97 protein-coding genes, 2 tRNA genes, 1 rRNA gene and 2 pseudogenes are annotated in these 101,042 nt (G+C 59.3%); 55 read left to right on the forward strand and 47 right to left on the reverse strand.

Annotated features, from left to right (window positions below; genetic code table 11):
- Positions 1–98: 98 nt before the first annotated feature.
- Together LQ215_RS06135 and LQ215_RS06140 are read right to left on the reverse strand one after the other, a co-directional pair.
- Positions 99–581, reverse strand: a complete 483-nt coding sequence (locus LQ215_RS06135) for a glutathione peroxidase (protein WP_230147982.1) — start codon at positions 579–581, stop codon at positions 99–101.
- Between the two features lie 121 nt (positions 582–702).
- The gene (locus LQ215_RS06140; RefSeq protein WP_003205467.1) at positions 703–1,188 is read right to left on the reverse strand and encodes an FKBP-type peptidyl-prolyl cis-trans isomerase; all 486 of its coding nucleotides are present in this window, start codon (positions 1,186–1,188) and stop codon (positions 703–705) included.
- On the opposite strand from LQ215_RS06140, the gene LQ215_RS06145 reads away from it, so the two are divergent.
- From LQ215_RS06145 to LQ215_RS06155, 3 genes are read left to right on the forward strand one after another with little or no spacing between them, the layout of a single operon-like run.
- A complete protein-coding gene (locus tag LQ215_RS06145; protein WP_230147984.1) occupies positions 1,157–1,495 on the forward strand; it encodes a DUF3565 domain-containing protein in 339 nt (112 codons plus the stop codon). The genes LQ215_RS06140 and LQ215_RS06145 overlap by 32 nt on opposite strands.
- A gap of 60 nt (positions 1,496–1,555) precedes the next feature.
- Complete coding sequence (pta, locus tag LQ215_RS06150) at positions 1,556–3,655, forward strand: phosphate acetyltransferase (protein WP_210642873.1); 2,100 nt, start codon at positions 1,556–1,558, stop codon at positions 3,653–3,655.
- Complete coding sequence (locus tag LQ215_RS06155; RefSeq protein ID WP_230147986.1) at positions 3,656–4,564, forward strand: acyltransferase; 909 nt, start codon at positions 3,656–3,658, stop codon at positions 4,562–4,564. It abuts the gene before it with no gap.
- 158 nt (positions 4,565–4,722) lie between these two features.
- Here LQ215_RS06155 and cysN read toward each other — a convergent pair whose 3' ends face one another.
- The 3 genes from cysN to LQ215_RS06170 form a co-directional block, all read right to left on the reverse strand.
- On the reverse strand, positions 4,723–6,621 hold the full coding sequence (gene cysN / locus LQ215_RS06160) for a sulfate adenylyltransferase subunit CysN (protein WP_230147988.1): 1,899 nt from the start codon (positions 6,619–6,621) through the stop codon (positions 4,723–4,725).
- Positions 6,622–6,630: 9 nt separating this feature from the next.
- Positions 6,631–7,548, reverse strand: coding sequence for a sulfate adenylyltransferase subunit CysD (cysD, locus tag LQ215_RS06165; protein ID WP_230147990.1), 918 nt, complete (start codon positions 7,546–7,548; stop codon positions 6,631–6,633).
- A gap of 270 nt (positions 7,549–7,818) precedes the next feature.
- Entirely contained in the window at positions 7,819–8,577 is a 759-nt protein-coding gene (locus tag LQ215_RS06170; RefSeq protein ID WP_230147993.1) for a Nif3-like dinuclear metal center hexameric protein, read from the reverse strand.
- Positions 8,578–8,681: 104 nt separating this feature from the next.
- On the opposite strand from LQ215_RS06170, the gene algW reads away from it, so the two are divergent.
- The 3 genes from algW to LQ215_RS06185 all read left to right on the forward strand — a co-directional run bounded on the left by algW (position 8,682) and on the right by LQ215_RS06185 (position 12,953).
- Positions 8,682–9,842: a Do family serine endopeptidase AlgW gene (algW, locus tag LQ215_RS06175; protein WP_072344423.1), complete on the forward strand. Its 1,161-nt coding sequence runs from the start codon at positions 8,682–8,684 to the stop codon at positions 9,840–9,842.
- A gap of 272 nt (positions 9,843–10,114) precedes the next feature.
- Positions 10,115–12,220 (forward strand): TonB-dependent siderophore receptor, encoded by a 2,106-nt coding sequence (locus LQ215_RS06180; RefSeq protein WP_230147995.1) that lies wholly within the window; start codon positions 10,115–10,117, stop codon positions 12,218–12,220.
- A 13-nt stretch (positions 12,221–12,233) separates the two neighbouring features.
- The gene (locus tag LQ215_RS06185; RefSeq protein ID WP_230147997.1) at positions 12,234–12,953 is read left to right on the forward strand and encodes a DUF4198 domain-containing protein; all 720 of its coding nucleotides are present in this window, start codon (positions 12,234–12,236) and stop codon (positions 12,951–12,953) included.
- Between the two features lie 212 nt (positions 12,954–13,165).
- On the opposite strand, the gene LQ215_RS06190 is transcribed toward LQ215_RS06185, so the two are convergent.
- Genes LQ215_RS06190 through LQ215_RS06200 form a run of 3 tightly spaced genes read right to left on the reverse strand, consistent with a single transcriptional unit; the run spans position 13,166 to position 14,286 of the window.
- Positions 13,166–13,789 (reverse strand): SOS response-associated peptidase, encoded by a 624-nt coding sequence (locus LQ215_RS06190; RefSeq protein WP_230147999.1) that lies wholly within the window; start codon positions 13,787–13,789, stop codon positions 13,166–13,168.
- Positions 13,790–13,828: 39 nt separating this feature from the next.
- Positions 13,829–14,089, reverse strand: coding sequence for a putative signal transducing protein (locus LQ215_RS06195; RefSeq protein ID WP_072344436.1), 261 nt, complete (start codon positions 14,087–14,089; stop codon positions 13,829–13,831).
- 14 nt (positions 14,090–14,103) lie between these two features.
- Positions 14,104–14,286, reverse strand: a complete 183-nt coding sequence (locus tag LQ215_RS06200; protein ID WP_230148006.1) for a CPXCG motif-containing cysteine-rich protein — start codon at positions 14,284–14,286, stop codon at positions 14,104–14,106.
- Positions 14,287–14,425: 139 nt separating this feature from the next.
- On the opposite strand from LQ215_RS06200, the gene LQ215_RS06205 reads away from it, so the two are divergent.
- Complete coding sequence (locus LQ215_RS06205; RefSeq protein WP_230148008.1) at positions 14,426–15,592, forward strand: 1-acyl-sn-glycerol-3-phosphate acyltransferase; 1,167 nt, start codon at positions 14,426–14,428, stop codon at positions 15,590–15,592.
- 185 nt (positions 15,593–15,777) lie between these two features.
- Here the strand turns inward: LQ215_RS06205 and LQ215_RS06210 are convergent, their stop codons facing one another.
- A complete protein-coding gene (locus LQ215_RS06210) occupies positions 15,778–16,059 on the reverse strand; it encodes a hypothetical protein (protein ID WP_072344446.1) in 282 nt (93 codons plus the stop codon).
- A gap of 230 nt (positions 16,060–16,289) precedes the next feature.
- On the opposite strand from LQ215_RS06210, the gene LQ215_RS06215 reads away from it, so the two are divergent.
- A complete protein-coding gene (locus LQ215_RS06215; RefSeq protein WP_003185312.1) occupies positions 16,290–16,496 on the forward strand; it encodes a hypothetical protein in 207 nt (68 codons plus the stop codon).
- A gap of 128 nt (positions 16,497–16,624) precedes the next feature.
- Here LQ215_RS06215 and LQ215_RS06220 read toward each other — a convergent pair whose 3' ends face one another.
- Positions 16,625–17,209 carry a YajG family lipoprotein gene (locus LQ215_RS06220; RefSeq protein WP_003205489.1) on the reverse strand — a complete coding sequence of 195 codons (585 nt, stop codon included), beginning with the start codon at positions 17,207–17,209 and terminating at the stop codon, positions 16,625–16,627.
- A 205-nt stretch (positions 17,210–17,414) separates the two neighbouring features.
- On the opposite strand from LQ215_RS06220, the gene LQ215_RS06225 reads away from it, so the two are divergent.
- Together LQ215_RS06225 and mqo are read left to right on the forward strand one after the other, a co-directional pair.
- Positions 17,415–17,648: a hypothetical protein gene (locus LQ215_RS06225; RefSeq protein WP_014340171.1), complete on the forward strand. Its 234-nt coding sequence runs from the start codon at positions 17,415–17,417 to the stop codon at positions 17,646–17,648.
- A 738-nt stretch (positions 17,649–18,386) separates the two neighbouring features.
- On the forward strand, positions 18,387–19,895 hold the full coding sequence (gene mqo / locus LQ215_RS06230; RefSeq protein ID WP_230148010.1) for a malate dehydrogenase (quinone): 1,509 nt from the start codon (positions 18,387–18,389) through the stop codon (positions 19,893–19,895).
- Between the two features lie 116 nt (positions 19,896–20,011).
- Here the strand turns inward: mqo and LQ215_RS06235 are convergent, their stop codons facing one another.
- Entirely contained in the window at positions 20,012–20,299 is a 288-nt protein-coding gene (locus LQ215_RS06235; protein WP_230148012.1) for a PA4642 family protein, read from the reverse strand.
- A gap of 61 nt (positions 20,300–20,360) precedes the next feature.
- Positions 20,361–20,846 (reverse strand): hypothetical protein, encoded by a 486-nt coding sequence (locus LQ215_RS06240; RefSeq protein ID WP_230148014.1) that lies wholly within the window; start codon positions 20,844–20,846, stop codon positions 20,361–20,363.
- A 293-nt stretch (positions 20,847–21,139) separates the two neighbouring features.
- On the opposite strand from LQ215_RS06240, the gene dauA reads away from it, so the two are divergent.
- Positions 21,140–22,882 (forward strand): C4-dicarboxylic acid transporter DauA, encoded by a 1,743-nt coding sequence (dauA, locus tag LQ215_RS06245; protein ID WP_230148016.1) that lies wholly within the window; start codon positions 21,140–21,142, stop codon positions 22,880–22,882.
- A gap of 160 nt (positions 22,883–23,042) precedes the next feature.
- On the opposite strand, the gene LQ215_RS06250 is transcribed toward dauA, so the two are convergent.
- Positions 23,043–23,516 (reverse strand): WbuC family cupin fold metalloprotein, encoded by a 474-nt coding sequence (locus tag LQ215_RS06250; protein WP_230148018.1) that lies wholly within the window; start codon positions 23,514–23,516, stop codon positions 23,043–23,045.
- Positions 23,517–23,519: 3 nt separating this feature from the next.
- A complete protein-coding gene (locus tag LQ215_RS06255) occupies positions 23,520–24,077 on the reverse strand; it encodes a hypoxanthine-guanine phosphoribosyltransferase (protein WP_003205500.1) in 558 nt (185 codons plus the stop codon).
- 164 nt (positions 24,078–24,241) lie between these two features.
- On the opposite strand from LQ215_RS06255, the gene upp reads away from it, so the two are divergent.
- The gene (gene upp, locus LQ215_RS06260) at positions 24,242–24,880 is read left to right on the forward strand and encodes a uracil phosphoribosyltransferase (protein WP_003185330.1); all 639 of its coding nucleotides are present in this window, start codon (positions 24,242–24,244) and stop codon (positions 24,878–24,880) included.
- A gap of 2 nt (positions 24,881–24,882) precedes the next feature.
- Positions 24,883–26,157 carry a uracil-xanthine permease family protein gene (locus tag LQ215_RS06265; RefSeq protein WP_230148020.1) on the forward strand — a complete coding sequence of 425 codons (1,275 nt, stop codon included), beginning with the start codon at positions 24,883–24,885 and terminating at the stop codon, positions 26,155–26,157.
- A gap of 134 nt (positions 26,158–26,291) precedes the next feature.
- Here the strand turns inward: LQ215_RS06265 and hemH are convergent, their stop codons facing one another.
- The gene (gene hemH, locus LQ215_RS06270) at positions 26,292–27,317 is read right to left on the reverse strand and encodes a ferrochelatase (protein ID WP_230148022.1); all 1,026 of its coding nucleotides are present in this window, start codon (positions 27,315–27,317) and stop codon (positions 26,292–26,294) included.
- Positions 27,318–27,330: 13 nt separating this feature from the next.
- Positions 27,331–28,230 carry a TIGR01777 family oxidoreductase gene (locus tag LQ215_RS06275; RefSeq protein WP_230148024.1) on the reverse strand — a complete coding sequence of 300 codons (900 nt, stop codon included), beginning with the start codon at positions 28,228–28,230 and terminating at the stop codon, positions 27,331–27,333.
- Between the two features lie 196 nt (positions 28,231–28,426).
- Between LQ215_RS06275 and LQ215_RS06280 the strand changes: the two genes are divergently transcribed.
- From LQ215_RS06280 to LQ215_RS06305, 6 genes are all read left to right on the forward strand, one after another.
- The gene (locus LQ215_RS06280; RefSeq protein WP_230148026.1) at positions 28,427–29,413 is read left to right on the forward strand and encodes an NAD(P)/FAD-dependent oxidoreductase; all 987 of its coding nucleotides are present in this window, start codon (positions 28,427–28,429) and stop codon (positions 29,411–29,413) included.
- A gap of 173 nt (positions 29,414–29,586) precedes the next feature.
- Positions 29,587–30,549 carry a YbgA family protein gene (locus LQ215_RS06285; RefSeq protein WP_230148028.1) on the forward strand — a complete coding sequence of 321 codons (963 nt, stop codon included), beginning with the start codon at positions 29,587–29,589 and terminating at the stop codon, positions 30,547–30,549.
- On the forward strand, positions 30,549–31,496 hold the full coding sequence (locus LQ215_RS06290; RefSeq protein WP_230148031.1) for a MerR family transcriptional regulator: 948 nt from the start codon (positions 30,549–30,551) through the stop codon (positions 31,494–31,496). Before LQ215_RS06285 ends, LQ215_RS06290 begins: the two co-directional genes overlap by 1 nt.
- A 12-nt stretch (positions 31,497–31,508) precedes the next feature.
- Entirely contained in the window at positions 31,509–32,960 is a 1,452-nt protein-coding gene (gene phrB, locus LQ215_RS06295) for a deoxyribodipyrimidine photo-lyase (protein WP_230148033.1), read from the forward strand.
- 123 nt (positions 32,961–33,083) lie between these two features.
- Positions 33,084–33,857 (forward strand): SDR family NAD(P)-dependent oxidoreductase, encoded by a 774-nt coding sequence (locus LQ215_RS06300; RefSeq protein WP_230148035.1) that lies wholly within the window; start codon positions 33,084–33,086, stop codon positions 33,855–33,857.
- A 27-nt stretch (positions 33,858–33,884) separates the two neighbouring features.
- Entirely contained in the window at positions 33,885–34,190 is a 306-nt protein-coding gene (locus LQ215_RS06305) for a YkgJ family cysteine cluster protein (protein WP_041476142.1), read from the forward strand.
- Positions 34,191–34,314: 124 nt separating this feature from the next.
- Here the strand turns inward: LQ215_RS06305 and LQ215_RS06310 are convergent, their stop codons facing one another.
- From LQ215_RS06310 to hemA, 6 genes are all read right to left on the reverse strand, one after another.
- The gene (locus tag LQ215_RS06310; RefSeq protein ID WP_230148037.1) at positions 34,315–34,833 is read right to left on the reverse strand and encodes an acyloxyacyl hydrolase; all 519 of its coding nucleotides are present in this window, start codon (positions 34,831–34,833) and stop codon (positions 34,315–34,317) included.
- 114 nt (positions 34,834–34,947) lie between these two features.
- The gene (gene murI / locus LQ215_RS06315) at positions 34,948–35,739 is read right to left on the reverse strand and encodes a glutamate racemase (RefSeq protein ID WP_230148039.1); all 792 of its coding nucleotides are present in this window, start codon (positions 35,737–35,739) and stop codon (positions 34,948–34,950) included.
- Positions 35,732–36,487: a molybdopterin-synthase adenylyltransferase MoeB gene (locus LQ215_RS06320; protein ID WP_230148042.1), complete on the reverse strand. Its 756-nt coding sequence runs from the start codon at positions 36,485–36,487 to the stop codon at positions 35,732–35,734. The genes murI and LQ215_RS06320 overlap by 8 nt, the downstream gene beginning before the upstream one ends.
- Positions 36,481–37,311: a peptide chain release factor N(5)-glutamine methyltransferase gene (gene prmC, locus LQ215_RS06325; protein WP_230148044.1), complete on the reverse strand. Its 831-nt coding sequence runs from the start codon at positions 37,309–37,311 to the stop codon at positions 36,481–36,483. The genes LQ215_RS06320 and prmC overlap by 7 nt, the downstream gene beginning before the upstream one ends.
- Before the next feature lie 14 nt (positions 37,312–37,325).
- Positions 37,326–38,408, reverse strand: coding sequence for a peptide chain release factor 1 (gene prfA, locus LQ215_RS06330; protein ID WP_230148046.1), 1,083 nt, complete (start codon positions 38,406–38,408; stop codon positions 37,326–37,328).
- Entirely contained in the window at positions 38,405–39,694 is a 1,290-nt protein-coding gene (gene hemA, locus LQ215_RS06335; RefSeq protein WP_230148049.1) for a glutamyl-tRNA reductase, read from the reverse strand. The genes prfA and hemA overlap by 4 nt, the downstream gene beginning before the upstream one ends.
- A gap of 173 nt (positions 39,695–39,867) precedes the next feature.
- Here hemA and LQ215_RS06340 point away from each other — a divergent pair, with 173 nt between their 5' ends.
- The 8 genes from LQ215_RS06340 to ychF all read left to right on the forward strand — a co-directional run bounded on the left by LQ215_RS06340 (position 39,868) and on the right by ychF (position 46,787).
- Entirely contained in the window at positions 39,868–41,592 is a 1,725-nt protein-coding gene (locus LQ215_RS06340; protein WP_230148051.1) for a tetratricopeptide repeat protein, read from the forward strand.
- 4 nt (positions 41,593–41,596) lie between these two features.
- Positions 41,597–42,214, forward strand: coding sequence for a lipoprotein insertase outer membrane protein LolB (gene lolB / locus LQ215_RS06345; RefSeq protein ID WP_030138578.1), 618 nt, complete (start codon positions 41,597–41,599; stop codon positions 42,212–42,214).
- Position 42,215: 1 nt separating this feature from the next.
- The gene (ispE, locus tag LQ215_RS06350) at positions 42,216–43,067 is read left to right on the forward strand and encodes a 4-(cytidine 5'-diphospho)-2-C-methyl-D-erythritol kinase (protein WP_057451836.1); all 852 of its coding nucleotides are present in this window, start codon (positions 42,216–42,218) and stop codon (positions 43,065–43,067) included.
- A gap of 36 nt (positions 43,068–43,103) precedes the next feature.
- Positions 43,104–43,178 (forward strand) — tRNA-Gln (locus LQ215_RS06355).
- A gap of 47 nt (positions 43,179–43,225) precedes the next feature.
- Complete coding sequence (locus LQ215_RS06360) at positions 43,226–44,167, forward strand: ribose-phosphate pyrophosphokinase (RefSeq protein ID WP_003205529.1); 942 nt, start codon at positions 43,226–43,228, stop codon at positions 44,165–44,167.
- A 143-nt stretch (positions 44,168–44,310) separates the two neighbouring features.
- Positions 44,311–44,913, forward strand: a complete 603-nt coding sequence (locus LQ215_RS06365; protein WP_135847148.1) for a 50S ribosomal protein L25/general stress protein Ctc — start codon at positions 44,311–44,313, stop codon at positions 44,911–44,913.
- Between the two features lie 166 nt (positions 44,914–45,079).
- Entirely contained in the window at positions 45,080–45,664 is a 585-nt protein-coding gene (gene pth, locus LQ215_RS06370; protein ID WP_003205533.1) for an aminoacyl-tRNA hydrolase, read from the forward strand.
- Between the two features lie 22 nt (positions 45,665–45,686).
- Positions 45,687–46,787, forward strand: a complete 1,101-nt coding sequence (gene ychF, locus LQ215_RS06375; protein ID WP_003205534.1) for a redox-regulated ATPase YchF — start codon at positions 45,687–45,689, stop codon at positions 46,785–46,787.
- A gap of 97 nt (positions 46,788–46,884) precedes the next feature.
- Here the strand turns inward: ychF and LQ215_RS06380 are convergent, their stop codons facing one another.
- On the reverse strand, positions 46,885–48,948 hold the full coding sequence (locus LQ215_RS06380) for a calcium-binding protein (RefSeq protein WP_230148053.1): 2,064 nt from the start codon (positions 48,946–48,948) through the stop codon (positions 46,885–46,887).
- A 278-nt stretch (positions 48,949–49,226) separates the two neighbouring features.
- Here LQ215_RS06380 and LQ215_RS06385 point away from each other — a divergent pair, with 278 nt between their 5' ends.
- Entirely contained in the window at positions 49,227–49,427 is a 201-nt protein-coding gene (locus tag LQ215_RS06385; RefSeq protein WP_230148129.1) for a nucleoid-structuring protein H-NS, read from the forward strand.
- A gap of 683 nt (positions 49,428–50,110) precedes the next feature.
- Here the strand turns inward: LQ215_RS06385 and LQ215_RS06390 are convergent.
- The 9 genes and pseudogenes from LQ215_RS06390 to LQ215_RS06425 all read right to left on the reverse strand — a co-directional run bounded on the left by LQ215_RS06390 (position 50,111) and on the right by LQ215_RS06425 (position 58,756).
- A complete protein-coding gene (locus LQ215_RS06390) occupies positions 50,111–50,488 on the reverse strand; it encodes a c-type cytochrome (RefSeq protein ID WP_230148054.1) in 378 nt (125 codons plus the stop codon).
- 72 nt (positions 50,489–50,560) lie between these two features.
- A complete protein-coding gene (locus LQ215_RS06395) occupies positions 50,561–51,148 on the reverse strand; it encodes a hypothetical protein (RefSeq protein ID WP_230148057.1) in 588 nt (195 codons plus the stop codon).
- A gap of 4 nt (positions 51,149–51,152) precedes the next feature.
- Positions 51,153–51,596 (reverse strand): DUF3592 domain-containing protein, encoded by a 444-nt coding sequence (locus LQ215_RS06400; protein ID WP_230148059.1) that lies wholly within the window; start codon positions 51,594–51,596, stop codon positions 51,153–51,155.
- A gap of 74 nt (positions 51,597–51,670) precedes the next feature.
- Positions 51,671–52,708: a sensor histidine kinase gene (locus LQ215_RS06405; RefSeq protein ID WP_230148061.1), complete on the reverse strand. Its 1,038-nt coding sequence runs from the start codon at positions 52,706–52,708 to the stop codon at positions 51,671–51,673.
- 9 nt (positions 52,709–52,717) lie between these two features.
- Positions 52,718–54,178 carry an ATPase domain-containing protein gene (locus tag LQ215_RS06410; RefSeq protein WP_230148063.1) on the reverse strand — a complete coding sequence of 487 codons (1,461 nt, stop codon included), beginning with the start codon at positions 54,176–54,178 and terminating at the stop codon, positions 52,718–52,720.
- A complete protein-coding gene (locus LQ215_RS06415) occupies positions 54,175–54,633 on the reverse strand; it encodes a hypothetical protein (protein ID WP_230148065.1) in 459 nt (152 codons plus the stop codon). The genes LQ215_RS06410 and LQ215_RS06415 overlap by 4 nt, the downstream gene beginning before the upstream one ends.
- Positions 54,634–54,773: 140 nt before the next feature.
- Positions 54,774–55,679: a methyl-accepting chemotaxis protein gene (locus LQ215_RS29715; RefSeq protein WP_373419653.1), complete on the reverse strand. Its 906-nt coding sequence runs from the start codon at positions 55,677–55,679 to the stop codon at positions 54,774–54,776.
- Positions 55,674–56,936 (reverse strand): annotated as a pseudogene (locus LQ215_RS29720) (PDC sensor domain-containing protein); the annotation flags it as partial. The gene LQ215_RS29715 and the pseudogene LQ215_RS29720, both read right to left, overlap by 6 nt.
- Positions 56,937–57,538: 602 nt before the next feature.
- Positions 57,539–58,756 (reverse strand): MFS transporter, encoded by a 1,218-nt coding sequence (locus tag LQ215_RS06425; protein WP_230148069.1) that lies wholly within the window; start codon positions 58,754–58,756, stop codon positions 57,539–57,541.
- 333 nt (positions 58,757–59,089) lie between these two features.
- Here LQ215_RS06425 and LQ215_RS06430 point away from each other — a divergent pair, with 333 nt between their 5' ends.
- The 11 genes from LQ215_RS06430 to LQ215_RS06480 all read left to right on the forward strand — a co-directional run bounded on the left by LQ215_RS06430 (position 59,090) and on the right by LQ215_RS06480 (position 69,700).
- Complete coding sequence (locus tag LQ215_RS06430; protein ID WP_230148070.1) at positions 59,090–61,147, forward strand: methyl-accepting chemotaxis protein; 2,058 nt, start codon at positions 59,090–59,092, stop codon at positions 61,145–61,147.
- A 103-nt stretch (positions 61,148–61,250) separates the two neighbouring features.
- Positions 61,251–61,327: transfer RNA gene (locus LQ215_RS06435), tRNA-Met, on the forward strand.
- 166 nt (positions 61,328–61,493) lie between these two features.
- Positions 61,494–62,735, forward strand: a complete 1,242-nt coding sequence (locus LQ215_RS06440; RefSeq protein ID WP_042956440.1) for a tyrosine-type recombinase/integrase — start codon at positions 61,494–61,496, stop codon at positions 62,733–62,735.
- A gap of 279 nt (positions 62,736–63,014) precedes the next feature.
- Positions 63,015–63,854 carry a hypothetical protein gene (locus LQ215_RS06445; RefSeq protein ID WP_042956439.1) on the forward strand — a complete coding sequence of 280 codons (840 nt, stop codon included), beginning with the start codon at positions 63,015–63,017 and terminating at the stop codon, positions 63,852–63,854.
- Between the two features lie 90 nt (positions 63,855–63,944).
- Complete coding sequence (locus LQ215_RS06450) at positions 63,945–64,226, forward strand: helix-turn-helix transcriptional regulator (RefSeq protein WP_042956438.1); 282 nt, start codon at positions 63,945–63,947, stop codon at positions 64,224–64,226.
- A complete protein-coding gene (locus LQ215_RS06455; protein ID WP_230148072.1) occupies positions 64,223–64,528 on the forward strand; it encodes a hypothetical protein in 306 nt (101 codons plus the stop codon). The genes LQ215_RS06450 and LQ215_RS06455 overlap by 4 nt, the downstream gene beginning before the upstream one ends.
- A gap of 531 nt (positions 64,529–65,059) precedes the next feature.
- The gene (locus LQ215_RS06460; protein ID WP_230148074.1) at positions 65,060–65,350 is read left to right on the forward strand and encodes a hypothetical protein; all 291 of its coding nucleotides are present in this window, start codon (positions 65,060–65,062) and stop codon (positions 65,348–65,350) included.
- Positions 65,347–65,616 carry a DUF3077 domain-containing protein gene (locus tag LQ215_RS06465; RefSeq protein ID WP_010457913.1) on the forward strand — a complete coding sequence of 90 codons (270 nt, stop codon included), beginning with the start codon at positions 65,347–65,349 and terminating at the stop codon, positions 65,614–65,616. The genes LQ215_RS06460 and LQ215_RS06465 overlap by 4 nt, the downstream gene beginning before the upstream one ends.
- Entirely contained in the window at positions 65,613–68,507 is a 2,895-nt protein-coding gene (locus LQ215_RS06470; RefSeq protein WP_230148076.1) for a DUF927 domain-containing protein, read from the forward strand. The genes LQ215_RS06465 and LQ215_RS06470 overlap by 4 nt, the downstream gene beginning before the upstream one ends.
- Positions 68,508–68,603: 96 nt before the next feature.
- Positions 68,604–69,446: a chromosome segregation protein SMC gene (locus LQ215_RS06475; protein WP_230148078.1), complete on the forward strand. Its 843-nt coding sequence runs from the start codon at positions 68,604–68,606 to the stop codon at positions 69,444–69,446.
- A 65-nt stretch (positions 69,447–69,511) separates the two neighbouring features.
- A complete protein-coding gene (locus LQ215_RS06480) occupies positions 69,512–69,700 on the forward strand; it encodes a hypothetical protein (RefSeq protein ID WP_230148080.1) in 189 nt (62 codons plus the stop codon).
- Between the two features lie 83 nt (positions 69,701–69,783).
- Here the strand turns inward: LQ215_RS06480 and LQ215_RS06485 are convergent, their stop codons facing one another.
- The 4 genes from LQ215_RS06485 to LQ215_RS06500 all read right to left on the reverse strand — a co-directional run bounded on the left by LQ215_RS06485 (position 69,784) and on the right by LQ215_RS06500 (position 73,575).
- Positions 69,784–70,011 carry a hypothetical protein gene (locus LQ215_RS06485; RefSeq protein WP_230148081.1) on the reverse strand — a complete coding sequence of 76 codons (228 nt, stop codon included), beginning with the start codon at positions 70,009–70,011 and terminating at the stop codon, positions 69,784–69,786.
- A gap of 246 nt (positions 70,012–70,257) precedes the next feature.
- Positions 70,258–71,043, reverse strand: a complete 786-nt coding sequence (locus tag LQ215_RS06490; protein WP_230148083.1) for a DUF3825 domain-containing protein — start codon at positions 71,041–71,043, stop codon at positions 70,258–70,260.
- Positions 71,044–71,158: 115 nt separating this feature from the next.
- Positions 71,159–72,451: a hypothetical protein gene (locus LQ215_RS06495; RefSeq protein WP_230148085.1), complete on the reverse strand. Its 1,293-nt coding sequence runs from the start codon at positions 72,449–72,451 to the stop codon at positions 71,159–71,161.
- A gap of 5 nt (positions 72,452–72,456) precedes the next feature.
- A complete protein-coding gene (locus LQ215_RS06500; RefSeq protein ID WP_230148087.1) occupies positions 72,457–73,575 on the reverse strand; it encodes a nucleoid-associated protein in 1,119 nt (372 codons plus the stop codon).
- Between the two features lie 570 nt (positions 73,576–74,145).
- Here LQ215_RS06500 and LQ215_RS06505 point away from each other — a divergent pair.
- The 7 genes from LQ215_RS06505 (at position 74,146) to LQ215_RS06535 (ending at position 78,634) form a co-directional block, all read left to right on the forward strand.
- The gene (locus LQ215_RS06505; RefSeq protein WP_230148088.1) at positions 74,146–74,784 is read left to right on the forward strand and encodes a hypothetical protein; all 639 of its coding nucleotides are present in this window, start codon (positions 74,146–74,148) and stop codon (positions 74,782–74,784) included.
- A 271-nt stretch (positions 74,785–75,055) separates the two neighbouring features.
- Positions 75,056–75,370, forward strand: coding sequence for a hypothetical protein (locus tag LQ215_RS06510; RefSeq protein WP_230148090.1), 315 nt, complete (start codon positions 75,056–75,058; stop codon positions 75,368–75,370).
- Positions 75,371–75,420: 50 nt separating this feature from the next.
- Positions 75,421–75,696 (forward strand): hypothetical protein, encoded by a 276-nt coding sequence (locus LQ215_RS06515; protein ID WP_230148092.1) that lies wholly within the window; start codon positions 75,421–75,423, stop codon positions 75,694–75,696.
- Complete coding sequence (locus tag LQ215_RS06520; protein WP_230148094.1) at positions 75,689–76,489, forward strand: hypothetical protein; 801 nt, start codon at positions 75,689–75,691, stop codon at positions 76,487–76,489. The genes LQ215_RS06515 and LQ215_RS06520 overlap by 8 nt, the downstream gene beginning before the upstream one ends.
- A 167-nt stretch (positions 76,490–76,656) precedes the next feature.
- Positions 76,657–76,950, forward strand: a complete 294-nt coding sequence (locus LQ215_RS06525) for a hypothetical protein (protein ID WP_230148096.1) — start codon at positions 76,657–76,659, stop codon at positions 76,948–76,950.
- A gap of 3 nt (positions 76,951–76,953) precedes the next feature.
- Positions 76,954–77,463: a hypothetical protein gene (locus LQ215_RS06530; RefSeq protein WP_230148098.1), complete on the forward strand. Its 510-nt coding sequence runs from the start codon at positions 76,954–76,956 to the stop codon at positions 77,461–77,463.
- 949 nt (positions 77,464–78,412) lie between these two features.
- Positions 78,413–78,634, forward strand: a complete 222-nt coding sequence (locus tag LQ215_RS06535) for a hypothetical protein (protein ID WP_042956428.1) — start codon at positions 78,413–78,415, stop codon at positions 78,632–78,634.
- A 362-nt stretch (positions 78,635–78,996) separates the two neighbouring features.
- Here the strand turns inward: LQ215_RS06535 and LQ215_RS06540 are convergent, their stop codons facing one another.
- Positions 78,997–80,322: an APC family permease gene (locus tag LQ215_RS06540; RefSeq protein ID WP_230148100.1), complete on the reverse strand. Its 1,326-nt coding sequence runs from the start codon at positions 80,320–80,322 to the stop codon at positions 78,997–78,999.
- Between the two features lie 113 nt (positions 80,323–80,435).
- Entirely contained in the window at positions 80,436–81,257 is an 822-nt protein-coding gene (locus tag LQ215_RS06545) for a carbon-nitrogen hydrolase family protein (RefSeq protein ID WP_230148102.1), read from the reverse strand.
- Between the two features lie 121 nt (positions 81,258–81,378).
- On the opposite strand from LQ215_RS06545, the gene LQ215_RS06550 reads away from it, so the two are divergent.
- Together LQ215_RS06550 and ggt are read left to right on the forward strand one after the other, a co-directional pair.
- Positions 81,379–82,179, forward strand: a complete 801-nt coding sequence (locus tag LQ215_RS06550; RefSeq protein WP_230148104.1) for a helix-turn-helix transcriptional regulator — start codon at positions 81,379–81,381, stop codon at positions 82,177–82,179.
- Positions 82,180–82,257: 78 nt separating this feature from the next.
- Positions 82,258–84,111, forward strand: coding sequence for a gamma-glutamyltransferase (gene ggt / locus LQ215_RS06555; protein WP_230148106.1), 1,854 nt, complete (start codon positions 82,258–82,260; stop codon positions 84,109–84,111).
- Between the two features lie 243 nt (positions 84,112–84,354).
- On the opposite strand, the gene LQ215_RS29725 is transcribed toward ggt, so the two are convergent.
- Positions 84,355–84,810, reverse strand: a complete 456-nt coding sequence (locus LQ215_RS29725) for a methyl-accepting chemotaxis protein (protein ID WP_413817784.1) — start codon at positions 84,808–84,810, stop codon at positions 84,355–84,357.
- Positions 84,811–84,894: 84 nt separating this feature from the next.
- A pseudogene (locus LQ215_RS29730) lies at positions 84,895–85,716 on the reverse strand (PAS domain-containing protein); the annotation flags it as partial.
- A 167-nt stretch (positions 85,717–85,883) separates the two neighbouring features.
- Between LQ215_RS29730 and LQ215_RS06570 the strand changes: the two are divergent.
- The 3 genes from LQ215_RS06570 (at position 85,884) to LQ215_RS06580 (ending at position 89,284) form a co-directional block, all read left to right on the forward strand.
- Entirely contained in the window at positions 85,884–87,302 is a 1,419-nt protein-coding gene (locus LQ215_RS06570) for a short-chain fatty acid transporter (protein WP_230148108.1), read from the forward strand.
- A 110-nt stretch (positions 87,303–87,412) separates the two neighbouring features.
- On the forward strand, positions 87,413–88,576 hold the full coding sequence (locus LQ215_RS06575; RefSeq protein WP_230148110.1) for a hypothetical protein: 1,164 nt from the start codon (positions 87,413–87,415) through the stop codon (positions 88,574–88,576).
- 180 nt (positions 88,577–88,756) lie between these two features.
- Positions 88,757–89,284 carry a lysine methyltransferase gene (locus LQ215_RS06580; protein ID WP_230148111.1) on the forward strand — a complete coding sequence of 176 codons (528 nt, stop codon included), beginning with the start codon at positions 88,757–88,759 and terminating at the stop codon, positions 89,282–89,284.
- A 10-nt stretch (positions 89,285–89,294) separates the two neighbouring features.
- Here the strand turns inward: LQ215_RS06580 and can are convergent, their stop codons facing one another.
- Positions 89,295–89,939, reverse strand: coding sequence for a carbonate dehydratase (gene can, locus LQ215_RS06585; protein ID WP_003205581.1), 645 nt, complete (start codon positions 89,937–89,939; stop codon positions 89,295–89,297).
- A gap of 132 nt (positions 89,940–90,071) precedes the next feature.
- Between can and LQ215_RS06590 the strand changes: the two genes are divergently transcribed.
- Positions 90,072–90,476: a serine kinase/phosphatase gene (locus LQ215_RS06590; protein ID WP_230148113.1), complete on the forward strand. Its 405-nt coding sequence runs from the start codon at positions 90,072–90,074 to the stop codon at positions 90,474–90,476.
- A 323-nt stretch (positions 90,477–90,799) separates the two neighbouring features.
- Here LQ215_RS06590 and rimI read toward each other — a convergent pair whose 3' ends face one another.
- Positions 90,800–91,252, reverse strand: a complete 453-nt coding sequence (rimI, locus tag LQ215_RS06595; RefSeq protein WP_003205585.1) for a ribosomal protein S18-alanine N-acetyltransferase — start codon at positions 91,250–91,252, stop codon at positions 90,800–90,802.
- Positions 91,245–92,024, reverse strand: coding sequence for an energy transducer TonB (locus LQ215_RS06600; RefSeq protein ID WP_230148115.1), 780 nt, complete (start codon positions 92,022–92,024; stop codon positions 91,245–91,247). Before LQ215_RS06600 ends, rimI begins: the two co-directional genes overlap by 8 nt.
- Positions 92,025–92,205: 181 nt before the next feature.
- Between LQ215_RS06600 and mksB the strand changes: the two genes are divergently transcribed.
- The 3 genes from mksB to mksF are packed head-to-tail and all read left to right on the forward strand — an operon-like array spanning position 92,206 to position 97,014.
- On the forward strand, positions 92,206–93,486 hold the full coding sequence (mksB, locus tag LQ215_RS06605) for an Mks condensin complex protein MksB (protein WP_230148121.1): 1,281 nt from the start codon (positions 92,206–92,208) through the stop codon (positions 93,484–93,486).
- Entirely contained in the window at positions 93,476–94,177 is a 702-nt protein-coding gene (gene mksE / locus LQ215_RS06610) for an Mks condensin complex protein MksE (protein WP_014340217.1), read from the forward strand. Before mksB ends, mksE begins: the two co-directional genes overlap by 11 nt.
- Positions 94,174–97,014, forward strand: coding sequence for an Mks condensin complex protein MksF (mksF, locus tag LQ215_RS06615; RefSeq protein ID WP_230148123.1), 2,841 nt, complete (start codon positions 94,174–94,176; stop codon positions 97,012–97,014). The genes mksE and mksF overlap by 4 nt, the downstream gene beginning before the upstream one ends.
- 214 nt (positions 97,015–97,228) lie before the next feature.
- On the opposite strand, the gene LQ215_RS06620 is transcribed toward mksF, so the two are convergent.
- From LQ215_RS06620 to rrf, 4 genes are all read right to left on the reverse strand, one after another.
- Entirely contained in the window at positions 97,229–99,532 is a 2,304-nt protein-coding gene (locus LQ215_RS06620) for a PqiB family protein (protein ID WP_230148125.1), read from the reverse strand.
- Positions 99,525–100,148 carry a paraquat-inducible protein A gene (locus LQ215_RS06625; protein WP_230148126.1) on the reverse strand — a complete coding sequence of 208 codons (624 nt, stop codon included), beginning with the start codon at positions 100,146–100,148 and terminating at the stop codon, positions 99,525–99,527. The genes LQ215_RS06620 and LQ215_RS06625 overlap by 8 nt, the downstream gene beginning before the upstream one ends.
- Positions 100,135–100,794: a paraquat-inducible protein A gene (locus LQ215_RS06630; RefSeq protein WP_072344579.1), complete on the reverse strand. Its 660-nt coding sequence runs from the start codon at positions 100,792–100,794 to the stop codon at positions 100,135–100,137. The genes LQ215_RS06625 and LQ215_RS06630 overlap by 14 nt, the downstream gene beginning before the upstream one ends.
- Before the next feature lie 148 nt (positions 100,795–100,942).
- Positions 100,943–101,042: ribosomal RNA gene (rrf, locus tag LQ215_RS06635) — 5S ribosomal RNA — on the reverse strand; the annotation flags it as partial.

The following is a 101,042-nucleotide window of genomic DNA, read 5'->3' on the forward strand; positions in this document are numbered from 1 at the left end:
GCGTAGCGGCCCTGGCTTTTTGCGGTCGCTACGCAACCGAGCGGGAGCAAGCTCCCTCGCCACAAGAGATCATCATTATGGCTGCGACTTCTTGGGGATCAAGCCAGCGCTTTTTCGATCGCCTGGATCACGGCAGGTTCATCCGGCGCCGTACGCGGCGAGAAACGCGCCAGCACCCGACCGTCCTTGCCGAGCAGGAATTTTTCGAAGTTCCAGGTAATGTCCCCGGGGAACTCGGCGCCCTCGCCCGCCAGCAGGCGGTACAACTGGTGCCGATCAGGGCCGTTCACGTCCAGCTTGCTGGACAGCGGGAACGTCACGCCGTAGTTGAGGCTGCAAAAGTCCTGAATTTCCTGCTCGCTCCCCGGCTCCTGCCCGGCGAACTGATTGCAGGGCAGGCCCAGTACGCTGAAGCCCCTGGCCTTGTATTGCTGATAGAGATTTTCCAGCGCCGCGTACTGCGGCGTCAGGCCACATTTGGAGGCGACGTTGACCACCAGCACGACTTGACCCTTGAACGGCGCCAGAGGAAGCTCCTGACCATCCAGGGCTTTGAGTTTAAGGTCGTGGAAAGCACTCATGACGAACTCCAGGTTTGCAGATCTTTTCGAAACAGCCATGGGTGATGCTAACAGCAACCGACTAAAAAGGCGCCGTATGGCGCCTTTCCAGTTCACTGGTCATTTGAGCGTAGCGCACAAATCAGTGGTGATGGCCGCCTTCGCCATGGACGTGACCATGGGCGATTTCTTCCTGGCTGGCGTCACGGATGTCGACGATCTTGACCTTGAAGTTCAAGCGCTGGCCGGCCAACGGGTGGTTGCCGTCAACGGTGACGTCGTCGCCTTCCAGATCGCGGATGGTGACGATCTGCATCTGGCCATCGGGTGCCGAGGCGTGGAACTGCATGCCCACTTCCAGCTCGTCGACGCCTTCGAACATGCTGCGGCTGAGGGTGCTGACCAGTTCGGCGGAGTACTCGCCATAGGCGTCTTCCGGCTCGACGGTAACGTTCAGGTCGTCACCGACCGTTTTGCCTTCCAGGGCTTTTTCCAAGCCCTGGATGATGTTGCCTGCGCCATGCAGGTAGACCAGCGGAGCGCCGCCGGCAGAGCTGTCGATGACCTCACCAGCGTCGTTGGTCAGGGTATAGTCGATGGAGACAGCCTTATTGGCGGCGATCAGCATGGGGCGAGACCTTTTGCATAAGAATGAAGAACGGACAAGTCTAAACAAGGATTTGCCCGAAAGCGAACGGAACCCGGACAAACGGACCTGCTCGAACAGACCGACGGTCATCGGTTTCCATCAGGACGAGGACGGGCACTGGGTGGCCGAGCTGTCCTGTGGCCATACCCAGCATCTGCGTCACCAGCCACCGTGGCAGTCCCGGGCCTGGGTGCTGGACCCGGCGCAACGTATTGAAAAAATAGGCCAGCCCTTTGCTTGCGGCTGGTGCGCGCAGGGCCCGGTTAGCGATAACCTTGGCAACTGAATTGTGGGTAGATGATCAGTCATAGGTCACGCCATTGCCATGCTCCTTTAGAGAATCCGCATGCAAACTTTTTTTATCGCGCCCACCGATTTTGGTGTGGGCCTGACCTCCATCAGCCTCGGGCTGGTGCGTACCCTTGAGCGGGCCGGACTGAAAGTCGGCTTTTTCAAACCCATTGCCCAACCTCACCCCGGCGACACCGGGCCGGAACGCTCCACCGAGCTGGTGGCCCGCACCCACGGCCTCAAGCCGCCGCAGCCCCTGGGCCTGGCGCACGTCGAGCGCATGCTCGGCGACGGCCAGCTCGATGAGCTGCTGGAAGAAATCATTACCCTTTATCAGCAGGCGGCCATCGGCAAGGACGTGCTGGTCGTCGAAGGCATGGTCCCGACCCGCAACGCCAGCTACGCCGCCCGGGTCAACCTGCATTTGGCCAAGAGCCTGGACGCCGAGGTCATCCTGGTGTCGGCACCGGAAAACGAAGTGCTGACCGAACTGTCCGGCCGGGTAGAGTTGCAGGCGCAGTTGTTTGGCGGGCCGAAGGACCCGAAAGTCCTCGGGGTGATCCTGAACAAGGTGCGCACCGACGAAAGCATGGAGGCGTTTTCCGCACGCCTCAAGGAACACTCGCCCTTGCTGCGCAGCGGCGATTTCCGCCTGCTCGGCTGCATCCCGTTTCGCCCCGAGCTCAATGCCCCGCGCACCCGCGACGTGGCCGACCTGATGGGCGCGCAGGTGCTCAATGCCGGCGACTACGAAACCCGGCGCATGAGCAACATCATCATTTGCGCCCGCACCATGCGCAACACCGTGGAACTGCTCAAGCCCGGCGTACTGGTGGTCACCCCCGGCGATCGCGACGACATCATCCTGGCCGTGAGCCTGGCCGCGATCAACGGCGTGCCGCTGGCCGGCCTGCTGCTGACCAGCGACACCCTGCCCGACCCGCGCATCATGGACTTGTGTCGCGGCGCCTTGCAGGCGGGGCTACCGGTGCTGTCGGTGAGCACCGGCTCCTATGACACCGCCAACCTGCTCAACAGCCTGAACAAGGAAATCCCCATCGATGACCGCGAACGTGCGGAGATCATCACCGATTTTGTCGCCAGCCACCTGGACGCCAAGTGGCTGCACCAGCGCTGCGGCACGCCACGGGAAATGCGCCTGTCGCCAGCGGTGTTCCGCTATCAGTTGATCCAGCGCGCCCAGGCCGCCAACAAACGCATCGTCCTGCCCGAGGGCAGCGAACCGTTGACCGTCCAGGCCGCCGCCATTTGCCAGGCCCGGGGCATTGCCCGCTGCGTGTTGCTGGCAAAACCGGCCGACGTCGAAGCGGTGGCTCGCGCCCAAGGCATCGAACTGCCGCCGGGGCTGGAGATTCTCGACCCGGATTCGATTCGCGAGCGTTACGTCGAACCCATGGTGAGGTTGCGCAAGAGCAAAAGCCTGAACGCGCCGATGGCCGAGCAGCAACTGGAAGACACCGTGGTCATCGGCACCATGATGCTGGCCCTGGATGAAGTGGACGGGCTGGTATCCGGCGTCATCCACTCCACCGCCAACACCATCCGTCCGGCCCTGCAACTGATCAAGACCGCGCCAGGATGCTCGCTGGTGTCCTCGGTGTTTTTCATGCTGTTTCCCGAAGAAGTGCTGGTCTACGGCGACTGCGTGATGAACCCGCACCCCAGCGCTGCGGAGCTGGCGGAAATCGCCCTGCAAAGTGCCGACTCGGCCGCCGCGTTCGGCATCACGCCACGGGTGGCGATGCTCAGCTACTCCAGCGGCGAATCGGCCAGTGGCGAAGAAGTGGAAAAAGTTCGCGAAGCCACCCTGCTGGCCCACGAAGCCCAGCACGGCTTGTTGATCGATGGTCCGTTGCAATACGACGCCGCCGCCAACGAAACCGTGGCACGGCAATTGGCGCCCAACAGCCAGGTGGCCGGCCGGGCGACGGTCTTTATCTTCCCGGACCTCAACACTGGCAACACCACCCACAAAGCCGTGCAGCGCAGCGCCGATTGCGTCAGCCTCGGGCCGATGCTGCAAGGCTTGCGCAAACCGGTGAACGACTTGCCGCGCGGCGCCCAGGTCGACGACATCGTGTACACCATCGCCCTGACCGCGATCCAAGCCGCCAACCGACCTTTGGACATTTAAATGCTGGATTTCCTGCCCGCTCCACTGCGGGGCGTGATTGCCTCGCTGCTGTTGGCGCTGAACACCATCGCCTGCTGCACGCCGCTGTTCATCGTGGCGATTTTCAAATTGCTGCTGCCCTTCCCCGTCGCCCAGCGCTTCACCGATTGGTTGATGAGCCACATCCACGAGGCCTGGATCAGCAACAACAAAGCCTGGATGACCCTGCTGCGGCGTACCCGTTGGCACCTCAGCGGCCTGGAGGGCCTGGACTACCAGCATTCGTACCTGATCACCAGCAACCACCAGAGCTGGGTCGACATCATGGTGTTGCAGTACGTGCTGAACCGGCGCATCCGGCCGTTGAAGTTTTTCCTCAAGCAGGAGCTGATCTGGGTGCCGGTGATCGGCCTGGCCTGGTGGGCGCTGGGGTTCCCGTTCATGAAGCGTTACTCCAAGGCTTACCTGGAAAAACATCCGGAAAAGAAAGGCAAGGACCTGGAAACCACCCGCAAGACCTGCGCGAAGTTTCGCAACAACCCCGTGGGCATTTTCAATTTCGTCGAAGGCACGCGCTTCACCGACGGCAAGCATGCCCAGCAGCAGTCACCGTTTCGCTACCTGCTCAAGCCCAAGGCCGGCGGCATCGCGTTTGTGCTGGATGCCATGGGTGAGCAACTGGAGTCGATCATCAACGTGACCATTCATTACCCGGGCGGGCGTCCGGGCTATTCGGATTTGCTCTGCGGCAACGTTGGGGAGGTGGTGGTGCATTTCCAGGAACTGAAGATCCCGCCGCAGTTCATTGGCAAGAACTACGACCAGGACGGCGTGTATCGCCTGGAGTTCCAGGGCTGGATCAACCAGTTGTGGCAGGACAAGGACGCGTTGCTTGAGCAGATGCATCGGGAGTATCCCTGCAAGTCTTGAGGCGCCTGTACTGGCCTCATCGCGAGCAAGCTCGCTCCCACATTTGCTCCACCGCTGACCATTGTGGGAGCGAGCTTGCTCGCGATAGCGTCCTTCCAGACAACAAAAAGCCCGCAGATGATCACTCATCTGCGGGCTTTTAGTTACAGCGACTTGCCTTAGATCGCCCCACGCTGGCGCAGCAGATCCAGCACCTGCTTGACGCTCTCTTCCAGTGTCAGCGACTGGGTATCGATCACCAGGTCGGCATCCAGCGGCACGTCATACGGGAAGGATTCGCCCGGGATGTTGTCGCCAGCGGCGGCATACAGCCCTTGCGGATCACGCTGGGCACACACCGTTGGCGAGGCCTGGACGTAGACCGTCAGCAGACGCTCCTTGCCGATCAGCGCCTTGGCCTGTTCGCGGCCTTCGGCATCGGGGGCGACAAACGCGGCGAGGGTCAGCAGGCCGGCTTCGTTGAACTGACGGGCGACATGAGCCGCACGGCGCCAGTTCTCGGTACGCCCGGAGCGATCCTGCGGCAAGCCCTTGTTCAGGTCATGACGCAGGTTCTGGCCATCGAGGACAAAGACCGCACGGCCCGAGTCGAACAACTTGCGCTCGACCGCATAGGCCAGCGTGCTTTTGCCAGCGCCCGACAGGCCACTGAACAGGACCGTGGCCGGCTGCTGGCCGAAGCGCTGGGCGCGTTCTTCCACCGACACATGGGCCAATTTGCCGTGGTGCGTGCTGCTGCCGTGAGCCGGCGGCTGGGCGACGATCATGCCGGCACCGACCGTGCCGTTGGTCAGGCGATCGATGACGATGAACGCGCCTGTGGTGCGGTTGCTCTCGTAACCGTCCAGGGCGATCGGCGCATCCAGGGCGATCTTCACCTTGCCGATTTCGTTGAGCTGCAACGCGCTGGCCGGACCTTCTTCAAGGGTGTTCACATCCACCTTGTTGACGATGCTGGCAATCGAGCCCGGCACGTAGCTGGTCGCACGCTTGATGTCGTATTTCTTGCCCGGCAGCATCGGCTCTTCGGCCATCCACACCAGCATCGCTTCGAAGCTGTCGGTGACCGGCGGTACGTTGTCGGCATGCACCAGCAGGTCGCCACGGGAGATGTCGATCTCGTCTTCCATGGTCAGCGTTACCGCCTGGCCAGGACCTGCCTGTTCCAGCTCGCCTTCGAAGGTGACGATGGATTTCACGCGGCTGCTCTTGCCCGACGGCAGCACCACCACTTCGTCGCCCTTGTGCACGATGCCGCTGGCGAGGGTGCCGGCGAAGCCGCGGAAGTTCAGGTTCGGACGGTTGACGTACTGCACCGGGAAACGCAGGTCGGTGAAGTTACGGTCGCCCGCCACTTCCACGGTTTCGAGGATTTCCATCAGCGACTGGCCGGTATACCACGGCGAGCGCTCGGACTTGTTCACCACGTTGTCGCCCTTGAGGGCGGACATCGGCACGAAGTGCATGGTGGTCGGCTTCATTTTCAAGCCTTCGGCGAACTTCAGGTAGTCGGCCTTGATCGACTCGAACACGCCTTGGTCGAAGTCCTTGAGGTCCATCTTGTTGATGGCCACGACGATGTGCTTGATGCCCAGCAACGAGGCGATAAAGCTGTGGCGACGGGTCTGGGTCTGCACGCCGTAGCGGGCGTCCACCAGGATGATCGCCAGGTCACAGGTGGAAGCACCAGTGGCCATGTTGCGGGTGTACTGCTCATGGCCAGGCGTGTCGGCGATGATGAATTTGCGCTTGGCGGTGGAGAAATAGCGGTAGGCGACATCGATGGTGATGCCTTGCTCGCGCTCGGCCTGCAGGCCGTCGACCAGCAACGCCAGGTCGATATCGTCACCGGTGGTGCCGACTTTCTTCGAGTCGCGGGTGATGGCTTCCAGGTGATCTTCGTAGATCATCTTGGAGTCGTGCAGCAGGCGCCCGATCAGGGTGCTCTTGCCGTCGTCGACGTTACCGCAGGTCAGGAAACGCAGCAGCTCTTTGCGCTCGTGCTGGCCCAGGTAGGCGAGGATGTCCTCGCTGATCAAATCAGATTGATGCGACATGACAGCCCCTTAGAAATAACCTTGACGTTTTTTATCTTCCATCGAGCCTGCGCCATCGTGGTCAATGACCCGGCCCTGGCGCTCGGAAGTTCGCGTCAGGAGCATTTCCTGAATGATGTCCGTCAGGCTTTCGGCCTCGGACTCCACCGCGCCCGTCAACGGGTAGCAGCCAAGGGTACGGAAACGCACTTTCTTCTTGACGATACGGGCTTTGTGTTCGTCGGACAGGTGCTCGAGGATGCGCTCGTCGTCGATCATGATCAGCGTGCCGTTCTTCTCGATCACTTCACGCTCGGCGGCAAAGTACAGCGGCACGATCGGGATGCCTTCGAGGTAGATGTACTGCCAGATGTCCAGCTCGGTCCAGTTCGACAGCGGGAATACCCGGATCGACTCGCCTTTGTTGACCTTGCCGTTGTAGACGTTCCACAACTCCGGACGCTGGTTCTTCGGGTCCCAGCGGTGCTTGCTGTCGCGGAACGAGTACACGCGCTCCTTGGCGCGGGATTTCTCTTCATCGCGACGGGCACCGCCGAACGCGGCGTCGAAACCATATTTGTCCAGGGCCTGCTTGAGGCCTTCGGTCTTCATGATGTCGGTGTGCTTGGCACTGCCGTGGGTGAACGGGTTGATGCCCTGCGCCACGCCGTCCGGGTTCACGTGGGTGATCAAGTCCAGGCCCAGTTCCTCGACCATGCGGTCGCGGAACTTGTACATTTCCTGGAATTTCCAGCGGGTGTCGACGTGCATCACCGGAAACGGCAGCTTGCCGGGGAAGAACGCCTTGCGTGCCAGGTGCAGCATCACGGCGGAGTCTTTACCGATGGAGTACAGCATCACCGGGTTATCGAACTCGGCGGCCACCTCGCGGATGATGTGGATGCTTTCCGCCTCCAGCTGTTTCAGATGCGTCAGTTTGTCGACCATGGCTACTCACGAAAACTTTCTTATGAACGGCCAGCGGGCCGTGTTCGAGCGGGGAATCCTAGCACAGCGACCTCTTCTAATCAGGGCGCCAACTAGATCGAAACAGCATATGGATATGCCCAGTGGTTCGGGCCCCGCACAGGCTTTTCTGTGGGAGCGAGCTTGCTCGCGATGACGGTGTGCCAGCCACATTAATGTCGACTGATCCGCCGCTATCGCGAGCAAGCTCGCTCCCACAGGGGATACAGCTCCCCACAGGGATATAAACAGTCAGATGGGATTCGGGCAATCGATGAAGATGTGCTCCAGGGCAAAGCGTCGCGCCAGATAGTCACCCAATGCCTGGACACCGTAGCGCTCGGTCGCATGGTGCCCGGCGGCGATGAAGCTGATGCCATTTTCCCGCGCGCTGTGGAAGGTCTGCTCCGACGCCTCGCCGCTGAGGTACAGGTCGACGCCAGCCAGCACCGCCTGATCGATATAGCCCTGGCCGCCACCGGTGCACCAGCCGACCCGGCGGATCATCTGCTCGCCTTCGATCAACAACGGCTCACGCCCCATGACTTCCTGGACCTTGCGCGCGAAATCCCGGGCCGTCATCGGTTCGGACAGGGAGCCGACCAGGCCGACGATCTTGGGGTTGTCCGGGTCCAGCGGTCCCTCGACGGTGATGTCCAACTGGCGGGCCAATTGCACGTTGTTGCCCACCTCCGGGTGCAAGTCCAACGGCAAGTGGTAGGCCAGCAGGCTGATGTCATGCTTGAGCAACGTCTTGAGGCGACGCTGTTTCATGCCGGTGACACAAGGGTTTTCGCCCTTCCAGAAATAACCGTGGTGCACCAGCACCAGGTCGGCCTCGGCCTCGACGGCGGCATCGAGCAAGGCCTGGCTGGCGGTGACGCCGCTGACGATGCGCATCACCTGGGGCGCGCCTTCGACCTGCAGGCCATTGGGGCAGTAATCGGCAATCCGGTTGCTGCTCAGGTAACGGTCCGCTTCTTCAACCAGGGTGTTCAGGGCTACGGCCATGAAAAGACTCCTAAATATCCCGTTCAGAGGCGCGCGCGGCCTCGTATAATGCGCGACATTATGGGCGGTCTCATACCGCCTGCAACCTTTGTAGGACGTGCTTAATGCTCAAGGCGCTGCGTTTTTCCGGCTGGCCGCTGTTGGCCGGCGTGCTTGTCGCTCTACTGATTATCCAGCGCTACCCGGAATGGGTTGGCTTGCCGAGCCTCGACGTCAACTTGCAGCAGGCGCCGCAAACCAAGGCGGTGCAACAGGGGCCGGTGTCCTATGCCGACGCCGTGACCACCGCCGCGCCGGCCGTGGTGAACCTGTACACCACCAAGGTCATCAACAAACCCAGCCATCCGTTGTTCGAAGACCCGCAATTCCGGCGCTTCTTCGGCGACAACTCGCCCAAGCAGAAGCGCATGGAGTCGAGCCTGGGGTCGGGCGTGATCATGAGCCCGGAAGGTTATATTTTGACCAACAACCACGTCACCAGTGGTGCCGACCAGATCGTGGTGGCCCTCAAGGACGGCCGCGAAACCCTCGCCCGGGTGATCGGCAGCGACCCGGAAACCGACCTCGCGGTACTGAAAATTGACCTCAAGAACCTCCCGGCCATCACCATCGGCCGCTCCGACAGCATCCGCATCGGCGACGTGGCCCTGGCCATCGGCAACCCGTTTGGCGTCGGCCAGACCGTGACCATGGGCATCATCAGCGCCACCGGGCGCAATCAGTTGGGCCTGAACAACTATGAGGATTTCATCCAGACCGACGCCGCGATCAACCCCGGCAACTCCGGTGGCGCACTGGTGGATGCCAACGGCAACCTGACCGGGATCAACACGGCGATCTTCTCCAAGTCTGGCGGCAGCCAGGGCATCGGTTTCGCCATTCCGGTGAAGCTGGCGATGGAGGTGATGAAGTCGATCATCGAACACGGCCAGGTGATTCGCGGCTGGCTGGGCATTGAAGTCCAGCCGCTGACCCAGGAACTGGCGGAGTCCTTCGGTTTGTCCGGGCGGCCCGGCATCGTGGTGGCGGGGATTTTCCGCGACGGCCCGGCGCAGAAGGCCGGCCTGCAACTGGGCGATGTGATCCTGAGCATCGATGGCGAACCGGCCGGCGATGGCCGCCGCTCGATGAACCAGGTGGCGCGGATCAAGCCCACCGACAAGGTGACGATCCAGGTCATGCGCAACGGCAAGGAGCTCAAGCTCACCGCTGAAATCGGCCTGCGCCCACCGCCGGCGCCGGTGGTGCTCAAGGAAGAGCAGTAAGCCGCGTCATAACGGCTGCAGAGGGTTCGCTCCCGGCGAGCCCTGTAGGAGCTGCCGTAGGCTGCGATCTTTTGATCTTGATCTTTCGCTTGGGACTTAAGTGTCTGGGGGAAAGATCGCAGCCTCGTTGCACTCGACAGCTCCTACACAGCTCCGGCAGGAGTATGCTTTTCTCAGCAAAAGAACCACGCTCGATTGGTGAATCAGGAATAGCATAAATTCTCATTAGTAGTGTTATATTGTTTCAATACTAAAAATTGGAACAACATAACATGTCATCCCTGAAACGGATTTCCGTTGCCAGTCTCGCCCTGGGCTTGCTCGCCGATCCTGCCTACGCCGAAGAAATCCAGCCCCTGGAACTGGACGCCATCACCGTGACGTCCGACTACGAATCCCCCACCGGGCCCGTCACGGGCTATCGCGCCACCCGCACTGCCAGTGCCACCAAAACCGACACGGCCCTGCGCGACATCCCGCAATCGATCAGCGTGATTCCCGCCAGCGTGCTCAAGGACCTGGGCAGCACCAACGTCGAACGAGCATTGGAATACGCCGGCGGTGTATCGAAGCAGAACAACTTCGGCGGCCTGACGCTCTATGAGTACAGCGTGCGCGGCTTCACCACATCGGAATTCTACAAGGACGGCTTCAGCGCCAACCGCGGTTATCCAAGCACGCCGGACGCGGCGAACATCGAACGCATCGAAGTGCTCAAGGGCCCGGCCGCCAGCCTGTATGGTCGGGGCGATCCCGGCGGTACGGTGAACATTGTCACCAAGAAACCCCAGCCAGAAGCCTTCACCACCTTGCAAACCAGCGCCGGCAGCTGGGATCGCTACCGCACCGCGCTGGACGTCAACACGCCACTGGACACCGAAGGCAACCTGTTGTCGCGGGTCAACCTGGCGGTCGAGGACAACCACAGCTTTCGCGATCACGTCGACAGCCAGCGCGTCTTCGTCGCGCCTTCCATCAGTTGGCAATTGAACCCCGACACCCGATTGCTGGTGGAAAGCGAAATCGTGCGCCACAGCTCGACGTTCGACCGTGGCATCGTCGCCCCGAACAACCGCTGGAGTGGCGTTTCCCGCTCGACCTTTTTGGGCGAGCCCAACGATGGCGATATCGACAATCACAACAACATGCTCCAGGCCGCCCTCGAACATCAGCTCAACGACACCTGGCAATTGCGCCTGGCCAGCCATTACAAGCAGGGTGAACTCTGGGGCTTTGCCTCCGAAGCGCGCCCGCTGAACGCCGATGGCCACACGGTGAACCGCCGCTATCGCGAGCGCGACAACAATTGGCACGACAGCATCACTCAACTGGAATTGCGCGGCCTGTTCGACCTCGGCCCGTGGCAGCACGAACTGCTGATCGGCAGCGAATACGAGGACTACCGCAAGAACGAGCGCGTGACCACCATCAACGGTGGCACTTATCCCATCGACATCTATCGACTGGTCTACGGCCAGCCGAAACCTGATGGCAAACGTACCGGCACCGATTTTTTCGAGCGTGTACAAAGCCGCGCACTGAACCTTCAGGACCAGATCGTCTTCACCGACAAGCTGCGGGGCATGCTCGGCGTGCGTTATGAGCATTTCGAGCAAAGCATTGACGACCACAACACCAACGTCACCAGCCACCAACGTCACGACGCGTTCACGCAACGGGCCGGCCTGTTGTATCAGTTGACGCCCGAGGTCGGCCTGTTCGCCAACGCCTCCACCTCGTTCAAACCCAATAACGGCCTGGATGCCAACAGCAAAACCTTCGATCCCGAGGAGGGGATCGGCTATGAGGTGGGGATCAAGAGCGAGTTGTTCGACGACCGCCTGAGCACCACCCTGGCGGCGTTCCATATAGAAAAGGAAAACGTCCTGGCTCAGACCGCGGGGACTGATTTCTACAGTGCCATGGGCAAGGCCCGCAGCCAGGGCATCGACCTGCAAGTCACCGGGCAGTTAACCGACGCTGTGCGGGTGATTGGCGCCTTCGCCTACATCGACGCCGAAGTGACCCAGGGTGACGAGCAAATCCCCACGGGCAGCCGGATCCTTGGTGTCGCCAAACGCAGCGGCAGCCTGTTGGGCGTCTACGAATTCCAGGACGGACACCTGCGCGGTTCGGATGTCGGCGCGGCGTTCACTTATGTCGGCGATCGCTCGGGCGAGGCTGGCAAGGACTTCGAACTGCCGGCCTATCACACCGTTGACCTGCTGGCCCATTACAAGGCCAGCGATGACGTCACCGTGGGGCTGAACCTGAACAACGTCTTCGATGAAAAGTACTACGAGCGCGCCTACAGCAACTACTGGGTCACCCCCGGCGAGCCGCGCAATTTCACTGTCAGCCTCACCCTTGATCTGTAAAAGGAAACTCAGCATGAAACACCCTAAGACCTTCGCCCTGCTCGGCCTGCTCTTGGCTACACAGGCCTCGGCCCACGGCCTATGGACCGAACAACGTCGCGGCAACATCGAAGTGATCTACGGCCACGGCGCCGAAGACAATGCCTTCAAGGCGCAGAAAATCAGCGGCGCCTGGGCCTATGACCTGGGCGGCAAGATGATTCCCGTCACCGTAGAGCGCCTGCCGGACCACGCCCGCCTGCAACCGCTCAAGCCGCCGGCCGTGCTGGCCGTGGCGCTGGACAACGGCATGTGGTCCCAGACGGCGGACAAGAAGTGGATCAACGAAGGCCGCAGCAAAGTGCCGGGGGCGATCGAATCGACCCAGACGTTCAAATACAGCCTGGCGATCTATGAGCCGGGAGCGAAACTGCCGTCGCTTGCACCGATCAAGTTCGTGATCGTGCCGGAGGTCGACCCGCTGACCGTAGGGCCGGGCCAGTCACTGCCGGTACGGGTGCTGCTGGACGGCAAACCGGCGGCCGGTGTGAAACTGGTCGGTGACTACCGCAGCGCGCCGAACACCGTATCGACTGAAACCGACGCGCAAGGCCGGGCCAAGGTACTGGTGCGCAACGAAGGCTTGAATGTGATCGCGGCGCAGAAGGAAATTGCACTCAAGGACAACCAGGACGTGGCCACCCGTGGCGTGTTCACTTCGTTGACCTTCCTCGGCGAGCCGCATCACGAGTAACCCCCCAAACCTATTGTGGGAGCGGGCTTGCTCGCGATGACGGCAGATCAGCCAGCATCGAGGTTGACTGACATGACGCCATCGCGAGCAAGCTCGCTCCCACAGGGGATAGGCGGTGAACACATTTTTTGTGAACACCCGCAGCCTATTGTGGGAGCGAGCCTGCTCCGGGCGGCGATCCGACGATGAGGCTGGTACAAGCGCCGCAAAACTCAAGCCGGAGTCAAGCACTCCGGCCCATTGAGTTTCGGATCATTGACCATGTTGGCCAGCACTCGCTCGCGCAGTGACGCCGGCTCGCTTGCCAGCAGTCCTTGCAAGGCATGCAGCGGGGTCTCGGGGTCGAGCCACAGGCGCTGGCCGTCTTCGTCCAGGATCAACGGCCGGCGCTGACCCGCCGCCGGTTGGGTGATGACCGCCGTGCTCAGCCACACCTGTTCCTGCACCGGATACGCTTCCCAGATCGCGGCGAAAAACAGCGACGAACCCTCCCCCGGCGTCAACCAGTACGGACGCTTGCGCGTACCGCCGCGCCACTCATAGAAACCATTGGCCGGCAGCAGGCAGCGGCGCAGGCGCAAGGCCTCGCGGAACATCGGCTGCTCGGCCACGGTTTCGGCCCGGGCATGGGCCGGGGTGCGGGACAGGTCGGTCAACCACGGCGGCGTCAGGCCCCAGCGCGCCCGGGCCAGTTCGCGCTGGCCCTCGGCGCCGGCCCGCAGGATCAGCACCGAATCGTTGGGCGAAATATTCCATTGGGCCTTCTGGTCGGCGGGAAAACCAGGCAGGGCCGCGAAAGCGGGGTTCCAGCGAAACAGGGCATAACGTCCACACATGGGGCAACACGACTCTTGATCAAACGAACGACCGCCAGCCTAACAGACCAGCGTCCCGGGGTAGCTGTCCGGTTCATCGCCGGGCAACGGCAGCGCGGCATTGTACGCGGCGATCAATTCCCGGGCGTATTGCGCCTGGTCGTCCTCCACCGCCAGCCCCAGCAGGCCTTGCATGGGCAACTCCCCCGCACCGCCCAGCAGATCGCGGCCCACCAGATGCGCCGTGATGCCTTCGCTGGCAAGCATGCCTTGCAACAACTCGCCTTCCATCAGGTTTTCCAGCTCGTAGATTCGCCGCATCGGTGCTGCCCCCGTCAGTCGTTTTCGCTGAAGACCTCGAGATGCCATTCCTCATCATGGACCTGCAGCACAAAGGTGACTGGCCGGCAACAGACCTGACAATCCTCGATGTAGGTCTGATCGCCGCCGGACAAGTCCAAGGATGTCTCAACATCCTCCCCACAATAGGGACATTCATAATGAGCGCTTTCCAGCATCGCGGTCTCCCAGGTGACTTGTGCGTATAATCGCCGGTCTATTTGCAGGGCTATTTTTGTCTGGCTTATCTTCCAGACCGTGCCCTGTCGTTTTTTCGTTCGAACCTTTACTTACCCTAGCCGTTTCCAACAAGAGAGCATGATGGGCGAATTCGATGCCATCCGACCTTACGACGACAGCGAAGTCCCAGCGGTGCTGGCACGACTGCTCGGCGACAAGGCGTTTCTAGATATCCTCACCCACTTCCGCTTCCCACGCCTGGCCGGCGCCTTCGGCTGGATGCTCAAACCCCTTATAGCGCAAAGATTGCGCCGTGAGTTCGCCGGTGTGACGTCGGTCGCCACGTTGCAGGACAAAGTGGAGTTCTATGTCGACCACACCATCGAGCGCGCCACCGATGGCGTGACCTACACCGGGGTGGAGCAATTCAAATCCGGCAGTGCGTACCTGTTCATCGCCAACCACCGCGATATCGTGATGGACCCGGCCTTCGTCAACTACGCCGTGTACCACGCCGGCCTGCCGACCCCGCGCATCGCCATTGGCGACAACCTGCTGCAAAAGCCCTTTGTCAGCGACCTGATGCGCCTGAACAAGAGCTTCATCGTGCACCGCTCCATCACCGGGCGGCGGGAAAAAATGGCGGCGTACCAGTTGTTGTCGGCTTACATCAACCATTCGATCCGCAACGACTGCGCCTCGATCTGGATCGCCCAGGCCGAAGGACGGGCCAAGGACGGTGACGACCGCACCGAATCGGCGATTCTCAAGATGTTCCACATGAGCCGCAAGGACGAGCCATTCGGCGAGGTGATCCAGTCACTGAACCTCACCCCGGTGTCGATCAGCTACGAATACGACCCGTGCGACCAGGCCAAGGCCCGCGAGCTGTACATCCGCGCCACCACCGGCACCTACACCAAGGCCCCGGGCGAGGACGACGTGAGCATCGCCAAGGGCATCACCGGCTACAAGGGCCGGGTTCACGTGAACTTCGCCGCGCCCATCACCGAGCTGTTCGAGGACACCAAGCAATTGGCCCAAGAGATGGACCGGCAGATTCTCGGCGGCTACCGCCTGTTCCCGGTGCACTACCTGGCTTATGCCCAATGGGCCGACGCCGACCCGCAGTTGCAGGTGCCTAAGGCGGCCGAGGTGTTTGGTGCCGAAGAGCTGGCCAAGGCCGAGCAGGAATGGCAGCGCAGGCTGGACGCTTGCCCACAGGAACACCGGCCGTTCCTGGTGCTGCAATATGCGACGCCGGTGCGTAATCAGTATCGGGTCAAGGCGGGGTTGGCGCTTTAAGCGACAGCTCTGAGGTACGAGCTCCCTGTGGCAAGGGAGCTTGCTGTGGCGAGGGGATTTATCCCCGCTGGGCTGCGTAGCAGCCCCGAGATCTCGGGCTAGCCCAAGGGCTTGCGAGTGCTACGCACTCGAGCGGGGATAAATCCCCTCGCCACAAAGAAGTACACTCGACACAGATTGCTTCATCAGAACTGCGTACTGATCCACGACACCAGCAACGCCAGCGCCAGGCAACCAAAGCCAAACCGGTAGAAAAACCGGTTCATCCGCTGCGTGGCCAGGTCCAGCAGCGCTTCAAATCGTTCGTTGCCATCGCGATTGCGCGCTTCAAGGCAGGCCCGCGCCCGTTGTTCACGGCGGCGCGTGGCATGCAGCACCCAGCCGCCCGGGCAGGCAAACAGCAACGCGAGCAGGTTGATCAGTTTGGCGGGGTGGGCGGCGAACAACGAAAGCAGATGCAGCGACATCACGAACCTCAAGCAAAAAACGGACAGGACACGCCCGTGGCCTACGAACAGGGCGCGGATTCTACCGAAAGCCTGAGGCCCTGCGCCGCTTTTTCCGACCAGTAACGATCCCGCCGCAACGTTGGGTTCTTCTGTGGCGAGGGAACAAGCCCAGGGTTAATTTCACCCGTCACGGTTTCGTCATCTGATTAGGCCACTCTGTCGCCCTTCAAACCTGCACGGAACCCGTCATGCTGCACGCCGAAAACCAGGACCGCCTCTATCTCATCAGCCCAAGCGACGAACAACAGAACCTCGTCGACAGCCTGTCCTTCAACGTGCAGGACCGACATTGGCTGGTGTATTGCGCCCTCGGCGGCCATCAACATGCCGACTTGCCGGAGACAGACCTGCTGACCGGGATCAGTGTGCTGGAGTTCTATTCCCAGGCAGCCTGAGAATCTCGCCCATAAACAACTGTGGGAGCGAGCTTGCTCGCGATGGCGGTGGATCAGCCCACATCAAAGTGGCTGACATTCCGCTATCGCGAGCAAGCTCGCTCCCACAGGGGTATGAGGCTTATTAATTACTCAGCCAACACCTGCCCAATGGTCGGGTCCTTGAACAGCCGGGTCAGGGCATCGCTCAAGACATCGCTGACCAGCTTGGTGTTGGTGTCCTGGTTAGGCGCCATGCCGAAGCGCTGGTCCAGGGACGCACCGTAACGGCCGCTGTAGCGACGATTGGCATTCTGCACGTCGGAGCGGAAGGTCGCGCCGATGGTCGCTTCGGTCACGTACATGCCTTCCTTGGGCGACTGGTACTTGAGCTCGGCCAGGGTCACGGTCAGCTGCGGTGCGTTCAAGGCATTGGCGGTCGGGGTGAAGCCCAGCAACCGCACGGCGGCTTCAGCCTGGGCCTGCAACTTGGGCAGGATCTGCGCGCCCTGCACCGTGATCACACTCGTTTCCGGATACAGCCCGCCACGGGTACCGAGCGTCGGCGACGGACGACCGTCCACCACCCGCACCACCACCGGCTGGCCACGACCCACGGGCGCCAGCTGGGCATTGAGCTTGGGCTCCGGGTTAAGTTGTTGCGGGCTGTGGGCGCAGCCGACGAGGGTCAGACTGGTCACAGCGATCAAACCGAACAACAGGCGTTGCAACATGCTCTTCTCTCCAGAATCGGGCACAAACAGGCCAGCAGTATAGCGGTGCGCCATCGCGGTGAACTAGCGCCTTACGATGAATACTGAAATGTCTGACATGGGCCACGATTGCCGGTTCCTGTCACCCCATTGTCACGGTCCTTACACCGGCATGTCATGGCCCGCTGTCAGGCTTACCCCAAGCTCCCTGACCCGGTATCCGATCATGCGCTTCCTTATTTCCCTGTTTACCCCGCGTCCTCATCACCGCAGCTTCGCCCTGCTCGATCGCAATGGCCGTTGCCAGGCGTTCAAGCAGTGCAGCCTGCAACCCATGGGCGAAGGCTGGGTGGAAATCGACGAGATCCGTCTCAACTGGTTGCACCAACCGTTGCCCGCCAGCGCCCGCGTACAACCGCTTCGTGCTCGCGCACGCAACCGACAGCTGTTGACCATCTGACCGGACGGCTAATAAAAGTCATTAAACACGACCATTTCCCTGCGTTTCTTCGATACAATCTCCCCCCGATTATAAGGACGTCTCCTGATCGGGCCTCGCAACACCGCTGATACGCAGGTATCGGCACCCCGCAACGCCCACAGAGAGCCGCCCACACAGATCGAGTGAAGCTGGCGCGCTTGCTGTTCCTCCAGGCAAATCACCACTTTTCGCGAATCTGCAGAGCTGTCATTACGCTCGGTCACTGAGCTGTCTGCCCGTTTTGCCTGTCATGTACTCCATGGGGGCAACCAAACCGGGCGCAGTGCCAGGCTGGGACAGCCCTTTTTTGAGGTTCACGTCTTCAAAAGAGCGTGAAAAAACGGGTTTTCACAACTTCACGAGAGTGTGGCGAGCAAATGAATAGTTTTGCGTCTGAACAAGCACCATTAGCGTCTGAAACAGCCCAACGACACAGGACCGGATATCGCTCAAGAACCGGCGCCTGAAGCCTGTCCGCTACGGATTTGCTTGCACGAACGGATGTCTCGGCCATAAGTCGAATTGCCTGCCCGGCGCTTAAATGAGTTCATGTGACTCTTGAGGCCAGGCTGCATGCATCCGCAGTAGGTGCGAAAAATTGCGAAGATTCGGACATGGCGATCCTGGCCATGGATAACTGGGGCGCAACTGACCTGCCCCGCCACTCCTGGCCGCTATGCCGACAATTTGGTGCTGCAGATTTTGGAGACGCGTTAAATGGCGCATAACGAAGCAGTCGATGTAGTTCTGGTAGGGGCCGGCATCATGAGTGCCACCCTGGCCGTGCTGCTCAAGGAGCTCGACCCCGCGATCTCGCTGGAAGTCGTCGAGCTGATGGACTCCGGTGCCGCGGAGAGTTCCAACCCGTGGAACAACGCCGGTACCGGCCACGCCGGGCTGTGTGAGCTCAACTACACGCCCCAGGCAGCCGACGGCAATGTCGACATCAAGAAAGCCGTGCACATCAACACCCAGTTCGAGGTGTCGAAGCAGTTCTGGACGTACCTGACCAAAAAAGGCACGTTCGGCTCCTCCAAGTCCTTCATCGCCCCGGTGCCACACCTGAGCTTCGTGCAAGGCGAGAAAGGCGTGTCGTTCCTGAAGAAGCGCTTCGAGCTGATGCGCCAGCATCACGCCTTCGCCGACATGGAATACACCGAGGACAAAGGCCAGATGGCCGAGTGGATGCCGCTGATGATGCCTGGCCGGCCAGCCGATGAGGTCATCGCCGCCACCCGCGTCATGAACGGTACCGACGTCAACTTCGGCGCCCTGACCAACCAGTTGCTCAAGCACCTGACCAGCGCCCCGGACACCCAGGTCAAATACTGCAAGCGCGTCACCGGCCTCAAGCGCAACGGCAGCGGCTGGACCGTGAGCATCAAGGACGTCAATTCCGGCAGCAGCCGCGATGTCGACGCCAAGTTCGTGTTCCTCGGTGCCGGCGGTGCGGCGTTGCCGCTGCTGCAAGCCTCGGGCATCGAGGAAAGCAAGGGCTTCGGCGGCTTCCCGGTCAGTGGCCAGTGGCTGCGTTGCGACAACCCGGAAGTGGTCAAGCACCACCAGGCCAAGGTCTACAGCCAGGCCGCCGTGGGCTCGCCGCCGATGTCGGTGCCGCACCTGGACACCCGTGTAGTCGATGGCAAGAAATCCCTGCTGTTCGGACCATACGCCGGTTTCACCACCAAGTTCCTCAAGCACGGCTCGATCATGGACCTGCCGCTGTCGGTACGTGCCGGCAACATCGGCCCGATGCTGGCCGTGGCCCGGGACAACATGGACCTGACCAAGTACCTGATCAGCGAAGTGATGCAGTCCATGGAACAGCGCCTGGAGTCGCTGCGTCGCTTCTACCCCGAGGCGAAAGCCGAGGACTGGCGCCTGGAAGTGGCCGGCCAGCGGGTGCAGATCATCAAGAAAGACCCGAAGAAAGGTGGCGTCCTGCAGTTCGGTACCGAACTGGTGGCAGCCAAGGACGGCAGCCTCGCCGCCCTGCTCGGCGCATCGCCGGGTGCTTCGGTGACCGTGTCGATCATGCTGGAACTGATCGAGCGCTGCTTCCCGGACAAAGCCAAGGGCGAGTGGGCTGCCAAGCTCGCCGAGATCTTCCCGGCCCGGGAAAAAGTGCTGGAAACCGACGCGGCGCTGTATCGCAAGATCAATGCGCAGAACAACATCGCGTTGGAGCTGGTTGAAGAAAGCAGCGAGACCCAAAGCTACGCTTGATTTGATCGCATGAAAAAACGCCCCGTTCTCCATGAGAGCGGGGCGTTTTTTATGGGTGACGTTTTCGTGGCGAGGGAGCTTGCTCCCGCTGGCCTGCGAAGCAGGCCCAGGATCAATCAGCCACGCGCCTTCTCGATCAAATCGATGTAATCCTCGGCATTACGCTGGTCGCGAATCAGCGCGATGAAATCGTTGCCGTGCTCATCCTTGCCATTGAAGTCATGACCGGCCTCGACGAAAAACGTCAGGAAACGCTCGAAATCGTCGACCCGCAGGCCACGGTAGGCCTTGATCAGTTTGTGCAGCGACGGCGACGTGGCATCGACCGGTTCGAAATTGAGGAACAGCTTGATCTGTTCATCGCCAATCTCGTCGCCAATCACTTGTTTCTTGTCTTTACGCATTGCCGGCTCCAGCTCGCACAGTTCACGGGGCGGGCAGTTTACCCCCGGCAAGGCCCGGGGCTCAACGCGGGCGTTCGGCACCGGTGTGCAGGTCGGCCCAGATATGGCCGTTGGCGTACGTGAGAAACTGCACATAGACCGTGTTGTTGCGCAGCAGATCGATGACCACCCGGTACTGGGCCTGTGGATAAGACAGCGTCAGGGTCTTGCTCGCCTCATCGAAAACCGGTTTCTTCAGGCTTTTGCTTTCGCCGTCGAAGTTGAGGATCACCTGGCTGAGGGTCGCGCCCTTGTTCATCGGCTTGCCCTTGAGGCGGACCAGCAGCGGCGAAGTGACCGGGATCGGTTGCTGATTGGACTGACGCTGGTTGCCCAGCACCACCGAATACTCGGTCACTTGCAACAACTGCTGTTGTTCAGGCTGCTCCTGGCGCACCACCAGGTCATCAGGCGGCAGGAACTGGCTGTGCATCGGCGCAGCCACGGCCGCCAAGGGCAGGCTGGAGATCAACAGCAAAGTGGCGCAGCGGCGGATCGATACACGCATGACATGCTCCGGGGTCTTGGCCAGGCACTCTAGCATGAGCCTGAGCGGTAAAAATAACGACCCAGGTCAATACTTGCACACGGCAAGCACGGCATACTCAAAGAGCCATCAGCCCTCGCATCACATGATGTCCTTGTGGCGAGGGGATTTATCCCCGTTGGGCTGCGGAGCGGCCCCCACCGAGTATCCGGTTCAGGACTGCTTCGCAGCCCAGCGGGGATAAATCCCCTCGCCACCGCTTGGGTGTATGCCGGGAATTCGGCATTTTCCCCGTTCATTTTCGTGGAGTCCCTATGTCATTCTCCGCCCCACCGTTGTTCGCCGCCTGGCGCCAGGCCTGGCGCGCCGGTTACACCCTTGAACGCCTGCGCGGCGACTTGGTGGCCGGGCTTACCGTCGGCATTATTGCCATCCCGCTGGCCATGGCCCTGGCGATTGCCGTTGGCGTGCCGCCGCAACATGGCTTGTACACGGTGTTGGTGGCCGCGCCCTTGATCGCCCTCACTGGCGGCTCGCGCTTCAACGTCAGCGGGCCGACGGCGGCGTTCGTGGTCATCCTGCTGCCCATCACCCAACAATACGGCCTCGGCGGCCTGTTGTTGTGCACCATGCTCGCCGGCCTGATCCTGATCGCCTTGGGATTGATGCGCGCCGGACGGCTGATCCAATACATCCCCTACCCGGTGATCCTCGGTTTTACGGCCGGGATCGGCGTGGTCATCGCCACCTTGCAACTCAAGGATCTGCTGGGGCTGACCACCGTCGGGCAAGCCAAGCACTACATCGAACAGTTGGGTGAGCTGATCGTGGCACTGCCCAGTGCCCGGCTCGGCGATGGCATCATCGGCGTCACCTGCCTGGCAGTGTTGATCGCCTGGCCACGCTGGGTACCGCGGGTGCCTGGGCATTTGGTTGCCTTGCTGGTCGGGGCGCTATTGGGACTGGCGCTGGAGCGCGGCGGTTGGCCGGTGGCGACATTGGGTGAGCGTTTCAGCTACGTGGTCGATGGCATCAGCCACCCTGGTATCCCGCCGTTTTTACCGAGCTTCGAATGGCCATGGAACCTGCCAGACGGCCAAGGTCATCCCTTGGCGCTTTCCTATGACCTGATCCGCCAATTGCTGGGCCCGGCCTTCGCCATTGCCATGCTTGGTGCCATCGAATCACTGCTGTGCGCCGTGGTGGCGGATGGCATGACCGGCAGCAAGCACGACCCCAACGCCGAGCTGATCGGCCAAGGCCTGGGTAACCTCGTGGCGCCACTTTTTGGCGGGATCACCGCCACGGCGGCCATTGCCCGCAGCGCGACCAATGTGCGCAGCGGCGCCTCTTCGCCGCTGGCCGCGATCATCCACAGCCTGGTGGTGCTGCTGGCGATGGTGCTGCTGGCGCCCTTGTTCAGCTACCTGCCCATGGCTGCCCTGGCGGCGCTACTGGTGATAGTGGCCTGGAACATGAGCGAAGCCGGGCACGTGCTGCACACCTTGCGCATCGCCCCGCGCAGCGACGTACTGGTGCTGCTGACCTGCCTTAGCCTGACCGTCCTGTTCGACATGGTCATGGCCGTCGCCGTCGGCCTGCTGCTGGCCGCTGGGCTGTTCATCAAGCGCATGAGCGAACTGACCGACAGCGCCGAACTGCCGCGCCACTTCCACCAGGCCCTGCTGGACATGCCCGAGCATGTGCGCTGCTACGCCATTCGTGGGCCGCTGTTCTTCGGCGCGGCAGAAAAAGCCCTGGACGTGCTGCGCAAGTTCGATCCGGGGGTGCGCGTGGTGGTGGTGGAAATGAGCGCCGTGCCCATGCTGGACATGACCGCGCTGGCCGCGTTTGAAAACATCCTGAAGGATTACCGCAAGCAGGGCATCGGCCTGATCCTGGTCGCGACGGCGCCAAGGGTGCGCCTGAAGCTGCGCCGTGCCGGTATTCATCGCGAGCAGCGGCAATTGGCGTATGTGCAGACCCTGGAGCAGGCGCGGGTCAAGAGTGAGCAATGGCTGGCGGCCAATAGCACCGCCCATTCACGACTGGCTTGATCGGTAGTGAAAGTGCAGCTGATTCATGTGGCGAGGGGATTTATCCCCGATGGGCTGCGAAGCAGCCCTAAAAAAAGGCAACCCGTTATCTCAGGCTGATCGAGTCGATCGGTTTGGGGTCGCTTCGCAACCCAGCGGGGATAAATCCCCTCGCCACAGGCTAGTCGAACTGGGCGCGCATCCAGGCGTGGTATTGCGCCACGCCGGCCTCGCCTTCACGGGGCGCCCAGTGGGCCAGTTCGCCCTCGCCTACGGGCCGGTAGGGGCCGGCCTTGCATTCGAACATCAGGCTGTCGGCTTCCAACACCACCAATCCGTGATACACACCGGCCGGCAGGTCGACGCCGAGGCAGTCGCCACCGGCCTGCAGGATGCGCTTGTCTACCACCGCGCCGGCTTCGTCGAAAATCAACACCCCCAACCGGCCCTTGAGCACCAGCAAGGTTTCCGCCTTGTCGGCGCTCAGGTGGCGGTGCGGCGGGATGTAGGTCGAAGGCTGCAAGCCCACCGCCATGCGGTGGCATGGCTCATCCATCTCGTGGAAGTTATGGTGCTGCCGCCCACGCGGACTGGCCGCAGCTTTTTCGGCCAAGTCATCGAACAGTGCATCATCCAGAAAGCTCGGCCGAGTCATCGATTACATTCCCTTGACGGCGAAAATGCCATTGGCGTTGCGCCAGTAACCTTTGTAGTCCATGCCGTAGCCGAAGATGTAACGGTCGATGCACGGCAGGCCGACGAAATCGGCTTTCAAGTCAGGACGAGCCTTGCGGTCGTGGTCTTTATCGATCAACACGGCGGTGTGCACGGCGCGGGCACCGGCGTGTTTGCAGAAGTCGATGATCGCGCCCAGGGTGTGACCTTCGTCGAGGATGTCGTCGATGATCAGCACGTCGCGGTCGATGAACGAGACTTCCGGCTTGGCTTTCCAGAACAGATCGCCGCCGCTGGTTTCGTTGCGATAACGCGTCGCGTGCAGATAGGACGCTTCCAAGGGGAAGTTCAGATAGGTCAGCAGCTTGCCGGAGAAAATCAGCCCGCCGTTCATGACACAGAACACCACCGGGTTGGCATCGGCCAGTTGATCGTTGATTTGCGCACCGACACGGGCGATGGCCGCTTCGACTTCGGCTTCGGTGTACAGGCAGTCAGCCTCTCGCATGATTTGACGGATATGCTCGAGATCAGCGGACATGGCGCTCTCCAAGGGTGGCAGGGTTCGGAAAAACCGGCAAAGGTACGCATCCCGCCCGGCCAGATCAAGCGTTTGTGGACTAACGTTCTGTATTGTCTATAGGACAACACCCTCGGATAGATTAATCTAGGCCGGTTTTTTTGCCCGCCGCCGGAGCCTTCCCCATGCCCATCCTCGAGATCCGCCATCCGCTGATCAGACACAAACTCGGCCTGATGCGCCGCGCTGACATTAGCACGAAGAACTTCCGTGAACTCGCCCAGGAAGTCGGTGCCCTGCTCACCTACGAGGCCACCAAGGACCTGCCGCTGGAGTCCTATGAAATCGATGGCTGGGCCGGTACGGTCCAGGTCGAGAAAATCGCCGGCAAGAAAATCACCGTGGTGCCGATCCTGCGCGCCGGCATCGGCATGCTCGAAGGGGTACTGAGCCTGATTCCAGGGGCCAAAGTCAGCGCCGTGGGCGTGGCTCGCAACGAGCAGACCCTGCAGGCGCACACCTACCTGGAAAAACTGGTGCCGGAAATCGACGAGCGCCTGGCGATGATCATCGACCCGATGCTCGCCACCGGCAGCTCCATGGTCGCCACCATCGACCTGTTGAAAAAAGCCGGTTGCCGGGACATCCGCGCCATGGTGCTGGTCGCGGCCCCCGAAGGCATCAAGGCCGTGCAGGACGCCCACCCGGACGTGACCATCTACACCGCGTCCATCGACCAGAAACTCAACGAACACGGCTACATCATCCCGGGCCTGGGCGATGCCGGCGACAAGATCTTCGGCACCAAGCAGAAGGACGCTTGAGCATGCAGGATGAGTTCAACGATCCGCTCTGGCGCCAAGTGCTGTCCGGCGCGCAGATGCTGTTCGTCGCCTTCGGCGCGCTGGTCCTGATGCCGCTGATCACCGGGCTGGACCCTAACGTGGCGCTGTTCACGGCCGGCCTGGGAACGATCCTGTTCCAAATCGTCACCGGGCGCCAGGTACCGGTGTTCCTGGCCTCGAGCTTTGCCTTCATCACCCCGATCATCCTCGCCAAGGGCCAGTTCGGCCTGGCCGCGACCATGGGCGGCGTGATGGCGGCAGGTTTCGTCTACACCTTTCTGGGCCTGGCGGTGAAGATCAAGGGCACTGGGTTCATCGACCGGCTGCTGCCGCCGGTGGTGATTGGCCCGGTGATCATTTCCATCGGCCTGGCCATGGCGCCGATTGCCGCCAACATGGCGATGGGCAAGGCCGGCGACGGCACCGAGCTGATTCATTATCAAACCGCGATGCTAATTTCGATGCCGGCCCTGCTCACCACCCTGATCGTGGCGGTGTTCGGCAAAGGCATTTTCCGCCTGGTGCCGATCATCTCCGGCGTGCTGGTGGGCTTTGCCATGGCGTTTTTCTTCGGCGTCGTGGACACCGCGAAAATCGCCGCCGCGCCGTGGTTCGCCCTGCCGAACTTCACCGCACCGGAGTTCAACTGGCAGGCGATCCTGTTCATCGTACCGGTGGCGCTGGCGCCGGCCATCGAGCACATCGGCGGCGTGATCGCCGTGGGCAGCGTGACCGGTCGCGACTACCTGAAAAAACCCGGCCTGCACCGCACCCTGCTCGGTGACGGCATTGCCACCACCGCCGCCGGCCTGTTCGGCGGGCCACCTAACACCACCTACGCCGAGGTGACCGGCGCGGTGATGCTGACCAAGAACTACAACCCGAAGATCATGACCTGGGCGGCGATCTTTGCCATCAGCTTGGCCTTCATCGGCAAGTTCGGCGCGCTGCTGCAAAGCATCCCGGTGCCGGTGATGGGCGGGATCCTGTGCCTGTTGTTCGGTTCGATTGCGGCGGTGGGCATGAACACCTTGATCCGCCACAAGATCGACCTGGGCGAAGCGCGCAACCTGGTGATCGTGTCGGTGACGCTGGTGTTCGGCATCGGCGGCGTGCTGGTGGGCACCGGCACTGGACCGGACGACTTCGGCCTCAAAGGCATCGCGCTGTGCGCGGTGGTGGCGATCGCGTTGAACCTGCTGCTGCCGGGCAATGACAGCTGGAAGCAGAAGCAGGCGGATGAGCCGCTGACTTGAAGTACTTTGTTGTCAGTCAGAAAGCCATCGCGAGCAAGCTCGCTCCCACAAGGGGATCTGTTGTGGACACAAATTTTGTGACCACTCGAGATCCACTGTGGGAGCGAGCTTGCTCGCGATGAGGTCCTTGAACCTCACAAAGCTATCGGCGCCCGCTCACACAGCGTATTCAACGCCTGCGCCCACTGCGGCTCATCATTGAGGCAAGGCACCAGCACCAACTCCTCCCCCCCTGCCTCGCGGAATTGCTCACGGCCCCGATCGCCGATTTCCTCCAGGGTCTCAATGCAGTCGGCCACGAACGCCGGGCACATCACCAGCACCTTCTTCACGCCGCTTTTGGCCAGTTCCTCCAGGCGCGCTTCGGTATAGGGTTCGATCCACTTGGCCCGCCCCAATCGCGACTGGAACGACACCGACCACTGGCCGTCCTTGAGCCCCATGCGTTGGGCGAACAGCTCCGCCGTGCGAATGCATTGCGCGCGGTAACAGGTCGCCATGACCTCCGGCGGCGCGTTCTTGCAGCAGTCGGCATCCTTGAAGCAATGAAACCCCGTAGGGTCGAGCTTGGTCAGGTGCCGCTCCGGCAAGCCGTGGAAACTCAACAACAGATGATCGTGTTCCTGCATCAGGTACGGCTTGGCGCTGGCCACCAGGGCGTCGACGTATTCGGGCTGATCGTAGAACGGTTGGAGAATCGAGAACTGCACATCGAGCTTCTTTTCCCGCACGACCCGCTTGGCCTCCTCGATCACCGTGGTCACGGTGCTATCGGCGAACTGCGGGTACAACGGCGCCAACGTGATCTTCTTGTGCCCCTGGCTCGCCAGCCGCACCAGCACCGATTCAATGGACGGCTCGCCATAACGCATTGCCAGCTCCACCGGGCCCTGGGTCCACTGCGCGGTCATGGCCTGTTGCAGCCGGCGACTGAGCACCACCAGCGGCGAACCCTCCTCCCACCAGATCGAGGCGTAGGCATGGGCCGATTGCTCGGGGCGCTTGATCAGGATCAGCGACACCAGCAAGCGCCGCACCGGCCATGGCAGGTCGATGACATACGGATCCATCAGGAATTGATTGAGGTAGCGGCGCACATCGGCCACCGAAGTGGAGGCAGGCGAACCCAGATTCACCAGAAGCAACGCGTGATCGGTCATGCAACGTCCTATTTCAAAGGCGGCTGGACAGGTCGTCCAGGGCCGCAGGCAAATCAGTGAACCGGAATGTGAAACCCGCCGCCTGCAATCGGGCCGGCGTGGCGCGCTGGCCGCCGAGCAACAGCAATGACAACTCCCCCAGCGCGACTTTCAACGCAAGTTCCGGCATCGGCACCACGGCTGGCCGATGCAATACATGTCCCAGGGCCTTGGCAAAATCGCGGTTGCGCACCGGGTTCGGAGCGCACGCATTATAAGGACCGCTGGCATCAAAGCGGTGCAGAAGAAAATCAATCAGAGCGATTTGATCGTCAATATGAATCCACGGCATCCACTGCCGACCATTGCCGATACGCCCGCCCAGCGCCAGTTTGAACGGCAGCAGCAGCCGCGACAAAAAGCCGCCCTCGGCAGACAGGACCAGGCCGGTACGAACCAGCACCACGCGCAGGCCCAGCGCCTCGGCCCGTTGCGCGGTTTCTTCCCAGGCGATGCACAACTGGCTGGCGAAATCTTCGCTCACCGGCCCCGATTCCTCGGTCAACTCTCGCTCGCCACCGTCGCCATACCAACCCACCGCAGAACCGGAAATCAACACCTGCGGTTTCGGCTCGCAACGCTCCAGCCATGCCAGCAACACTTCCGTCAACGTGATGCGACTGCTCCACAACAACATCTTGCGCTTGTGGCTCCAGGGCCGGTCGGCAATCGGCGCTCCCGCAAGGTTGACCACCGCGTCCACCGGCTCGACAACTTCATCGAGCTTGGCAACACCTCGCACATCAGCCCCACAGATTTTCGCCACCTCTTCGGGTCGGCGACTCCATACCGTCAGGCGATGTCCCTGCCCCAACCAGAGACGGCAGAGCTGACGTCCGATCAAACCAGTACCGCCGGTCAGCAATATGTGCATGAGTTGTTCCTCTAATCGCGTTTTACCCGGCCCATTAGTCTATTTTTATAAGCAGGGATTTTTCGTATCGGACAGGGTCTGTGTTTAACAATAGGACAACCTGTCCAAACGCGAACGGTAAAACTTATACCAAAAACCCGAACTGTACAGGATTAAACGACGGCGTAGCCTGTACAGAAAGGTAAACGAGGCCCTCATGACTGTACCTATCGCAATCATCGGCACCGGCATCGCCGGACTTTCAGCCGCCCAGGCCCTGACGGAGGCCGGGCATATCGTTCAACTCTTCGATAAAAGCAACGGCAGCGGCGGACGCATGTCGAGCAAACGCAGCGACGCCGGCGCATTGGACATGGGCGCGCAGTACTTCACCGCCCGCGATCGCCGCTTTGTCACGGAGGTCCAGCGTTGGCAAACCAACGGCTGGGCGGCGGAATGGAACCCGCAACTCTACAACTTCCAGAACGGACAACTGAGCCCATCGCCGGACGAACAGACCCGCTGGGTCGGCACGCCGCGCATGAGCGCCATCACCCGCGCCTTGCTCGACAAGCTGCAAGTGCAGTTTTCCTGCCGGATCACCGAGGTGTACCGCGGCCAGGAGCATTGGCATTTGCAGGACGCGGAAGGTTTCACCCACGGCCCCTTCGGCCAGGTGGTGATCGCCACGCCCGCGCCCCAGGCCACCGCATTGCTGGCGGCCGTACCGAAGCTGGCCGCAGTGGCCGCTGGCGTGAAGATGGACCCGACCTGGGCCGTGGCGCTGGCCTTCGAGACACCGCTGGATACGCCCATGGAAGGCTGCTTCGTACAGGACAGCCCCCTGGACTGGTTGGCGCGCAACCGCAGCAAACCGGGACGCGACAACACGCTCGACACCTGGGTACTGCACGCCACCAGCGACTGGAGCCGGCAGCACATCGACCTGTCCAAGGAAGCGGTGATCGAACATCTGCACGGTGCCTTCGCCGAATTGCTGCACAGCGCGATGCCCGCACCGAGCTTCAGCGTGGCCCATCGCTGGCTCTACGCCCGTCCCGCCGGCAACCACGAATGGGGCGCCTTGGCCGATGCCGACCTGGGCCTGTATGTGTGCGGCGACTGGTGCCTGTCCGGTCGGGTCGAAGGCGCATGGCTCAGCGGCCAGGAGGCTGCACGCCGCCTGCATGCAAGCCTGCAGTAAAACGCGTCACCCATCGCTATCCGCTGCTGTCGAATGAGGCAGCAGCCTGCCTGCGACACAGATTGACGTCGCCTCGCCGCACAAACCGGTTGACTTGTGCACATTCGGACCTATGATGAAAATATTGTACAGAAATACAAAACTGTACAAGATTTAGCCATCAGAGGTCGCCCATGCCGAGCACAGCCATCGCCAAACCCAGAATCGCCATCAGCGCCTGCCTGATGGGTGCTGAAGTTCGCTTTAACGGCGGGCATAAACAATCGCAGTTGTGCAGCCGCACCCTCGTCGACTATTTCGACTTCGTGCCGGTGTGTCCCGAAGTCGCCATCGGCCTGGGTATCCCCCGGGAGCCGATTCGCCTGGTGGGCAATCCCGGACACCCCGAGGCGCTCGGCACGGTGAATCGCGACCTCAACGTGACCCTGCCTCTGGCCGACTACGGGCAGCAAATGGCGGGTGAACTGGATGACATTTGCGGCTACATATTCATGCAAAAATCGCCGTCCTGCGGACTGGAGCGGGTCAAGGTCTACGACCACAACGGCGTGACCCAGGACGGCGGCGGGCGCGGCATCTATGCCCAGGCCTTTTGCGAACGCCACCCCGACCTGCCGGTGGAAGAAGACGGTCGCCTCAACGACCCGGTACTGCGCGAGAACTTCCTGACCCGGGTATTCGCCTATGCCGCCTGGCAACCTTTGCGTCGCGACGGACTGACCCGTCGCAACCTGATCGAATTCCACTCGCGCTACAAATACCTGCTGATGGCCCACAACCCGGTGCAATACAAGGCCCTGGGCAATTTGCTGGGCAACATGGGCAAGGCCGACCCCGATGAATTGGGCCCACGCTATTTCAGCGCATTGATGGCCGCCTTGAAGAAATGCGCCACCCGCCGCACCCACACCAATGTGCTGCAACACCTGAGCGGTTACCTCAAACGCGCCATCGGCGCCGAGGACAAACAGGAAGTACAGCATCTGATCGGGCAATACCGCCTCGGCATCGTGCCCCTGGTGGTGCCACTGACGCTGCTCAAGCATCACTTGCGCCAGCATCCCGACCCTTACCTGGCGCAGCAGGTCTACCTGCAACCGCACCCGGAAAACCTCAGCTTGCGAAACGCTATTTGATGAAGAACGAACCCGACTCCAGTGCCAGCGAAGACCTGGGGGCCGATTTTGCCAAGGCCTTGGCGCAAGGTTGGTTGCCCATACGCGAGGTCGCCCGGCAGACCGGTGTCAACGCCGTCACGCTACGAGCCTGGGAGCGTCGTTACGGCCTGATCGTGCCGCACCGCACGCCCAAGGGCCACCGACTGTTCAATGCCGACCATGTACAACGGATCCTGAGCATCCTCACCTGGATCGACCGTGGCGTTGCGGTGAGCAAGATCAAGCCTCTGTTGGACACACCGCAGCCACCGACCGAACCCACGCCGGCGCCGGAGAATGAATGGCAGCGTCAACGCCACGCCCTTGCGCTGGCAGTGACGCAACTGGCCGAGCGCCAGATCGATGACCTGGTCAACCAGGCAATGGCGCTGTACCCGCCCTGGACCGTGTGCGAGCAGTTGCTCTTGCCGTTGCTGGCCGAGCTGCACCTGCGCTGGCAAGGCCAGTTCGGCGCGCAGCTGGAACGGGTCTTCCTGTACTCGTGGCTGCGCAGCAAGTTCGGCAGCCGGATCTACCATAACAACCGTCAGTTGCGCGGCGCGCCACTGTTGCTGGTCAATCATTCGGACTCGCCCCAGGAGCCGCACCTGTGGCTCACCGCCTGGCTGGCCAGCAGCGCCGATTGCCCGGTGGAAGTGTTCGACAACCCTCTACCGGCCGGCGAACTGGCCCTGGCGGTCGAGCGCCTCAAGGCCCGCGGTGTCCTGCTGTATTCCAGTCACGCCCTCAACCTGTCCCAACTACCCAGGCTGCTGGGTGGAATCGATTGCCCGATCATCATTGCCGGCCCGGCCGCGTCGATCCACCACGCCAGGTTATCCACAGGTGCGTCGTTGATTGGCGTGTCCTGGGCCGAAGACCCGTTATCGGCTCAGCGCGAACTGAGTCGCCGAGAACTCCTTTAGATGGAAAACCGCATGCAACTGATCTGGCTGCGCAGCGACTTGCGCCTGCACGACAACACCGCCCTTGCGGCGGCCGCAGCCCAAGGCCCCTGCGTGGCGGTGTACCTGACCAGCCCCAGACAATGGCACGCCCATGACGACGCCCCGTGCAAGATCGATTTCTGGCTGCGCAACCTCGGCGCGTTGAGCGCGGCCCTGGCCGAATTGAACATTCCACTGCTGATCCGCGCCGCAGCGCATTGGCACCAGGCCCCACAGGTATTGCTCAAGCTGTGTCGCGAACTGAACATTGGTGCCGTGCATGTCAACGAAGAGTACGGCCTGAATGAAACGCGGCGCGACGCCGAAGTCGCCCGCACGTTGAGCGACCAGGGCGTTGAATTTCACAGCCACCTCGATCAGTTGCTGTTCAAGCCCGGCAGCGTGCTGACCAAGACCGGCAATTATTTCCAAGTGTTCAGTCAGTTCCGCAAGGTCTGCTACAGCCGTCTGCATTTCTCATTGCCGAGCCTGGTCGCCACGCCGGCCCGTCAGGCTCCCACCGGCGTTGTCCGTGACCCGGTGCCAACGCAAGTCGATGGGTTCGCCCCGCCCAGCGAAGCGCTACGCGCCCTCTGGCCCGCCGGAGAAAGCGAAGCCCGTCGGCGCCTGGGCACCTTTGTCGAGCAGCACATCGATGATTACCAAGGCGAACGGGATTATCCCGCCAGGCCCGGCACCAGCCAGCTATCAGCCTATCTGGTGGCCGGCGTGGTGTCGCCACGCCAGTGCCTGCACGCCGCACTGCAAGCCAACCAAGGTGAATTCGAGAGCGGGAGTGCCGGTGTTGTGACCTGGATCAATGAATTGCTCTGGCGCGAGTTTTATAAACACATTCTCGTGGGCTATCCACGCGTCTCGCGCCATCGCGCGTTTCGCCCGGAAACCGAGGCGCTGGCGTGGCGCAAGGCCCCCGCAGAATTGGAAGCCTGGAAGCAAGCACGCACCGGCCTGCCGATTATCGATGCAGCCATGCGGCAATTGTTGGAAACCGGTTGGATGCACAACCGCTTGCGGATGGTCGTCGCCATGTTCCTGACCAAGAACCTGTTGATCGATTGGCGCGAAGGTGAGCGCTTTTTCATGCAGCACCTGATCGATGGCGACCTGGCCGCCAACAATGGAGGCTGGCAGTGGAGCGCCTCCACCGGCACCGATTCTGCGCCCTGGTTCCGCATCTTCAACCCGTTGAGCCAGTCGGAAAAATTTGACCGCGAGGGGCTGTTCATCAAACGCTGGTTACCTGAACTGAACGATCTGGACAGGCAACAGGTCCATAGCCCAAATACTCCCGGCGACTTGTTTGGCGCCATGGATTATCCGGCACCGATTGTCGACTTGAGCCAATCCAGGGCGCGTGCGCTGGCAGCGTTCAGAAACCTGCCAGCGCGACAGGACGCAGCCGTTGAAGGGATGGGCGATTAGCGAACAAGAAATTACCGGTCTGCGGGATGCATTATTCATTCGATAACATATAGTCTTACTAATCGTAGGGACTCCATTGAAAAGCCACGTATCAATGCGTTGTCCAATCGAAAGGAGTGAGGAATGGGTCTAAGACTGCCACGGCGCTATTGGCTCACCGGGGCTGGCAACGGAATCGGCGCTTCGTTGGCTGAAGCGATACTGCAGACGGGGGCATACCTGGCCGTCAGCTCGCCCTCGGCCCGAGCCTGCGAAACCCTTTCGGTACGTTATCCAGGACAAGTTCTGACCGTGCCCGGCAATTTGACCGACAGCCAGGCCGTGCGCGAGATCGGCGAACGGATCGCCCGGCAATGGGGCGCCCTGGATCAGGTGATCGTCAATGCCGGGACGGCTGATTACGTTGACGGTCAGCCGGTGGATCACACATTGATCGAGCATATCGTGCGCAGCAATCTGTTGGCGGCCAGTTTCTGCATTGAAGTGGCCGCGCCCTTGTTGCGCGCCGGGACCGAACCTCACCTGGTGGGTATTGCCAGCCCAGCGACTTACCTGCCACCTTCGCCAATCGAAGCGGGTGGCAGCGGGATGCGTCATCTGTTCGAATCGGCTCGGGCAGACCTGGCATCCGCGGGTGTCGATGTGACGTTGGTACACCCTGGCTACGACGGCCCATTGCAAAGGCCCGACGAGTGCCTCCCAACCCCGACTCACTGGTCGGCGGACGAAGCAGCGCGGCATGTGCTGAATCAGTTGGTCGAGCGCCCGCGGGAAGTTGCGCTGCCCATTGCGTCCATGACCGCACTCTGGCCGTTACCTTCGTCGACCGAAAGCCTGCCGACCGATATCGGCTCATGCCAGGCGAAAAATGGCTATCCGATCAAGGGGCGACCCTGAGCCACCGATTGCCTTACACTGCGCGCCATGAAAACCATCCCTCTCCATGAAATCCCAGCACCGGCCGTCACCTGTTCTACGTGCGCGGCGTGCTGCTGCCAGCTGGAAGTGATGCTGATCACCGACACTGGGGTCCCGGAGCGTTTTATCGACACGGACGATTGGGGTGGGGAAGTGATGCTGCGGCTTGATGACGGTTGGTGCGCGGCACTGGATCGCAACAGCATGATGTGCACCATCTACGAAAAGCGCCCGCTGATCTGCCGCGAATTCGAGATGGGCGCACCGGAGTGCCTGGAAGAACGCCAAGGGATTGCGACGGCGTATCGATAAAGGCGTGGTCTGATCTATTGTGGGAGCGAGCCTGCTCGCGATAGCGGTGAGTCAGACAACTTTATCTTGGCTGGTCTATCGCTATCGCGAGCAAGCTCGCTCCCACAGTTCTCAAGCTGTTTTGTTACAGCGGCATCGTATAGTGCAGCGCGTAGCTTTCTACACCGTCGTTGGTCGACTTGATGCCGGCGTTGGAGTAATGAGTGGCGCGAATGCCCACTTCATGTCCACCGTTGAAGCGCAGGCCGAAGCCGATACGGTCTTCAAACTGGAAAGCCGTACCGAGTTTGTTGTCTTCGATTTCGGTATTGGCGAACAACGCCACACCGACACCCGCCTCGATGTAAGGCTTCACGTTCTGGCCGGAAAACTCATACACAAACACAGGCGAAAACGACAGGCTGTGATTGCTGGATGTCTCATCCCCCTCCCAATAAGTGTAGGCGCCGCTCCAGTAGCCGGTCAGGCGACCGACGTCACTTTGCAACCAACTCTTGTCCCAGTCGAACTGCATGCCCAGGCGATAGGTCATGGTCGAATCGCTGGTCTGGCCAACCCCAAATTCCACACCCGCTGCCTGTGCAGTGTAAGTGTGCCCCAACAGTGCAGCCGCAAACGCGGCAAAGCAGAATAAGCGCTTCATTAGAAACATCCTTTTCCGAACAGACTTAGTCGATTTTCTTACAAACACACAGAGCTATAGAAATCCACGCTAAAACAGAAGTTCAGCACGTTTTACATAATTTTCACGTTTTTTTTACAGATCGAAGCTTCGCACAACGCCGGACGAATGCCATAGCGTTGGTAGGATTTTTCTTAAATGTATCGGGTCTGCGCTGGTCCAGAAGTGCGTTTCTCTGGCCGGTCCTTCAGCCAACAGACCTCGTTCAATCAACAGGCGTTGAAGTTGCCGGGCCACCGCGGCCCCTGTGTCGATGAGGCTGATGTGCTCAGGAATCATCCGAGCGAGCAATGGCTTGAGAAACGGGTAGTGCGTGCAACCCAGGATCAGCGTATCGCAGCCGGCCGCCAGCAAGGGGTCGACGTAATGTTGCAGCAATTGATACAAGGCCGGACTTTGCAAATCACCCGTTTCGATCAGCTCCACCAGCCCTGGACACGGTTGCGTGATGACACGCACATCGGTGGCGAAACGGTCGAGCAAAGCGGCGAACTTGGCGCTCTGCAAGGTGCCGGTGGTGGCGAGTACACCGACGATACCGCTGCGAGTGGCGGCGGCCGCCGGCTTGACCGCCGGCTCCATCCCGACGATGGGCCAATGGGGAAAATCACGGCGTAGATCAGCAACGGCAGCAACCGTTGCGGTGTTGCAGGCTACCACCAGCGCCTTGGCGCCCTGGCCCAGGAGAAAGTCGGCAATGATCGCGCAGCGTTGTCGGATGAATTCCGGGGTCTTCTCGCCGTAGGGAATGTGCCCACAGTCGGCCACATACAACAGCGATTCATTGGGCAGCAGCCGACGAATTTCCCCCAGCACCGACAATCCGCCGACGCCCGAGTCAAGCACACCGACCGGCGCTTCACTCATGTTGGCCACCACAGACGCTGCAACCCGGATCGCGCTTGACCCGCAGTTCACGGAAACGCGTGCCCAGGGCATCGATCAACAACAGGCGCCCCACCAGCGGCTCACCGAAACCGGCCAGCAACTTCAAGGCTTCAAGGGCTTGCAGGCTGCCCACCAAACCCACCAGCGGGCCGATCACACCGGCTTCGCTGCAGGTCAGTTCGGCTTCGCTGCCGTGGCCGTAAAGGCAGTGGTAGCAGGGGCTTTCAGGGCGGCGTGGGTCGAACACCGACAGCTGCCCTTCCAGGCGAATCGCCGCGCCGCTGACCAGCGGTTTACCCGCCACGACACAGGCCGCGTTCACCGCTTCGCGGGTCGAAAAATTGTCGGAGCAGTCGAGCACCAGATCCACCGCCGCAACCGCCGCGGCCAGGCTGTCTTCGTCCATGGCTGCGCGGTGAGGCACCAGCCGAACCTCGGGGTTGATCGCCCCCAGGCGTCGCATCGCCGAATCGACCTTGCCCAGGCCGACGCTGTCGGTGTCGTGAATGATCTGGCGTTGCAGGTTGGTCAGGTCGACGGTGTCGAAATCCGCCAAGTGCATCTCACCCACGCCAGCGGCGGCCAGGTACAACGCCACCGGGGCGCCGAGACCGCCGAGGCCGATGATCAGCACGCGGCTTTGCTTGAGACGCAACTGGCCGTCGATGTCGACGTGCTGCAACAGAATCTGCCGGCTGTAGCGCAACAACTCCTGATCGTTCAGCACGGCAGGCACCCCAGGCTGATGCGCTCATGACCACCCAGGTCCTTGCGGCTGTGGACTTCGACAAAACCTTGGGCGCGCAGCAAATCACGCACCGCTTCGGCTTGATCGTAACCGTGCTCGAGCATCAGCCACCCACCCGGTTCAAGGTGAGCCGGGGCCTGGGCAACGATCTGGCGCAGATCATCGAGCCCGTCCGGCCCGGCAACCAGGGCACTGGCCGGCTCGAAACGCACGTCGCCCTCGATCAGGTGCGGATCGCTGGCCGCGATGTACGGCGGGTTGCTGATGATCAACTCGAAACGCTCGCCGTCCAGCGCACTGAACCAGTGGCTGCTCAACACCGTGACGTTGTGCAGGTCCAGGCGCTGGCGGTTGCGCTCGGCCAGGGCAACGGCCTCCAGCACCCGGTCGACCGCCGTGACTTTCCAGGTCGGGCGCTCACTGGCCAATGCCAGGGCAATCGCGCCGCTACCGGTGCCCAGGTCCAGGACCCGGGCCGGTGTCGCCGGCAACAAAGCCAGCGCGGTTTCCACCAGCAGCTCGGTGTCGGGGCGCGGGATCAGGGTATGGGGTGCGACTTCCAGGTCGAGTTTCCAGAAGCCCTGTTGCCCGAGGATGTACGCCACCGGCTCACCCGAGCGACGCCGCCGCAGGTATTCGGAGAACAGCAACGCCGCCTCGCTGGGCACGATCCGCTCGGGCCAGGTGTGCAGGAAGCTGCGGGACTTGCCCAGCGCAGCGGCCAGCAACAACTCGGCGTCCAGCCGTGAGGTGGGCGAATCCGGCAACTCGGCAGCGCGCAACAGACTGGCGATAATGGTCATTTGTTCACCTGTGCTTACTCGCCAATCGCCGCCAACTGGTCGGCCTGGTATTCGGCCAGCAACGGCTCGATCACCGCATCGACACCACCGGCAAGGATCTCGTCCAGGGAATACAGGGTCAGGTTGACACGATGGTCGGTGACCCGGCCCTGGGCGAAGTTGTAGGTACGGATCCGCTCGGAACGATCACCCGAGCCCACCAGCAACTTGCGCTCGCTGGCGATGGCATTGGCCGCGGCGCTGGTCTGCTGGTCGTTGAGCTTGGCCGACAACCAGGCCATGGCCCGCGCGCGGTTCTTGTGCTGGGAACGCTCTTCCTGGCACTCGACCACAATGCCCGAGGGCAAGTGCGTGATGCGGATCGCCGAGTCGGTCTTGTTGACGTGCTGGCCGCCCGCGCCGGAGGAGCGGTACGTGTCGACCCGCAGGTCCGCCGGGTTGATCTCGATGGCTTCCTGCTCGTCCGGCTCGGGCAATACCGCCACGGTGCAGGCCGAGGTGTGGATGCGTCCCTGGGATTCAGTGGCCGGCACGCGCTGTACGCGATGGGCGCCGGATTCGAATTTCAGCTTGCCGTAGACATTGTCGCCTTCGACCCGGGCGATGACTTCCTTATAGCCGCCGTGTTCGCCTTCGTTCTCCGAGAGGATCTCCACCCGCCAACCGCGACGTTCGGCATAACGCGAATACATGCGGAACAGGTCGCCGGAAAAAATCGCCGCCTCGTCGCCGCCAGTGCCGGCACGGATCTCAAGGAACACGTTGCGCCCGTCATTCGGGTCCTTGGGCAGCAGCATGCGTTGCAGGTTGCCTTCCAGTTCGAGCAACTGTTCCTTGGCTTCGCGAACTTCCTCCACCGCCATTTCGCGCATGTCCGGGTCGCTGTCCTTGAGCAGCGCCTGGGCGCCTTCAAGATCGCCCTGCACTTTGAGCAACTGTTTATAGGTGGCGACAATCGGCTCGACTTCCGCGTATTCCTTGGAATAGGTGCGGAATTTGTTCTGGTCGCAAATGACTTCGCCATCGCCCAGCAAGGCGGTCAGTTCTTCGAAACGGTCCTGGAGAATGTCCAGTTTGTTGAGCAGTGACGCTTTCATTGCGGTTTTTTATCCGAAAAGCTATCCGGTGAGCCCTCACCGAGGGCGAAGAGTTCCTGGGCCATGGCCAGCGCATCGAGGCGGCCTTCGGCGGTCAGCTTCTTGAGCTGGACGCTGGGGGCGTGGAGCAGTTTGTTGGTCAGGCCGCGAGCCAGTTGCACCAGCACCTCTTCGGCATTGCCGCCGTTGGCCAACAGGCGCTGGGCTTTTTGCAGCTCCTCGTCGCGCAGGCGTTCGCTCTGCTGACGATACGCCTTGAGCACATCCACCGCCGCCAGCTCGCGCAGGCGCACCATGAAGTCGTCGGCACCGATGGTAATCATCTCTTCGGCTGCCTGGGCCGCGCCTTGCCGGCTCTTGAGATTCTCGGCGACCACCTCGTGCAGATCGTCGACGCTGTAGAGATAAACGTCGTCCAGCTCGCCGACTTCAGGTTCGATGTCCCGGGGAACGGCAATGTCCACCATGAAAATCGGCTTGTGCTTGCGCAGCTTCAGGGCACTTTCCACCGCGCCCTTGCCAAGGATCGGCAACTGGCTGGCGGTGGAACTGATGACGATGTCGCTGTGCACCAGCTCGGCGGGAATGTCCGACAGCAGCACCGCATGGGCACCGAACTGCTCGGCCAGGGTACTGGCCCGCTCCAGGGTCCGATTGGCGACAACGATGCGCTTGACCCCCAGGTCGTGGAGATGGCGGGCGACCAGGGTGATGGTCTCGCCGGCGCCGATCAGCAGCGCCTGGCTGCGTTGCAAATCACTGAAGATCTGTTTCGCCAGGCTGACAGCGGCAAACGCCACGGACACCGGGTTCTCGCCGATAGCCGTGTCGGTGCGCACCTGCTTGGCGGCGTTGAACGTCGCCTGGAACAGCCGCCCCAGCAGCGGGCCGACGGTGCCGGCCTCGCGGGCCACGGCATAGGCCGACTTCATCTGGCCGAGAATCTGCGGTTCGCCCAACACCAGCGAGTCGAGCCCCGAGGCGACACGCATCATGTGACGAACGGCCGCATCGTCTTCATGCACATAGGCACTGGCGCGCAGTTCTTCAAGGCTCAGCTTGTGATAGTCGGCCAGCCAGCGCAGCACTGAGTCGGCCGAAACGTGGTCCTGTTCTATATAAAGCTCGCTGCGATTGCAGGTGGAGAGGATCGCAGCTTCGCGGCTGTCGGTGAGTCGGCAGAGCTGCTGCAAGGCCTCAACCAGCTGCTCAGGCGTAAAGGCCACGCGCTCGCGGACGTCTACTGACGCAGTCTTGTGGTTAATACCGAGTGCAAGGAAGGCCATTCAAGGTCGCTGATAGTGACGTGAAGCCGGCAATTGTCCTACTTCGTCAGATTCAGAACAACCACTCGATCTCTATCGCCCTGCCCGGGGGTTGTAAATCGACGGGGCGGTTATGTTTGACCGAAGGCTTGTGTCATGATGATCCGACCGCAGGTTAGTCGTCCTCTTCCTATATGAATAGATCTTCCGCGTTGCTCCTCGCTCTTGCCTTGCTCAGCGGCTGCCAGTCCATGGCCCCCGTTTCGACGGACGGTACGCCGCCGGTCGAAGACAGTGTGCAGGTACCTGAAAAACCCAAGGTCTACGGCTCGTTCAGCGAAGAAACCATCTTCAGCCTGTTGAGCGCCGAACTGGCAGGCCAGCGCAATCGCTTCGACATTGCGCTGGACAACTACGTGACCCAGGCCATCAATACCCAGGACCCGGGGATCTCCGAGCGGGCATTTCGCATTGCCGAATACCTGGGCGCCGACCAGCCGGCGCTGGATACCGCGCTGATCTGGGCCAAGAATGCCCCGGACGACCTCGAAGCACAGCGCGCCGCCGCCGTGCAACTGGCCCGGGCCGGGCGCTACGACGACTCCATGATGTATATGGAGAAGGTCCTGCTGGGCAAGGGCGACACCCATTTCGACTTCCTGGCCCTGTCCGCCGCCGATACCGACCAGGAAACCCGCAACGGCCTGATGAAAAGCTTCGATCGCCTGTTGCAGCGCCACCCGAACAACGGCCAGTTGATCTTCGGCAAGGCCCTGCTGCTGCAACAGGACGGTGACACCCAGGGCGCCCTCACCCTGTTGGAAGATAACCCGCCGGAAGCTGGCGAAGTGGCGCCGATCCTGCTGCGCGCACGCCTGCTGCAAGGCTTGAACCGCGGCGACGAAGCGCTGCCGCTGCTGGAAAAAAGCATCAAGAAGTACCCGGACGACAAACGCCTGCGCCTCACCTACGCCCGCATGCTGGTGGAAAACAACCGCATGGACGACGCCAAGGTGGAGTTCTCCAGCCTGGTCCAGCAATACCCGGAAGACGACGAGTTGCGCTATTCCCTGGCGCTGGTCTGCCTGGAAGCCAAGGCCTGGGAAGAGGCCAAGGGCTACCTGGAAGACCTGATCGCCCGGGAAAGCCATGTCGACTCGGCCCACCTGAACCTGGGTCGCATCGCCGAGGAACGCAATGATCCTGAGAGCGCACTGATCGAGTACGCCCAGGTCGGCCCGGGCAACGACTATCTGCCGGCGCAGTTGCGCCAGGCCGATATCCTGATCAGCAATGGCAAGACCGCCGAAGCCCAGAGCCGCCTCGCCGTACAACGCGACTCCCAACCGGACTACGGCATCCAGTTGTACCTGATCGAAGCCGAAACCCTGGCGGCCAACAATCAGGGCGACAAGGCCTGGAACGTACTGCAACAAGCCTTGAAGCAGTACCCGGACGACCTGAACCTGCTATATACCCGCGCCATGCTGGCGGAGAAACGCAATGACCTGGCCCAGATGGAAAAAGACCTGCGCCTGATCATCCAGCGGGACCCGGACAACGCCATGGCCCTCAACGCCCTGGGCTATACGTTGTCGGATCGCACCACCCGTTATGACGAAGCCAAGCTGCTGATCGAACAGGCCCACCAGATCAATCCGGAAGACCCGGCGGTGCTCGACAGCCTGGGCTGGGTGAATTTCCGCCTGGGCAATCTGGACGAAGCCGAGCGCCTGCTGCGCCAGGCCCTGGAGCGCTTTCCCGACCAGGAAGTCGCCGCTCACCTGGGCGAAGTCCTGTGGGCCAACGGCAAACAACGCGAAGCCCGGCAGATCTGGAGCCGATTCCTCAAGGATCAGCCTGACAGCCCTATCTTGCGCAGCACCATCAAACGCCTGACCGGATCCGAGACTCTTTAAGATTATGTTTTTGCGCCATTTCATCGTTTTCAGCTTCATTGCCTTGCTCGCCGGTTGCGCGGGTTTCGGCGCCCGTGAATCCGTCCAGGGCCAGGGCAACCAGGCCCAATGGCGCGAGCACAAGCAACAACTGAGCGGCCTCGACGGCTGGCAGATCGACGGCAAGATCGGCATCCGCGCCCCGAAAGACTCCGGCAGTGGCACGCTGTTCTGGCTGCAACGCCAGGACTACTACGACATTCGCCTGTCGGGCCCATTGGGTCGCGGTGCGGCCCGCCTGACCGGCCGACCGGGCCAGGTATCGCTGGAAGTTGCCAACCAGGGACGCTACGAGGCGCCCACGCCCGAAGCACTGCTGGAAGAACAACTGGGCTGGAAACTACCGGTTTCCCACCTGACCTGGTGGGTACGCGGGCTGCCGGCACCAGACAGTAAAAGCCGCCTGACCCTCGACGCCGACAGCCGCCTGTCCAACCTGGAACAGGATGACTGGCAGATCGAATACCTCAGCTATGCCCAGCAGAACGGCTACTGGCTGCCCGAACGCATCAAGCTGCACGGTAGCAACCTCGACGTCACGCTGGTGATCAAGCAATGGCAGCCGCGCAAGCTGGGGCAATGACATGAGCGCTGCACGCCTGACCCTGCCCTCCCCGGCCAAGCTCAACCTGATGCTGCACATCCTCGGTCGTCGTCCGGATGGTTACCACGAGTTGCAGACGATTTTTCAGTTCCTGGACTACGGCGACGAAATCACCTTTGCCGTGCGCGACGACGGCGTGATTCGCCTGCACACCGAATTCGAAGGCGTTCCCCACGACAGCAACCTGATCGTCAAGGCCGCGAAAAAACTCCAGGCACAATCCGGTTGTGCGTTGGGCATCGATATCTGGATCGACAAGATCCTGCCCATGGGTGGCGGCATCGGTGGCGGCAGCTCGAATGCAGCCACCACGCTGCTGGGTCTCAACCACTTGTGGCAGCTGGGCTGGGACGCGGATCGCCTGGCCGCCCTGGGCCTGACACTGGGCGCCGATGTGCCGGTTTTCGTGCGTGGCCACGCCGCTTTCGCCGAGGGCGTGGGGGAAAAACTCACCCCGGTGGACCCCGAAGAACCCTGGTACTTGGTGCTGGTGCCGCAAGTCTCTGTAAGTACAGCAGAAATTTTTTCAGATCCACTGTTGACACGTAACTCTCCTCCCATTAAAGTGCGCCCCGTTCCCAAGGGAAACAGTCGAAATGACTGCTTACCGGTGGTAGCAAGGCGTTATCCAGATGTTCGTAACGCTTTGAATTTGTTAGGTAAATTTACCGAAGCAAAACTCACCGGAACTGGAAGTTGTGTGTTTGGGGGCTTCCCAAGCAAAGCTGAAGCTGATAAAGTCTCGGCCCTTCTGACAGAGACCCTTACAGGGTTTGTAGCAAAAGGAAGCAACGTTTCGATGTTGCATCGCAAGCTGCAAGACCTGCTCTAAAGGAATCGAGTGCTGGGCACTCGCAGCAACAGATACAGGGGCGTCGCCAAGCGGTAAGGCAGCAGGTTTTGATCCTGCCATGCGTTGGTTCGAATCCAGCCGCCCCTGCCATTTTCCTATACTCATCCAGGTATACCCTCAGCCTTCAGGTACTGCGCGTGTCCAAGATGATGGTCTTTACGGGGAACGCCAACCCCGATCTGGCTCGGCGTGTCGTACGTCAGCTGCATATCCCTCTCGGTGACATTTCTGTCGGTAAGTTTTCCGACGGCGAAATCACTGCCGAGATCAATGAAAACGTTCGCGGTAAAGACGTCTTCATTATTCAGCCGACTTGCGCTCCGACCAACGATAACCTGATGGAACTCGTCGTGATGGCTGATGCCTTCCGTCGCTCCTCGGCTACTCGTATCACTGCTGTTATTCCTTACTTTGGTTATGCCCGTCAGGATCGCCGTCCGCGTTCCGCACGTGTGGCAATCAGCGCGAAAGTCGTGGCTGATATGCTGACCGTAGTCGGCATCGACCGTGTCCTCACGGTTGATCTGCATGCTGACCAGATTCAGGGTTTCTTCGATATTCCCGTGGATAACATCTACGGCTCCCCGGTCCTGGTGGATGATATTGAAGATCAGCGCTTCGAAAACCTGATGATCGTGTCCCCGGACATTGGCGGCGTCGTGCGTGCACGAGCGGTTGCCAAATCCCTGGGCGTGGATCTGGGTATCATCGACAAACGCCGTGAGAAAGCCAATCACTCCGAAGTGATGCATATCATCGGCGACGTCGAAGGGCGTACCTGTATTCTGGTCGATGACATGGTCGATACCGCCGGCACCCTGTGCCACGCGGCCAAGGCCCTGAAAGAGCATGGCGCTGCCAAGGTCTTTGCCTACTGCACACACCCTGTGCTGTCGGGTCGAGCGATCGAGAACATTGAAAATTCCGTGCTGGACGAGCTGGTGGTGACCAACACCATCCCGCTGTCCGCTGCTGCACAAGCCTGTGTGCGTATCCGCCAACTGGATATCGCACCGGTTGTTGCCGAAGCGGTTCGCCGCATCAGCAACGAAGAATCGATCAGTGCGATGTTCCGCTAAGGGCCCTGCCCTTTCCAGGACATCTCGTTGACGAAAAGCGCCCCGCCCCGGCATTACCTGTCGGGGCGGGGCTTTTTTGCCCATATCGCCTTAAGCGCTGGTCGCAAGCGCTGGGGTGAATGTGGTTACTTTGGAGATACAAAATGAACGAATTTACTCTGAATGCTGAAGTGCGTTCCGACCTGGGGAAAGGTGCGAGCCGCCGCCTGCGTCGTCTCGCAAGCCTGGTTCCAGCTGTAGTCTACGGTGGCGAGAAAGCCCCTGAGTCCATCAGCATGCTGGCCAAAGAAGTTGCCAAACTGCTCGAAAACGAAGCGGCCTACAGCCACATCATCGAGCTGAACGTTGGTGGCACCAAGCAGAACGTCGTGATCAAAGCCCTGCAGCGTCACCCGGCCAAAGGCCACGTGATGCACGCCGACTTCGTACGCGTAGTCGCTGGCCAGAAACTGACCGCTATCGTGCCTGTACACTTCGTTGGCGAAGCTGCTCCGATCAAGAAAGGCGGCGAAATTTCGCACGTTGTTTCGGAAATCGAAGTGACCTGCCTGCCGAAAGACCTGCCTGAATTCATCGAAGTCGACCTGGCTGACGCCGAAGTCGGCACGATCATTCACCTGTCCGACCTCAAGGCTCCTAAAGGCGTTGAGTTTGTTGCTCTGGCACACGGCGATGACAAGGCAGTTGCCAACGTCCACGCTCCACGTGTTGCTCCAGAAGCCACTGAAGAAGGCGCTGCAGAGTAATTTCACTCTGTCGCCGGAGTGACCGGAAACATCGCGGACTGGAACGTAGCGAGACAGCGGGCGAGAACGCGAAGTTTACTTAACGGTAAATCCGCCATTATCGTCCACTGTCGCAACACCGCCTGATTGCGACATCGTTATCCACACTCCAGGAAGGGCCCCTATCGTGACTGCCATTAAACTGATCGTTGGCCTGGGAAATCCAGGCGCTGAATACGAACAGACCCGGCATAACGCAGGGGCCCTTTTTGTTGAGCGCATCGCGCAGGCACAAGGCGTCAGCCTGGCTGCCGATCGCAAGTATTTCGGCCTGACCGGTCGCTTCTCGCACCAGGGTCAGGATGTTCGTCTGTTGATTCCCACCACCTACATGAACCGCAGCGGCCAAGCCGTGGCGGCATTGGCCGGTTTCTTTCGCATCAAGCCTGAAGAAATCCTGGTGGCCCACGACGAACTCGACCTGCCCCCGGGCGTTGCCAAGCTCAAGCAAGGCGGCGGCCATGGCGGTCACAACGGGTTGCGCGACATCATCGCGCAACTGGGTAATCAGAATACCTTTCACCGCCTGCGGCTCGGCATCGGCCACCCGGGCGTTGCCAGTATGGTTTCAAACTTTGTCCTGGGTCGTGCGCCTCGCGCCGAACAGGAAAAACTCGATGCCAGCATCGACTTTGCCCTCGGCGTGCTGCCGGATATCCTCGCCGGTGAATGGAACCGCGCGATGAAAAACCTGCACAGCCAGAAGGCCTGACACTTATCCGAGGGGAAACACCATGGGATTCAATTGCGGCATCGTCGGCCTGCCTAACGTCGGCAAGTCCACCCTGTTCAACGCCCTGACCAAATCCGGTATCGCGGCTGAGAACTTCCCCTTCTGCACCATCGAGCCGAACACCGGCATCGTGCCGATGCCCGATCCACGCCTGGAAGCCCTGGCGGCCATCGTGATCCCGGAGCGCGTGCTGCCGACCACCATGGAGTTCGTCGACATCGCCGGCCTGGTGGCCGGGGCTTCGAAAGGTGAAGGCCTGGGCAACAAGTTCCTGGCCAACATCCGCGAAACCGACGCCATCGCCCACGTGGTCCGCTGCTTCGAAGACGAGAACGTGATTCACGTCTCCAACAGCGTCGACCCGAAACGCGATATCGAGATCATCGACCTGGAACTGATCTTCGCCGACCTCGACAGCTGCGAGAAGCAACTGCAGAAAGTCGCTCGCAATGCCAAGGGTGGCGACAAAGACGCCGTCGCCCAGAAAGCCCTGCTCGAGCAGTTGATCGCCCACTTCACCTTGGGCAAGCCGGCACGCAGCCTGATCAAGAACATGGGTGCCGATGAGAAGCAGATCGTTCGTGGCTTCCACCTGCTGACCACCAAGCCGGTCATGTACATTGCCAACGTTGCCGAAGACGGCTTCGAGAACAACCCGCTGCTGGACGTGGTAAAAGCTATCGCCGAAGAAGAAGGCGCGATCGTGGTACCGGTCTGCAACAAGATCGAAGCGGAAATCGCCGAGCTTGAAGACGGCGAAGAGAAGGACATGTTCCTGGAGGCCCTGGGCCTGGAAGAGCCTGGCCTGAATCGCGTGATCCGCGCGGGTTATGAAATGCTCAACCTGCAGACGTACTTCACCGCTGGCGTAAAAGAAGTCCGCGCCTGGACCGTTCGCGTCGGGGCTACCGCGCCACAAGCCGCAGCCGTGATCCATACCGACTTCGAAAAAGGCTTCATCCGCGCCGAAGTCATCGCCTATGACGATTTCATCCAGTACAAGGGCGAAGCCGGCGCCAAGGAAGCCGGTAAATGGCGCCTGGAAGGCAAGGAATACATCGTCAAGGATGGCGACGTGATGCACTTCCGCTTCAACGTCTGACGTTTTTTTCGCTTCAGGTAACCAGAGGCGGTCAAAAGCCTTCGTTACTCCATCGCGTGGCAGCTACTCACTGCCACGCGATCTTGTTGAGCGGACGTCAGGTCAACAGATGCCCTGGATCGACCTCGGGCGCCACCCCGATCAGCCCGACTTCGGCGTCGGGAGCAAAGATCATGTCATCTTCATCAAGGTTTTCTCGCCAGTCCCCAGCAAGCGCGACCTGGAAACGGTGGCCTTGTGCATCCGCTTCCACATCCCTCAAGTAAGTGCGGTCCAGTTCGCTGTTGTAAACCATCTCCAGCGTAGTGTCCGTACCCTCTCCGAAGCCGGTATAACCCAGCGCCGATACATCGATCTTGTCGTCAACGGTAAAGCCTTCGATAAAATCGGTGAAGCTTTGGCTGTCCGTACGATAGCTGTCCTCGGTAGAGAGATAGCGGAACACATCGTCGTTTTGGTGGTTATCCGTCCACAACGAGATATCAGTTCTATCTCCGCCGTTGAGACGGTCTGCGCCCGCGCCACCGATGATGACATCAGCGCCAGCACCGCCGTTGATGCGGTCATTGCCGTCCAGGCCATAAATGATTTCCGACAAGGCAGAACCGGTAATCGTATCTTTGCCGGTCGTACCCTCGACAGTAGGTGCGGTGAACACCAGGTGGGTGCTGTCCAACTGCCCCACCAGGTTGCCATCCAAGACCAATTCAAACCGTTGTCCGGAAGCATCCGCATCATAGTTTTTGAGGTAGGTGCGACTGCCGTCTGCGCTCGCCATGACAGCCAAGGTGCCGCCGTGGCCGTCGCCAATGCCGGTGAAGCCCAGGCCAATCAGGTCGATGCGGTCCTCAGAGGCGTCGAAGTCCAGGATCCGGTCGCTGTTGTTTTGCGTGGCCGTGCGAAAACTGTCGCTCAGTTCGGTGAAGCGGAAGATATCAGCGCCAGCGCCACCTTGCAGAAGATCGCGTCCGCCGTTGCCTTGGAGCACATCATCCCCCGCCAGGCCGTGAATGATTTCGGCGGTATCGCTCCCCTGCAGGATTTCTTCCCCTGCGTATCCGTCCACATGGAGTTTTCCGTCCTGGCTGCCGAAGCCGGTATCCACACTGCCATCGGCGTTCAAACGGATGACGCTGAAATCCCCGTTGCTCGTGCCGGCAGCCAGGATCTTGCCGTCGCTTTGTACCGTCAAAGCCACAGGCGTGTCGGCCTCGAAAGTCACCGTGCCATTGGAGCCAAAGCTGGTATCGAAGGAGCCATCAGCGTTAAGCCGCGCGACAGTAGCCAAGGTATCGCCTTCGCCATGGCCCATCACGATGATCTTGCCGTCAGCTTGCACGGTGACCACCGAGTCTTCGCCAAAACCCGCGGCAGCGCTCAGGGAGAGGACACCGTCATCACCGAAACGGGTATCCAGCTGACCGTCGGGATTGAAGCGCTGCAGGATATACGTCGGATCACCCACGCCGGCAGCATTGTACGCAGCCCCGACCACAACACTTCCATCTGCCTGCACCGCAGTAGAAATCCCTCCGTTGTAGTAGGCGTCTTCGGGAATGTTGACAGTCAGCACGCCGTTGTCGCCAAAGCCATCGACGACAGTGCCGTCATTGCCGATCCTGGTCACTGTGGCCTGGTCAAACCCGCGGGCGCTGATCTGGAATGTGCCATCCATATTCGCCGTCAGGTCGATGTCCTTGAACTCGTGGCTGATGTCGACCGTAACAGCGCCGTTTTGGCCAAAGGTAGCATCGCGTGTCCCGTCGCTGTTGAAGCGCTCCACCTGTACGCTGGTGTTCAGCGCGCTGGCGACAAGCACCTTGCCATCGGGCTGCACCGCCGTCAGCTCGTAGCGCGACGCCGGGGCTATCGCGGCAGGTACGATGTCGATGCCACCTTCATGGAAGCTGGTGTCCAGGCTACCATCGGCGTTCAGCCGGACAATGGAATGGTTTTGTTCGTAACCGTAGCTTTCCTCGCCTGGCGCGCCGGGGTATCCCCATGCCAGGTACTCGGTATAGCCCCCAACCAATATCTTGCCGTCCGGTTGGATAATGATGCTCTGGTTATCATCGAACTGGCCGGTGAGGTCGACCTGGACAGTGCCCGGGCCAGTTATCACGGTATGGGTATTTGCCATCGTGCTATCGCTGGTTGCCATGGGTCAATCCTTTAACGGGTGTTGGATCCGTCACTCTAGTAGAGCAGTAAGGATTTGCACGCTGCCCCAGCGTTGACAGGAGCAGAGTTCGACCGGTGGTTTGTTGAAGCCGACGAAAAGGCGCACTTCCGCTTTAACGTCTAACTTGCACGTGGTGTTGCGGGTGATGGGGTGTATATCCGTTATTTAGGTAACGGCGGCTTATGGTTCCGCTCTTACAGCGGGTCACTTTCGAAAAGCCCGGAAGCCGGCCCAGTCGAAAGTAACCAAAGCGCTTTATGCCCCACCACTCGGCACCTCGCTTTGGCTCGGTGTGCCCTCACTCCGGCATTGCTCCGTGGGCGCGCCGCGAAGGGCCATCCATGGCCCAGCGCGGCTATCCCGGCATCCATGCCGGGATGCCCACTCCACAACGCCTGCGTTCGGCCAGCGTGGTTAACGGGGCGCCCAAGATCAACGTCCACCGCGAGGCGGCCTAGTAGCCGACCTGGCTCTCCCGGTCGTACACCCATCAGATCTGTGGGAGCAAAGCTTGCTCGCGAAGGCGGAGGGTCAGTTTGCGGTGATGTTGGATACCCACAAGAGCTTGGGCAACTCCACGGTCCTGTGGCGAGGGAGCTTGCTCCCGCTGGGTCGCGCAGCGGCCCCAAAAAAGCGATGAGCGCTGCGCACTCAAGCGGGAGCAAGCTCCCTCGCCACAAAAGCTTCCCAGCCATCACGCCATAGATTGATCAACGGTAAACGCTGTGGGCGAGCTTGCTCGCGATAGCAGTGTTCAGCCACATAGATGCCGACATGCCTCCCGCTCTGGATCTTGCTCTGGATCTTGATCTCGGCGCCCCGTTAAACCACGCTGGCCGAACGCAGGCATTGCGCAGTGGGCATCCCGGCATGGATGCCGGGATAGCCGCGCTGGGCCATGGATGGCCCTTCGCGGCGGCCCACGGAGCAATGCCGGAGTGAGGGCACACCGAGCCTAGGCGAGGTGCCGAGTGGTGGGGCAAGAGCGTTTTGGTTACTTTTGACTGGGCCGGCTTCCGGGCTCTTCAAAAGTGACCCGCTGTAAGAGCGGAACCCTAAGCCGCCGTTACCTAAATAACGGATATACACAAAAATCCAACGACACTCACAAGATCAACAACACGCAGAAAAAGCCTAAAAATCATCGGCCTTTGGAAATCACACCACTCATATATTCATTCAAATCGCGAAAATCCTTAACCCCCCAAGAAAACGGCGCCAACTTCACCCCATTCTCTTTCAAAGTCCTGGGAATCAAGTCTCCATTGGGACGAAGTATTACCGACGACACAATAACACCCGGATAAACCCTCAGCCGCTCCTTGAAAGCGACAGTCGTAAGATCAGGCGTAGGCGGATTGCTTTTATGAGCCAATGGCCCCGTCCCCTTGAGATCCGCCCCATGACACATGACACATCGCTGTAAATAGATACTTCTCCCATTGGCATTATCCGCAAAGGACAGTGACGTTTGAATGAGCGACAAAATCCCTAGCGAAGCAATGACTAACACTCTCACTATTCATGCAGCCTTGTTGTATAAATCCGATCGGCGCTATTGCTGTGGGAGCAAGCTTGCTCCCACACCTCACTAGAACAGATAGCCGATGTAAATCGCCGCACCACCACCGGCCTGCAAACCAGCGTTCACACCCGCCATGACCACCGCCCCCTTGGCCGAGCGCGCCAGTTGTCGGTTGACCGTGGTCGAAGCGATCAGGGAGGTTGCCGGGTTGGAACTCAGGGCCACCGACAACGCCAGCAACTTGGGATCGAGCCCGAACAGCAGGGCCGTGGCCGAACCGCCGATCCCCAGGCCCACGCCCACTTCGGTATACATGCAGGGGCCGGTGATGTCGTCACTACTCAGGTCGCGGTCGACCAGGGCGTCGCTGACAAACACCTTGCCAGTGCTGGGAAACGCCTCTGCCGCGCCGGCCGCAGCCACACCCTTGCCCTTGATCTGGATATTGATCTTGCCGAAGCGCGGCAGCCTGGCGCCGAACCCGACACCCACGCCAACCCCGCCATAGCGGTAGCTGACGTCTTCGCCTTGGGGCGAGCGCAGGATAATCGAGCCGCCGCTGCCCGCCACCATGACCACGGTCAGGCCACCGCCGCTGGCGGTCTGGTACTGCCAGCGACTTTCATTGACCGGCAGTGGGATGTTGTAGCTCATACGTTCAAAGTCCTTTATATGAATGAACCGCACCGCGGCCGCGTTGACGGAAAGCTTTTAGCAGGCCGACAAGGGTGAACACCAGACCGATCCCCCCCAGCCCCCCGGAAGTGCCCCACAGGGCGGTCGGGGCATCGACGATGGCGCTGCCGGCCGGCTGCTCGGGCAGGTAATGCACCCGCACTGGCTGGTCTTTCTGATAGCCGAAGATAAAGCCGCCCTGGGGATAGGAAATTTTTTCACCGCTGGCGGTGGTGAAGGCGATCTCGGGATGCGAACCACCGGCATTCAAGTGACTGACGATGCCATCGGCGGTCTGTGCCCGGGCGAGGAAGTCGCGTCGGTCGAGGGTGAGATTGACGGCAATGCCCAGCAAGCCAACGCCAATCAGCGCAAAAAGCAGGCCCAGCAGAATCGTCCCGATGCGTGACGGGGTGTCGTTAGCCATGGCTTGTCCCGGTATTCGTCCATGAAAGAAGAGGATCAGGGTAGCAAGAAACCCTGGCGATATCCTATCCCCCGTTACGTGGCTTGACTCACCAACGGCAACCTCACCACGAACTCGCTCCCCTGCCCATCCCCCGCACTCTTGCCGATCACCGTGCCGCCGTGGCTTTCGACCAGCTCGCGCACCACCGTCAGGCCGATGCCGAGGCCTGCGCCATTAAAACCGATGGCGTGAACATCCTGCACGAAAGGCTCGAAGATGAACGGCAGTGCCTTGGGCGAGATACCTATACCGGTATCGCGGATGCTTATTTCCACCGTGTCATTTTCGGCGGTAACCGACAGTACGACGGTGCCACCTGCAGGGGTGTACTTGGCCGCGTTGCCCAGCAGATTGCCGAGAATCTGCGCAAGCCGCACCGGATCGCCGTTCAACGACAAGGCGCATTCGGGCAGTTTGGCGATGAAATGCAAGTCCCTGGAGTTCATGACCGGCTTACAGACGTCCATGGCCTCGTGAATGATCTGCAGCAGATCGATCCTGTGACAATCGAGACGAAGCTTGCCGGTCTTGACGCGAGAGACGTCAAGCAAGTCTTCGACTAAACGAGACATATGCCGCACCTGGCCTTCGATCAGCTTCTGCATGCGTGGCAGTTCCTCGCTGGGCACCCGTACCAGTCGGCCGGCAATCATGCTGATGGGGGTCAGCGGATTGCGCAGTTCGTGGGCCACCAAGGCGAGCACGCTACGCTGGCGTTCCAACGCGCGTTCGGCCGAGGTTCTCAGGTGTTGGGCGCTGAGGGCGGCGATGACCAATAGCTCATTGGCTTCGCGCATATCCAGGTACAGCTGTTGTTGTTCCGCCGCCTGCGCATTTTTTGGCTTTTCCGCCTCGGACTGGGCCGACAGGATCGCCAGGACCAACTGCTGGTTGGCCTCGATCAATTGCTCTATCTGTTGCTTATCGGCGAGTTGGGCGTTGGCGTCGCGCAGTTCCTTATGCAACGCCGCCAGCACCGCCCGCGCCTCGACGGTTTTCTGGCCAAGCAGGAACAGCTCGCGAGCGACCGTAGCCATCGCTTGCTTATCCCCGCCATGGGTTTCATCCATGATCGTGACTCATCCGACGCCTTTGCCAGAAGGCCGCCGGGTGGGTCGACCTCCAAGCAATCCCTCCTGATCCGGCAACATTTCACCGATCTGCAAGCCGTTGTCGTCGATGCGATAAAGGCGTAGCTCATCGGAGTGGGCACTGGCCCGCACCTTGACCACGGCCATGATGCGCAACAAACGGCTCTGCACTTCAATGTAGCGTTGAACAATGATTGCATCGGTGAGGAAAGCCGTGCCGTAGGGGCTGAAGCGCAGATCGGTGTAGCGGTCTTCCAGTTCCGACGTCAGCAATACACTGACACCGGCGCTGGTCAACGCCGTGACCATGCGCGACAGCGACTCGCGAAAGTCCTCGCGAAAGGTTGGCGCCAGCGCCAGTTCAAAGCCCGACAACGAATCAATGACCACCCGGGTCGCTTTTAAGCGGGCAATCTCGCCCAGCAGCAAGTGCACGATTTCGTCGATGGACAGGTCCGGCGCGCGGCTGTCCACCAGCCCGACTTTTCCACATTGAATCAAGCTGGTGAGCGTGGCGTTCTGGGAATGATTGGGACGCTGTTCAAACACCGCGATCACGCCGGTTTCACCGTTGCGCGCGCCTTCGGCGAGAAACGACGCCGCCAGGATGCTTTTGCCCGAACCGGACGGCCCCGCCACCAACAAGGAATACCCGCGCGGCAGGCCACCGCCGAGCATTTCATCGAGCTGCGGTACGCCCATTGCCAGACGATTGATGGGGAATTCCAGCGGCGCTTCGACCGGATTGAGCGGCGCAGGAGCAAAGACCTTGATCCCCGATGAGGCGATACGGAAGGTATGCAGGCCCGGCAATGTCGGCTGGCCGCGCATCTTCATGATTTCCATCTTGCGCACCATGGAGTTGCGCTGAACGCTCTGGCGCAGCCAGATCAATCCATCGGCCACGGTGAAAATCGGGTTGGTATCGGTTTCAGTGAAGTACTCGCCGATCAGGAACGTCGTGGCCTGCCAGGTGGTCATCAACATGCCCAGTTGCTGGACGAACTGCGGCAAGTTGTTATTCGGGTTGTCCTGGGTCTGGCTGGCCAGCACCACCGAACGGAACGAGTCAACGAACACCAGCGCCGGGGAGTGAGCCTCCACCTCGCTGACAATGCGCCGCAGCACTTCGTCCAGATCCCCGGCCAGGGTGTCGTCGGCCAGGTTGACGTAGCGGATCGACTGATTGATCGCGTCGCTGTCGAAGAAGTCGAACTGCTGCTGATAGCGCAGCATCTTCAGTGGCGGTTCGCCCAGCACGGTAAAAAACAGCGCGGGACGCTCGGGCGTCGCCAGGGCAAACATCATCTGGTGCGCGAGGGTGGTCTTGCCGCAGCCGGGCGGGCCGGCGATCAGGTTGAACGAAAACTCCGGCAACCCTCCACCCAAGACCTCGTCCAGACCTGGCACGCCGGTGGCCAAGCGGTTGATAGTCACTTTGGTGCTCATGGCGAATTTTCCTGCGAGGGGGTGTCGCTCAAGGAAGGTTCCCACACGCCACGAAGCAAACGTGCGGTGAGCGAAGGCCCGATCAACGTGGTCAGCAACTCGTAGAAGATAGTCAGCAACATTTCGCCGAAAAACAGCGCATCGGCTTCGCTTTGCTCAACGAGTACGGATTTAAGCGCCGTCAGAACCAGGCCGGGCTGCACCTTGTCGCAGGTACTGGTCAGGCGCGGATGGGTAGCCCCACACAGATGCAGGCTGCGGCGATAAAGCGCGGCAACCCCTTGCTGGCCAATGACGGGGGTGAGGGCCGCCTCTATATCCTGCAAAATCGAGATGATCGCGTGGGCGGTCCTGGCAATATCAGCGTTGGGGCCAACGCGGTGCGCCAGAGAAGCTACGATCTGGCGGCTCTCTTCGCTTAGCGTGGACATAGCTAACTGGTATCCGATGGGCATGTCTCGATACTACACCCTCTCAGGTGTTATCGAGCCACCATTGCATGAAGCAATGCAATTGCACGTAATTAAGAGCTGAATTGAATCCGTGGCGAGGGTGTTTGCCCCCTCGCCACAGTGGTTCCAGGCAGGATAACCCATTAACCTCTCTTGACTTTGAAGCGTCCTAACACCCGCTGCATCAGCGAGGCTCGCTCCGAAAGGTCCTTGGCCGCCACTGCGCACTCTTGCGAGTTCGACTGGTTTTTCTGCGTCACTTCGTCGATCTGCTCAAGCCCGATACTGGCCTGCTGCAAGCCTGAAGCCTGCTCGCTGGAGGCCTGGTAGATCAGCGAAACCAGGCTCGACACCGCGCCGGTTCCACTGACGATGTTCTTCAGCGATTCGGCGGTCCGACCGGCGATGATCATGCCGCGCTGGGTCTTGCTCGAGGAATCGGCGATCAGCGCGGCGGTCTGCTGGGCGGCCTCGGCACTGCGGGCAGCCAGGCTACGCACTTCATCGGCCACCACGGCAAAACCGCGCCCCAGTTCACCAGCCCGGGCAGCTTCGATCGCCGCGTTCAAGGCCAGCAGGTTGGTTTGTGCGGCAATGTTGTCGATGGTGGTAATGATCGCGGTGATGTCCTTGCCCGAGTTGTCGATTTCGGCCATGGCGGCAATCAGTTCGCTCATCAATTTGTCGCTTTCCCCGGCATCGGCCCGCGAGGCCTGGGATTGCTCATCGGCTTTCTTGGCGTTGGCGGCGTTGTCCCGGGTCTGGGCGGCCATCTGCGTCATCACCGCACTGATTTCGGTGATGGACGAGGCGGAATTGGAGGCCCCGTCGGAGAGCGACTGACTCAAGTCGGTGACCTGAGCCGAGCTGCCGGTGATCTGGGTGGCGCTGATTTGAACCTCGGAAATCAGCTGGTTCAGGTTGCTGACCATCTTCTCCAATGACTTGCCAAGGGTGTCATGGGGCGACGACAAGCGGACCTCCAGGTCCAGGTCACCTTCGGAAATCCGTTCGGCCACCCGCACCTGCCGTTGCAGGCTTTCGGACATGTCGTTGAGGGCCGCAGACAACTGCCCGACTTCGTCTTCGGATTTCTGCACCAGGCGACGAGAAAAATCTCCCAGGCTGATGGTGGCGGCCAAGGCGGCGGCTTCGCGAATCGGCCCAACGATTTTTGCCGCGGCGTACCACAGGGCAGCCAGGGCCAACAACGAAATGACCAACCCCACCGATACCTGCCAGATGCTGTTGTTGAGGCTGCGCGCCTGCAGTTCTTGCTCCAGGGCGATGGCCTGGCTCATGACCACAGCCTTGGGCAGGCGAATCAACACCGCCCAGGGCTTGCCCGTGCGACCGAGCGCAATGGGCATCAGCACTTCGATGTTCTGTGTTTGCGCATTGAGCAGGCCATCACCCCGACCGGCCTGGATATCACGGAGCACTTTTTCCCAGGAGTCAGGCAACAAGGCCTTGATCGGCTGGCCAATCAGGTCGGTCCGCTGGCTGTCCGCGACCACCAAGCCCTGGTTACTCAAAATCGAAACCGTGCCTTTGCCGCCATAGAGATCGGCAGACATCTGTTCGCTGAGCTTCTGGATAAACGCGATATCGAAGTCAGCCCCGACCACACCGTAGAACTTGCCGTTGGACACGATGGGCACCGACAAGGTGGTCAGCCAGACGTTTTTCCCTTGGACCACATAAGGAATGGGGTCCAGCACGCTTTCTTTGAGGGTGTCGCGCGGGCCGCTGTACCAGCCACCCTTGGGCACACCGTTGGGGTGACGGTCCGGGGAGTCATACTCGACCAATGGCTGCACCGCGACATGACCATCGGCGCTGCGCGTCCAGTAAGGCGTGAAACGCCCGGTCAGCGGGTTATTGCCATCTTCTGCATTGCGAAACGCCGTATCCTGCCCGTCCAACGCATTCGGTTCCCAGCAGGAATAGGTGCCGTTGAAGTCCGGATTATCCTTGAGGACGCTGAGCAGTACGCTGTTGATTTGCTCACGGCCCAATACCAGCGGACTTTGCGAGGCCTTGCTGGCGGCAAAGGCATTGGCCATGGTGCGGGCCGCATCCAGCGCATTCTGCAACTTGGCCTGGATGGCGTTGGCCCGGGACTCGGCCAGGTTCTGGATTTCCCGGATGGTTGATTTTTCAACCAGGGCGCTGACTTCGGTCGCGACATATTGCTCATTGGCCCGGGCACTAAAGAGCCCGTAGACAATCAGGCTGATGGATGAAACAAACAGGCATACGCCTGCCGTGACACAAATACGTGCCTGCAATGACTTGAACTTCATATCCTTCCCCGCCTGATTCTATATATGGCCAACGTCAAAGACGGCAGTCTCTGACGTGTGCACGACACGGCAATAACAATCGATCACGGCTGCTACGCGCTCACAAGGCAAACACCTTGCAAGCACTTGGCGATACAGCACTTATAGGCACTTCAGCGTGGCAGGTGGGGGCGCAAACTCACCTCTGTCCGCCCGCAAGAGCAGTAGAGGTCATCAAATCAAGAGCCGAAGGCCTTATGTCCGGGACAATAAGGGCGATAGGTGGAAAGAATGTGAAAGCCTGCTTTTCCAGTCACCACAGGGGTCACCCTTGAATAATGCCGCAGATTCCATTCCAGCCATTAACCACAACAGCAAATTAACACGACCGACTTTTGTACAAACACCGACTTAAGGCTTGTACAAACCTGTACTTTGGTCGCAACCCGACTGTACTCATCAAGTAGCGACCAAAACTTACAGTGTTTCAACGGGAGGACTGAATCACTTAGGGCCCACGTCGCAGCTTCGTTTCGGGGCCTGGATGCCTGAACACCCAAAACCCATGTGGGAGCGAGCCTGCTCGCGAAGGCGATCGCTCAGCTACACAGATGTTTCTCGCCTCAGGCCTTTCGAGTCCTCGGCAAGAAAATCGCCAACACCCCGAACAGCGGCAGGAACGAGCACAACCAGTACACATACTCGATGCCCCGGATGTCCGCCAGGTGCCCCAGCAGCGCGGCGCCAATCCCGCCGAAACCGAACATCAACCCGAAGAACACGCCGGCGATCATCCCGACATTGCCCGGCACCAGTTCCTGGGCATACACCACGATGGCCGAGAACGCCGAGGCCAGGATGAAGCCGATGACCACGCTGAGGATGCTGGTCCACAACAGGTCGACGTGAGGCAGGATCAAGGTGAACGGTGCCACACCGAGGATCGAGAACCAGATCACCGCTTTGCGCCCGATCCTGTCGCCAATCGGTCCGCCAAAGAAAGTCCCCGCCGCTACGGCCCCGAGAAACAGGAACAGGTGCAACTGCGAAGAAGCCACCGACAGGTCGAACTTCTCGATCAGATAGAACGTGAAGTAGCTGGTGAAACTGGCCATGTAGAAATACTTGGAAAACACCAGCAGCCCCAGCACCACCAGCGCACTCAGGACCCGTCCCTTGGATAAGCCATGCGTGGCCGCTTGGCCTTGCTTGAGCTTGAACAGGTTCAGGTGGTTGGCGTACCAACGGCTGATGCGGTACAGCACATACAGCGCAAACAATGCGAACAACCCGAACCAGGCCACATTGCCTTGCCCGTAGGGAATGATGATTGCCGCCGCCAGCAGCGGGCCAAAGGCAGAGCCGGCGTTACCGCCCACCTGGAACGTCGATTGCGCCAGCCCGTAGCGGCCGCCCGAGGCCAATCGCGCCACCCGCGACGCTTCCGGGTGAAAGGTCGACGAGCCGATGCCGATCAACGCCGCCGCCAACAGGATCAAGGCAAAACTGCCAACCATGGACATCATCACAATGCCGATCAGCGTGCACACCGTCCCGGCCGGCAACAGCCAGGGCTTGGGATGCCGGTCAGTGTGATAGCCGACCCAAGGCTGCAACACAGAGGCGGTCAACTGGAACGTCAGCGTGATCAAGCCAACCTGAGTGAACGTCAGGCCATAGCTGTCCTTGAGCATCGGATAAATCGAGGGCAGCACGGCCTGGATCAAATCGTTGATCAGGTGCGCCAGCGCCACGGCGCCAATGATCCGCATGACCAATGGGCTGCTTTGCGCAGTGGCGGCAACAGGGGGGATCTCGGCCTGGGTATTGCTGATAGCCATGGGAGTTTCCATAGGACAGAGGGTTGCACACGGGCAGGTGCGTCAATGTGCCATTTTTCGGTGCAGCAAGGCTATCCCCTTAGCTAGCTATCGACCTCGAAAAATTGTCGAAATCCAAGGTGATAGCCCAACGCCATGGTCTGAATCTTGCCTTGTTAATGGCCTACAACGCGGCTCCTTACAAAGGGGACCGAGAATGGGAAGTTTCGCTACAGAGCTGGCCTACCGAGCCGATTTGGACAAACTTTCGAAGCCTTTTAAAAGGGCACCTGTTTCGGCACTTGTGTAGAAAGCGCACAAAAACAGTGCAAGGGTGTTCAGGGGAGTATGGGCATGCAGGCTTTTTTATCACCGGGAATCAGGTTGTTGGGGCATTTCGGCTTCGCCCGCAAATTCCAGCTGCTGTTTCTGCTTTTTATCCTGCCGCTCATGGGCAGCCTGTGGCTCATCGGCCAGGACTATCGCGACAAACTCAGCCTGATTTCCGGGGAACGCGCCGGGGTGCGCCAATTGCTGGCCCTGGATAACCTGGACAATCTGCTGACCGCCCAGCGCAACCGCGCGGCGCGCTGGCGTGCCACCGAAACCAATCGGCAGCCGACACCCGCAACGCTGGCCGCCATGGCGGCATACGATGCAGTGCAACCGGCCCTTACCCAGGCCGCCACGGATCTGGGCAACACCCTGCAAACCGAAGGAGCCGAAGCCGATACCCTCGCGCGCTATCAAGCCCTGCAAACCAGCCTCAACGGTCTGGATTCGAAAAGCCTGGGCAGCGTGGGCTGGTGGCCGGATGGCTACGACCGCTTCACCGCCGCCCTCAGCGCCCTGCAAGCCTTGCGCGAGCAGATGGTCATGGACAACCGCCTGACACTCGCCTCCTGGTTGGAGACGTATTTGCTGACGCAGATTTCCACCCAGCAGACGCCGGACCTGATCGAACGGGTCGGTCGCCTGGCCAGCGTTGGACAGGCCTCCGTGGTATCAGGTCAGTTCACGTTGCAGAGTCGCTTGCAACTGCGGGACCTGCGCAGCCGTATCGGCGACGCCCGGGACCAACTGGTCAAGACCGGAGCGCTGCTGGAAACCCGCCTGCCCAGCGATCTGCAAACCTGGGCCGGACAATACCAGGGCAGCCTCAAGCACCTGGATGCCGGCCTGAAAGTGTTGGATGACGGCGTGTTCGGCGGTTCCATCAATCTCAAGCCCGAAGACTTCGAGAAACACATGGACGCCCTCCTCGCCGACCTGGCGACCCTGCGGCAACAGTCACTGGTGGCACTGGATACGCGACTGGACCATTACCACGGTTCGGCGATTCGCCAGTTCACCCTGGTAGCGCTGGTACTGGGCTGCCTGCTGCTGGCGGCGCTGTACCTTTTTGTTTGCCTGCAAGCGTCGATCCGGCGCAGCGCCAGCGGCATCACCCTGCTGGCCGAAGCCCTGCGCGACGGCAATCTCAGCCTGCAAGTGCCGGTAGAGGGGCGCGATGAACTGGCGGCCATCAGCACCGCCCTCAACGTCGCCGTGGTGCAGTTGCGCAACAGCCTGCTGGGGGTGGACCACGAGACATTGCAATTGAGCAATGCCGTGCGCACCCTCAATACCCACTCCAGCGGCGCGTTGGGAGAAGTCGAGGCCCAGCAGCTGCAGATCAGCCAGATCGCTGCCGCCGCGACACAACTGGCCGCCACCTCCCAGGGTGTGGCGAAGAGTTGTGAACAGGCTTCCGATAGCGCCCAGCAGACCCGCCGCATCGCCACCGACAGCAGCCGCGACAGCCAACGCACCACGGCGAGCATCCAGCAGCTCAACCAGCGCCTCAACGAAACCGCCGCCGCACTGGGACGGGTCAGCGAACAGGGGCAACAGATCCAACTGGTGGTCGATACCATTCGTGGCGTGGCCGAGCAGACCAATCTTTTGGCCCTCAATGCCGCCATCGAAGCCGCTCGTGCCGGGGAACAGGGCCGTGGTTTCGCGGTGGTGGCCGACGAGGTACGCAGCCTGTCGCAACGCACCCAATCCTCCACGCAACAGATTGCCGCCACCGTCGACAGCCTGCGCGCCACGGTCAACGAAGCCGTCAGCCTGATGGAAGCCGCCTGCGGCCAGGCCCAGACCGACGCCCAAGCAGTCACCGGCCTTGGCGAACGGCTGGGAGAAATTGCCAGCGCAGTGCAAAGCGTCACCGACACCCTGGCGCAAATCGCCACCGCCGTGGATGAACAAGCCAGCACCGCTGACGAGGTCAGCGGCAATATCCAGCAGGTCGACCAGGCAGCGATGCGTTTGCTCGAAGGTGCAAGGGCCGTGAACCTGGCGGCGGATACCTTGAGCCAGGGCAGCCAGGCCTTGAGCGCCAACACAGGGAGATTTCAGCTCGGTTGATAGCGATTTGCGGCGAGGATTGTTAAGCGGTTGAAAGCGCAGAGAAATATTTCAGATTTACGCTTGACACATCTTCGTTACCGGCGAATAATGCGCGCCACTTGGCTACATAGCTCAGTTGGTTAGAGCATAGCATTCATAATGCTGGGGTCCGGGGTTCAAGTCCCTGTGTAGCCACCAAGTACCGATCCATAGATGTCTACAGCAGTCTATGAATCACCTCAAGAAGCCCGCCTAGTGCGGGCTTTCTTGTTTCTGGCTGTCCACCTCTATCTACCCCTATCCTTCCCCACCGTGTATGCCCACGTGTATGCTTCAGAACTAATTGAACTGGAGGCATACACGGATGAAACGCGCCGATATCAAGCGACGCCCTCTCGCTGATACAACACTTTCCAGCCTGGAGCCTGAGGCCGGGGCATACCGCGAACTAGACAGCCCTGGGCTGTATTTCAGGGTCAAACCAAACGGCCAGAAATCTTGGGAATTACGCTACAAGAAACCGGACGGCAAATGGTCTTGGCTAGGTCTCGGCGGCTATCCAGAAGTAAGCGGCGCCTTCGCTCGGCAGAAAGCGGCAGAGCTGCGAGCTGACGCCTCAGAGGGCAAGAACCCAATCATCTCCAAGAAGGCTCGTCAGGCGGCTGACATTGACGCAGCCAATGACACATTTGAAGCACTAGCCAGGGAATGGCATACGTCTCGCCTCAGCGGCTGGGATGCTGGGACTGCCAAAAGGATACTCGGCGCACTCGAACGCCACGTGTTCCCCTCGCTAGGTAAACGCCCCTATACCTCGATCATGTCTATGGAGTGGATGGAACTATTGAGAGGACTTGAGCGCCAGGGGATTTTGGAACAGATGAGCCGCGTGAGGGCTTACTGCAAAGATATCTATGACCTGGCTCGCGTAACCGGCAGAGCCGTCAACAATCCCTTGGAGGGCGTGCATAAGTTTCTGTCATCGGGAAAGGCAGAGAACTACGCTCATGTCTCACCTGACGAGCTCCCTCAGTTACTCAGAGCGATACGTTCCTATCCGCATGCCAAAGATGTTCAGCTTGGCCTGCGGCTGTTGACCCTGATGGCAGTCCGTCCCAGCGAACTTCGCGAAGCTCATTGGTTGGAGTTCGACTTCGACAAAAAACTGTGGACAGTGCCTGTCGAACGCAAGGGACGTAAAAAAGGCCGCGAACATCTGGTGCCGCTATGCACTCAGGCCGTAGATGCCCTTTTGGAGCTTCGGCAACTTACCGGGGCATACCCTCTTCTGTTTCCAGGAAGAAGTGATCGCACCAAACCCCGAAGCGACACCGTATTTCTCATGGCGCTCAGGCGCCTTGGTTACGAAGGCCGCCAGACCGGTCATGGCTTCCGCCACATCGCCAGCACCATCCTCAATGAGCATGGTTACCCCGCTGACCATATCGAGGCCCAACTCAGTCACAAGGCACAAGGTGTCCGAGGGATTTACAACAAAGCCCAGTACCTTGAACAGCGCACAAAGATGATGCAGTGGTATGCGGATCATCTTGATGCACTTGAAGCCGGAAATGTTATTCAAGGTCAGTTCGGTAAGGCTGTATGAGCACCTACCATACCCCCGAGAAAATCCATGTTACGGGTGTTACTCGTGTAACTAACCCCGCCAGACGCCCATTTTCATTGGCTCTCACGCCTGTTACACGCCCGCGCAAACATCCGTACACCGCGTGTGACACTGCCTCAATGTGTAACGCGTCTATCCCCCCTAACTCACTGCGGGCTGACGTTAGACGTGTCTGGTCATCGAGCGACTCACGCTGGTTTCACTTGCGGCACACAGGGCGCGGGATGAAGCGCGACACAACGCCTGAGGCGCTCGGCCATGGCTGATCATCAATTACTAGTAGATTCCGCATTTACCTCGGGGCTAATGAGTTTTCTCTCGGCACAGCCGCTATACGAGCTCTGCCGTGAACAGATTCATGACGTGTGCTATTTGATCGAACAATGCTGCCTTCGCGTTCGCGACGACAGCAACGACTTCGATCCCAGCAGTCTCTGCATCAAGACGACAATGCATGAAGAGGCAATTTTTCAGTATGCCTCCACCGATACCAGAGCACGTCTCGCCCACTGGGTTCGTCAATACGGCGAGTGTGGTACGGCTTCGGATCGCGATGCCCACGCAGCCTACATCATGGCTTGTGCTGTGAAGGCGCTGGGGGAGCTAAACGACTGGATGCAGACAACAGATCAAAAGGCTTGGTCTCATCTTTCAGAGCCTCCGACCGACTGGCCGAGGGAACTCTACTGTCAGTTTGTAGAGATACAGGCCAATCCAGATGAGCGCATTGAAGCGCTCGATCAGTACGTCCTTCACCTGGAGCCCATCATATCCCTGCCCTGCTTGATTGATGATGAACTGACGCCCGTCGCTGATCGAGCGAGCAAGAATGCGACTCGCAAAAAAGGCGGCATCATCAGCGGTATGGAGCGTAGCAAGGACACCAGTGCCCGAGATGCTGCAATTGTTAAGCAAGGCATGCACTACCTGGCGAAAGGCATGCCGGAGCGAAACATCCCAACCGCCGTGCATGCTTGGCTGGAACGTGAAGTTGCTAGACCGCTAAAACAGCGTCCCGAGTGGATCGCCCTCGAAACGGAAAAGGCACTCACGCGCAAAAGCGTAGAGGCCATTCTCAAACGCAATTTCGTTCTGTAACTGAAATTTCAATTGGAAGTGAACTGCTCACCGCACTTCACCGCCTAGATCATTGCTCTCGTCAGTCCAAACCAATCGAGAGCAATACCTATGAGTACCTCAATTACCGGCCTTTCCCGCAAGGCTCCTGCAAATTCCCCCTCGCTGTTTGATGCCACCTCGACGTTGATCCGCATGCGCGAAGTCGAAGGCATCGTGGGGATGAAGCGGTCCACCATCTACAAGCTGATGCAGCGTCCTGACTGTGGCTTTCCTCAGCCCGTCAAACTGAGCAACAGCAATGCTCGCGGTGCGCCGGTCGCCTGGGTTTTGTCTGAAGTCCAACAATGGGCACGCAGCCGCATTGAGGCTCGTGATCAGGTGGCCGCATGAGCCGCAAGATCGCCAACGAAGCCCTGATGCACCCGTTCTCTATTCTTCGTCAGATCGGCTTCCCGCCTCGCCTCATGCAACGCCTGGAGCGCTACCGCAGCCAGCAGGACAAACAAGGTCGTGTGGTCGCCGTGCTCTGTTGGGCCGACGGTACCTGGTGCGCATTGTCAGTTCCCTGCGAAGCGCCTCGAGCAATCATCGTTGACGAAGGCCAACAAATCGACGCCTACGAAGATGCACGCGCCTGCCTAGATGGCGACCTCTTACCCTTTGTTTCCCTGCGCTGGGAAGTCAATGCCTGAAACGAAAACGCCTCCGGGGGCGATCCGGAGGCGTTGAGGTAAATCTACATGCCCGAACAATTTATGCCACACCCAAAAATTCCGCAAGCCACCCGCGCAGTTGCGCTTTCGAAAAACGGACGTTACTCTTTGGTCGTCGCTGCAAATTCAGCGACCGGGTTTGGCGACCCGGATAGAAAAGGCGCACAGGCGCCCCCATTACGATTGCAGGCGCTTTTTTTATGCCCGCATTCCTATTTTATGGTGGCTGTGCGTGGGAGACCTTCGGGTCTGCCGGGTCCCTTTTCCCCGGTTCGCCAACCTGCGCACAGCTGCCACCCTAATTCGTTTGGCGACGATCCGTGGCAGCTCCTACACAGAAAAGGAGCTACACCCTATGCACGCCCTCAGCTCGTCCAAAATTCGCGCCGCTGCACACCGTGCAATGGCTCTCGCCGCTCTACACGCCAACTCCAGCCTCGCTACTCGTCTTGCCCGTTACAACGCCCATATGGTCAAAGCTCGCGCTCTCGAAGCCGCAGGCGGTGCCCAATGAACGGCTCCCTCAGCTTCGCCTTGCCTGAAGACCTGCTCTGCGTCAGCAAAGACATCGAAAAGGGTGTCCCTGTTGATGCAATCACCTGTGCAATCAGCCGCGCAGAATCCGTACTGATGTTGCTTGAGGACCATTTCGAAAGCGAAAGCGACAGACCACGCCTAGCCAATCACGTCCTGGCCGCTGTTATTTGGGATGTCCGGGGCACCCTGGGACTGATCAAAACCCTGACCCTTCACGGTGACACCACGTCTGTTCCGATGGATCAGAAAGGCGGTGCCCTATGAGCGCTCACACCACACTAGGCCGAGCGTCGTTTTTCAATAAAACCTCCGGCCGGGGCGTGTTTCGGGTGAATGCGGGCATTCCCATTGAGGACGCACTCGAAACGGTTTCGCTCCTTCAGCACTACGCCAATCAACTCTCCCTCGATGCCGCCATGAGCGATAAGGGCGAGCGCTACAGCTGGTGCGCGCTTTACCTGGGCGAAATGGCAAAAGCCCTGATCGATGACGTGAACGATGCGATGTTTATGCCGGGGGCCGATACATGACCCAGCGCATGAATAACCCAACAAAACGCCCCAGCTTCGCCGACGTGAAAAGTGCCGCACTCAAGGACATTGATCGCGTGCTGTCTCACTGGCTGCCCAATGGCAAACGGGTCGACGGCGGCAAGGAATACACCGCTCCCAATCCGACCCGCACGGACAAACGAGCCGGATCGCTTAAGGTCAACTTGAGCAAGGGCACCTGGGCGGATTTTGCTACCGGTGACAAGGGCGGCGACCTGATCGACCTGGTGCGCTACCTCGACGGAGGCACAGACGTCGAAGCCTGTAACAAGCTGGCGGACCTGCTGCACGTATCGCCAGGCGCCGCGCAATCAAAGCCCACACCGAGCAAAAGCAAAGTACCGGAATGGATCGCCATCCAGCCGATCCCGGTCGAGGCCATGAACAAGTGCCCGGCCAAGCACCGGCAACACGGTGCGCCCTCCAAGGTGTGGATCTATCGCGATGCCCAAGGCCAGTCCCTCATGGCGCTTTATCGCTTCGACCTTGGGCCGGACGAAGACGGCAAGCCAAGGAAAGTCTTTGCACCGTTGACCTGGTGCCAACGCGCCGACGGTCAAACTACTCAATGGCGTTGGCAAGGTCTGCCCGATCCGCGACCCCTTCTGCGCCTGGACGAACTATCGCAACGGCTCGATGCCCCCGTCGTACTGTGCGAAGGCGAGAAAGCCGCCGATGCCGCTGCCGAGTTGATGCCGGGCCATGTGGCGACCTGCTGGCCGAACGGTTCCAACTCTTGGCACAAGGCCGACCTGACACCGCTCAAAGGACGGTCTGTCTTGTTGTGGCCGGACAACGATTCCAGCGGTCAGAGCTGCATGGACGCCGTCGCGGAAAAGCTGCGTGACATCGGCGCCGCCTCAGTGCAAGCAATCGCCCTGGACATCTTCAAACGCAAGCCCACGCTCAAGAATGGCAAACCGACCTTTGCCAAAAGTGGTCAATGGGATGATGGCGATGATGCAGCCGACGCACTCGCCAAGGGCTGGACATCGGCCCACCTCGCCGAACTGGAGCGCACTGGCGAGCTGTTTGGCTCGGCACCCGCCCCCGCTCCGGCCGGAGAGATCGAAACAAAGGCACCACCAAAAACAAAGCGCCCCGCCAAATCAAAAAACGACCTGCTGCCCGGCGGTTTTCGCCTGACGCCGGAAGGCGTGTTTTATTCCGGCGACGACGGCGAAGCGCGGCCTGTGTGTTCGCCCCTGGAGATCCTCGCACGCACCCGTGACGACAAGGGGCATAACTGGGGCTTGCTGGTCGAGTTCGACGACCCCGACGGTCAGAAGAAACGCTGGAACATTCCAGCCCGCACCATGACCGGCGACTTTGGCAAGGACGTACTCGGCCCACTTGTGGACATGGGTCTGCGTCTGGCGGGCAGCCGCTCAGGACGCAACGCACGCAACGACCTGCAAAGCTACTTGCAGGGTTTTGACAGTGCGCAACGGGCTCGACTGGTCACCCGTCTCGGCTGGCACGGGAATGCCTTCCTATTGCCCGAACGCCAGATCGGCTCGCATGACGAACATCTGCACTTCTATGAGGCTGGGGCACAACTCCCACCGATCAGCGAGTCCGGCACGCTGGAGCAGTGGCAAGAGCAAATCGGCGCATTGTGCGTTGGCAACCATCGTTTGGCGTTCGTCGTCAGTGTGGCTTTTGCTGGACCATTGCTGAACATGCTCGGTCACGAGTCGGGCGGGTTTCACCTCTACGGTGACAGCTCCGGTGGCAAGACCACCCACCTTCAAGTCGCCGCCTCCGTCTATGGCGGGCCGCGCGTAGTACGTTCCTGGCGCTCGACAGATAACGCCCTGGAATCCATCGCCGCCGCGCACTCGGACGGGCTCCTGGTGCTGGATGAAATCGGTATGTGCGACCCGCGCATCATCGGCGAAACGGTCTACATGCTCGGCAATGGCACCGGCAAGGCTCGCGCCAATGATCGAGGACAAGCGGGCCGACAGGTGCAGGAGTGGCGCTTGTTGTTTCTCTCGACCGGCGAGAAGACTTTGGCGCAGCACATGGCCGAAGCCAACAAGGAGTTAAAAGCCGGTATGGAGGTACGCATGCTGGCCGTACCAGCGGATGCCAGCAAAGGCCTCGGCATGTTCGATGTACTGAGTGGTTTCGACGACGCAGCGGCCCTCTCTGACGCGCTCAAGGCTCGGGTTGCCAAATACTACGGCACGCCTCTGACTGCGTTCCTGGCGGCCCTTTGCGAGCCCGGCAAGATGCATGGATGGTCAACCATCCTCCGCCGGACTCTGGAAGGCTTCGTCGCCAAGGCTCTCCCCGCTTCGGCCAGTGGGCAGGCGCACCGAGCTGCTGCACGCTTTGGCTTGGCCGCCGCAGCCGGAGAGCTGGCGACCGCTCTCGGCATTACCGGCTGGCCCGACGGCACCGCGACCACAGCGGCACGTGTGTGCCTGAGCGCGTGGCTGAATGAGCGTGGCGGTGCCGGAAACCTTGAAGGTGATGCGATCTTGGCCCGCCTCCGCCAGATCATCGAGCGCTTTGGCGAAAGTCGCTTCACCCGCTGGGAGACCGCCGCTGCGAAGATCGATGAGCACGGGCCACGCACCATCGACCGACTGGGCTTTCGCAAAACCCTGGAGCACGGCATGGGCGACACCATGCACACCACCCACACCTACTACGTGCTGCCCGAGGCGTGGCGATCCGAGATATTCCGGGGCATGAACATCAACGCCGTGAACAAGGAACTGCTGCACCGGGGTGTGCTGGAACCTGGTAGCGATGGCAAGGCATCGAGCTTGGTTCGATTACCCGGCCTGGGCCCGCAACGCTGCTACATCGTGAAGACGATACCGGGAACGGATGAGAGCGAGGCTCGGGCTGCCTGACGGCCTCCCTACTGATCGAGGTAGCGCCGGCTCATTCCCGGCCTCGCCAGCCGCTCAACCCAACCCAACCCAAACGAATTGCACAGAGACAAGACAATGAATGAACTCAAAGAACTGACAGATCGCCGCGAACAATTAATCCTCGAAATGAAAAATGTCAAAACCGAAATGCTTCCGTTCAAGACTGCGCTGGAAAGCGCCGAGGTCATTGACCAACGCAGGAAACAAGAAGTACAGCATCAGTATGAAGAGCGAAAAAGGAAGTTTGATTCTCTGGACTTTGAGATCTATAGGTTGAATCAAAAAATCCATCGTCGTGAAAAGCTCGCGAATCACGAAACCCTGATGGCGGGCTACGTTGATGCAATGGCGACTTGGAAAGCCGACGAGCAGGAACTCAACGAAAAACGCCAGAGCCTTAGCACCCGGCTGAACCAGATTCGCCAGCAAGCGACAGATGAAATGGCAAAGGCTCGCCAAGCTGAGACAGAAGCGGCGACGGCCTATGCCCAAGCCGTAGCTTGGGGCGACGCCGAAGGTGAGAAGACAGCCAATGTCGACGCCCAAAAGGCCGCGAAAAACCTTACGACTGTAGCCGAGCAAAACCGTCGTCAGCAGCTGATTATCACGGCTCTGGAACAAGAGTTGACCACAGTCGACCAACACATCTCAGAAGCCCAACAAGAGCACACAAAAATTCAGAATGACTCGCTGTACCTCGCGACCTTGGTTCTCGAGGAGAGATGGAATGAAGCAGCTCAAGCGTTGCTTGATATCGGCGGAAAGCTTTGGGCGGCCCACCGCATGATTAACCGAGATCCTGTCGTCCTGAGAAAGCTGGACGTTCCAGAGCAAGGCGAGAACTTTGGCAGTTGGACCTCGCATGACCTTTCGGAGCGCGCGGGGCAGTACAGCGTGCAAGACGTGCTGGCCATGTAACGACCTGCCCACCTGAAACAGCCCACGTGTGTGGGCTGTTTAAACGATACCCAAGGATCAGCACTATGCACACTGTCATGCAGAACAGCCCCAGTCGTACCGAAACGCTGAAGGCAAGAAAAATCCATCTGAGCGCCCTGCTTAAGCTCATGGGCTCTCGCTGGGGGAAAAACACAGCAATACAAAATCTGACCGCCAACGCGATCAAAGCAGAGCTGAGCCTCATCGATCAGCATTTGAAACGCCGAAGCTAGGCTACCGTGGAGGCCTAGCCAGCCTCCGCTGCCCGCTCTATACGTAGTTGGTTGAGCCGACAGGTTTAACTGTTCAGTCACTCTCACGCATTGATTAAAGGGCTGCTTTCGGCCGATTGTGTTGAAAAAGTCAGTCCTTCCAGGCAGCCCTCGTACTGACTGCTGAAAATGCCTTTTTTGCGCGCAGCTACGCGAAATCTGGGCCCGAACCCTCTGCTCAATGTAAAGATTTCAATCTCAAGCGCGTACTTTTCTTCCGTGGAAACCGTGGCCGACTTTTTCAACACAGTCGGCCAATAGCGGCCATTCATGACTTTTACTTTTTGACGGCCGCAGGCCCTTCTCGGCTAACGGCAACAGGTTGTGAAGTGCCATCCATCGCCACCAACTGTCAGTCTTGGAAGCCTATTGTTTGAGCAACAACATTTATCGCCTGCTCCTAGCCGGATTAAACCGATAGCCACATGCGGGGTCTCGCCATTGATGTTTACTCAGGACTGAGCGCTAACAGAAGCAGACCGCAATTAAGGCCTGCTTCTGTTGATCGCTGATGAATCTCAAGGCACTAGCCAATCTCTATCAGGTCGCGCTACCTGCCTCGCATTGTTGTATGCCATGTCAAGTGTCAAACATGTAGCTGCTCTATAAAACCCAGAAAATCTTTCTGCAACTAAAGCTAAATCTGCTTTTGCTGGATCTGTCAACGTAAGCGGAAGCAAAAGCTGTATCGTACCTTGATAATACTGAGGTATCGCGGTTTTGTAGTTTCTTCGAACGCGTTCTACTGCTGAATCGATTGCTCCTTTCACGAGATTTTGCAGTCCATAAGGATTCATCGACTGCAACTCTGTAGGAAAGCGCTCAAGGTTATCAGCAATAATGTGTTCTACGTTTACTCTGAGTTCTTTTCTGGAATCGTATACCAAGCCAGAGGGATCGTCATAATAATGAGCCATATCCGGTAGTGCGGAAAACCTATTAAGATCCCACTCTCCCTTTCTACAAAACTTCCAAAAATGCCAATATGAGTCTCGGGTCGGCAACTTATTTTTTTGAAAAAGGATAAACACAGGCTCCTGCCTTTCGGTAATAAGCCCCAAATTGAAACACGCATACTCCTCATCCGGAGTGATTGCCACCTTTTTTTCCTCAGCAACTCTGCGATATGTATAAGTTAAGTAGTTTCGCAAAACTGGATGAGACGCAGATGAGGCAGTTGATCGATGCTCCCAATCTTCTTTTTCAACGATACTAGCCAGCTCTTCAATATTCTCATCGAATTTTGGCATAAATACAAAATCGCGAAAATGCTCGGGGAAATCATATGGTGCATTCTTTGGCATTTTTTCTCTCCTTGATTCTAAACAACCAAAAACCTTGATATATCTGCATTAAGCTATCGAAAGGTACACTGACCTCAGCTGAGTCTTCATGAATTTAATTTTCAACAAGATTAAATTACTCGAAGACAGTGTAAATAAGAGTACGTGCAAAAATCACAATCTCCTCAAAGCCATAAAAAAAATCATTTCGAAAAATGCAGAAGTGGAGCACTGTGGCAACAATTGCAGGAAACCATGAGAGAATTCTCAATACCATTAAAGAGCCCTTGAGCTTTCTCTCGTTAGCAGTTAACGCCTCTACAGAATCTTTTATATAGCTTCGTAAATCCTCTGGATATTGATGTGCTTTCTGCTGGTGAGCTGCAAACATTATAATACGAGAATGTTTGATCCGCTCATATTGCAATTTTTGTGCTGCTAAGGTTTCGGCTAACAAAGCAGAGGTTATTAAAATACCCAAAACCAAAATTGAGCTTTCTAAAACGTTTTCGGCTTTTGATATTGCAATAACGACAGCTAACGAGATCGGTATACCCAGAATTTTTCCACTGATATCGCTTACAACCTTTGACATTTGATCAGCTATTGTTAACTGCGCATTTGCCACTTCTTGCTTTGCTTTGTGAAAAGAAAAGCCACTAAGATAAGTTGATAGATTATTTCCATACAAAATCAAAAACTGCGACCAGGTAGAAATTAGGAACTTGAAACGCTCTTTTCCTCCAAGCTGGGCAGCCAAATACTCAATCAAGGTTGCGCGAAAAATAGATCGCTCTTTGAAGAGCTGTGGACTTTCATTCAAGTTACTCATTTGAAGGCTGTCGATTAGCTCGGTGCTTATCTCAAAATCTAGCAATTCGCGATCCAGATATGGATAAAGCGTTATGGCGCGCTCGCCTTTAGCTAGATCTTCTGCAACGAATACAAGTTTATACTCATCACTTGATTCCTTTTCATCGTGAAAATGTGCCAAATCAGCTAAATAAACGATAAGGCGACATAATGCATGAAGCGTTTTTATCCGATGATCGAGAGGTTCCTCAGAAGACAGGATATTTTCTTCGATTATGTAAAACTTAGTCGGAACTTGCGTACGAACTAAGCTCTTTGATCGAGCCATAAGCTGATCAAAACTTTTGAAAACGGGCACCGCGCCCGAAGTATCAAGTGTGAATGCAACTTCGATCGTTGACCATGATGAAGAAGAATTGAAGGCGGATGGATCTATATCCACACCGTCAACCAGTAACTCGTCAAACCGGCCAGCTTTCGAAATTATGAGTGCTTCAATTGCAGTGTTGATTTCTGGGTTAAAAGCAGAAGCTCTGAAATCAAATGCGTTAGCCGTCGCAAGAGCAGGACGACCAAGCAACCGATATGCCTCGGCAAACTTACTTACATCTACCATAGCAATTACTCTGGCTCGGCAGCATCTCGTTTATCCGCAATGGCTTGACGAATGACGTCAATAGCGCCTTCAGAAAGATTATTGATGATTAATTTTCGTTCTTGTTCAAAAAAACGAATTTCAGCATCCACCCCCTCACCTAAGGAATTCCGATCAAACTTCAGCTGCCAGTTGTCAGCCTTGTATATCACGTGAGTATACTTATCAAGTGTTACTTTGCTGATTGGAAACTCAACGGGAACTCCGACGGCTTCGCTATTTAGGTGCCCTGTAAACTCATTCGCTAAATCATCAGCTTGGCCTTCCATCTCTGCCGGAAAAAATTGACGAGCAATTGCCTCAACTTCCGAGAGCTTGACAGATTGTCCAGAATCTCGCTGACGCTCTAGATATCTCAAAACCTCATCTTTAAACTGAATTCTCTTGTCACGGAGATTTGGACGATCCCTGAAAAACTTAACGCTCTCAATGATAAGATTTTTCGTAGCCGCCGCTGAAGCGGTTCCTACTGCGCATCCAAGTGCTGTTACAAAATACCCCGCAGCAGATCGCCCTGCGCTTTGGCTCAAAAAGCTAAGATAATTTAGCTCTTGCTTCGCTTCATCATCCGCTGTGGCATGCTCTTGATATTTATTGAAATTAATACGAGCTGCGTGATACAGGCTACTAAGATCCAGCTCAATCAACTCTTCAGGCTCGAGATTTTCGTTAAGCCTCAGACCATCACGCTTTTTAAGCATTGCAATCAGCAAGAATCGCCCCTGACTGCTCTCATAGTCTACGAATAAGATATACCCCCCCGAAGAAGCAGTGGTTTTTTTCGCTGCGACATAGAGCTCCGCCATAGCTGACTCAGTAACTTCGAGAAAGGATTTTTCCGAAATAGCAATTTTTGAGTAGGCATCAAAGTCTTTCGGAAATTCACTCGCAGTTTTTTTTGCGAAAATCCCATAGTGAGTAGCGTTGTTTTTTTTGCCGTAAATTGATGTTGCGCCGATTATCAATTTGCTAACGGCTGGTTTGTCTTTATTAAGCACAACCTTGCGAATGTCGGAAGCTTGAATATCCTTAAATTGCTCTTTTACAAGCTCATGAACAACCGCGAAATTCACTTTTACGTCCATGATACTTCCTTGTCTGCATATTATAGTTTGAGGCCCTGAATCTACATCATGATATCAATGTGCCTCAAGGGATTTTTTTGACCTCACTGCTTCCACCCATAAACTGTATGCATATACAGCCAAAAAAACAATACTCCACGCTCCGATTCGATAGGTGGTGCTCGACTGCATTGCGGCTGCACACGTTCAGGCATGCGATCTGCGTCGATGTGGCTATTGTGGTTGGTGGGGGTGCGTCCACTATCTGAATTCACAGCCGAACACGCCCATTTTCCAGTGGCTGCTCTGGCCGTAAGCGGCCTCTCAGCAACGACCGCTCTCGGCCCAGGCTGTGTAAAAACATTTTCGAGCGCGACAGGTTCTCAAAACTGGACTGGAAATCGCGCATCTGCGCGAAATCCACATCTGCTGACGTGCCGATGAATTTCAGATTTAACGTAGACGCGCGCACTTCAATTTTGACGAAGCGTTTTTACACACTCTGGGCCACAAGCAGACGTTCAAATAGTGTACGACTCACTCCAAGAGTGTATTGATGTCGGAAGAAAACACAAAAATAGGGAGAGACTCATGGACAAGAACGATTCACCACGTGGTGCAGAACTCGCGAAAGTAATACGTTCCGGCTCTATAGGAGACGCAGCCAAGGAATATGTCGAGCTCGGGATAGATGCCTTGCTCGCCTCTGATGCTGCCAAATCAATCCCGGTCGTCAGCAGCATAGCGGGTATCTTCAGCGCGACATTGTCTATCAGGGATCACGTTTTTGGCGGCAAGCTTCTTCGTTTTCTTAGCCAGCTTTCCGAGATTTCAGAAAGCAAGCGAAACGAGATGCTGAGCAAACTTGGAGAAAACGACAAATTCGCTGGGAGAGTAGGTGAGACGATAATCGAAATCCTAGAAAGGATGGAGAGCGCGAAAAAGCCGGAGCTGGCAGCAAAATGTTTTGCGGCTTATGCCAGTGAAGACATTTCGTTTGAAGAGCTTAGCCGCATCTTATTTGCTCTTGAGCGCATTCCGTCCTTTGACATCGACAAAATAGGAAAATTTTCCAGGGCGAAAATCGAAGATGCTGTCGAAATGGATGAATCTGTTCTGCTTGCATTTGTGAACGCCGGTCTAGGAATGAACAATGGCGGCTTTGATGGTGGTGCCATTCTCCCGACCAAACTCTGCCAGCTTTTTCTGAAGGCCGGCTTGGTGGCATAGTCACGTAGCCGAAAGCAGTCGCTTATGAGTTACCGCTTTCGGCCAATTGCTGCCGGTCAGCACAGGCAGAAAGCGGCCAGAAGCGCGCTTAGGAAGGCCCAATTTTGCGGGTTCGGATGCCTTCGAAACCGGGGCGATTCATGGGATAGGTGCGAGCACGGGGAATACTTCTTAGGGGGCTGATGAGAAAGTGGATTGGCAACGGGGATATGAGCTTTTGCGCAAAGCGCAGGGTGATGCTTACCCTTGGACTGATTATTGAAGGAAAGCTGTGAAACGATTTTTTGTGATAGGCGTGATGCTTCTTGGAAGCACCGACCTAGTCCAGGCAGCCGAAAGAAAAAATTGGCATTCTTTGGATGAAGCCAATCGTTGTACTCGTCAAGGCTCGCCGGCCGACATGATGCGAAAAATCGCTGCCAAGGGCGTTCCGTACATCGTCAATGACAAGTTCAGGGCGAGAATTGTCCTGCTATCCTGGCAAGATCCTAGCAGGGAGAGAAACGTGTTCTATTACCCAACAAAAGCCCTCTGCCAAGAAATGGAAGCCATTTTTGCGCCCAAGATCGACTCTAAGTACGAATGATCAAGCAACCCTCGCCTCTGAGCGAACCAATGATAGATAGGAAAATCGCTATGGGGATTTTCAAAAGGCAACGAAAAAATTCCAGTCGTAGCGGTACTCCTCCAGCAGTGGCAACTTGGCCATTCTGGGCAAATTGGTGTGCGCTCGATCCGCTTGGTTATTGGGTTTTCTTTGAAAACAAGCCAACGCTTACAGCGGAAGGTTGGCTGCCCGATGGAGTGAAATGGGGGGAGCCGCGTGAAGCAACAGGCAATATTTCAGTCTCATGGACATCTCTGTTGTTTTCATCGCAGGGAGCGAGTTTAAGGGAAGATGCTCATGATTGACGATGACGGTGATTACGAACATGACAATGACTATGTGCCTGCGTACCTTACCCCGGATCAGATTCCCCAGTACGCACTGGGCGAGGCTCTGAAATCTCTGACGTTGTTCAGCACGGACATGAACCTTGTCAGTCAGGCGATGAATCTAACTATCGTTGATGAATTCGTGATGGCCCTGGAGTACGACTACCTCCGCGCCAAGTTCAACGAAACCTCCACCCCCTATGATTCGATCTTCCTCTCTGCTCAGTCGCAGATGTGGATTCTCAGCGTGTATGAGGTCATGCGGACGTGGATACAGAAAGCCAAGGGCTACGTCCACACAGCTAAGAACTCGGGGCTTAACCAGAAGCTTGAGAACCTGAAGCGCGACCGGGGCTACGTCAATTACACAGCCCTGCAAAGGGCTGATGAGGTTCAGGCTCTGATTGATGACCCCGCGCTTGTGAAGGCGCTAGAGGACGATCTGGCGCGTACCAATTTCCTTTTCATCCGCTTGGAAACCCTACGTGTAGCTTTGGCAAAGCACGAAGTCAGGAAGCGCCCAAATGCCATGATGATAGGTAGTACTGTGGGATATATGAACCGTGAATGTGGTTCGCTGGAATACCAGATGAACAGCGGCATGGTGATTCAGGGCAATATCTCACGTAGGGAGATTGCTGATGGAATCCGGGCGATTCCTGAATTCACGGTGCCAACTGCCGATGAAGTGAAAAGCTTTGACCATTTCATGCGCGGGCTATCAGATGACGAAGCATTGGAGCTTTTCAAAAGATTTGAGCAACCTTAATTTTTCAAAGGAATAAGGCGCTGGAACAAGCAGTTTTGCGTGCGCTTCGCTCGCTACCGCGAAAAAGTGAATTAGAGTAGGAAAAAGCCTGCCCACCAGCCCGCCCAGTCGCGGGCTTTGGCATTACCAAGGCGCGCTTTTTGCGCCTAAAAAAATAGGGGAAAACCATGAAGCTTTTAGATAATGCTCAAAACTTTCAAAGTGCGTTAAATCACTTCGATGATCTCGTCGAAGAATCCGAAAGCGATCAGGACGCCGAGAAACGGGCCTCATTGGCAGAGGGGTATGTCTCCGCTCTTCGTTACAACGGTTTGATTGAGCACAGTCAGTTTAAAGAGTTGACTGAGGCACGGGAAAAAGCGTTACGGGACTGGTACGACAGCGATCGTCGTAAAGCTCTTGTGGAAGCTCGAAAGCTTGAAGAAGAAAACAACCCATGGCCGATGCCGGATCGGTGTTAAGGCGTGGACATTGCATCGGCCACGAATGAAGAAAAGCAGAGACTGTATGAGCGTCTCTACGTCGCCGTCGAAGATTTGGGCCTCGCACGCCAATACGCCCAACATCTACTGAAAAAAGGGTGGCACTCAGCGCCTTGGGAGCGGCGTGGTTCTATTTACATGCAGCAATCCGCATTTGTGACAGCACTTGTTGTTAGCTATGCGAGGGCATTCACCAAAAGCTACGGATGGCCGAGTCTTCCAGAAGGCTTTTTGCCGGAAGATCACGGCGCGACAACTCTGCATAAACGGCTGATGGGCCTTCGCCATGAGGTGTATGCACATTCGGACAGCAAGCACCATAAAGTCCAGCCTTGGCGCATAGACTCTAATGCGCTCACCGATTTGCGTGGCGCACCATTCTGGCGTTTTACGAAGGATGAATGTGAACAGATAACCGAATTGATTGATGGAATTCGGAAGCGACTAATACCAAAGATAACCATCATGCGAGCCGAAATTGCTGACGCATAGGAAACGAGCGCTGCACACCAACGGCCCTTGATTTAGCCTTTTGCAATACCAGGATGCGCGTTTCGCACTAGTGAAGACTGATTGACTTGGGTTTACAGATACCCTCTAAACTCACAGGGTACAGTTTTAAGGCCCTGCCGGTGACTGAGTTGCCACTGTTTCGAAGAGAAACGGAGTGACCGCTTTTGGCCGGTAGCGGCCTGTCACACCAGCGGGCTAATCGCTGATAGCTTGCTGACGCCTAGCAAAGGGCTCGTGCCTAATTGCCAATCATTGCTGATGGCCAGGCGAGAGTTCGACAAGTATTCTTTCCTTCTTATGGGTTTACTTCAGACCTCTGAAGCGTTACACCAGCTGGCTTAGTAACACGCCTAAAAAGCTAATGTTCAAACACAGTGTTACGCCAATAAATCCAATAAATACAGTCAGTTATAGACAACCGTTACACCAGTAACGTTCGTAACACTGCTTTTCACAAGGATGCGTATTCCCCCGCTCCCCGGAAGCATCAATGCCACCAGCGAACGTCAGGAGCAGTTCCAAATTTTGCCGGGGACCCTGAGGTGTCTTTAAGACACGGGGTCGGAAACCCGCAGCATCTTGTTAGCGACTGAGTTTTCTACGTCGGTTGACAGGTTGACGTGGTTGACACCATCCCCAAGGTTGACCGGCTTCAACCGTTCGCTATCAACAACACAATGGCTCACCTTTACCGTTGCGGTAACGATCCCCTTTTTTCGTCAGGATCCTTTCAATTTCAACGTTGAAATTTCAGTAAGCTGCAATCTCTGTCGCTACCAAGATCCCGCGGGTTTCCTACCCCGTGTGCAGCGAAATCTCCCAGGGTCCCCGGCGCAATTTTGCCCACCTGGTAAACAGGGCTACTGATATGCAATGCCACTGGCTCGATGTAGATTGGCTACATGGTCAACACGGGAGGGAGAACAGCATGGAAGACCCATCTCTGCTTGCGTCTGTGCTCAAACGAATGAATGAAAATCAGCTTGCCCTGGGAGCGGCTATCGAGGAGCTCTCAAACTGGGTTGAGCAACGAGGATCTACAGAGGTCGCGCAGAACATCAGGGGGGCACTGGAAACGCTGGATAGAAACTCAGGATTTCTCACCCTGGCCCTCGCCTCCCTGGCGGCAGAAGGACGGGCCAAGGAATAACTATCTTGGCATCAGCCCTGCTTGATCGAGGTACGCCATGTCTGGTGGCGCTTTGACAGGTGGAGGGTACATGGGAAAACAGTAGCCAGAAAAAGGCAGCGTGTATGCCCACATGTATGCCTAACCGAACGAAACGATAATAAACCCTTTAGATACAGCATCTTGAGCACCCAGTTCAAATGACTGTGTACCACCAAGTACCGATTCATAGATGTCTACAGCAGTCTATGAATCACCTCAAGAAGCCCGCCTCGTGCGGGCTTTCTTGTTTCTGGCTGTTTCTTTTTGTCTCTCTTCATCCGCCCCTCGTATTCCCCACGGCATATCCCCTCCAGATACAGAGGGGATACAGGCCAATGGGTTTATGCGGTTTCCTGGAAATCCATCTCCGGTGGCTGGCGCTGAAAGCCGCCTGTCAGCACCGCCAGGTACACCACGCCAATCGCCAGCCAACTCAGGCCCAGATAAATCGCCAGGTGATCGAGGCTGACCATCAACCACACATCCGCTGCCAGACCGATAAACGGGAACAGCAAGAACAACACAAATTCACGCAACCCCTTCTTCTCAGCGCCGATCCAGTAGTGAAAGATCACCGACAGGTTCACCAGGCTGAACGCCAGGAACGCGCCGAAGTTGATGAACGAGGTTGAGGTGGTGACGTCCAGCTTCAGCGCCAGCAAAGCGACCACGGCACACAACACAATGCTATTGACCGGCGTACCAAAGCGTTCATGCAGCGTGCCGAAGAACGATTTTGGCAGCACACCATCCCGACCCATGGCGAACAACAGGCGTGAGCCGCTCGCCTGGGCCGACAGCCCCGACGCGAACTGGCCGACGATCAGGCCGATCAGGAAGATCGACACGAACAGATCACCACCAATGTTGCGGGCGATTTCATAGGCGGCCGAGTCCACGCTGTCGAACTGGAACGATGGGTGCGCGATTTGCACGAAGTACGACACGCTGACGAAGATCAATCCGCCAACCAGGGTAATCAACATGATCGCTCGCGGAATGGTACGGCGTGGGTCGCGGGTTTCTTCGGTCAAGGTGCTCACCGCGTCGAACCCGAGGAATGAATAACAGGCAATGGCCGCACCGCTCATGATCAACGGCATCTGCATGTCACCGTTGAAGAATGGCTTGACCGACCACAACGGCGTGCTCGCATCACCGCCGACGTAATGAATGCACAGCGCAACGAAGGCGATCAGCACCAGGAATTGCACCAGCATTAATACTGCGTTGACACCGTTGGCCAATTTCAGGCCGACGATGTTGATCGCGCTCGTGATGCCAATGAACACCAGCACCCAGAGCCACTGCGGCACGCTCGGGAATGCGGAATGGAGGTAGGCGGCGCCGATCAGCCAAATTGCCATGGGCAAGAACAGATAATCGAGCAACACTGCCCAACCGGCGATGAAACCGAGTTTCGGGCTGATTGCCTTGCGCACGTAGCTGTAGGCCGAACCTGCGACGGGAAATGCAGCGGCCATTCGGCCGTAGCTCATGGCGGTAAAAAACATCGCCACCAGTGCCGCCAGGTAAGCAGCCGGGACCATGCCGGAGGTGGATTGCGCGAGGATGCCGAAGGTACCGAGGACAATGATCGGTGTCATATAGGCGATGCCAAACAGCACCACCGCCCCCAGTGAAAGGGTGCGTTGCAAACGAGCCATGAGCGACTACTCCGAATTTATTAGATTTATGGCAGAGCCGAGTTCGGCGCAAATTTCGGGTGTTACGTTGTTGTTCTGGTTTTTGGCCAACAGAAATGCATGTGTTGTCAGGGTCAACGTGCGGGAATCAGCAGCTCCCGCAATCCGCAAGGGTGCTCAACGATCTCTCCCGCTATTTTCAGCCGCTGATCGTCCAGATACCGATAATCACGTCGCGCCGCCTTCAGCTGATTCAGGTCCAGTTCCACGGCAAACTGCCCCTCCTCACGCCCGGCCTCGAACAGCAACTTGCCCAGCGGGTCTACCAGGGCGCTGCCGCCGGCAAAGACCAACCCGCCATCACCCTCTTCTACCCGGTTGACCATCAGCGCAAACGCCTGGTTTTCCTGGGCACGCGCCATGACCGCGGTGCGGTGAGTCGGACCATAGGGGTCCATGTTGCCGTTGGTGACGATCAGCAGCTCGGCGCCCAATTGCGCCAAGGCTCGGGCGGTTTCCGGGAATTCGATGTCGTAACAGATCAGCAGGCCGACCCGCACGCCATTCCACTCACATGTGGCATAGCGATCTCCGGCCTCGAACACACCGCGATCCGACGCCCAGAGGTGCGTCTTGCGGTATTTCAGCGCGATGCCTTGCGGGGTGATCAGCAGCGTGGTGTTGTAGAAGCGGCCGTGGTCGTTCTCGGCCACGCCGATCACCACGGCAACGTCATGCTCGCGGGCCGCAGCAATCACCGCACTGACGGTCGGACCGTCCAGCGGTTCGGCGCTCTGGGCCACTGTCTCAAACGATGGAAAGCCCATCAGGTGAGTTTCGGGAAACACGATCAATTGCGTATCGGCCGCACAGGCGGCAATCGCCTCCAGAGCGCGTTCGAGGTTGTAAGCCGTATTGTTATCACGGCCCGCAAACTGGGCGAGTTCGATTTTCATGGGTATTCCTTGTTCTTGACCAGGCGCAAAGATTGCCCGGTCGTTGTCTGTGCGCCAGTATGCGCAGCAAGCCAACGGCCGGAAAATCACGCCGCTGGGGTAACCCGATAGGGGTAGAGGCATGACACTTTCGTTAGACGATATCGCGTGGCACCGCTCGATCGGGCAATTGATCGAGGCCTTGGACAAGCCCAATTTCTGGACGCAGCTAGTGCGTTTGCTGGACCAGTACGTCCCCTTCGACAGCTGGGTGGCGCTGCTTTTCAGTGCGGATCAGCACCCGCAAGTGTTTGCCGAATGCCCGGGCGCGCACGGCACTCCCGATCAATTGTTCCAGGATTATCTGCGCGGGTTGTATCTGCTCGATCCGTTCTACATCGCCTGTCGGGAGCAGTCGCGCAGCGGCCTGTATCGCCTGTCGGAAGTGGCACCGGAACATTTTGAGTTGACCGAATATTACCAGCGGTACTTCCGGCTGAATGTGGTGTCCGATGAAATCCAGTTCAATTGCCAGCTCGAAGACGATCGCACGCTGTGCCTGTCGTTGGGCAGCAAGCAGCGGTTCAGTGGCCAACAGATTGCCTTGCTGTCGCTGATCCAGCCTTGGATACTCGGCCTGTTACGCCAGCGCCTGCCGTACGAAATCAACGAAGTGGTGGCCCTCGCGCCAGTATCGCCGCAAGTCGATTGGCGAGTGCAACTGGAAGCGTCCGTTCAGCAACTCAAAGGCGCGCAACTGACGGCACGGGAGTTGGATGTAGGCCGCTTGATGCTCAGTGGATGCTCCAGCAAGGAAATTGCCCGCAAGCTGGAGATCTCTGTCGAAACAGTGAAAGTTCATAAAAAACATATGTATAGCAAACTGGGAATCAAGTCCCAGTCCGAGCTGTTTTCGATTTTTCTCCAAGCGCAGAACGCCTGACTTCTCCCAATCTCTCCCGCTGATTTGCGCCCCACGCCTCGCATCGCTACAGTCGATATCCATACCCCCGGCCCACGGATGGAGCGACACGTGCCTACAGACCTGAAACCGAACCTTCGTCACCTGTCAGCCGTTTCGTTACTGGCTGTCGCCCTGACACTCATCGCCTGTAAGGCCCCGCCCTCCTCCACCGCCACACCGCCCCTGCCTTCCCCGCCGGAAATCATGTCCGGCTACCGCACCGATCTGCAAACCCGCCACGCCGACAAGCACATGGCCGCCGCGGCCAACCCCTTGGCGGCCGAGGCCGGGCGGGAGATGTTGCGACGTGGCGGCTCGGCCATCGACGCGTCGATCGCGATGCAAGCGGTGCTGACGCTGGTGGAACCGCAATCTTCAGGCATCGGCGGCGGCGCGTTCATTGTGCTGTGGGATGGCAAGGCCGTGCGCACCTACGACGGTCGCGAAACGGCACCGGCCGGCGCCACTGAAAGACTTTTCCTGCAAGCCGACGGCAAACCCATGCCGTTTACCACTGCCCAGATCGGCGGCCGCTCCGTGGGTACGCCGGGGGTGTTGCGCGCCCTGGAACTGGCCCACCGCAAACACGGGCGCCTGAAATGGGCGGAGCTGTTCGAGCCGGCCATTGCGCTGGCGGAGCAGGGTTTCGCGATCTCCCCCAGGCTGCACGCCTTGATCGCGTCCGACCCGTCGTTGCCGGGCTCGCCCGACATGGCGGCGTACTTTCTCAATGCCGATGGCAGCCCGAAGGCCGTCGGCACCGTGCTGAAAAACCCGGCATTGGCAGGCGTGCTCAAGCGCATCGCCAACGAAGGTCCCGATGCGTTGTACAAAGGGCCCGTTGCCGAGGAGATCGTCGCCAAGGTGCAAGGCCACGCCAACCCCGGCAGTCTTTCGCTGAACGACCTTAAGGGCTACACCGCACGGGAGCGGCCCGCGTTGTGCACCGACTACAAGCGCTGGCAGATCTGCGGCATGCCACCACCGTCTTCAGGCGGGGTGGCCGTGGCGCAGATCCTCGGGACGTTGCAGGCCCTGGAACAGCGCGACAGCAACACGGCTCTCGCCCCCTTGAAACCCCTCAAGACCGCTAAACTCGCCGGCATTGAACCCGCCCCCGAAGCGGTGCACCTGATCGCCGAAGCCGAGCGCCTGGCCTACGCTGACCGCGCCCAATACATCGCCGACCCGAATTTTGTAGCCGTGCCGCTCAAAGGGCTGGTCGATCAAGGTTACCTTGCCAGCCGAGCCAGCCTGATCGGCCCACGCAGCATGGGCGTCGCCAAGCCTGGGACACCGCCGGGCATTCAGGTGGCCTATGCGCCGGACCGTTCGCCACTGCGCATTTCCACCTCGCAAGTGGTGGCGGTGGATGACCAGGGTGGTGCCGTCTCCATGACCACCACGGTGGAGTCGGCGTTCGGCTCGCACTTGATGGTCCAGGGTTTCATGCTCAACAATCAGATGACCGACTTTTCCTTCATCCCTGAAGAAAACGGGCAAAAAGTCGCCAACCGCGTCGAACCCGGCAAACGCCCACGCTCATCCATGGCACCGACGCTGATCTTCGATCGTCAGGGTAGACTGCTGGCCGCTGTCGGCTCCCCCGGCGGTTCGCAAATCATCGAATACGTCGCCAAGTCAGTCATTGGTCTGCTGGATTGGGACCTGGACCCGCAAACCGCCATCAACCTTCCCAACTTCGGCAGCCGTAATGGCCCCACCGAACTGGAAAAGGGGCAGTTCAGCCCGGCGTTGATCCAGGCGCTGAAAGACAAAGGCCATACGGTGAGCGAGATCGACATGAACAGCGGCACCCAGGCGATCGTCCGGGTGCGTGATGCGCAAGGGAAAACGTCTCTGGCTGGCGGCGCGGATCCGCGGCGCGAAGGTGCAGCGCTGGGGGATTGAGCACTCGCTGATCAGGTTGAGTCAGCGTGCCAGGATGTTGAATGTGTGGCCGCCATCGCGAGCAAGCTCGCTCCCACAGGAGGTGGCGGCGAACACAATATCAAGGCTATTCAGGGAGAACTGTGGGAGCGAGCTTGCTCGCTCCCACAGGGGGTTGGTGGCGAACATAATCTCAGGGCTTTCCCGGATAAAACTGTGGGAGCGAGCCTGCTCGCGATGGCGGCAGCTCGCTCAGCAGGTTTCTCAAGTCGATAGCTGGTTGGCAAACTGGCTCACTGCATCGACCACCTTCTTCGCCCCATCCTGGATCTCGACGATCACCGTCCCCGCCTCGGCGGCCAGGGCCAGGCCGTGTTCGGCCTGATGCTGGCCGTCGGTCATCAGGGCCACGGCGTTGCGGGCCATGTCCTGGTTCTGGCGGACCACGCCAACGATTTCATCGGTCGCCTGGCTGGTGCGCGATGCCAGTTGGCGCACTTCATCGGCCACCACCGCAAAGCCACGACCTTGCTCGCCGGCCCGGGCCGCTTCGATCGCGGCGTTGAGCGCCAGCAGGTTGGTCTGTTCGGCGATGCCGCTGATAGTCTTGACGATGGTACCAATCACCAGGGATTGCTCGTTCAAGGCCTCGATGCCTTCACCCGCGGTTTGCATGTGCCGGGCCAGGTCGCGCATCACCTCCACGGCCTGGGTCACCACTGTCGTGCCGCGCTGGGCAGTGTTGTCGGTCTGCTGCGAGGTGCTGTAGGCGATGCTGGCCGCCTCGGCGACGGCTTTTTCCTGGTTGACCTGGTCCGTGATGTTGGTAGCGAACTTGACGACTTTATACAGTCGGTCGTTGGCATCGACCACCGGGTTGTAGGAGGCCTCCAGCCAGACTTCACGACCATTGCTGTCGATGCGCTTGAAGCGGCCGGCCACGAACTCGCCGCTGTTCAGGCGCTTCCAGAACTGCTGGTAGGCCGCACTGTTATATTCCTCAGGCTCACAAAACGTGCGGTGATGCTTGCCCTTGATCTGCGCAAGGCTGTAACCCATGGCGTTGAGGAAACGATCATTGGCCGTCAGTACGTGACCGCCCAAATCGAATTCGATCACCGCCGTTGACCGCACCAACGCACCGATGAGGTTTTCATGCTCACGAGAGGCCTCGATGGTGCGGGTCAGGTCACTGGAATAGATCGAAAAATAGCGAACCCGCCCGTCGGCACCCCGTACGGGCTGGAGAATTGAGCGCAGCCAGGCTTCCTGGCCATTGCCGCGCAACAGGCGCACGGCACCGCAAAAGTGCTCGCCACGGGTCAGCGCCGACTTGAAGCGAACCTGGAACTCATTGGATTTCAGGTACGCGGGAACCAGCTCATCCACAGGCCGGCCAATCAAGTCCTGGCTCTTGTAGTGCATCTCGTCGAGAAAATTCTGATTGACCGATTGAATCCGTCCACCGGCATCCAGGGTGAGGCCAAGCATTTCGCGATCCAGGCTCTCCTTGACTTGCACAAGGCTGGACAGTTCTTGGCGAAGAGCCAGTAGCTCCTGCTTCAGGCGGTTGTTGAACATGGGCAGCTCCGACAGCAGGAGAGTTAAATGCTGTTCCCAAGCCATCGGCCCAGTGTTTTTTTTCTAAAGAGCGCACGAGGCCGTACTGAAAATAACCTTGGGCACCCTCGAACCCGATAAGCCTCCCATGGTCACTGGATTGTTCTACTGTTGCGCCTGACCTTTGAAGCCTTGCCATCAATACCCATAACCATAAAAACGAGGTAATTGCCGTGACCACCGACATCGAAGACAGCCGTTCCGCCCGCTTTGCCTTGCGCTGTTCCAGTTTCGCCGAGCGCTGGTTCCCCGACTCCTGGGTCTTCGCCGCGCTGGCGGTGCTGGTGGTCGCCGTGGCGACACAATTCATCGGCGCCACGCCCACGGCGGCGGCCATGGCGTTCGGCGACGGCTTCTGGAGCCTGATCCCGTTCACCATGCAAATGGCCTTCGTGGTGATCGGCGGATACGTGGTCGCCAGTTCGCCTCCGGCCGTCAAACTGATTGACCGACTGGCACGGATTCCGACCAACGGCCGTTCCGCTGTGGCGTGGGTGGCGCTGATTTCCATGGTCGCGTCGCTGCTCAACTGGGGCCTGTCGTTGGTATTTGGCGGCTTGCTGGTGCGCGCCCTCGCCCGGCGCACCGACCTGAAAATGGACTACCGCGCCGCCGGGGCCGCTGCTTACCTGGGCCTGGGCGCTGTGTGGGCCCTGGGCTTGTCTTCGTCGGCGGCGCAATTGCAGGCCAACCCGGCCAGCCTGCCGCCCTCGATCCTGTCCATTACCGGCGTCATTCCCTTTACCCAGACCATTTTTCTCTGGCAGTCCGGGGTCATGTTGCTGGCGCTGATCGTGATTTCCCTGATCGTCGCCTACGCCACCGCCCCCGGGCCGAACAGCGCCCGTGACGCCGCCGCTTGTGGTATCGACCCGACCTTCAGCATGCCCGCGTTGCAGCCGCGTACCCGCCCAGGGGAGTGGCTGGAGCACAGTCCGCTGCTGATCATTGCCCTGGTGCTGCTGGCAGCCGGCTGGCTGTTCCATGAATTTTCGACCAAGCCTGCGATCAGTGCCATTTCCGGGCTCAACACCTACAACTTCCTGTTCATCATGCTCGGGGCCTTGCTGCACTGGCGGCCGCGCAGCTTTCTCGATGCCGTGGCCCGCGCGGTGCCGACCACCACGGGCGTGTTGATCCAGTTTCCGTTGTACGGCTCGATCGCCGCGTTGCTGACCACGGTCAAGGGCAGCGATGCCCAGACGTTGGCCCATCATATCTCGACTTTTTTCGTCCAGATCGCCTCCCATGACACCTACGCCTTGTTGATGGGAGTCTATTCGGCGGTACTGGGCTTTTTCATTCCTTCTGGCGGCGGCAAGTGGATCATTGAAGCGCCCTATGTCATGCAGGTGGCCAACGACCTGAACTATCACCTGGGCTGGGCGGTGCAGATCTATAACGCCGCCGAAGCGCTGCCGAACCTTATCAACCCGTTCTACATGCTGCCGTTGCTGGGGGTCCTGGGGCTGAAGGCCAGGGACCTGATCGGTTTTTCCTTCGTGCAGTTGCTGGTGCACACGCCGTTGGTGCTGGCGCTGCTATGGGCACTGGGGACAACATTGAGTTATTTGCCGCCAGTGATGCCATAACGCCACAAAAGGGCCGATATTTCCCTCGGCCTACTTTTTCTTCGGCCCGGTCTGTTTCAGTATGGGGGCGCCCTGGTTCAAGGGTCCCTCACGCTGAAAAGGATCTGAGCATGTTCAAACTTGCAGTACTTCCGCTGGCCGCCCTGGCCGCCCTGAGCGCCACTGCTCACGCCGACGACATTGACGTACAACTGGGCAGCACCGAACGCGTCACTCGCCTCTTCGCCTACCCCAACAACTGCAACGTCATCTGCTTTCGGGACTGGACCCTGGAGCAGACCGTCGAGCATTACCTGACCCAGAGCGTACAGCGCGACGGCTACAGCACGGCCAAGGTCAGCGTCAAAAGCGACAACGATAAAGTCTATGCCCATATCAGCGGCGTACCGAAGAGCTACGGCCAACCGCTCAAGGCCCTGCTCGACGCCGGGGACCTGGCGTACAACGGCGCCTCCAAACTCAACAGCGACCATAAATGGTCCTACAACTGGTACCTGTTCCTGCCGCTGGGCATGGCCCTGGAAAACCGCAAGAGTGTCGAGTTGCTGCACTTCCCGCCGGATTACTCCCTGACCCAGGCCCAGGACTACCTGGAGTCGGCGACCACCGATCGTTGGGCCACGCTGCTGACCGTCAACGGCATTGCGGTTGAACAGACGCCGGCCTACCAGACCATCATCGACATCGCGCCCATCGCGGCGCCATCCAACGCCGGCAGCACATTGGAGGGGCTCTACAGCTACTTCAACGATTACCAGACCACCATGGTCACGCAGGTCACCCAAACCGCCAGCGGCGCCGCATTGCCGATGGTGGCCTTCGGAGCGCCCGTTCGGAACTGGATCAAGACCCAATACGGCCAGACCGTGAATGTGCTCAGCTTGGCGACCATCACAACCGGCAGCGGGGTCAAGGTCCCGGTGCTGGGCTCCAACCACCCAAGCTATATCTGGTACGCCGCCGACAAGGACAACTTCGACGGTGACGAAGCCAAGGCCGATGCCGCTGGCTTGAAAGTCATGGGCCAGGACCTGAGCGCTGCATGCTGGCAGGCCGGCATGGGCAGCAAGCCGGGCACCGACCCGAATACCTTGCTGAACCAGTGCACGCAAACCTGGCAAGTCACGCAGAAGGAGAAAACCTGCGAGTTGTTCTACACCTCGGTGCGCAAACTGAGCGAGGAAGACGCGGCGAAAAAATGCGAAACGCCGGCGATCAAGTCACAACTTCCGCAACTGAAAGTGCCTATGCCGCTGCCTGCCGAGGCGGTCTAGACCTTGGGATGCTTTCCCGCGTAAGCCTGGGCTGACACGGGAAAGCGCCTTTGGCGCCTGTCAGAGTCGACAGTAGATGGCGGCCCCGACTTGGGCGAAGCTATCAAGGTTTTTTTCAAACACCGCCGGCAGGATCGCCAGCGTCATAAAGTCGAGTGTTTATCACCGACAAGGACCGTCATGAGCACGTTCATTACAGATCGAGCCGGTTCGCTGTACCGGGATTGCATCTATCCGGAAAAACAACTCAGCACCCGCCTGGGCTACCCCTCAGTGCGCGATTTCGAAGTGCATCAAACGACCGATGGGCGCGGCAACGGCATCATCGCTCGCAAACCATTCGCCCCCATGGAGAGGATGTGCAGGGTATCGGGGCTGCTGGTGAGCCGACGGCGTCTGCACACGCTGCAGATCCTGCCGGACGTCCACATGTATGACCCGCGCTTCGCCGGATTGCTGCTGCATTCCTGCAACCCGAATGTCTTCCTCGACATGAGCGAACTGTGGCTGTGGTCACTGGCCCGTATCGATGAAGGCGATTGCTTGACGATGGACTACGCCAGTACCGAACAGAAACTGTATCGACAGTTCGCCTGCCGGTGCGGTTCGTACAACTGTCATGGCTGGATTACCGGCTATGACGAACCGCCCAATGAGCAGGGAATGAAGTTTCTACGGCACTGGCGCCGTCAATGTCACCGCGGCTGACGAACCAGGCTCAGGGTGCGTCGACCGGCCGCAACCGATACTGCGGCGGCAACTGTTCGAAACCGCTGATCGTGGTGTCCAGGCTCTTCCAGCGTCCGTCCTTGATGCCGTAGATGCAGCCATGGATCGACAGTTTCTGCCCGCGATGCCAGGCGTTCTGCACTATGCTGGTATGGCCGACGTTAGCCACCTGCTGGATCACGTTCAGCTCGCACAGGCGGTCGACACGTTCCTCCTCGGTCGGCAATTGGCCCAACGCCTCGCGATGCTCGTAGTACAGGTCGCGAATCGAGCGCAGCCAGCCGTCGATCAGGCCCAGTTGCCGGTCCTGCATCGAGGCACGCACGCCGCCACAGCCGTAATGGCCGGTGACCAGGATATGCTTGACCTTGAGCACGTCCACCGCGTACTGGATGACCGACAGGCAGTTGAGGTCCGTGTGCAACACTACGTTGGCCACGTTGCGATGTACGAACAGATCGCCCGGCAGCATGCCGACGATTTCGTTGGCCGGCACCCGCGCATCGGAACAGCCGATCCACAGGTACTCCGGGGTTTGCTGACGAGCCAGCTTGGAGAAGAAGTCAGGATCTTCCTGCTTGATCGCATCGGCCCAGCGCGCGTTGTTATCAATCAGATCTTGTAATTCGTTCATGCTGTCTAGCCTCGATTGAGAGTGCGCAACTGTGACAAACGACCGCCGGTCGAGGTCACGTCGGCGATGCATTGGAATTCCTGGGTGCGCTGCCGGTCGACACCAGTAAGGCCCATAGTATGAGGAATTGCCATGAATGATTCACGACGCCCCTTCGATGCGACGCAACCCGAACCCATCGACGACAACGAAGATCGCATGGGCTCGATGCATGAACTGGAGTTCGACGAAGAAGAACCCAGCGCGAAAATCGGTGACGAACTGCCGGAAAACGAACGCGAGCACCTGATGCCTCGCGAACGCGTCCGTGAAGCCGGGCTGACCGGGGCTTCGACGGAGGATCACGAATCGACCGACGACGACATGAGCCCGGAAACCCTCATCCACGAAGACGGCGCCCGGGACGCCCACGAGACCGGGGACGACGAACAGGCGGACTGGGACCTGAGCGTGGTGGATGAAAATGATATTGGCGGAGGCGATGGGCTGGACGAAGCGGAAATGGCGGATATCGATCCGCTGGATGGCAAGCGCTGACCCGACACTCGCCATCGCGAGCAAGCTCGCTCCCACAGGGTTTTGTGTTTGGCCTCGGATTTAATGTACACCGCCAAGCCCCTGTGGGAGCGAGCTTGCTCGCGATAGCGGTGGATCAGTTTGCATCAATGTTGGATGTACCGCCGTCTTCGCGAGCAGGCTCGCTCCCACAGTGGTTTTGTGTTTGGCCTCGGATTTAATGTACACCGCCAAGCCCCTGTGGGAGCGAGCTTGCTCGCGATAGCGGTGGATCAGTTTGCATCAATGTTGGATGTACCGCCGTCTTCGCGAGCAGGCTCGCTCCCACAGGGGGGCGTGGAAGTTCAGTCCACCAAGGTACAAGCCATGACCACCGCATCCTCACGCCCGCCCACCGCCGGGTAGTAATCCCGGCGCCGGCCAATTTCATTGAAGCCATAGCGCTCATACAGCCGGAACGCAGTGCGGTTGCTGTCGCGCACTTCCAGGAAGCACTCCCGGGCCTCGGCCTTGTAGGCAATCGACATCAAGTGTTCCAACAGGCGCAAACCCAGGCCACGGCCCTGGTTTTCCGGTTTGACGGTGATATTGAGCAGGTGCGCCTCATCCAGGATGATCTGCACCACGCCATGGCCCACTTGCTGTTGGCCTTCGAACATCAGCCAGATCTGGTATTTGCCCAGCCCGTCGAGAAAGATCCCCCGGGTCCAGGGGTGGCTGTAGGCGGCGTATTCGATTTTCAGTACAGCGTCGAGGTCCGCCTCGGTCATCGGGCGGAACGATACAGCGTCACTCATTCGATTCTTTCCAGCGCGCCATCAGCCGGCGCATGGCTTGCCAGACATCAGCCTTGCGTTGTGGCGTTTCCATTAACAGTTCCAACCCGGGCAACGCCCAGGCCGAGCCCAGGCCTTCGACCTGCAGTTCGCGATTGAACGCTTCGGCGTCCGCCTCGCCGGCAAACTTCACCGCCGGCAGGCCGATCAGCCACAGGCACACGCAGGACTCTTCTTCGAGGCGCGCCGAAACGAACCCCTGGACAAAATCCCGCGCCGCTTCCGGCCCCTGGTCCATGGTGCCGCGCGACAACAGCGGCCAGCGCACCGGTTCGCCAATGATCTGCGGGCTATCCGGCAGACCGGCGGCGCGCAGCATGTCCTTGAGCAGCAAGTAGGCTGGATCGCGGCTTTGAAACGGCTCACCCGTAGGCAACTCCACCAACAGCAGGCAACGCCCGGCCCGCAGCAGTTGCAAGGCGAAACGCGGCGGGGCGACGTAGGGTGCCTTGGGTGGCGCCTCGACAACCTCTTCCACCGGCTTGGCGTTGGTACGGGTCGAGGCCAGGCTCGGACGCGGCACTTCGATTTTTGGCCGTTCGACCACGGGTGCCACCGGCTCGACGACCGTCTTGGCCTCAGGCGCGGTCACGGCCGGCGCGATGTACTCGGGCTCGGGCGCTTCCAGCAGCTCGGGCCGCGACGGGGCGGCGAACGGCAATTCGGTACGCGGCAGCCAGTTGACCACCTGCATGGCGGTCAGATAGGCGCGGCGACGGGACTCGATAAGCAAGGGTCGGCCACTTGTGGATAACTGAAAGTGGGAGGGATTCTACCGCCCTTCGGCGCGGATCGCTTCCCTGTTGAGCCAATAGTTGATCGATAGCAAACGACAGTCCGTCCAAGGGGTGAATCGCAACCGGCCCGATGCAGTACAATCGCCGCTTTTAATTGCCAACCCGACGGCCATTGCGATGATCGAACCCAAGCGCGTCTTGCGCGCCCTCGCTGAACACTGGGCATTGCTGGAACCTTTGTGCGAGCACTTCGACCAGGGCACCCTGAGCCTCAACGAATTGCGTTCACAGCTGGCCGCCCAACAACTGGACAGCACGCCCCAGGACATCACCAGCCTGCTGGACGTGTGGATCCGCCTGGACATCCTCGTGCCGGTGGCGAAAAGCCCGAACCGCTTCGAGCTCAACGCCCAGATCCATGACTTCCTCGCCTACCTGCGCCGCGAACACCGCCTGGGCCTGTGCCTGGAGATCGAAGCCTACCTGCGCCACCTCGAGCGCCTGGCCGGTTACATCCAGGACGCCTTCGATGTGCGCGACGGCAACGACCTGGCCCGCCAGTTGCGCCTGCTGGACATGCGCGTGCGCGACGTGCTCAAGAAACTCGCCAACGACGAACAGGCCCTGGTGGCCGTGGCCGAACGGGCCAAGACCAGCGATCGGCAAATCCCGCTGCGCCAGCGCTACGCCGAAGTGCTGGCGACCTGGGACGAATACGTCGAGCCGATGATCCAACTGGTGAACGCCGACGGCGCCTTCGAGCAAGGCGTGCGCAAGGTCGAGAATGTGCTGTTGCGCATGCTCACCGAACAACAGCGCCTCGGGCACCTGGTGGACGACGACATGCTGCTGCGCACCCACGCGCGCATCCTCGAGATGCAGACCAGCGCCCAACTAACCTTGCGACATGCCCGTGAACTGCTCCTGCCGCTGCGCGAAGAGGCTCGCCGTCACAATGCCGTGACCCGTGGCGCCGCCCTGGCCCTGGCCGCTATCCGGCGCAAAGGCATCGACGCCGTGCCGCAGGCCGCCATGCCGCTGTTCACCCGGCCGCAAAGCACCTTCCTGGGCAGCGCCAGCCAGGTCGAAGCCTATGTCTATGCGCTGGCCCGTTTCGAGCCGAAACCGGCGCGCTTCCCCAAGTCCCACAAGACCCACAAGGGCGGCGAAGCACCGCGTGCGCCACGCACCGTGCGCGAGATGGTCGAGCGTTGCGAAGATGCCCTGCCGATGCCGGACCTGATGTCCTGGCTGCTGGAGCAGGAACCGGACGGCGCCACCGACGAATTGCTGTACTGGTTCTCGCGCCTGTCGCGGGAAAAACGTTTCAAGCGCGAGCGCCTGGAGCGCCGCGACTATCACACTCACGAGCATCAGGTCAGCCTGCGCTCCTTCGCCCTGCTCTCGGCCGGCGACACCGCCGCCGAGGATTCTGCGAGCATCCCCCATGCATCTTGATCTATCCGAACTGTCCCAGCTGGCGCCGATCTTCCGCGAGCTGTTCAAGGGCTACCACGTCAGCCGCCGCGACCCGGAGCTGTACGCGCAACTGTCGAACTTCCAGGACCAGTACCGCACGCTGTTCAAGGCCCTGGGCTTCGAGCTGGTGTGCGACACCCGTGGCTTCTACTATTTCGTGCCGGACCTGGCCGCCGCGGCGGTGAACAAGACCGCCCAGCGCCTGGCCCTGTTCACCTTCATCCTGGTGGAGCACTTGGCCGACCAGGGCCGCGACCCGATTGCCGTGCTCGACGGCGGCAGCCTGGGCCGCGATGAGCTGCCCTCGCTGTTGGAAAAGTACCGCGACCTGTTCATCCAGGCCGAAGTACAGACCCAGGAAGAGCTGGAAGAAAAAATCATGCGGCGCATGACCCAACTGGGTTTCGCCAGCGAAGAAAACGGCGTGTACCGCTTCCTGCCGCCGATGCATCGCTTCCTCGACGTGTGCCTGTCGGTCCAGCAAGACCGCGACCTGGCCGCCAGCCTGCACAGCGTGCTGCCGTTGCCGGCGCCGGTGCTGATCGACGAAGACAGCGACGAAAAATTGCTGCAGACCGATGATCCGCTGGACCTCAGCGAATTTGAAGGTGAGAGCGAAGAAGATGCACTGGCCCGCGCCATTGCCGAAGAACAGGAGACCGACGCATGAGCAAGGAACGCTACGGCATCCGCCGCTTTGCCCTTTTGAACACCGCCGGCTACAGCCTCGGCTTGTTCCCCCTGGAAGAACCGCTGTCGGTCTATGGCGCGAACAACCTCGGTAAATCCGCCTCGATCAACGCCCTGCAGTTCCCGATCCTGGCGCGAATGTCGGACATGAGCTTCGGCAAATACAGCCTGGAGCAGTCCCGGCGCTTCTACTTTGCCTCGGACACCAGCTACATCCTGGTGGAAGTCGCCCTGCCCCACGGCCCGCACGTGATTGGCGTGGTCGGTCGCGGCCCGGGCGGCGGTTTCGGTCACCAGTTCTTTGCCTACGCCGGCAAACTGGACCTGGCCCACTATCAGAAAAATGACACCTGCCTGCGGCAGAAAGAGCTGTTCACCAACCTGGAGCGCGAAGGCCTGAAAGCCTACGAACTCAAGCCCGATGAACTGCGACGCCTGCTGGTGGGTGGTCACACCTCGATCCCGCTGGACCTGACGCTGATCCCGCTGCGCTCCACCAGCGAGCAAAGCCTCAAGACCTTCCGCGCGCTGTTCATCAACCTGCTGCACATGCGCGAAATCACCGCGGCCAAGCTCAAGCAACTGTTCCTCGACGCGTTCGAGCACAGCCTGCGCTCCGGTAGCGTGGACTACATCGCCGCGTGCGAAGAAGCCTTCCGCGACGTACGCCGCATGGAGCAGGACTACAACTCCCTGGTGGCCGCTGGCCCGCTGGTGGAAGCCCTGGCCAATGGCGTGAAGCAGCGCGATATCCTGCGCGGCAAATTGCATCGCCTGTCGCCGTTGCTCGATTCGTTGCTCGGCACCTGGTCGGACTACGCCAGTGCGCGCAAGGAAGAGCTGACCATCCAGGCCGAGCACTACCGCAACGAACAGGATTCACTGCAGAACGACCAGCGCGGCGGCACCCAGGAGCTGATGCGCCTGGAGCGGGAGATCAGCGGCATCCAGCGCTGGCTCGGCGAGCTTTCGGTGCTCAAGCACCGCTTTGCCCTGGTGGATGACGTCAAGGTCCTGGAGCAGCAACTGCTCGCCGCCAAGGACGCCCACGACGAACTGGCCGGCGCCCTGGCCCAGTCCCGGCAGTTCAGCGCCGAGGATCTGGAAGAGCGCCTTCGCGACTTGGAAAAACGCCTGAAGTCGGTCAAGCAGCAACTCGATCACGCCGACAACAACAGCTACGCCCGCCTGCGCGAAGAGTTCTCGCAACAGGACGTCGAACGCCTGATGCGCCTGTTCAACAGTGCCCTGTTCAGCCTGCCGCTGGGCGAACACGGCATCGCGCTGGACGAGAACGGCGAGTGGGTCAAATCCATGGAACTGATCCTCGACGGCTTCAAGGGCGAGCGTTTCGAAGTGCCGGGCCTGTCCATCGACCTGTCCCATATCGAGCCACCTGCCCTGCAAGCCCTGGCCGACCGCGCCGCGCTGCGCGACCAGAAAGAACGCCTGGAAAAAGAACTCAAGCAGCTCAAGACCCAGCAAGCCGTGGCCGCCGACCGCGCCGCGAGCAAGACCCAGACCGAGGCGCTGTACCAGCAGGTCCTCGATGCGCAAAAAGCCCTGGAAGACTTCCGTCGCAGCCAGACCCTGAGTGCCGAGGAAGGCGAGAAGCTCGAGCAACTGGCGCAGATGGAAGCCGCCCAGGACGAACTCAAGCGCTCCAGCGATGCCTTCACCGAGCGCGTCCAGCAATTGTCCGCCAAGTTGCAATTGGTGGGCCGGCAGATCGCCGACATGGAAGCCAAGCAACGCACCCTCGACGATGCCCTGCGCCGTCGTCAATTGCTGCCGGCGGACTTGCCGTTCGGCACGCCGTTCATGGACCCGGTCGACGATTCCATGGACAACCTGCTGCCCCTGCTCAATGACTACCAGGACAGTTGGCAAGGGCTGCTGCGGGTCGACGGCCAGATCGAAGCGTTGTATGCCCAGGTGCGCCTCAAGGGCGTGGCCAAGTTCGACAGCGAAGACGACATGGAGCGACGCCTGCAACTGCTGATCAACGCCTATGCCCACCGCACCGACGAAGCCCTGACCCTGGGCAAGGCGCGCCGTGCGGCGGTGACCGACATCGCCCGGACCCTGCGCAACATCCGCAGCGACTACGACAGCCTCGAGCACCAACTGGCGCTGTTCAACCGCGAGATCAACAAGCGCCAGGTCTCCAACCTGCAGAGCTTCCGGATCGTCCTGGCGCCGAACAAGGAAGCGCTCAAGCACATCGACCAGATCATCCACAGTGCAGGCCAGTACGAGGAAGGCGAGACGCTGTCGGTGTTCGACCTCAGCCAGAGCGCCGAGCAGGACAACAAGAACGAAGAAGCCAAGGAGTACCTGGCGCGGCTGGTGGCGGCGAACCACAACCAGCTCGGCCTCAAGGACCTGTTCGAACTGGCGTTCGAGATCACCAAGGTCAACGGCCAGCCAGTGATCCACACCGACATCGACGGCGCGGCGTCCAACGGCACCACCATGACCATCAAGGCGCTGACCAACATGTACTTGTTGCTGCACCTGATGGACCGCGAACAGGCCGGCCGCGTGCGCCTGCCGTACTACCTGGACGAAGCGGCGGACATCGACGAGAAGAACCAGGCCGCCCTGCTGGAAACCAGCCTGCAACTGGGCTTCGTGCCGATCCTGGCCAGTGTGAAGCCGCAAGTCTGCGCTAGTGTTGCCATTGACCTGGAAGGAGGCAGCGGTCCGAACGGTATCTACATCGACGAAGCGGACTGGAAGTACATCCGTCGTCACGATGCGGTGAAGGCCACGGCGAATGTCCAGGCCGACGAGCCGGAGCTGGATCCGGTGTGAGGTGAATTACCGGGCATGAAAAAGGCCGCGATCCATTGGATCGCGGCCTTTTTTATTGCGCTGGTTTTGAGTCGTCAGTGCAACTGATGGCCTCATCGCGAGCAAGCTCGCTCCCACAGGTTTGGCGTCGTTCATGGCAATCAAGTACGACATTCATCCATTGTGGGAGCGAGCCTGCTCGCGATGGCGTCAGAACAGACTAACGCCACTCCAATCACTTACCGAGACTGATCTTCGGCGCCCAGGTCAGCCATTCATCTTCAAACTTATCGAACAACGGGAAAGTCTGCTCCGGTCGAGCCGGATTGCCCATTCGTTCGCCATCCGGCGTTGCGAACGCAATGCCGCCCTGGATAAGCGTTTCAAGCGACTCGGTGCGCACCGTCGCGCCCTTGAACAGACCAAAGTCCAGACCGAAACCACTGCTATTCCAGAAACGTGTGCCGCTGCGCACCAGCGGCGCATACTTGGGCTCGATCAGGATATGGATCAGCACCCGGTCCGCGGTCTGGCCCAGTTCATAACCAGTGACCTTGCCCACCGTGATCTCGCGGTAGGTCACCGGTACGCCGATCTTCAACGAACCACGGCGGGCCGCGCTCAGCACCAGGCTCAATCCCGCTTCGGGCACAGCGCTTTCCGGTGGGTTGACCAGGGCCACGAAGCTTTTCTGCGGCCCGAGGTTTTTCGCCGAAGGCTGCACTTCAATGTATTGGCCGGTGACCAGCGTTTCCAGGTTGGAGGTCTTCATCAACCCCAACTCCGGCTTGACCACCCAGAACTGGGACCCGACCCGGGCGATGCGCTCCGGCACTTCGGTAATACGCGCCGTGAGCAGCACCGATTGCATATCGGCGCTGAGATCAACATCCTCGATCTTGCCCACATCCAACCCCTTGAACCGGATCGGCGTACCACTGCGCAAACCATCGGCGCGATCGACCTTGATCGTGATCTCGGTGCCTCGCTGTTGTGCGGCTTCGTGATCGGCGAACAGGCGGAAACGGGGGATGCGTCTTTTCAGCGGCACATTCGGTTCCGGCGTTTCGAAGGCAATCCCGCCGGCCATCAGGCTTTGCAGGGACTCACTCTTGACCTGGATCCCGCCCGTCAAACCTCCCGTAAGCGTGATGCCACTGGCGTTCCAGAAGCGGGTCGAGCCGTTGACCAGCCCTTCGTACTCCTTCTCGATGTGCACACCAATGATCAGCTGCTTCTTCTTGCGGGAGAACTGGTAGCTCTGCACCGACCCGACCTTGACCTGCTTGTAGAGGATCGGACTGCCGACCTCCAGCGATCCGAGGTTTTCGGTCAGCAGGACCAGGTGCAGCCCCGGGGAGCGCAAGTCCAGTGGTGGTGCTTTTGCCCGAGCTTCGAACTCGCGTTGCGGCGCGCCGCCCTTGTCACCCGGTCGCACGGCAATGTAGTTGCCCTTGACCAACGCTTCCAGGCCGGTGATACCCGCCAGGGAGATCGACGGCTTGACGACCCAGAACTGCGTGCCGGTTACCAGGTAATCTTCGGCCAAGGGGTCCAGGGTCAATTCAGCCGTGGCGCTGGACAGGTCCGGATCGACCTTGAGGTTCTTCAGGCTGCCAACCTGGATGCCTTTGTACATGACCGGCGTACGACCGGCCTGTAGCCCTTCGAAATCGCTGAGCTTGACCTTCACTCGAATACCCGCGGCTGCGGCGTCAAAATCTTCGTAGAGGCGGAACGGCAGGCTTGGGTCCGTCGGCGGGCTGTCCTTGCGGCTTTCCGGCGTGGCGAAGGCAATCCCTCCGGCCACGATGCTGGACAGGGACTCGCTGCGCACTTTGACGCCCGAGAGGTTGGCATCGATGCTGATGCCACTGGCGTTCCAGAAACGCGTGTGTTTGCGCACCAGGCTGGCATAGGTCGGCTCGATGAAGATTTTGATCTCGACCTTGCTTTGATCCTCGGACAGCAGGTAGCTCTTCACCTGACCGACCTGGATCTGTTTGTAGAACACCGGGCTGCCACGGTTCAGCGAACCCAACCGATCAGCCTTGAGGGTCAGGTGTAAACCCGGCTTGGCGTCCGACAGCGGCGGCTCTTCGGCCAGGGCCTTGAATTTACGGGTCGACTCCCCTTCACCCGGGCTGATAGCCACATAGTTACCCGACACCAGGGTTTCCAGGCCGGTGATCCCGGCCAGGCTCACGCTCGGCTTGACCAGCCAGAAACGTGTTCCGGTCTTGAGGTATTGCTCGACGTCCTTGTTCATCTCGATGGTCGCGACCACGCCCTTGGAGCTGCCTTCGTCATCGAGGGTAAGGGCCGTCACTTTACCGACCGTCATCCCCTTGTAGACGACTTCGGTTTTGTTGACCTGGATGCCTTCGCCGCTCTCAAAGCGCACGTTGATCTCGATTCCGGTCTCGTTATAAGCCCGCCAGCCGAGCCAGCCGCCGATGATCAAGGCAATCAGCGGCAGGACCCAGATGGCCGACCAGTTCGAAGCCGGTCGAGTTTTAGCGGTAGGCAAATCAGTCATGGTCGTCATCCGACTCCGTGTTATCCCAAATCAGTCGGGGATCGAAGGTTACTGCGGCAATCATTGTCAAAATCACTACGCTGGCGAAAGCGATCGCGCCGAGACCGGCTTCGACACTGGCGAGCCGTCCGAAATTCACCACGGCCACCAAAATGGCGATCACGAAAATATCCAGCATCGACCAGCGACCAATGAACTCGATGAATCGATACATAAAGATGCGTTGCCGCGCCGACATCGGCTGATGCCGCTGCACGGAAAATAACAGCAAGGCGATGCCCACCAGTTTGAAAGTGGGTACGACGATGCTGGCGATGAACACCACGGCGGCAATAGGAATCATGCCGTGTTGAACCAACTCGATGACACCGGCCATGATGGTGCTCGGGGCGCCCTGGCCCAGCGAGTTGATAGTCATGATCGGCAAGATGTTGGCCGGAATATAAAGAATCGCGGCCGTGATCAACAATGCCCAAGTTCGCATCAAGCTGTTCGGGCGACGGGGGTGAACCAGCGCGCCGCAGCGAGTACAAGTTTGGTTGTCCGCCTCAGCATCCAGCCGATTCAACTCGTGGCACTCCGTACAGATCAGAATCCCTGCATCAATCGCCCGCATGGGCATCTTCTCCTGACAACGCCTGCCAGATCTGATGGGGTGACATCACCACCTCCAGCCAGACCTGGACCAGCAACAAACTGATGAAGCACACCAGGCCAAGGCCTACGGTGATGGCCGCCATGTCTGCCAACTTGACGATAGCCACCAGCACGCCCATGAGGTAGACCTCAAGCATCCCCCAATCTCGCAGATGGTGATAAATGCGATACAGCAACAAACCGTAACTACGGCCAAAATCCAAGCGAATGGACAACAACACCACCAACTGGCAAAGCAACTTGAGTAGCGGAATGCCCATGCTGCACAGGAACACCACTGCCGCGATGCCTTGCATGCCGGTATCAAACAGGCCGACCACCCCGCTCCAAACGGTGTCCTGGGAGGACTGCCCGAGCAGATTGAGTTCCATGATGGGGAGGAAGTTGGCCGGCACATATAACAGCAGGGCCGCGATAACCAAGGCAAGGCTGCGTTCAACGACATTGTGCCGGTGAGCATAGAGCTCATAGCCACAACGGGGGCACTCGGCTTTTTCACCATGGGCCAGCTGAGGCTTGCGCATCAACAGGTCGCACTCATGACACGCCACCAGATCGCTCAGGGGCAGATCTGACAACCTATCAATGTCTGACGGATCGGGCATAAACAGCTCTGGCTCAGCTAAGGTGGGGCTATTCTAGTGCTCCAGCTCGGAAATAACTGTGCAAATTTATCACGAGCTTTCGCAGACTTTCCTGGGAGAAAAAACAAAACCCCTACCTGCATCAGCAGATAGGGGTTTCGGAATTTAATCTTGACGATGACCTACTCTCACATGGGGAAACCCCACACTACCATCGGCGATGCATCGTTTCACTGCTGAGTTCGGGATGGGATCAGGTGGTTCCAATG

The organism is Pseudomonas brassicacearum (genome assembly GCF_918698105.1).
Taxonomy (GTDB): Bacteria; Pseudomonadota; Gammaproteobacteria; order Pseudomonadales; family Pseudomonadaceae; genus Aquipseudomonas; species Aquipseudomonas brassicacearum_F.

Excerpts from the sequence above, each read along its gene's own strand:
- rimI (WP_003205585.1), bottom strand. The coding sequence starts at position 91,252 with ATGAGTGACGCTGTATCGTTCCGCCCGATGACCGAGGCGGACCTCGAC.
- LQ215_RS06515 (WP_230148092.1), top strand. The coding sequence starts at position 75,421 with ATGGGGATTTTCAAAAGGCAACGAAAAAATTCCAGTCGTAGCGGTACT.
- LQ215_RS06185 (WP_230147997.1), top strand. The coding sequence starts at position 12,234 with ATGAAACACCCTAAGACCTTCGCCCTGCTCGGCCTGCTCTTGGCTACA.
- LQ215_RS06540 (WP_230148100.1), bottom strand. The coding sequence starts at position 80,322 with ATGGCTCGTTTGCAACGCACCCTTTCACTGGGGGCGGTGGTGCTGTTT.
- LQ215_RS06240 (WP_230148014.1), bottom strand. The coding sequence starts at position 20,846 with ATGCGTGTATCGATCCGCCGCTGCGCCACTTTGCTGTTGATCTCCAGC.
- ychF (WP_003205534.1), top strand. The coding sequence starts at position 45,687 with ATGGGATTCAATTGCGGCATCGTCGGCCTGCCTAACGTCGGCAAGTCC.
- LQ215_RS06365 (WP_135847148.1), top strand. The coding sequence starts at position 44,311 with ATGAACGAATTTACTCTGAATGCTGAAGTGCGTTCCGACCTGGGGAAA.
- LQ215_RS06275 (WP_230148024.1), bottom strand. The coding sequence starts at position 28,230 with ATGCACATATTGCTGACCGGCGGTACTGGTTTGATCGGACGTCAGCTC.
- prmC (WP_230148044.1), bottom strand. The coding sequence starts at position 37,311 with ATGACCATTATCGCCAGTCTGTTGCGCGCTGCCGAGTTGCCGGATTCG.
- LQ215_RS06520 (WP_230148094.1), top strand. The coding sequence starts at position 75,689 with ATGATTGACGATGACGGTGATTACGAACATGACAATGACTATGTGCCT.
- LQ215_RS06225 (WP_014340171.1), top strand. The coding sequence starts at position 17,415 with ATGCGCTTCCTTATTTCCCTGTTTACCCCGCGTCCTCATCACCGCAGC.
- LQ215_RS06290 (WP_230148031.1), top strand. The coding sequence starts at position 30,549 with ATGAAGAACGAACCCGACTCCAGTGCCAGCGAAGACCTGGGGGCCGAT.
- LQ215_RS06385 (WP_230148129.1), top strand. The coding sequence starts at position 49,227 with ATGCCCCACCACTCGGCACCTCGCTTTGGCTCGGTGTGCCCTCACTCC.
- LQ215_RS06395 (WP_230148057.1), bottom strand. The coding sequence starts at position 51,148 with ATGAGCTACAACATCCCACTGCCGGTCAATGAAAGTCGCTGGCAGTAC.
- LQ215_RS06145 (WP_230147984.1), top strand. The coding sequence starts at position 1,157 with ATGGAGACAGCCTTATTGGCGGCGATCAGCATGGGGCGAGACCTTTTG.
- LQ215_RS06495 (WP_230148085.1), bottom strand. The coding sequence starts at position 72,451 with ATGGTAGATGTAAGTAAGTTTGCCGAGGCATATCGGTTGCTTGGTCGT.
- LQ215_RS06200 (WP_230148006.1), bottom strand. The coding sequence starts at position 14,286 with ATGCTGGAAAGCGCTCATTATGAATGTCCCTATTGTGGGGAGGATGTT.
- LQ215_RS06450 (WP_042956438.1), top strand. The coding sequence starts at position 63,945 with ATGAGTACCTCAATTACCGGCCTTTCCCGCAAGGCTCCTGCAAATTCC.
- LQ215_RS06380 (WP_230148053.1), bottom strand. The coding sequence starts at position 48,948 with ATGGCAACCAGCGATAGCACGATGGCAAATACCCATACCGTGATAACT.
- cysN (WP_230147988.1), bottom strand. The coding sequence starts at position 6,621 with ATGTCGCATCAATCTGATTTGATCAGCGAGGACATCCTCGCCTACCTG.
- can (WP_003205581.1), bottom strand. The coding sequence starts at position 89,939 with ATGAACGAATTACAAGATCTGATTGATAACAACGCGCGCTGGGCCGAT.
- LQ215_RS06415 (WP_230148065.1), bottom strand. The coding sequence starts at position 54,633 with ATGCCCATCGGATACCAGTTAGCTATGTCCACGCTAAGCGAAGAGAGC.
- LQ215_RS06500 (WP_230148087.1), bottom strand. The coding sequence starts at position 73,575 with ATGGACGTAAAAGTGAATTTCGCGGTTGTTCATGAGCTTGTAAAAGAG.
- LQ215_RS06445 (WP_042956439.1), top strand. The coding sequence starts at position 63,015 with ATGGCTGATCATCAATTACTAGTAGATTCCGCATTTACCTCGGGGCTA.
- LQ215_RS06475 (WP_230148078.1), top strand. The coding sequence starts at position 68,604 with ATGAATGAACTCAAAGAACTGACAGATCGCCGCGAACAATTAATCCTC.
- prfA (WP_230148046.1), bottom strand. The coding sequence starts at position 38,408 with ATGAAAGCGTCACTGCTCAACAAACTGGACATTCTCCAGGACCGTTTC.
- phrB (WP_230148033.1), top strand. The coding sequence starts at position 31,509 with ATGCAACTGATCTGGCTGCGCAGCGACTTGCGCCTGCACGACAACACC.
- LQ215_RS06180 (WP_230147995.1), top strand. The coding sequence starts at position 10,115 with ATGTCATCCCTGAAACGGATTTCCGTTGCCAGTCTCGCCCTGGGCTTG.
- LQ215_RS06590 (WP_230148113.1), top strand. The coding sequence starts at position 90,072 with ATGAATGATTCACGACGCCCCTTCGATGCGACGCAACCCGAACCCATC.
- LQ215_RS06170 (WP_230147993.1), bottom strand. The coding sequence starts at position 8,577 with ATGGCCGTAGCCCTGAACACCCTGGTTGAAGAAGCGGACCGTTACCTG.
- upp (WP_003185330.1), top strand. The coding sequence starts at position 24,242 with ATGCCCATCCTCGAGATCCGCCATCCGCTGATCAGACACAAACTCGGC.
- LQ215_RS06300 (WP_230148035.1), top strand. The coding sequence starts at position 33,084 with ATGGGTCTAAGACTGCCACGGCGCTATTGGCTCACCGGGGCTGGCAAC.
- LQ215_RS06265 (WP_230148020.1), top strand. The coding sequence starts at position 24,883 with ATGCAGGATGAGTTCAACGATCCGCTCTGGCGCCAAGTGCTGTCCGGC.
- LQ215_RS06465 (WP_010457913.1), top strand. The coding sequence starts at position 65,347 with ATGAGCGCTCACACCACACTAGGCCGAGCGTCGTTTTTCAATAAAACC.
- LQ215_RS06155 (WP_230147986.1), top strand. The coding sequence starts at position 3,656 with ATGCTGGATTTCCTGCCCGCTCCACTGCGGGGCGTGATTGCCTCGCTG.
- LQ215_RS06195 (WP_072344436.1), bottom strand. The coding sequence starts at position 14,089 with ATGCGGCGAATCTACGAGCTGGAAAACCTGATGGAAGGCGAGTTGTTG.
- LQ215_RS06305 (WP_041476142.1), top strand. The coding sequence starts at position 33,885 with ATGAAAACCATCCCTCTCCATGAAATCCCAGCACCGGCCGTCACCTGT.
- LQ215_RS06550 (WP_230148104.1), top strand. The coding sequence starts at position 81,379 with ATGACACTTTCGTTAGACGATATCGCGTGGCACCGCTCGATCGGGCAA.
- LQ215_RS06235 (WP_230148012.1), bottom strand. The coding sequence starts at position 20,299 with ATGCGTAAAGACAAGAAACAAGTGATTGGCGACGAGATTGGCGATGAA.
- LQ215_RS06460 (WP_230148074.1), top strand. The coding sequence starts at position 65,060 with ATGAACGGCTCCCTCAGCTTCGCCTTGCCTGAAGACCTGCTCTGCGTC.
- LQ215_RS06210 (WP_072344446.1), bottom strand. The coding sequence starts at position 16,059 with ATGTCGCTGCATCTGCTTTCGTTGTTCGCCGCCCACCCCGCCAAACTG.
- ispE (WP_057451836.1), top strand. The coding sequence starts at position 42,216 with ATGAGCGCTGCACGCCTGACCCTGCCCTCCCCGGCCAAGCTCAACCTG.
- LQ215_RS06440 (WP_042956440.1), top strand. The coding sequence starts at position 61,494 with ATGAAACGCGCCGATATCAAGCGACGCCCTCTCGCTGATACAACACTT.
- pta (WP_210642873.1), top strand. The coding sequence starts at position 1,556 with ATGCAAACTTTTTTTATCGCGCCCACCGATTTTGGTGTGGGCCTGACC.
- LQ215_RS06625 (WP_230148126.1), bottom strand. The coding sequence starts at position 100,148 with ATGCGGGCGATTGATGCAGGGATTCTGATCTGTACGGAGTGCCACGAG.
- LQ215_RS06410 (WP_230148063.1), bottom strand. The coding sequence starts at position 54,178 with ATGAGCACCAAAGTGACTATCAACCGCTTGGCCACCGGCGTGCCAGGT.
- LQ215_RS06405 (WP_230148061.1), bottom strand. The coding sequence starts at position 52,708 with ATGGATGAAACCCATGGCGGGGATAAGCAAGCGATGGCTACGGTCGCT.
- mqo (WP_230148010.1), top strand. The coding sequence starts at position 18,387 with ATGGCGCATAACGAAGCAGTCGATGTAGTTCTGGTAGGGGCCGGCATC.
- LQ215_RS06255 (WP_003205500.1), bottom strand. The coding sequence starts at position 24,077 with ATGTCCGCTGATCTCGAGCATATCCGTCAAATCATGCGAGAGGCTGAC.
- LQ215_RS06630 (WP_072344579.1), bottom strand. The coding sequence starts at position 100,794 with ATGCCCGATCCGTCAGACATTGATAGGTTGTCAGATCTGCCCCTGAGC.
- cysD (WP_230147990.1), bottom strand. The coding sequence starts at position 7,548 with ATGGTCGACAAACTGACGCATCTGAAACAGCTGGAGGCGGAAAGCATC.
- mksF (WP_230148123.1), top strand. The coding sequence starts at position 94,174 with ATGAGCAAGGAACGCTACGGCATCCGCCGCTTTGCCCTTTTGAACACC.
- hemH (WP_230148022.1), bottom strand. The coding sequence starts at position 27,317 with ATGACCGATCACGCGTTGCTTCTGGTGAATCTGGGTTCGCCTGCCTCC.
- LQ215_RS06280 (WP_230148026.1), top strand. The coding sequence starts at position 28,427 with ATGACTGTACCTATCGCAATCATCGGCACCGGCATCGCCGGACTTTCA.
- ggt (WP_230148106.1), top strand. The coding sequence starts at position 82,258 with ATGGAGCGACACGTGCCTACAGACCTGAAACCGAACCTTCGTCACCTG.
- mksE (WP_014340217.1), top strand. The coding sequence starts at position 93,476 with ATGCATCTTGATCTATCCGAACTGTCCCAGCTGGCGCCGATCTTCCGC.
- LQ215_RS06140 (WP_003205467.1), bottom strand. The coding sequence starts at position 1,188 with ATGCTGATCGCCGCCAATAAGGCTGTCTCCATCGACTATACCCTGACC.
- LQ215_RS06525 (WP_230148096.1), top strand. The coding sequence starts at position 76,657 with ATGAAGCTTTTAGATAATGCTCAAAACTTTCAAAGTGCGTTAAATCAC.
- LQ215_RS06425 (WP_230148069.1), bottom strand. The coding sequence starts at position 58,756 with ATGGCTATCAGCAATACCCAGGCCGAGATCCCCCCTGTTGCCGCCACT.
- LQ215_RS06430 (WP_230148070.1), top strand. The coding sequence starts at position 59,090 with ATGCAGGCTTTTTTATCACCGGGAATCAGGTTGTTGGGGCATTTCGGC.
- LQ215_RS06490 (WP_230148083.1), bottom strand. The coding sequence starts at position 71,043 with ATGCCAAAGAATGCACCATATGATTTCCCCGAGCATTTTCGCGATTTT.
- LQ215_RS06190 (WP_230147999.1), bottom strand. The coding sequence starts at position 13,789 with ATGTGTGGACGTTATGCCCTGTTTCGCTGGAACCCCGCTTTCGCGGCC.
- LQ215_RS06485 (WP_230148081.1), bottom strand. The coding sequence starts at position 70,011 with ATGAATGGCCGCTATTGGCCGACTGTGTTGAAAAAGTCGGCCACGGTT.
- LQ215_RS06480 (WP_230148080.1), top strand. The coding sequence starts at position 69,512 with ATGCACACTGTCATGCAGAACAGCCCCAGTCGTACCGAAACGCTGAAG.
- LQ215_RS06310 (WP_230148037.1), bottom strand. The coding sequence starts at position 34,833 with ATGAAGCGCTTATTCTGCTTTGCCGCGTTTGCGGCTGCACTGTTGGGG.
- LQ215_RS06620 (WP_230148125.1), bottom strand. The coding sequence starts at position 99,532 with ATGACTGATTTGCCTACCGCTAAAACTCGACCGGCTTCGAACTGGTCG.
- LQ215_RS29715 (WP_373419653.1), bottom strand. The coding sequence starts at position 55,679 with ATGTCCGAAAGCCTGCAACGGCAGGTGCGGGTGGCCGAACGGATTTCC.
- LQ215_RS06220 (WP_003205489.1), bottom strand. The coding sequence starts at position 17,209 with ATGTTGCAACGCCTGTTGTTCGGTTTGATCGCTGTGACCAGTCTGACC.
- dauA (WP_230148016.1), top strand. The coding sequence starts at position 21,140 with ATGTCATTCTCCGCCCCACCGTTGTTCGCCGCCTGGCGCCAGGCCTGG.
- LQ215_RS06580 (WP_230148111.1), top strand. The coding sequence starts at position 88,757 with ATGAGCACGTTCATTACAGATCGAGCCGGTTCGCTGTACCGGGATTGC.
- LQ215_RS06135 (WP_230147982.1), bottom strand. The coding sequence starts at position 581 with ATGAGTGCTTTCCACGACCTTAAACTCAAAGCCCTGGATGGTCAGGAG.
- LQ215_RS06455 (WP_230148072.1), top strand. The coding sequence starts at position 64,223 with ATGAGCCGCAAGATCGCCAACGAAGCCCTGATGCACCCGTTCTCTATT.
- LQ215_RS06400 (WP_230148059.1), bottom strand. The coding sequence starts at position 51,596 with ATGGCTAACGACACCCCGTCACGCATCGGGACGATTCTGCTGGGCCTG.
- LQ215_RS06535 (WP_042956428.1), top strand. The coding sequence starts at position 78,413 with ATGGAAGACCCATCTCTGCTTGCGTCTGTGCTCAAACGAATGAATGAA.
- LQ215_RS06285 (WP_230148028.1), top strand. The coding sequence starts at position 29,587 with ATGCCGAGCACAGCCATCGCCAAACCCAGAATCGCCATCAGCGCCTGC.
- lolB (WP_030138578.1), top strand. The coding sequence starts at position 41,597 with ATGTTTTTGCGCCATTTCATCGTTTTCAGCTTCATTGCCTTGCTCGCC.
- LQ215_RS06575 (WP_230148110.1), top strand. The coding sequence starts at position 87,413 with ATGTTCAAACTTGCAGTACTTCCGCTGGCCGCCCTGGCCGCCCTGAGC.
- LQ215_RS06250 (WP_230148018.1), bottom strand. The coding sequence starts at position 23,516 with ATGACTCGGCCGAGCTTTCTGGATGATGCACTGTTCGATGACTTGGCC.
- LQ215_RS06505 (WP_230148088.1), top strand. The coding sequence starts at position 74,146 with ATGGACAAGAACGATTCACCACGTGGTGCAGAACTCGCGAAAGTAATA.
- LQ215_RS06215 (WP_003185312.1), top strand. The coding sequence starts at position 16,290 with ATGCTGCACGCCGAAAACCAGGACCGCCTCTATCTCATCAGCCCAAGC.
- murI (WP_230148039.1), bottom strand. The coding sequence starts at position 35,739 with ATGAGTGAAGCGCCGGTCGGTGTGCTTGACTCGGGCGTCGGCGGATTG.
- LQ215_RS06545 (WP_230148102.1), bottom strand. The coding sequence starts at position 81,257 with ATGAAAATCGAACTCGCCCAGTTTGCGGGCCGTGATAACAATACGGCT.
- hemA (WP_230148049.1), bottom strand. The coding sequence starts at position 39,694 with ATGGCCTTCCTTGCACTCGGTATTAACCACAAGACTGCGTCAGTAGAC.
- LQ215_RS06340 (WP_230148051.1), top strand. The coding sequence starts at position 39,868 with ATGAATAGATCTTCCGCGTTGCTCCTCGCTCTTGCCTTGCTCAGCGGC.
- LQ215_RS06470 (WP_230148076.1), top strand. The coding sequence starts at position 65,613 with ATGACCCAGCGCATGAATAACCCAACAAAACGCCCCAGCTTCGCCGAC.
- algW (WP_072344423.1), top strand. The coding sequence starts at position 8,682 with ATGCTCAAGGCGCTGCGTTTTTCCGGCTGGCCGCTGTTGGCCGGCGTG.
- LQ215_RS06205 (WP_230148008.1), top strand. The coding sequence starts at position 14,426 with ATGATGGGCGAATTCGATGCCATCCGACCTTACGACGACAGCGAAGTC.
- mksB (WP_230148121.1), top strand. The coding sequence starts at position 92,206 with ATGATCGAACCCAAGCGCGTCTTGCGCGCCCTCGCTGAACACTGGGCA.